Annotated in this window: 98 protein-coding genes, 1 other RNA gene and 4 pseudogenes (1 of these 103 only partly in view); 66 read left to right on the forward strand and 37 right to left on the reverse strand. The window is 40.9% G+C overall.

Going from position 1 to position 110,957, the window contains the following annotated elements; genetic code table 11:
• The 3 genes and pseudogenes from EAE90_RS01420 to EAE90_RS01430 all read left to right on the forward strand — a co-directional run.
• Positions 1 to 240 carry the 3' portion of an Rpn family recombination-promoting nuclease/putative transposase gene (locus tag EAE90_RS01420; protein WP_214051936.1) on the forward strand. It extends 768 nt beyond the left edge of the window, so 240 of the gene's 1,008 nt are visible here — the last part of the coding sequence; its start codon lies beyond the left edge, outside the window; it ends in the stop codon at positions 238 to 240.
• 45 nt (positions 241 to 285) lie between these two features.
• Positions 286 to 582 (forward strand): annotated as a pseudogene (locus EAE90_RS01425) (ISNCY family transposase); the annotation flags it as partial.
• Between the two features lie 102 nt (positions 583 to 684).
• Entirely contained in the window at positions 685 to 906 is a 222-nt protein-coding gene (locus tag EAE90_RS01430) for an RpnC/YadD family protein (RefSeq protein WP_214051937.1), read from the forward strand.
• 369 nt (positions 907 to 1,275) lie between these two features.
• Here EAE90_RS01430 and EAE90_RS01435 read toward each other — a convergent pair whose 3' ends face one another.
• Positions 1,276 to 2,043: a DJ-1/PfpI family protein gene (locus EAE90_RS01435; protein ID WP_214051938.1), complete on the reverse strand. Its 768-nt coding sequence runs from the start codon at positions 2,041 to 2,043 to the stop codon at positions 1,276 to 1,278.
• A 280-nt stretch (positions 2,044 to 2,323) separates the two neighbouring features.
• Here EAE90_RS01435 and EAE90_RS01440 point away from each other — a divergent pair, with 280 nt between their 5' ends.
• Positions 2,324 to 3,295, forward strand: a complete 972-nt coding sequence (locus EAE90_RS01440) for a GlxA family transcriptional regulator (protein ID WP_214051939.1) — start codon at positions 2,324 to 2,326, stop codon at positions 3,293 to 3,295.
• On the opposite strand, the gene prpR is transcribed toward EAE90_RS01440, so the two are convergent.
• A complete protein-coding gene (gene prpR / locus EAE90_RS01445; RefSeq protein ID WP_214051940.1) occupies positions 3,296 to 4,969 on the reverse strand; it encodes a propionate catabolism operon regulatory protein PrpR in 1,674 nt (557 codons plus the stop codon). It abuts the gene before it with no gap.
• 316 nt (positions 4,970 to 5,285) lie between these two features.
• On the opposite strand from prpR, the gene prpB reads away from it, so the two are divergent.
• Genes prpB through EAE90_RS01465 form a run of 4 tightly spaced genes read left to right on the forward strand, consistent with a single transcriptional unit; the run spans position 5,286 to position 10,867 of the window.
• Entirely contained in the window at positions 5,286 to 6,176 is an 891-nt protein-coding gene (gene prpB / locus EAE90_RS01450; RefSeq protein WP_214051941.1) for a methylisocitrate lyase, read from the forward strand.
• Between the two features lie 60 nt (positions 6,177 to 6,236).
• Complete coding sequence (gene prpC / locus EAE90_RS01455) at positions 6,237 to 7,403, forward strand: bifunctional 2-methylcitrate synthase/citrate synthase (protein ID WP_214051942.1); 1,167 nt, start codon at positions 6,237 to 6,239, stop codon at positions 7,401 to 7,403.
• A gap of 55 nt (positions 7,404 to 7,458) precedes the next feature.
• Positions 7,459 to 8,910, forward strand: a complete 1,452-nt coding sequence (locus tag EAE90_RS01460; RefSeq protein WP_214051943.1) for a bifunctional 2-methylcitrate dehydratase/aconitate hydratase — start codon at positions 7,459 to 7,461, stop codon at positions 8,908 to 8,910.
• A gap of 7 nt (positions 8,911 to 8,917) precedes the next feature.
• The gene (locus EAE90_RS01465) at positions 8,918 to 10,867 is read left to right on the forward strand and encodes a propionate--CoA ligase (protein ID WP_281422288.1); all 1,950 of its coding nucleotides are present in this window, start codon (positions 8,918 to 8,920) and stop codon (positions 10,865 to 10,867) included.
• 143 nt (positions 10,868 to 11,010) lie between these two features.
• Here the strand turns inward: EAE90_RS01465 and EAE90_RS01470 are convergent, their stop codons facing one another.
• Positions 11,011 to 12,642: a glycoside hydrolase family protein gene (locus EAE90_RS01470; RefSeq protein WP_214051945.1), complete on the reverse strand. Its 1,632-nt coding sequence runs from the start codon at positions 12,640 to 12,642 to the stop codon at positions 11,011 to 11,013.
• Positions 12,643 to 13,620: 978 nt separating this feature from the next.
• Between EAE90_RS01470 and EAE90_RS01475 the strand changes: the two genes are divergently transcribed.
• The 11 genes from EAE90_RS01475 (at position 13,621) to EAE90_RS01525 (ending at position 24,824) form a co-directional block, all read left to right on the forward strand.
• Positions 13,621 to 14,292, forward strand: coding sequence for a class I SAM-dependent methyltransferase (locus EAE90_RS01475; protein ID WP_214051946.1), 672 nt, complete (start codon positions 13,621 to 13,623; stop codon positions 14,290 to 14,292).
• Positions 14,293 to 14,787: 495 nt separating this feature from the next.
• Positions 14,788 to 15,678 carry a transketolase gene (locus EAE90_RS01480; RefSeq protein ID WP_214051947.1) on the forward strand — a complete coding sequence of 297 codons (891 nt, stop codon included), beginning with the start codon at positions 14,788 to 14,790 and terminating at the stop codon, positions 15,676 to 15,678.
• On the forward strand, positions 15,675 to 16,646 hold the full coding sequence (locus EAE90_RS01485; RefSeq protein WP_214051948.1) for a transketolase family protein: 972 nt from the start codon (positions 15,675 to 15,677) through the stop codon (positions 16,644 to 16,646). The genes EAE90_RS01480 and EAE90_RS01485 overlap by 4 nt, the downstream gene beginning before the upstream one ends.
• Positions 16,647 to 16,698: 52 nt before the next feature.
• Complete coding sequence (locus EAE90_RS01490; protein WP_339920563.1) at positions 16,699 to 17,379, forward strand: guanylate kinase; 681 nt, start codon at positions 16,699 to 16,701, stop codon at positions 17,377 to 17,379.
• Positions 17,379 to 18,338, forward strand: a complete 960-nt coding sequence (locus EAE90_RS01495; RefSeq protein WP_214051950.1) for a nucleoside-diphosphate kinase — start codon at positions 17,379 to 17,381, stop codon at positions 18,336 to 18,338. Before EAE90_RS01490 ends, EAE90_RS01495 begins: the two co-directional genes overlap by 1 nt.
• A 25-nt stretch (positions 18,339 to 18,363) precedes the next feature.
• Positions 18,364 to 19,395, forward strand: coding sequence for a hypothetical protein (locus EAE90_RS01500; RefSeq protein ID WP_214051951.1), 1,032 nt, complete (start codon positions 18,364 to 18,366; stop codon positions 19,393 to 19,395).
• Positions 19,388 to 20,224 carry a gamma-glutamyl-gamma-aminobutyrate hydrolase family protein gene (locus EAE90_RS01505; RefSeq protein ID WP_214051952.1) on the forward strand — a complete coding sequence of 279 codons (837 nt, stop codon included), beginning with the start codon at positions 19,388 to 19,390 and terminating at the stop codon, positions 20,222 to 20,224. The genes EAE90_RS01500 and EAE90_RS01505 overlap by 8 nt, the downstream gene beginning before the upstream one ends.
• On the forward strand, positions 20,208 to 20,936 hold the full coding sequence (locus tag EAE90_RS01510) for an SDR family oxidoreductase (protein WP_214051953.1): 729 nt from the start codon (positions 20,208 to 20,210) through the stop codon (positions 20,934 to 20,936). Before EAE90_RS01505 ends, EAE90_RS01510 begins: the two co-directional genes overlap by 17 nt.
• A gap of 64 nt (positions 20,937 to 21,000) precedes the next feature.
• Positions 21,001 to 21,843, forward strand: coding sequence for an EamA family transporter (locus tag EAE90_RS01515; protein WP_214051954.1), 843 nt, complete (start codon positions 21,001 to 21,003; stop codon positions 21,841 to 21,843).
• Between the two features lie 256 nt (positions 21,844 to 22,099).
• Positions 22,100 to 22,582 carry a DUF2946 domain-containing protein gene (locus tag EAE90_RS01520; protein ID WP_214051955.1) on the forward strand — a complete coding sequence of 161 codons (483 nt, stop codon included), beginning with the start codon at positions 22,100 to 22,102 and terminating at the stop codon, positions 22,580 to 22,582.
• Between the two features lie 148 nt (positions 22,583 to 22,730).
• Entirely contained in the window at positions 22,731 to 24,824 is a 2,094-nt protein-coding gene (locus EAE90_RS01525; protein ID WP_422615971.1) for a TonB-dependent copper receptor, read from the forward strand.
• A gap of 51 nt (positions 24,825 to 24,875) precedes the next feature.
• Here the strand turns inward: EAE90_RS01525 and EAE90_RS01530 are convergent, their stop codons facing one another.
• Complete coding sequence (locus tag EAE90_RS01530) at positions 24,876 to 25,670, reverse strand: glycoside hydrolase family 16 protein (RefSeq protein WP_214051956.1); 795 nt, start codon at positions 25,668 to 25,670, stop codon at positions 24,876 to 24,878.
• Positions 25,671 to 25,981: 311 nt separating this feature from the next.
• Complete coding sequence (locus tag EAE90_RS01535) at positions 25,982 to 27,256, reverse strand: bifunctional O-acetylhomoserine aminocarboxypropyltransferase/cysteine synthase (RefSeq protein ID WP_214051957.1); 1,275 nt, start codon at positions 27,254 to 27,256, stop codon at positions 25,982 to 25,984.
• A 570-nt stretch (positions 27,257 to 27,826) separates the two neighbouring features.
• Between EAE90_RS01535 and EAE90_RS01540 the strand changes: the two genes are divergently transcribed.
• The 5 genes from EAE90_RS01540 to EAE90_RS01560 all read left to right on the forward strand — a co-directional run bounded on the left by EAE90_RS01540 (position 27,827) and on the right by EAE90_RS01560 (position 36,243).
• On the forward strand, positions 27,827 to 29,188 hold the full coding sequence (locus EAE90_RS01540) for an MATE family efflux transporter (protein WP_214051958.1): 1,362 nt from the start codon (positions 27,827 to 27,829) through the stop codon (positions 29,186 to 29,188).
• Positions 29,189 to 29,952: 764 nt separating this feature from the next.
• A complete protein-coding gene (locus EAE90_RS01545) occupies positions 29,953 to 30,699 on the forward strand; it encodes a Slam-dependent surface lipoprotein (RefSeq protein ID WP_214051959.1) in 747 nt (248 codons plus the stop codon).
• A 95-nt stretch (positions 30,700 to 30,794) separates the two neighbouring features.
• Complete coding sequence (locus EAE90_RS01550; protein ID WP_214051960.1) at positions 30,795 to 32,282, forward strand: surface lipoprotein assembly modifier; 1,488 nt, start codon at positions 30,795 to 30,797, stop codon at positions 32,280 to 32,282.
• A 52-nt stretch (positions 32,283 to 32,334) separates the two neighbouring features.
• Positions 32,335 to 35,337, forward strand: a complete 3,003-nt coding sequence (locus tag EAE90_RS01555) for a TonB-dependent receptor domain-containing protein (RefSeq protein ID WP_214051961.1) — start codon at positions 32,335 to 32,337, stop codon at positions 35,335 to 35,337.
• Between the two features lie 81 nt (positions 35,338 to 35,418).
• A complete protein-coding gene (locus EAE90_RS01560) occupies positions 35,419 to 36,243 on the forward strand; it encodes an energy transducer TonB (protein ID WP_214051962.1) in 825 nt (274 codons plus the stop codon).
• Positions 36,244 to 36,313: 70 nt separating this feature from the next.
• Here EAE90_RS01560 and EAE90_RS01565 read toward each other — a convergent pair whose 3' ends face one another.
• Positions 36,314 to 36,769: an acetyltransferase gene (locus tag EAE90_RS01565; RefSeq protein WP_214051963.1), complete on the reverse strand. Its 456-nt coding sequence runs from the start codon at positions 36,767 to 36,769 to the stop codon at positions 36,314 to 36,316.
• A gap of 427 nt (positions 36,770 to 37,196) precedes the next feature.
• Between EAE90_RS01565 and EAE90_RS01570 the strand changes: the two genes are divergently transcribed.
• Entirely contained in the window at positions 37,197 to 39,146 is a 1,950-nt protein-coding gene (locus tag EAE90_RS01570) for an autotransporter outer membrane beta-barrel domain-containing protein (protein WP_214051964.1), read from the forward strand.
• 112 nt (positions 39,147 to 39,258) lie between these two features.
• Here the strand turns inward: EAE90_RS01570 and EAE90_RS01575 are convergent, their stop codons facing one another.
• Together EAE90_RS01575 and EAE90_RS01580 are read right to left on the reverse strand one after the other, a co-directional pair.
• Entirely contained in the window at positions 39,259 to 39,714 is a 456-nt protein-coding gene (locus tag EAE90_RS01575; RefSeq protein WP_214051965.1) for a GNAT family N-acetyltransferase, read from the reverse strand.
• A 205-nt stretch (positions 39,715 to 39,919) separates the two neighbouring features.
• Complete coding sequence (locus EAE90_RS01580; RefSeq protein WP_036810589.1) at positions 39,920 to 40,195, reverse strand: FaeA/PapI family transcriptional regulator; 276 nt, start codon at positions 40,193 to 40,195, stop codon at positions 39,920 to 39,922.
• Between the two features lie 1,790 nt (positions 40,196 to 41,985).
• Between EAE90_RS01580 and EAE90_RS01585 the strand changes: the two genes are divergently transcribed.
• The 5 genes from EAE90_RS01585 (at position 41,986) to EAE90_RS01605 (ending at position 45,801) form a co-directional block, all read left to right on the forward strand.
• Positions 41,986 to 42,471, forward strand: a complete 486-nt coding sequence (locus EAE90_RS01585) for a bactofilin family protein (RefSeq protein WP_246550191.1) — start codon at positions 41,986 to 41,988, stop codon at positions 42,469 to 42,471.
• A 207-nt stretch (positions 42,472 to 42,678) separates the two neighbouring features.
• Positions 42,679 to 43,215, forward strand: coding sequence for a GNAT family N-acetyltransferase (locus EAE90_RS01590; protein ID WP_214051967.1), 537 nt, complete (start codon positions 42,679 to 42,681; stop codon positions 43,213 to 43,215).
• A gap of 79 nt (positions 43,216 to 43,294) precedes the next feature.
• Positions 43,295 to 43,777 carry a YhfG family protein gene (locus EAE90_RS01595; protein ID WP_214051968.1) on the forward strand — a complete coding sequence of 161 codons (483 nt, stop codon included), beginning with the start codon at positions 43,295 to 43,297 and terminating at the stop codon, positions 43,775 to 43,777.
• A 7-nt stretch (positions 43,778 to 43,784) separates the two neighbouring features.
• The gene (locus EAE90_RS01600) at positions 43,785 to 44,372 is read left to right on the forward strand and encodes a putative adenosine monophosphate-protein transferase Fic (protein WP_214051969.1); all 588 of its coding nucleotides are present in this window, start codon (positions 43,785 to 43,787) and stop codon (positions 44,370 to 44,372) included.
• A 1,141-nt stretch (positions 44,373 to 45,513) separates the two neighbouring features.
• Positions 45,514 to 45,801: a gp53-like domain-containing protein gene (locus EAE90_RS01605; RefSeq protein WP_214051970.1), complete on the forward strand. Its 288-nt coding sequence runs from the start codon at positions 45,514 to 45,516 to the stop codon at positions 45,799 to 45,801.
• 873 nt (positions 45,802 to 46,674) lie between these two features.
• Here the strand turns inward: EAE90_RS01605 and EAE90_RS01610 are convergent.
• Positions 46,675 to 47,081, reverse strand: a pseudogene (locus EAE90_RS01610) (transposase); the annotation flags it as partial.
• A 374-nt stretch (positions 47,082 to 47,455) separates the two neighbouring features.
• Between EAE90_RS01610 and EAE90_RS01615 the strand changes: the two are divergent.
• From EAE90_RS01615 to EAE90_RS23565, 4 genes are all read left to right on the forward strand, one after another.
• On the forward strand, positions 47,456 to 48,550 hold the full coding sequence (locus tag EAE90_RS01615; protein WP_214051971.1) for a DUF262 domain-containing protein: 1,095 nt from the start codon (positions 47,456 to 47,458) through the stop codon (positions 48,548 to 48,550).
• 1,074 nt (positions 48,551 to 49,624) lie between these two features.
• The gene (locus tag EAE90_RS01620) at positions 49,625 to 50,158 is read left to right on the forward strand and encodes a hypothetical protein (RefSeq protein ID WP_214051972.1); all 534 of its coding nucleotides are present in this window, start codon (positions 49,625 to 49,627) and stop codon (positions 50,156 to 50,158) included.
• A 156-nt stretch (positions 50,159 to 50,314) separates the two neighbouring features.
• Positions 50,315 to 50,488, forward strand: a complete 174-nt coding sequence (locus EAE90_RS01625; RefSeq protein WP_011147570.1) for a hypothetical protein — start codon at positions 50,315 to 50,317, stop codon at positions 50,486 to 50,488.
• Positions 50,489 to 50,586: 98 nt separating this feature from the next.
• Positions 50,587 to 50,775, forward strand: coding sequence for a hypothetical protein (locus EAE90_RS23565; RefSeq protein WP_246550193.1), 189 nt, complete (start codon positions 50,587 to 50,589; stop codon positions 50,773 to 50,775).
• Between the two features lie 311 nt (positions 50,776 to 51,086).
• On the opposite strand, the gene ssrA is transcribed toward EAE90_RS23565, so the two are convergent.
• Positions 51,087 to 51,450, reverse strand: a transfer-messenger RNA (tmRNA) gene (gene ssrA / locus EAE90_RS01635).
• Positions 51,451 to 51,500: 50 nt separating this feature from the next.
• The gene (gene smpB / locus EAE90_RS01640; protein ID WP_214051973.1) at positions 51,501 to 51,983 is read right to left on the reverse strand and encodes an SsrA-binding protein SmpB; all 483 of its coding nucleotides are present in this window, start codon (positions 51,981 to 51,983) and stop codon (positions 51,501 to 51,503) included.
• Positions 51,984 to 52,139: 156 nt separating this feature from the next.
• On the opposite strand from smpB, the gene EAE90_RS01645 reads away from it, so the two are divergent.
• On the forward strand, positions 52,140 to 52,574 hold the full coding sequence (locus EAE90_RS01645) for a type II toxin-antitoxin system RatA family toxin (protein WP_214051974.1): 435 nt from the start codon (positions 52,140 to 52,142) through the stop codon (positions 52,572 to 52,574).
• Positions 52,567 to 52,860, forward strand: coding sequence for an RnfH family protein (locus EAE90_RS01650; RefSeq protein ID WP_088373216.1), 294 nt, complete (start codon positions 52,567 to 52,569; stop codon positions 52,858 to 52,860). Before EAE90_RS01645 ends, EAE90_RS01650 begins: the two co-directional genes overlap by 8 nt.
• A gap of 57 nt (positions 52,861 to 52,917) precedes the next feature.
• On the opposite strand, the gene bamE is transcribed toward EAE90_RS01650, so the two are convergent.
• From bamE to nadK, 3 genes are all read right to left on the reverse strand, one after another.
• Entirely contained in the window at positions 52,918 to 53,265 is a 348-nt protein-coding gene (bamE, locus tag EAE90_RS01655; protein ID WP_214051975.1) for an outer membrane protein assembly factor BamE, read from the reverse strand.
• 193 nt (positions 53,266 to 53,458) lie between these two features.
• A complete protein-coding gene (recN, locus tag EAE90_RS01660; RefSeq protein WP_214051976.1) occupies positions 53,459 to 55,120 on the reverse strand; it encodes a DNA repair protein RecN in 1,662 nt (553 codons plus the stop codon).
• Between the two features lie 89 nt (positions 55,121 to 55,209).
• Positions 55,210 to 56,088 (reverse strand): NAD(+) kinase, encoded by an 879-nt coding sequence (nadK, locus tag EAE90_RS01665; RefSeq protein WP_214051977.1) that lies wholly within the window; start codon positions 56,086 to 56,088, stop codon positions 55,210 to 55,212.
• 124 nt (positions 56,089 to 56,212) lie between these two features.
• Between nadK and grpE the strand changes: the two genes are divergently transcribed.
• Entirely contained in the window at positions 56,213 to 56,794 is a 582-nt protein-coding gene (gene grpE / locus EAE90_RS01670) for a nucleotide exchange factor GrpE (RefSeq protein WP_036777822.1), read from the forward strand.
• A 68-nt stretch (positions 56,795 to 56,862) separates the two neighbouring features.
• On the opposite strand, the gene ung is transcribed toward grpE, so the two are convergent.
• On the reverse strand, positions 56,863 to 57,543 hold the full coding sequence (ung, locus tag EAE90_RS01675) for a uracil-DNA glycosylase (protein ID WP_214051978.1): 681 nt from the start codon (positions 57,541 to 57,543) through the stop codon (positions 56,863 to 56,865).
• A gap of 646 nt (positions 57,544 to 58,189) precedes the next feature.
• Between ung and EAE90_RS01680 the strand changes: the two genes are divergently transcribed.
• The 4 genes from EAE90_RS01680 to EAE90_RS01695 all read left to right on the forward strand — a co-directional run bounded on the left by EAE90_RS01680 (position 58,190) and on the right by EAE90_RS01695 (position 62,145).
• Complete coding sequence (locus EAE90_RS01680; protein ID WP_214051979.1) at positions 58,190 to 59,206, forward strand: Tle-like phospholipase domain-containing protein; 1,017 nt, start codon at positions 58,190 to 58,192, stop codon at positions 59,204 to 59,206.
• A 15-nt stretch (positions 59,207 to 59,221) separates the two neighbouring features.
• Positions 59,222 to 59,815 carry an ankyrin repeat domain-containing protein gene (locus EAE90_RS01685; protein ID WP_246550195.1) on the forward strand — a complete coding sequence of 198 codons (594 nt, stop codon included), beginning with the start codon at positions 59,222 to 59,224 and terminating at the stop codon, positions 59,813 to 59,815.
• Between the two features lie 584 nt (positions 59,816 to 60,399).
• On the forward strand, positions 60,400 to 61,614 hold the full coding sequence (locus EAE90_RS01690; RefSeq protein WP_214051980.1) for an MFS transporter: 1,215 nt from the start codon (positions 60,400 to 60,402) through the stop codon (positions 61,612 to 61,614).
• Between the two features lie 12 nt (positions 61,615 to 61,626).
• The gene (locus EAE90_RS01695) at positions 61,627 to 62,145 is read left to right on the forward strand and encodes a DUF6622 family protein (RefSeq protein WP_214051981.1); all 519 of its coding nucleotides are present in this window, start codon (positions 61,627 to 61,629) and stop codon (positions 62,143 to 62,145) included.
• Between the two features lie 169 nt (positions 62,146 to 62,314).
• Here EAE90_RS01695 and srmB read toward each other — a convergent pair whose 3' ends face one another.
• Positions 62,315 to 63,652: an ATP-dependent RNA helicase SrmB gene (gene srmB, locus EAE90_RS01700; RefSeq protein WP_214051982.1), complete on the reverse strand. Its 1,338-nt coding sequence runs from the start codon at positions 63,650 to 63,652 to the stop codon at positions 62,315 to 62,317.
• Between the two features lie 154 nt (positions 63,653 to 63,806).
• Here srmB and trmN point away from each other — a divergent pair, with 154 nt between their 5' ends.
• Positions 63,807 to 64,541, forward strand: coding sequence for a tRNA(1)(Val) (adenine(37)-N(6))-methyltransferase TrmN (gene trmN / locus EAE90_RS01705; RefSeq protein WP_214051983.1), 735 nt, complete (start codon positions 63,807 to 63,809; stop codon positions 64,539 to 64,541).
• Positions 64,542 to 64,596: 55 nt separating this feature from the next.
• On the opposite strand, the gene nadB is transcribed toward trmN, so the two are convergent.
• Positions 64,597 to 66,237 (reverse strand): L-aspartate oxidase, encoded by a 1,641-nt coding sequence (gene nadB / locus EAE90_RS01710; RefSeq protein ID WP_422615970.1) that lies wholly within the window; start codon positions 66,235 to 66,237, stop codon positions 64,597 to 64,599.
• A 166-nt stretch (positions 66,238 to 66,403) separates the two neighbouring features.
• Here nadB and rpoE point away from each other — a divergent pair, with 166 nt between their 5' ends.
• The 11 genes from rpoE to acpS all read left to right on the forward strand — a co-directional run bounded on the left by rpoE (position 66,404) and on the right by acpS (position 75,758).
• Complete coding sequence (rpoE, locus tag EAE90_RS01715) at positions 66,404 to 66,973, forward strand: RNA polymerase sigma factor RpoE (RefSeq protein ID WP_214051984.1); 570 nt, start codon at positions 66,404 to 66,406, stop codon at positions 66,971 to 66,973.
• Positions 66,974 to 67,012: 39 nt separating this feature from the next.
• A complete protein-coding gene (gene rseA, locus EAE90_RS01720) occupies positions 67,013 to 67,663 on the forward strand; it encodes an anti-sigma-E factor RseA (protein WP_214051985.1) in 651 nt (216 codons plus the stop codon).
• Between the two features lie 5 nt (positions 67,664 to 67,668).
• Positions 67,669 to 68,625, forward strand: a complete 957-nt coding sequence (rseB, locus tag EAE90_RS01725) for a sigma-E factor regulatory protein RseB (RefSeq protein WP_214051986.1) — start codon at positions 67,669 to 67,671, stop codon at positions 68,623 to 68,625.
• Positions 68,625 to 69,089: a SoxR-reducing system protein RseC gene (gene rseC, locus EAE90_RS01730; RefSeq protein ID WP_214051987.1), complete on the forward strand. Its 465-nt coding sequence runs from the start codon at positions 68,625 to 68,627 to the stop codon at positions 69,087 to 69,089. Before rseB ends, rseC begins: the two co-directional genes overlap by 1 nt.
• Positions 69,090 to 69,281: 192 nt before the next feature.
• On the forward strand, positions 69,282 to 71,078 hold the full coding sequence (gene lepA, locus EAE90_RS01735) for a translation elongation factor 4 (protein ID WP_214051988.1): 1,797 nt from the start codon (positions 69,282 to 69,284) through the stop codon (positions 71,076 to 71,078).
• A 20-nt stretch (positions 71,079 to 71,098) separates the two neighbouring features.
• Positions 71,099 to 72,079, forward strand: a complete 981-nt coding sequence (gene lepB / locus EAE90_RS01740; RefSeq protein WP_214051989.1) for a signal peptidase I — start codon at positions 71,099 to 71,101, stop codon at positions 72,077 to 72,079.
• Between the two features lie 176 nt (positions 72,080 to 72,255).
• Entirely contained in the window at positions 72,256 to 72,936 is a 681-nt protein-coding gene (rnc, locus tag EAE90_RS01745) for a ribonuclease III (protein WP_046396035.1), read from the forward strand.
• The gene (era, locus tag EAE90_RS01750; protein ID WP_046396034.1) at positions 72,933 to 73,841 is read left to right on the forward strand and encodes a GTPase Era; all 909 of its coding nucleotides are present in this window, start codon (positions 72,933 to 72,935) and stop codon (positions 73,839 to 73,841) included. Before rnc ends, era begins: the two co-directional genes overlap by 4 nt.
• 10 nt (positions 73,842 to 73,851) lie before the next feature.
• Entirely contained in the window at positions 73,852 to 74,577 is a 726-nt protein-coding gene (gene recO, locus EAE90_RS01755; protein WP_214051990.1) for a DNA repair protein RecO, read from the forward strand.
• A 69-nt stretch (positions 74,578 to 74,646) separates the two neighbouring features.
• Complete coding sequence (pdxJ, locus tag EAE90_RS01760; protein ID WP_214051991.1) at positions 74,647 to 75,378, forward strand: pyridoxine 5'-phosphate synthase; 732 nt, start codon at positions 74,647 to 74,649, stop codon at positions 75,376 to 75,378.
• The gene (gene acpS / locus EAE90_RS01765; protein ID WP_011147524.1) at positions 75,378 to 75,758 is read left to right on the forward strand and encodes a holo-ACP synthase; all 381 of its coding nucleotides are present in this window, start codon (positions 75,378 to 75,380) and stop codon (positions 75,756 to 75,758) included. The genes pdxJ and acpS overlap by 1 nt, the downstream gene beginning before the upstream one ends.
• Positions 75,759 to 75,760: 2 nt before the next feature.
• Here acpS and EAE90_RS01770 read toward each other — a convergent pair whose 3' ends face one another.
• From EAE90_RS01770 to EAE90_RS23575, 14 genes and pseudogenes are all read right to left on the reverse strand, one after another.
• Positions 75,761 to 76,021, reverse strand: coding sequence for a YfhL family 4Fe-4S dicluster ferredoxin (locus tag EAE90_RS01770; RefSeq protein WP_214051992.1), 261 nt, complete (start codon positions 76,019 to 76,021; stop codon positions 75,761 to 75,763).
• A 154-nt stretch (positions 76,022 to 76,175) separates the two neighbouring features.
• Positions 76,176 to 76,610 (reverse strand): tail fiber assembly protein, encoded by a 435-nt coding sequence (locus tag EAE90_RS01775; RefSeq protein WP_214051993.1) that lies wholly within the window; start codon positions 76,608 to 76,610, stop codon positions 76,176 to 76,178.
• Between the two features lie 19 nt (positions 76,611 to 76,629).
• Entirely contained in the window at positions 76,630 to 77,460 is an 831-nt protein-coding gene (locus EAE90_RS01780; RefSeq protein WP_214051994.1) for a phage tail protein, read from the reverse strand.
• A gap of 417 nt (positions 77,461 to 77,877) precedes the next feature.
• Entirely contained in the window at positions 77,878 to 77,979 is a 102-nt protein-coding gene (locus EAE90_RS01785; RefSeq protein ID WP_281422289.1) for a tail fiber assembly protein, read from the reverse strand.
• Between the two features lie 118 nt (positions 77,980 to 78,097).
• Complete coding sequence (locus EAE90_RS01790) at positions 78,098 to 78,817, reverse strand: gp53-like domain-containing protein (RefSeq protein WP_214051995.1); 720 nt, start codon at positions 78,815 to 78,817, stop codon at positions 78,098 to 78,100.
• Positions 78,818 to 79,206: 389 nt separating this feature from the next.
• Complete coding sequence (locus EAE90_RS01795) at positions 79,207 to 79,641, reverse strand: tail fiber assembly protein (protein ID WP_214051996.1); 435 nt, start codon at positions 79,639 to 79,641, stop codon at positions 79,207 to 79,209.
• 1 nt (position 79,642) lies between these two features.
• Positions 79,643 to 80,470: a phage tail protein gene (locus tag EAE90_RS01800; protein ID WP_214051997.1), complete on the reverse strand. Its 828-nt coding sequence runs from the start codon at positions 80,468 to 80,470 to the stop codon at positions 79,643 to 79,645.
• A gap of 384 nt (positions 80,471 to 80,854) precedes the next feature.
• On the reverse strand, positions 80,855 to 81,289 hold the full coding sequence (locus EAE90_RS01805; RefSeq protein ID WP_214051998.1) for a tail fiber assembly protein: 435 nt from the start codon (positions 81,287 to 81,289) through the stop codon (positions 80,855 to 80,857).
• 54 nt (positions 81,290 to 81,343) lie between these two features.
• Entirely contained in the window at positions 81,344 to 82,171 is an 828-nt protein-coding gene (locus EAE90_RS01810; RefSeq protein WP_214051999.1) for a phage tail protein, read from the reverse strand.
• A gap of 446 nt (positions 82,172 to 82,617) precedes the next feature.
• On the reverse strand, positions 82,618 to 83,889 hold the full coding sequence (locus tag EAE90_RS23570) for a phage tail protein (protein WP_246550197.1): 1,272 nt from the start codon (positions 83,887 to 83,889) through the stop codon (positions 82,618 to 82,620).
• Between the two features lie 156 nt (positions 83,890 to 84,045).
• The gene (locus EAE90_RS01825; protein WP_214052000.1) at positions 84,046 to 84,774 is read right to left on the reverse strand and encodes a phage tail protein; all 729 of its coding nucleotides are present in this window, start codon (positions 84,772 to 84,774) and stop codon (positions 84,046 to 84,048) included.
• Positions 84,775 to 85,358: 584 nt separating this feature from the next.
• A complete protein-coding gene (locus EAE90_RS01830) occupies positions 85,359 to 85,958 on the reverse strand; it encodes a tail fiber assembly protein (protein ID WP_214052001.1) in 600 nt (199 codons plus the stop codon).
• Positions 85,955 to 86,431: pseudogene (locus EAE90_RS01835) on the reverse strand (phage tail protein); the annotation flags it as partial. The gene EAE90_RS01830 and the pseudogene EAE90_RS01835, both read right to left, overlap by 4 nt.
• Before the next feature lie 203 nt (positions 86,432 to 86,634).
• Positions 86,635 to 86,844 carry a hypothetical protein gene (locus tag EAE90_RS23575; RefSeq protein ID WP_246550237.1) on the reverse strand — a complete coding sequence of 70 codons (210 nt, stop codon included), beginning with the start codon at positions 86,842 to 86,844 and terminating at the stop codon, positions 86,635 to 86,637.
• A gap of 607 nt (positions 86,845 to 87,451) precedes the next feature.
• Between EAE90_RS23575 and EAE90_RS23580 the strand changes: the two genes are divergently transcribed.
• Positions 87,452 to 88,048, forward strand: coding sequence for a gp53-like domain-containing protein (locus tag EAE90_RS23580; RefSeq protein WP_246550199.1), 597 nt, complete (start codon positions 87,452 to 87,454; stop codon positions 88,046 to 88,048).
• A 249-nt stretch (positions 88,049 to 88,297) separates the two neighbouring features.
• A complete protein-coding gene (gene tadA / locus EAE90_RS01850) occupies positions 88,298 to 88,807 on the forward strand; it encodes a tRNA adenosine(34) deaminase TadA (RefSeq protein WP_214052003.1) in 510 nt (169 codons plus the stop codon).
• Positions 88,808 to 88,818: 11 nt separating this feature from the next.
• Here tadA and EAE90_RS01855 read toward each other — a convergent pair whose 3' ends face one another.
• Together EAE90_RS01855 and mltF are read right to left on the reverse strand one after the other, a co-directional pair.
• Positions 88,819 to 91,125 (reverse strand): Orn/Lys/Arg family decarboxylase, encoded by a 2,307-nt coding sequence (locus EAE90_RS01855; protein ID WP_214052004.1) that lies wholly within the window; start codon positions 91,123 to 91,125, stop codon positions 88,819 to 88,821.
• 131 nt (positions 91,126 to 91,256) lie between these two features.
• Complete coding sequence (gene mltF, locus EAE90_RS01860; RefSeq protein WP_214052005.1) at positions 91,257 to 92,672, reverse strand: membrane-bound lytic murein transglycosylase MltF; 1,416 nt, start codon at positions 92,670 to 92,672, stop codon at positions 91,257 to 91,259.
• Positions 92,673 to 92,938: 266 nt separating this feature from the next.
• Here mltF and purL point away from each other — a divergent pair, with 266 nt between their 5' ends.
• On the forward strand, positions 92,939 to 96,826 hold the full coding sequence (gene purL, locus EAE90_RS01865; RefSeq protein WP_214052006.1) for a phosphoribosylformylglycinamidine synthase: 3,888 nt from the start codon (positions 92,939 to 92,941) through the stop codon (positions 96,824 to 96,826).
• Between the two features lie 408 nt (positions 96,827 to 97,234).
• Here the strand turns inward: purL and EAE90_RS24580 are convergent.
• From EAE90_RS24580 to EAE90_RS01885, 3 genes and pseudogenes are all read right to left on the reverse strand, one after another.
• A pseudogene (locus tag EAE90_RS24580) lies at positions 97,235 to 97,595 on the reverse strand (type II TA system antitoxin MqsA family protein).
• Between the two features lie 92 nt (positions 97,596 to 97,687).
• On the reverse strand, positions 97,688 to 98,287 hold the full coding sequence (locus EAE90_RS01880; RefSeq protein WP_214052009.1) for a short chain dehydrogenase: 600 nt from the start codon (positions 98,285 to 98,287) through the stop codon (positions 97,688 to 97,690).
• Between the two features lie 126 nt (positions 98,288 to 98,413).
• A complete protein-coding gene (locus EAE90_RS01885) occupies positions 98,414 to 98,599 on the reverse strand; it encodes a hypothetical protein (protein WP_214052010.1) in 186 nt (61 codons plus the stop codon).
• A gap of 738 nt (positions 98,600 to 99,337) precedes the next feature.
• Between EAE90_RS01885 and EAE90_RS01890 the strand changes: the two genes are divergently transcribed.
• The 5 genes from EAE90_RS01890 (at position 99,338) to glnB (ending at position 105,000) form a co-directional block, all read left to right on the forward strand.
• Positions 99,338 to 100,777 carry a sensor histidine kinase gene (locus tag EAE90_RS01890; RefSeq protein WP_214052011.1) on the forward strand — a complete coding sequence of 480 codons (1,440 nt, stop codon included), beginning with the start codon at positions 99,338 to 99,340 and terminating at the stop codon, positions 100,775 to 100,777.
• A gap of 3 nt (positions 100,778 to 100,780) precedes the next feature.
• Positions 100,781 to 101,623 carry a two-component system QseEF-associated lipoprotein QseG gene (gene qseG, locus EAE90_RS01895; protein ID WP_246550204.1) on the forward strand — a complete coding sequence of 281 codons (843 nt, stop codon included), beginning with the start codon at positions 100,781 to 100,783 and terminating at the stop codon, positions 101,621 to 101,623.
• A complete protein-coding gene (glrR, locus tag EAE90_RS01900) occupies positions 101,620 to 102,957 on the forward strand; it encodes a two-component system response regulator GlrR (RefSeq protein WP_214052012.1) in 1,338 nt (445 codons plus the stop codon). Before qseG ends, glrR begins: the two co-directional genes overlap by 4 nt.
• A 66-nt stretch (positions 102,958 to 103,023) precedes the next feature.
• Positions 103,024 to 104,646: an NAD+ synthase gene (locus tag EAE90_RS01905; protein ID WP_214052013.1), complete on the forward strand. Its 1,623-nt coding sequence runs from the start codon at positions 103,024 to 103,026 to the stop codon at positions 104,644 to 104,646.
• A gap of 15 nt (positions 104,647 to 104,661) precedes the next feature.
• Positions 104,662 to 105,000 (forward strand): nitrogen regulatory protein P-II, encoded by a 339-nt coding sequence (gene glnB / locus EAE90_RS01910; protein ID WP_011147501.1) that lies wholly within the window; start codon positions 104,662 to 104,664, stop codon positions 104,998 to 105,000.
• 635 nt (positions 105,001 to 105,635) lie between these two features.
• On the opposite strand, the gene EAE90_RS01915 is transcribed toward glnB, so the two are convergent.
• On the reverse strand, positions 105,636 to 105,926 hold the full coding sequence (locus EAE90_RS01915; protein ID WP_036777751.1) for a hypothetical protein: 291 nt from the start codon (positions 105,924 to 105,926) through the stop codon (positions 105,636 to 105,638).
• A 636-nt stretch (positions 105,927 to 106,562) separates the two neighbouring features.
• On the opposite strand from EAE90_RS01915, the gene EAE90_RS01920 reads away from it, so the two are divergent.
• From EAE90_RS01920 to EAE90_RS01940, 5 genes are read left to right on the forward strand one after another with little or no spacing between them, the layout of a single operon-like run.
• Positions 106,563 to 108,593 carry a type VI secretion system Vgr family protein gene (locus tag EAE90_RS01920; protein ID WP_214052014.1) on the forward strand — a complete coding sequence of 677 codons (2,031 nt, stop codon included), beginning with the start codon at positions 106,563 to 106,565 and terminating at the stop codon, positions 108,591 to 108,593.
• Positions 108,594 to 108,595: 2 nt separating this feature from the next.
• On the forward strand, positions 108,596 to 109,093 hold the full coding sequence (locus EAE90_RS01925) for a DUF4123 domain-containing protein (RefSeq protein WP_214052015.1): 498 nt from the start codon (positions 108,596 to 108,598) through the stop codon (positions 109,091 to 109,093).
• Complete coding sequence (locus EAE90_RS01930) at positions 109,090 to 109,431, forward strand: hypothetical protein (protein ID WP_214052016.1); 342 nt, start codon at positions 109,090 to 109,092, stop codon at positions 109,429 to 109,431. The genes EAE90_RS01925 and EAE90_RS01930 overlap by 4 nt, the downstream gene beginning before the upstream one ends.
• Before the next feature lies 1 nt (position 109,432).
• The gene (locus EAE90_RS01935) at positions 109,433 to 110,206 is read left to right on the forward strand and encodes a Tox-REase-5 domain-containing protein (RefSeq protein ID WP_214052017.1); all 774 of its coding nucleotides are present in this window, start codon (positions 109,433 to 109,435) and stop codon (positions 110,204 to 110,206) included.
• Positions 110,207 to 110,218: 12 nt separating this feature from the next.
• Positions 110,219 to 110,941: an Imm52 family immunity protein gene (locus EAE90_RS01940; RefSeq protein WP_214052018.1), complete on the forward strand. Its 723-nt coding sequence runs from the start codon at positions 110,219 to 110,221 to the stop codon at positions 110,939 to 110,941.
• The last annotated feature ends 16 nt before the right edge of the window (positions 110,942 to 110,957 follow it).

The raw sequence follows: 110,957 nt of genomic DNA on the forward strand, positions 1-110,957 counted from the left end.
GAAGGGCTTAAGGAAGGACATCAAGAAGGGCTTCAAGAAGGGCTTCAAAAATGTCAAGAAGCACGCGAAGAAGGGCTTCAAGAAGGATTACAGAAAGGTGAAAAAAAAGGTGAAGAGAAAGGTAAAAAACAGGCGGTTCTGGAAATCGCCTGTAGAATGATGAACAATGGTATCGATCATGAAACAATAATGAAAAACACAGGGTTGAGCCAGAACGAACTTGAACAAATACATCACTGATTCGTGCTAAGAGCCGTAATCGGTATTTAAAGATTCGTGTTAGAAGAGGGGCTTATCCGGCAACTGGCAGAACAGTTCCCGAAGTATGAGGAGGTACTGATGACAATAGCGCAGAAGTTGCAACATAAAGGACATCAAGAAGGGCTTAAGGAAGGGCTTCAAAAATGTCAAGAAGCACGCGAAGAAGGGCTTCAAGAAGGATTACAGAAAGGTGAAGAGAAAGGTAAAAAACAGGCGGTTCTGGAAATCGCCTGTAGAATGATGAACAATGGTATCGATCATGAAACAATAATGAAAAACACAGGGTTGAGCCAGAACGAACTTGAACAAATACATCACTGATTCGTGCTGAGAGCCGTAATTGGTATTTAAAGATTCGTGTTAGAAGAGGGGCTTGTCCAGCGAGTAACGGGACCGTCCCCTAGAAATATGAGGAGGTAATTGATGACAATAGCGCAAAAACTGGAGCAGAAAGCGTTCCAAGAAGGATTTCAGGAAGCATACCAAGAGGCATACCAAGAAGCATACCAAGAAGGATTACAGATAGGTAGAAAACTGGCGCTTGTGAAAATCGTGTATGCAATGATAGACAATGGTATAGACCATGAAACGATAATTAAAATCATTGTAATGAGCCGGAGTAAGATTGAACAAATAGCCGATTAACTTATGCTGACACTTTATTGGCATGAAAATTCGTGTAAATAAGTGGGCAAAACTTTACATATAAGCGGTATATTATTTGGATAAGTTTGAAATCATACTTTTTCTGTCGGGTATTAAGCTTTTTAATTGAAATAGTATTTGAATAATTAAAGAATATTCCTCAAATAGAATATTCGAAACATCGTAATCCGATAAATTTTCTCTTGGAAGCGGCAACCGGATTGGTTGCCTATACCGTTTAATCTAAAAAAACAAATCTGGATCTATGCATCTCTGAATTAGCCGTTCTTAGAATAGGAAATATTTCCGTTATTGGTAAATAATCGAATGCTGAAACAGGTTGAATTAAGCCATCATACGAAAATAGATTCAGTAGATATCTGATATTCTTTTGGCGCTTTTAATTAAGATTTCTTTGTAATCAGGCGTCTGTTTTTCCACATTGGAAAATATAGCTTGAAGTGTGGCATGGGTTATTTCTTTGTCGGCGAATTCTGGCATGCCGCTATTGAACGGGGGGGCTGGGCTATATTGTATCGCTAGTTGGACTGCTTGGGCATATTTTTCACCTTTGATTTCAGCAAGCAATGTTAAACCGAAATCAATACCTGCGGTGACTCCACCTCCAGTAACCCGGTTCCTATCAATAACGACTCTTTTATTAACCGGTATTGCCCCGAATTCGTTGAGATCGTCTATCATCGACCAATGAGTTGCCGCCTGATACCCTTTTAGCAAGCCTGCGGCCCCTAACAGGATAGATCCTGTACACACGCTTGTGACCCAAGATGCTTTACTTCCCACTTTATGTATCCAATCAAGCATGTCTAATTCGGCAAGCAAAGCATAAGGATTTCCTGTACCGGGAACACACAAAATATCCACTTTATCTAACTGCTCAAACGTAATGCTTGGTGAGAATGATATGTGTGCCAGCTCAGTACGTACCGGAAGTAAATCGCGCCAGACATATTCAATATTTAACCATCCTCCTACTTTAAGAACTGTCGCGGGACCAATCATATCAAGTGGCGTCATGCCTGGGAAAATGACAAAAGCGAGAGTGGGTTTTTCTCCAGACGATGTATTCATTAATGAAGATAATGCCGCAGGATATTCCTTAGATGTGTTTTTCATGGAGAAGTTTTCCTTAATCGAGATTGAAAAGAGAACTGAAATTCATATGCCGCTATTGTTAGCGATCGCTGAACATCTGTATTCCCGGTAGTAAATTGATGGAACAACTGTAACCGTAAACCAATTGGCGTATATACTCAAGATACTTCAAAGTGCATGTTTGAAAAACAATTATGTTGTTGAATTTAGATATTTTTATGTCTGACGGCTCAAGCATCTTGAAGTTCATTCGGTATATGCCAATATTGCGACGATTTACGCCAAGTGCCATAATTGCCTTATGGACATTAAAACTCTCTATTTTCTGATTTTCCCCAACGTAAATCTGCTGGACTTCTCAGGGCCATTGCAGGTCTTTACCTCAGCTAATGAGCTGGCAGAGAAGTTTGGTTACAGACGGCCCTATGCCATAAAAGTCGTGGCTTGTGATCCCGGACAGGTAATGACGCAGGCTGGAATAACTGTGCAGGCAGAACCTCTACCTAAGCTGGATTCTCCCGCTGATACTCTGATTGTTGTAGGGGGCATTGGCGTTGAGTCAGCGGCGAACCATCCGCCATTGCGTCATTGGTTAAAGGGACATGCATCGCTGGCTAGGCGTATTGTGTCTGTATGCAGTGGGGCATTCATTTTGGCTGCTTGCGGGTTGCTTGATGGTCGCAGAGTCGTTACGCACTGGAGTAGCTGTGCTGAACTGGCTCGGCGTTACAGTAAATTGCGGGTAGAATGTGATCCTATCTTTATTCAGGATGGTCCGGTGTGGACTTCTGCTGGTGTCACCGCAGGCATCGATTTGGCTCTGGCATTGCTGGAGGAAGATTTCGGTCATAAATTGGCACTGGATGTTGCGCGGGAACTCGTTATGTTTCTTAAACGTCCTGGTGGACAGGAACAGTTTAGCGCTCCACTGGCATTACAAAGCAGTACGAGTAAATTTGCAGATCTGCACGCTTGGATGACTAACAATTTGGCGGGGGACCTTTCAGTGGCAACTTTGGCCGCCCGTGCCAATATGAGTGAGCGTAGCTTCGTGCGCCACTACAGCCGACATGCGGGGATTACGCCAGCCAAAGCGGTGGAGCGATTCCGCCTGGAAGCGGCGCGTCACCTTTTAGTTGAATCTACGCTATCGCTCAAGTGTATAGCTTCCCGTTGCGGTTTCGGCTGTGAAGATACTTTACGCCGTAGTTTCTTCCGGGCGTTCAGTAGCACTCCACAGGACTATCGTAAGCACTTCAAGACGACATTTTAGCTATTTATTTTCTTTATTCTCTTTCTCTGCCATCTCCTTCTTCAATCGTCGCCATAACGTAGTACGGCTAATCCCCAGATATTTTGCGGTTGCATGGTGATTGCCGGAAAACTGTTTCAAGGTTTCATGGGCTGAAAGTGGCGCAGCAAGTGAGGATTGTTCAGTCAACGAAGGTTTTATACTTTTTTCTGCCAGCTTGAGTGTAGATTTACGCTCCGGTGAAAGGGCTAATATCAACTCCGGTGTTAAGGTATGCTCAGGATGAGCACTGAGGTATAACGTGAGCCGCTCCATAAGATTACGTAGTTCCCGGACATTGCCGGGCCAATGATAGGCTTGCAATGCCTCCTGACAGGCAGCAAGCTCTTGCACTCTCGATTGTGATACCGGTAAGTTCAATGCGGCAAATGCTCGTCGCAGATATTCCAGCGCCAATATACCAATATCGTGATCTCTTTCTCTGAGGGCAGGAATGTTGATGCGCAATACACTCAGGCGATAGAACAGGTCTGTTCGAAAACGCCCTTCTTGCACCCAAGTATCCAAATCGCAATGTGTGGCGCAGATAATCCGAACATCAACGGCAATAGGGCGGTGTCCTCCTACTCTGACAACGGATTTTTCTTCCAGCACCCGCAATAGCCGTGTTTGAAGAGGCAGTGGCATTTCACCAATTTCATCCAGAAATAGCGTGCCTCGATGGGCAACTTCAAAAAGACCTGCACGTCCTCCACGTCGTGAACCGGTGAAAGCTCCTTCTTCATAACCAAACAATTCAGCTTCCAATAGGGATTCGGCAATGGCGCCGCAGTTAACGGCGACAAACGGACGTTGATGTTTACCTGCAATCTGACCATATCGCAAGGCATATTCATGGTGAATGGCTTGTGCTACCAGCTCCTTCCCTGTACCGCTTTCTCCTTGTATTAGCACTGTGGCAGGCGAGCGGGCGTATAGCATAATAGTGTTGCGTACATGTTCCATTACCGCTGAATCTCCCCGGATATCATTGAGAGTATGGCGGGTACGTAAACTATTCTCGGTTGGATAGGCAGAAATTGAAGCTTGGTTAAGCTTGGTCATTCTGGCGATATCCAGCGCATCATGGAATGCCTGGCGAATAGAATCCGCAGAGTAGATGAAGACACCCACCAATTCAGCTTCATAGGCGAGATCGGTAATTAGCCCGGGACCGACAATCACTTTAATACCGATGGCTTTTAGTGCATTGACTTGGGCCCGTGCATCTTCTTCCGTTACGTAACTGCGTTGTTCAATACGCAAGTTGAACCGCTGCTGAAATTCTTCTAGCGCAGGTAATGTATTCTGATAGGTGATAACACCAATACGGGAGCTGATTTGTCGTGCACGGGCCAATGCCTGCATAAAATCAAAACCGCTGGCCTTAGCAATGATGACTGGTACTGACAAACGGCTTTTGAGATAGGCGCCATTAGAACCGGCACAGAGCACGGCATCACAACATTCAGTTGTTAACCGCTGACGAATATGTTGAACCGCATTTTCAAACCCAAGTTGGATAGGCGTGATATTGGCCTGATGATCGAACTCTGGTGTGATATCACGGAAGAGATCAAAAAGGCGGGAAATAGATACTGTCCAAATGACCGGCTTATCGCGGTTATCTCGTTCTGCTGATGGTGTTTCTGCCATGCTATTCCTCTTATCTGTACGTTGTTTTCCTGTACGCTGTTTTCGTTTTTCCCGCCACAATAATTCAATGTTTCTAAATTGTTTCGATCGTGTTTCATGGAACGTAATTGATTCATTATGAAACAGATGAGTTTCTCTATCAATGGTACTTTTTCACAAGGTAATAAATATTTTTACTGCTATTTTTTTACTAAAAAACAATTAATTAAATTTTTATTGTGTTTTGTTTTTAAAAATGCCAGCCATTTTTCGTTTTGTTGGCACATATATTGCTTGTTAACAAATATGTTTCATTATAATAACAATGAGGTCATGTATGACATTTTCCTCGGCCGGTTTGGCATTTCGTCAGGCTATAGAAGCTGAATCCCCACTACAGGTTGTTGGCGCTATTAATGCGAATCATGCGTTACTGGCGAAACGGGCGGGCTATAAAGCTATCTATCTTTCTGGTGGCGGTGTATCGGCGGGTTCGTTGGGTATGCCTGATCTGGGAATTTCAACGCTGGATGATGTGTTAATAGATATCCGTCGTATTACAGACGTATGCGATTTGCCATTGTTGGTGGATGCTGATATCGGTTTTGGCTCTTCTGCCTTTAATGTGGCCCGTACAGTGCGCTCAATGATCAAAGCAGGAGCTGCGGGGTTGCACATTGAGGATCAGGTCGGTGCGAAGCGCTGTGGTCATCGCCCGAATAAAGAGATTGTATCCAAAGAGGAAATGGTTGATCGCATCAAGGCCGCAGTCGATGTCCGTACTGATAAAAATTTCGTCATTATGGCTCGCACTGATGCTTTAGCTGTTGAAGGATTAGCTGCGGCTCTTGATCGGGCGCAAGCCTATATCGAAGCCGGGGCAGATATGCTGTTTCCTGAGGCGATCACTGAATTACATATGTATAAAGCATTTGCGTCAACAACCGGGGTTCCTGTACTAGCCAACATCACTGAATTTGGTGCGACGCCACTTTTCACGATTGAAGAATTGAAAAGTGTGGATGTCTCCATTGCCCTTTACCCACTTTCTGCTTTCCGGGCAATGAATAAGGCAGCCGAACAGGTTTACACCACACTCCGCCGCGAAGGGACACAGAAGAGTGTGATTAGCATGATGCAGACTCGCAACGAGTTATATGAAAGCATCAATTACTACGATTTTGAACAGAAACTGGATGTACTTTTCTCCCAGAAAAAATCTCAATGACGGACGGCTCCACCCAATTTCATCACTTTGTATGGCATAAAAACGGTAGAGGTGATACCCATGAACGAACAGAACACGATGACTGAGTTAACCACTTTCAAGCCTAAAAAATCTGTAGCCCTTTCTGGCATCATTGCGGGTAACACGGCACTTTGTACAGTAGGAAAAAACGGTAATGATCTGCACTACCGTGGTTACGATATTCTTGATCTTGCAACCCAGTGTGAATTTGAAGAAGTTGCATATCTGCTGATCCACGAAAAATTGCCTTCCTACGCTGAATTGGCTGCCTATAAAGCGAAATTAACCGCATTGCGAGGTCTGCCGAGTAGCGTAAAGGCAGCACTGGAAGCATTGCCCGCCGCCGCTCATCCGATGGATGTTATGCGTACAGGCGTCTCCGTTCTGGGTTGTACGTTGCCTGAGAAAGACGATCATAATCTTGCGGGAGCGCGTGATATTGCTGACAGATTACTAGCTTCTCTCAACTCCATGTTGCTCTATTGGTATCACTATAGCCACAATGGACGCCGCATTGAGGTAGAGACTGATGCTGAGTCGATAGGCGGACATTTTCTGCATCTCTTGCATGGTAAAAAGCCCAGTGAATCGTGGGAAAAAACCATGCATACCTCTTTGATCCTTTATGCGGAACACGAATTTAATGCTTCGACATTTACCAGCCGGGTTATTGCAGGAACTGGCACAGATATCTACTCCGCCATCATCGGGGCGATTGGTGCGCTGAGAGGGCCAAAACACGGTGGAGCAAACGAAGTCTCTTTTGAAATTCAACAGCGCTATGAAAATCCTGATGAAGCAGAGAGTGATATTCTGGCTCGCTTAGCGAGAAAAGAGGTCATTATCGGTTTTGGTCATCCGGTCTACACCATCTCTGATCCCCGTCACAAAGTGATTAAAAATGTAGCTCTGCAACTTTCTGAACAAGCAGGAACCACCAAAATGTTTGATATTGCGGATCGAATAGAAGCGGTGATGTGGGCCAATAAGAAAATGTTCCCGAACCTTGATTGGTTCTCAGCGATTTCCTATCACATGATGGGCGTGCCAACTGCAATGTTTACACCGTTGTTTGTGATTGCTCGCACTGCGGGGTGGGCAGCTCACATTATTGAACAGCGTATTGATAACAAAATTATTCGTCCAGCAGCCAACTATACCGGGCCAGAAAATCAAGTATTTACGCCAATTAGTAAACGTGGGTAACGCTATTTTTGATGCAGAGTTCCCTGCATGCGTGTTTTTTTAACAAGGAATTATTATGTCTACCTCTGTTGCAAACAATCGCCCTGAATATGATCAGGTCATTGTGGATATTGTGGATTATGTTATGGAATACGCCATCACATCATCCATCGCCTATGAAACGGCTTATTACTGCTTTCTGGATACGTTAGGTTGTGGGTTAGAGGCACTGGAATATCCGGCCTGTAAGAAATTGCTAGGGCCGATTGTGCCGGGGACAGTGGTACCCAATGGTGTGCGTGTGCCGGGAACTCAGTTTCAACTCGATCCGGTTCAGGCGGCATTTAACATTGGTACGATGATCCGCTGGCTAGATTTCAATGACACATGGCTTGCCGCTGAATGGGGGCATCCATCCGATAACCTGGGGGGTATCCTGGCAGTGGCTGATTGGCTATCAAGAAATGCCGTTGCTGGTGGGAAAAAGCCTCTTACGATCAAAGACGTTTTGACGGGTATGGTTAAAGCGCATGAAATTCAGGGATGCCTTGCACTGGAAAATGCATTCAATAAAGTTGGTTTAGATCATGTTGTGTTGGTAAAAGTGGCTTCGACGGCTGTTGTTGCTGAAATGTTGGGATTGAATCGGGAAGAGATCTTGAGCGCGGTATCGCTGGCTTGGGTTGATGGTCAATCACTGCGAACTTACCGTCATGCTCCTAATACCAGTTCACGCAAATCTTGGGCTGCTGGTGATGCGACATCCCGCGCGGTGCGTTTGGCTTTGATGGCGCAAAAGGGTGAAATGGGATATCCCTCGGTATTAACCGCAAAAACGTGGGGATTCTATGATGTGCTGTTTAATGGTCAGCCTTTTAAATTCCAGCGTGCCTATGGCTCTTATGTGATGGAAAACGTGCTGTTCAAAATCGCTTTCCCGGCAGAGTTTCATGCACAAACCGCTGTGGAGGCTGCAATGAGCCTGCATCAGCAATTGAAAGATGTGGGTAAAACTATCAATGACATTACAAAGATCACCATTCGTACCCATGAAGCCTGCATTCGGATTATCGATAAGCAAGGCCCGTTAAACAATCCTGCGGACAGAGACCACTGTATTCAGTACATGGTGGCGATTCCTTTGATCTTTGGTCGCCTTACCGCGGCGGATTATGAAGATAGCATTGCGGCAGATCCTCGAATTGATGCACTGCGGGAAAAAATAGTGTGTGTTGAAGATCTTGATTTTACCCGTGATTATCACGATCCAGAAAAACGTTCTATTGCTAACGCATTAACTGTTACGTTTACAGATGGCAGCCAGCTTGATGAAGTTAAAGTTGAATTCCCTATTGGTCATGCTCGTCGCCGTAAGGAGGGCATTCCATTATTGCTGAAAAAATTCAGCACTAATCTGGCACGTCAGTTCCCTGAAACACAGCAAAGCAGAATCTTATCTGTTTCCCTTGAACGCCCGTTACTGGAAAACATGCCTGTAAACGAATACCTCGATTTGTACGTTATTTAGATTTGTAATGCTATCGGCGGCCGCTCTCCCAAGTGCCGCTCTATCATCTACGGCTGCACTAGGAGAGATTATGTCATTCAACACTTTTTATCAGCAATCTATTAATGATCCCAATGTATTCTGGGCTGAACAGGCGCAACGTATTTTCTGGCAACACCCTTTTGAACAAGTGTTGGATTATAGCAATCCTCCCTTTGCTCGTTGGTTTTGCGGAGGAAAAACCAACCTATGCTACAACGCGGTGGATCGCTGGCTGGAAAGCCAGCCCGATGCCAAAGCGCTTATCACGATTTCAACAGAAACCAATAGTGAGAAAGTATTTACTTTCAGAGAATTACATCAGGAAGTGAATAGAGTGGCTGCCATGATGCTCTCTTTGGGGGTTAAAAAAGGCGACAGAGTTCTGGTTTATATGCCGATGGTTGCCGAGGCGCTGTTTGTTTTGCTCGCTTGTGCCCGTATTGGTGCTGTTCACTCTGTTGTCTTCGGTGGTTTTGCTTCTCAGAGCCTCGCTACTCGGCTGGATAATGCTGAGCCGGTGTTGGTAGTGTCTGCTGATGGAGGATCGCGCGGCGGCAAAGTTATTCCTTACAAGCCATTGTTGGATGAGGCTATCGAACTGGCGAACCACAAACCCCGCCATGTGTTGATGGTTAACCGTGGGCTGGCGGAAATGGTTTGGGCGCCGGGGAGAGATATTGATTTCGCTACATTGCGGCAGGAGTACTTCGATGCTGATATTCCCGTTACCTGGCTTGAGTCAAATGAAACCTCCTGTGTGCTCTATACATCCGGCACGACGGGCACGCCGAAGGGGGTACAGCGTGATGTTGGTGGTTATGCTGTCGCACTGGCAACATCTATGGATATCATTTTTGGTGGTAAAGCGGGGGAGGTGTTTTTTAGCACCTCAGATATCGGCTGGATCGTCGGGCATTCTTATATTGTTTATGCTCCTTTAATTGCAGGAATGGCGACGATTATGTATGAGGGGTTGCCGATACGGCCAGATGCGGGCATTTGGTGGAAAATAGTGGAGAAATATCAAGTAACGCGGATGTTTTCGGCACCTACAGCGATTCGTGTACTGAAAAAATATCCAATTGAATGTATTGGTAAATACGATATTTCATCACTTAAAACATTGTATCTGGCGGGAGAACCGCTAGATGAGCATACCGCCCGCTGGATTGCTGAGGCTATTAATGTTCCTGTCATAGATAATTACTGGCAGACAGAGACCGGTTGGCCAATTATGGCGATTGCCCGCGCTTTGGATGACAGGCCGAGCCGATTTGGCAGTACTGGCTTCCCGATGTATGGCTTTCATGTCAAGCTCATCAATGAACTGACTGGTAAGGCGTGTGGTGATAACGAAAAAGGAATGCTCGTTATTGAAGGGCCTTTACCCCCGGGTTGTATTCAAACTATCTATGGTGATGATTCACGTTTTCTCAATACCTATTGGCGACACTTTGATCATGCTGTTTATTCCACATTCGATTGGGGTATCCGTGATAGTGACGGCTATTATTTTATTTTGGGGCGTTCGGATGATGTGATTAACGTGGCCGGGCACCGTCTGGGAACAAGGGAGATAGAAGAGTGTATTGCCGGGCATGAAGATGTTGCCGAAGTCGCTGTTATTGGCATTAAAGATGTTATTAAGGGACAAGCTGCGGTTGCTTTTGTTGTCCTTAAGGAGGGAAAGGAGATCCAGAATGCTGAGCATTTTGCTGTTTTGGAAAAAGTTTTGATGGATTTGGTCAATAAACAAATTGGTAGCGTAGGTCGTCCGGCACGAGTCTATTTTGTCTCTCAGCTTCCCAAAACACGTTCAGGAAAAATGTTGCGTCGGACCATGCAAGCAATATGTGAAGGGCGTGAACCCGGTGATCTTGCCCTGATTGAAAATCCTGCTTCATTAGAAGTCATTCGAGAAGCTGTTTTTTGTTAACAGACCTTGAAATCTGTAGCTCTAATTTCATCTTCGCAGAACATGGCCGTAAACATTCCAATGTCGCGTTTACGACCATGATATAGTATAGAAAACCCAGCATTATCAATAAGCGGCTGTGTTTGACTCAGCTAGTGTAATGGTTATTGCACTAGATAGAGTGGGTATTTTGTTGGATAAGAATCGTATTCAGCTAACGGAACCATCTTAATAGATGATTTATTATCTCTGATGATCTTTATTCCATTTACTGGCCACTTAGCGGAATTGAGAAGAAACGCGGCTGGTTGTCCAGTTGCGCCAATAACGGGAGCGCCGGTTTTTAATGAAGCGCCATATGGAATGGCATGGAAAATCTCAGGTGTAACTTCAACAAAGTTCTTAGTTAAGAACTGAATTGATCGAATGGAATCAGCTTGCAAACGAGTTCCAGATACAACAAATGTCAAAGGTAAACCGGCCGCTTTAATTCCATAACCTTCGTAGATATTCGCGACCTGACTAGGACGCATATTTTCACAGTTCATTCCAGCACTGACGTCGATACCAATATGCGCTAAGTCTGTAGGCGACCTACGAGGGAAATTACGCGCAGTCGCATTGATAACATCGATTGGCAGCGTACTGCACTGTCCGGTACTTGAGACAACTGAGTGCTTATCTGGTCTTGATACAATACCGGGACCTTCTACAGTGGAGGTGCTTAATTGGACATCATTGTAGATTTTCGTAGAGAAGTCTGGAGGATAAAAGCTTAAAGATAGTCTGGGGCCATTATTGTGGGCCACGATCCATGCATTGAGTGCATCAGAAAATTGCATATCGACGCTTACCCAATAGTTTTGCTGGTATCCGGTGTGATTCTCTTCCGTTTTTGTGACGAAGCCATTAGGAGTAAGTTCTTCCACTTCACTTTGAAAGGTTGGATCGGGAGATCTTAAGACATATTGCCCTCCGCCACCGTAAATTTTATCTAGGGAATCTGCTCCGGTCGTATCGGTGTACATAAGGTAAAACATACCATTGAGATAGGATATGGATGGTTGCCCTGCTCCATAAGGATTTCCATCTAGCTTCTTGTTAGCGGGTAAGATTATCGGATTACCATTATTTGCACGTGTCCAGTTAATTCCGTCAGTACTTGTTGCGAGGCCAATTTTTGTTATACCTTCAGCATCAACGCGGACGCTGTTCCATCCACCATAATACATATAGTATGTGCCATTAACTCGTATGACAGAAGGATCGCAAGTATGGACTTTATCGAATGCGGTTGCTTCCTTGTTAGGGGAAAAAACAATCTGGTAGGGGGCGCTACTTCCACGTGCGTGGAAAGGGCCATCAAGAGATGAAGATTCGGCATAGAAAATATGATCACCGGGATAAGTGCGATCGGAACCACACCACCACATCCGATATACCCCGTCCAACATCACGGAAGGCGCATAGTTGTATACCCCCCCCTTAACTACAGGACCGATAGAAGTTCGAATACCTGATGTTGTTAAAGGTATCTCTGTTTGTGCTAATGATGGGGGAACCAATAATAATCCGCAGAGAATAGCCAAGCTTAAGGTGGCCAATAAAACATTTCGATAAGTCACACATAAATGGCGAAACAGTAATCCACAATAATGCAAGGAGCAAACTAAAGCATCATTTAATGTGGATCTGCGATTATTTGTCCGATCTGACATTTTAAGTACATAGTTATTGATATTTAATTGCTTGATGATGCCCCAAATTTTGGGGGCTTTTTTGATACACAAAGTCACAATTTTCTCCAGAGTTGTAAGTTGAAGTCACGGAGCGAGAAAAGTTCTTAGTAAAACCTCCCTCAAATATGCTCCTAAAAAAGATGCAATGGCTGTTAACCCGCATTCGTCTCACTAAATTCAGTCGGTGATTGGTAACTTAACCTGTTATGCAACCGTGCTAGTTAGTGAATTGCATAATTAGTGCTGGTTTATGCGAGCAGTTCTTGTGCTGGTCTTCTGGCGTGCCTTTATAGGCATCTTCTTACCAATGTCACTATGACAAAACATTGTTTATCAGCGCTGATGTAGTGCAGCAATCTGCTGTCACATCGGTGGTTATAAAGGTAAATTTTTTGTATCTTTATCCTTCTATCATCAAATCATTAGAGTTAAATAAATCAGTATAAAAAATCATATGGTCATTGTTTGTTTGGTGGTGAATAACTGTTCAGGACAAAAAATGTTACATGAATCACAAAAAATATCAATGAGTTTATTTTTAAGACTATTCCTAATGAATCAATCAGAAAAATTCTGACTGAGGACTGACTCTCTTATTCTGTTTTATCGTGTGTTGTATTTCAGCCATAGAAAACGTAGCCTGCGTGTTCACAACTGTAAAAAGTTGCATAACTTAAGGTTCTTCTAATGAGTGTTTTTGTGGAGGATAAAAAATGCGGTTGAAATATGCAGGTCTATGGGTTATGTGGTAAGAGTTAATATGGAAAACGGCACTGCGTAGACATGCTGAATCAAGTCTGCCTTATTTGCACGTGGGGAAATACTTTTTTCGTGACGTAAATCTCTGTGATTTTACTCGATGTTCATTTGGAGTCCACTTAGATTATAGGCATTGTTGCCATTGATTTAGGGCGTTATATTGGATATTGCTGAATACTTGAATCCGATGCAACTATTCTGCTTGAAACTGGATGGTATTTTGGTATTTGATTGGTATGGCATACTCATTCTCTTTATAAAAAGTTGTTGACATCAATGAAAATTATAAAGTCGCTTCGCACATTTGAATGGCATGTTCTTCCAATTTTGGTGAAAGGCTTGGTAGGGCATGGTTTTCTAGCTTTATTGCGCAGGCAACGGGAAGATCGTTGGCTAGAACGGTGGCTTCCACTTATTCAAGACCGAGCTATGGGTTTAGCAGTGTTAGAGCTTGGTTGTGGAAGCGGACGCGATACCGCCATTATTCATCGTGCTGGGTTAAAAGTGAAGGCGATCGATATATCTTCTACAAGGATCGAGAAGGCGCGTATTCGTACGCCTTCAGCTGTTTTTTTTGTTCAAGATTTACGAGATCCTTTTCCAATAGATAGCAGCGGTGTGGTGATTTCTAGTTTGTCACTGCATTACTTTTCTTGGGACGAGACTCTGGATATTATTCGACGGATCAGGGCGGTTTTACGGCCTGGGGGTCTCTTATTATGCCGACTGAATTCTACAAAGGATGTTAATTTTGGCGCGAAAGGACACGCTAAAATTGATAATAATTTCTACCAGGTACATGGAACACCAAAGCGTTTTTTTGACCGTTCCTCAATTCTCAAGGCTTTCTCTGGGTGGAAAGTGTTGCATATAGAAGAAAGGGAGACATATCGTTTTGTTCTGCCAAAAACTATCTGGGAAGTGATTTTGGAAGTGGAGGTAAATTGAAAATATTCCACCACGAAACTCTGAGTCAGGGCATGGCTGATGTGATCGAATACGTTGATGATTTTATAAACGAAAAAATGTCATTTTTGGCTGTTAGTATCTCTCTGGGGGAATGTAAACGACTATTATAGCAACACACCTAAATTGGTACCTTAAATTACCTGACTGTCACAGAATCATTACAGCCAGATTAGCCGTCAAAATTAGCCTCTCCAGCGTTGTCATTTAGTGTATTAATGGCATTTTTTATGTTACTTAAACGCATATTCATTTATTTTTTGGATTTTGTGATCTATCTCCCTGGTCTTAGGGCACTTTTTGCCACATTAAAGGTAAAAATAGACTATAAATTAAAAAGAAATATCACAATATGTAGGGGTAATCCCTCCTGATGATGTTTAAGTGTCAAACTTTCACTTAACGCTGTGTCGGTAATTCTAGCCATATCATTCGATGAATGGGCCAGCGGATGAGTTGTTAAAATGGGGAGTTATAATGACAACCTCGGCTTTGACTTCTAATTGTTGTATCGCTTTGACATCAGAAATTTCACGTTGTACTCAACCTAATGTGGCTCTTTTACGTGAACTATCCTTGAGAGTCCGAACCCGCTGTTTAGAAACAACCTACCGAAGTCAGTTTGGACATATTGGTCCAGATTTCTCCGTTACCGATCTTTTGTGCACGCTCTTTTTGACCACCTTGCGGTTTCCCTCTAAAAGTTTACGTCATCCTGACCGAGACCGGTTCATCCTTAGTAAGGGACATGCGGCTTTAGCATTGTATTGTGTTCTGATTGAACTCGGTTGGTGGTGTCCTGAAATCCTAGATTTTTATGGTCGTAAAGGAGGTTCTCTGGGAGGGCATCCGTCATGTGCGAATATAGGGATCGAAGCGTGTTCAGGTTCTTTGGGACATGGTTTGCCATTCGCAGTTGGGGCTGCCCTTGCCGCTAAATTAGAGAAATCAGAACGCAAAACCTTTGTTTTGGTGGGTGATGGTGAGCTTCAGGAAGGCAGCAACTGGGAGGCTGCTATGTTAGGCGCGACGCACCGACTGGATGGTTTGACGGTGATAGTTGATCGTAACGGTCTACAGCAAGGACGCGGTACGGAAGAAGTTAATCAACTTGGTGACTTAGCCGGAAAATGGCGAGCCTTCGGTTGGGCTGTAACTGAAATAGATGGTCATGACCATAGCGCTATATGCGCTTGCCTTAATCGTCTGCCGTTTAGCGCCGGGCAACCCAATTGTATTATTGCCAAAACGGTGAAAGGGAAAGGGGTGTCGTTCATGGAGAACAATGCATCATGGCATCATCGTCTGCCCTCTAGGGACGAGGCAAATAGCGCATTAAAGGAGTTGTCGGAGACCGCAATGCTATGAACCAACTATTTGATTTAAGAGAAGCCTTCACCTCAGCTTTACTTGAGCTTGCGCGAGCCGATTCTCGAATTTGTATTGTGTTGAACGATTCATTGTCATCTAGTAATGCGAAAGCTTTCTTAGATGAATTCCCGGAGCGGCTTTTCGACGTAGGCATTGCCGAACAAAATATGGTTGGTGTTGCAGCAGGCTTAGCTAACAGTGGGTTAATCCCTTTCGTATGCGCCGCTTCATGCTTTCTTACCGGTCGTGCGTTGGAGCAGATTAAAGTCGATGTAGCTTTGAACAATGCGAATGTGAAATTGTGCGGTTTTAGCAGTGGTTTTGCGTACGGCTCGTTAGGAGCTACTCACCATGCGATCGAGGATGTTGCATGGACGCGAGTTCTTCCCCGATTACAGGTGGTAGTGCCGTGTGATGACATAGAAATAGCTAGCGTAGTTAAAGCTGCGTATCAACATCAGGGGCCTGTTTTTATCCGAGTGAATCGTATACCTGTTCCCAGGCTCTATCACAACAATCAAAAATTCGAATTTGGCGTAGCAACGTGCCTAAGGGATGGGCGAGATTTGACGTTAATCGGCTTTGGCCTAACGACATATCGTGCATTAGCCGCGGCAGAATTACTCTCTGAACATGGAATTGAATGTCGTGTCTTAAACATGTCCAGTGTATCACCACTAGATTCTATGGCGGTTGACAGTGCATGCAGAGACACGAAAAGAATCGTTTGTATAGAGGATCATCAGCTAGTGGGAGGGTTGTTTAGTGCAGTTGCAGAAACTGTTGTACAACGGACGCCTGTCCCGGTACTCGGAATCGGAGTGCCTGGGGTCTTTGCGCCCGTAAGTGATACTGAGGAACTGCTGGAGTTGTTTGGGCTCGGAGCTCAGCAAATTGCTAAAAGGGTTTTGCAGTGGTTAGAAGATGTAGATAAAAACTTCAAAATACGAACTGAGTGTACATAACAGGACACTATAGGGGGATGTAGTGGAGGATATCGATTTCTGTGCCAACGAAGTGAAAAGTGTTTTCTTGGTTCTTTCTGGGCCAGGAGGAACTGGCAAAACTAGCCTCATAAAGCGATGGTTAAATGATTGTCCCGATCTTGGCTATGTACCAAATATCACAACTAGAGCACCACGGCCAAAGTCTATCGTCGACGAAAGCGGCTTTTATAAGCACGTATCTCGGTCTGAATTCCGGGAAATGGTGAGTAAGAATATGTTCGCGCAATGGGTCAACCCATCAAGTGGTAAATACTATGGAACACCCATTGCGCCATTACAAGAAGCCATATCGTCAGGGAATGATCTTGTATTCGACTATACACCTCAACTCTATCTTAATTTGCGAAGACAATTCCGACAGCATGTAGTTGGAATATTTATCGTACCTCCTACTTTATCGGAACTGATGAACCGTCTTTCAAAAAGGGGCACAGAACAGGGGGAAGAGCTTCATATCAAACAGAACATGGCCTTGCAGGATCTGGCATATGTAGATGAGCACGATTACCACGTTGTTAATGATGATTTCGAACAGACACTTCAAACACTCAAATGCATACATACATCTGAGCGCTGTCGAATGAGTCGTATCATAGGACTACAGGAGCGTTGCCGGGCAGTGTCGCCACACTCAATGATGTTCTACTACGATCCGTTGAATGAGCGTTTGGCAAATATGGCAGATGAATAATGAAAATAACGACGTATGCCGATGCTCTTCAGCTTCTCACTATGCAGTCAGATAAAATCAGGGCATATCAGAACGATTTTGTACCAGAAGAAGCTTGGCGAGTGATCCTTTCTCAGTATGGAAAAGATGTGAGGAATTTCATTTTTGGTCACTCATTCATATTGTTAAAACCAGAAACAATTGCTAGAAGGTTGTCATGTCAGGCTATTTCCTATTTAGCCCAACGAGGTTTTGCGCCGGTAGGCATTACATGCGTGGAACTGTCACGTAATGCCGCTCATCATATTTGGCGATTTCAGTGGAACGCGGCCACCACGGACAGAATCGAGCTAACGAATTGGGTTAACGCTCAAAGTCCATCAATATTGATTATGCTACGTGATTGTGTTCCAACTTCGGTGCCTGCCTCGGTGAAACTTTGGCGTTTAAAGGGGTCCGCTCACGCAGCACGACGAAAAGCAGATCAGTTGCGTAGTGTACTTGGAATGCATAACCGAATGCTTGGCTTCGTACATACTCCAGACGAACCTGCCGATCTCGTGAGGGAATTGTCCATCTTATTTGATTCAGATGAACTGAGCGCGTTACTGCACACTTGTCGATTAACAGAGCAATCAATAGATGATTTAGTCACGCAGTGCTCGCGAGTTGCGGTTGAATTGGAATCACAATATTCCGCTCATATGATTAATCCTAATGAAGTGGCTCAGCGACTCAGCCTGTCAACAGAAAGTCATGTGTTATCTCCTATCTGGCGAGATTATGCTCAAGGACAACCGATGCCTCTAGCAAAGGTTTTATCGTATTTCCGAGAGTACGGGCTTGGGAAAGATTCATGGGATGTACTAACTATTGCAGCAGAATTAATTGAACATGACATAAAGGGTGTGCACGCTCTGCTTGATGCTCGTGCTATTGATGAAGTATTTACTCTGTGGGCTGCACAACACTCTCAATAATGTAAGTTTGGCAAGGGCTTGTAAGATGAAAAATTATGTGGTGGAAAACAAGCATGTAGAAATCTTGAATGGTGAGTTGACCTTTCCCCTCAAATTTATTTTTGATAATGCCTATCTGAAAAATTCTGACGCGGCTTTTTTGGGGGGATCATTAATTGAAGGTACTGGAAACCGCTACTCTGACATCGATGTTCATGTGGTAACAGAGACACTTTTGCGTGAGAAGGACATTGAGCCAAAACGACACTATCGAGTATTAAGTTCGAGCCGATCGATCCTTACAGGGAAAAATCCTGAAGATGAGGTGTTCTTAATTCACACGGTTATACCTGGAAGTCATGTGAAAGTGGATATTGAGTATAGAACCATACAAGAGATTGAACGATTGGCATCTGTGGTGCGGGAGACTTTTGACTATGCGGTGCGGTCACTCGTACTTCTGACTAAGTATATGGACAATCGCAATATGGCTTTTATTCATAGATTATTTAACTCCATTGAGTTGTGTGGTGTCGATAGACTTGATGAATTACGCCAGCAAATTGGCAAACATCGTTTCGAGTATCTGATGTATAGATGGAAAGCTTCTGATTTTTCTGTGCTGCTTGATTTACTGGGCGCTTGGGAGAGTAAAGATTGGATTCGCTGTGCGGATATGGCGAGAGAGAATATGGTGACTCAATTTCAAGCATATACTCATTTGTGCGGTAACACCCACTATCACCGAAAGTGGATTATTACTTACGCTAAACGATATATCGAATATTCGCCGTTGTTTCAACGATTTCTCACGTTGATCATAGCTAGTTGCGGCACGACTCCTGAATCCCAGCAGGCATATATATTAGCTACCATTGATTTCGTTGATGACATATTTGAAGCCAGCCATGAAATTCTTCAGATGGAGCGCTCTTTCCCCTCTGGAAATGCAGCATGTGCTTTAATCGATGAGTATTTCCGATCAGAAGCTGATGCATATTCGGAAATGGAAATCGAATATAGGAAGAAAGCCTATGGCGTTATGGGTAAGCCTACGAGGGCCTGGTTTAATGATTAAACGTCCTATAATTGGGATATCTTGCTGTCTAAGGTCTATTGCTTTTGGCGATTATCCCCCTACGCCACACCATACTGTGTTTCACAAGTACGTGGATTTTATTGTGAGGCAGTTAAAAGCCGTTCCCATATTACTGCCAGCTACACGAGAAATTGCCAATAATCCTGATGGATATACCGCGCTCATTTCACGATTAGACGGAGTTTTACTGACTGGATCACCCAGTAATATAGGTGTGCGATGGCAGCAGGGTGAGCTCAGACGTATTTCACCTGTAGGGCTTGCAGACTATGAAAGAGACTTTACAACCTTCCGCTTGATTCATAATTGTGTGGATGCCGGGGTTCCATTACTGGGTATTTGCCGTGGAATGCAAGAGATTAATGTTGCATTCGGAGGGGAGCTTCATAATGAGATTCATTCGTTGGAAGGATTTCTTGATCATCGCTCAGACAAGTCATTGCCTTACGAGAGAAGGTACGATCCTCGACATTCAGTAAAGGTCTTGGAAGGAACATTATTGGAACATCTGTTACGCAATCAGAGCGTCAGCAATCGTGTTTTTGATGTTAATTCCCTACATGGACAAGGCATTGCTTTGGTTGGGCAGAATATAGCAGTAGAAGCTGTAGCAGAAGATGGGATCATCGAGGCGATTTCACTCAGTTCAGCAAGTGCTTTCACTATGGGGGTTCAATGGCATATTGAATGGGCCGATAACGATCGACCACTGGATCTTTGTATCAGTAATGCATTTAGAACAGCATGCGAAGAAAGACTTCATACAAACGAGGGGAAAAGCGAAGGCAGTTATGATTACAGAACCTAAACTCAACGGAAAGGTGGCTATTGTTACCGGAGCATCCAGCGGTATTGGGATGGCTTTGGTACACAAGCTGGCTGCTGCTGGAATGAACTTAGTGCTACATGGGCGGCGAGAAGATCGGTTGCAAGCTTTGGAACAGGAGTTAGGGGGATTATGCTGGTTCGCGGGCGATTTAACTGATGCGTTGGCTCCAGGCACTTTAATTGATGCAGCCATCGAGAAATTCGGCAGATTAGACTTTGCGATCAATAATGCAGGCATTAATCACACTGGAACCATTAATGAGATCGATATTGACAAAATGTGTTCTATGGTAAGAATTAATGTGGAAGCCGCATATCGGTTTACTTATACCGTCCTGAAACACTTTTTACGCGAAGGAAAAGGGCATCTCATCCATACGACGAGCGTCATGGGCTATAAAGTACGTGAAAATGCAGGTGGATACGCGGGTACTAAGCATGCTGTCGAAGCTTTATGCGAAGCGTTGCGCCTGGAGCTTGCAAGAAGTGCGGTTAAAGTTTCATGTGTTGCACCAGGTTTAGTCCAGACCGAATTGCATCGTGATCTCATGGTACATCCATCAGTATCAAGAAATATCGCTCGGCCATTAAGTGCAGAGGATGTGGCTCAGACAATTATCTGGGTGATGACACAACCAGTACATATCAATATTCCCCAGATAGTGGTGTTACCGCAAGATCATCCAATATAGCGATACAGTTAATGTAGTTGATATAGTTAATTAAACGCCTTTTTAGAGCGGGATAAAAATATATATGGATTCTCTTTCACTCGGATTAGTCATGGTCGCTGCGATCATGCATGCAGGTTGGAATCTTTTTGTTAAAAAGGATGAAGATAAATTCTTGTCCCTTACCGTTATGGCTGCTACTTCTGGCGTGCTTTGTGCGTTGTTGCTTTTATTTATGCCCGGTATAGATATGAGTGCCTGGAAGATCCTTATTATCTCTGCTCCGCTTCATGCTGGATATCGAGTTTGCTTGAGCCTTGGCTACAAATATGGAGACATGAGTCAAGTTTACCCGATTGCTCGTGGAGCAACACCCTTGCTCGTGACATTAATCTCTGTCATTTTGCTCGATGTTCAGCTCGAATCCACGCAAATTGTGGGAATTGGCGCCATTGCTTTAGGGATCATGTGGCTGACTTTTCATGGTGGTTTCCCGAATCGTCATGAGGGTCGAGCAATTGGTTTTGCGCTTGGCACTGCTACCTTTATTGCTGTGTTCACATTACTCGATAGCAAGGGAGCACGCCTCAGCGGCAATCCGTTTTCATATGTGCTTTGGCTGTTTGTACTGGAAGGGATTTTGATGTTTGTGCTTGCCATGTCGATAAATAGACGCCGATTATTGGATTATATCAGTCGTAATGGGCGAACTTGTATGGTCAACGGTGTAGTCATGTCTGTCGCGCATGGTTTAGTTATTTTGGCCCTTTCTCGCAGCCTTGCCGCGTTAGTTTCAGCATTGAGGGAAACCAGTGTGATTTTTGGCGTTATTTTCAGTGCATGGATTCTCAAAGAGAAGATAGGGCCGGTAAGACTGATTTGTACTTTGATAGTCATGGTTGGCATTTTTTTAACCATTTTAAAGTGAAATAGCATTTGTGTTTTACCGGGCATAGCTCCTTCGTATAAAAATTCTTCTTGCAAAGAAAAACGGTATTGTTGGAAATACGACGGTTATGGCGAGCTGAAATTTTGGTCGAATTTAATGGAAAAATTCCATTGGTTTTAGAAAAATAATAAATTTTGTCGCTAAAACGACATTCCTGCATAAAGTGTTTTAACATTTGGTCGTTAAATACGTACAATCCCGTCCCTGAATGTGTTCTCTACAGAATAGGCTTAGTTTGTCACTGATCCAATTTTATACATCGCGGAGTCGTCTGCCAGCTTGGCTCGGTATATTCGCGATACTGATGTTGTTCATTGCGCCAGTGATCTCCCGGTCACTGGAACATGCGCGCATTGGTGAGGCTCATTCATCGAGAGTGGTCGATTGCCATAGTGTGATGTCATCTGACGATGATATATCTCGCAATATGTCTCATTCTGACATTTCTTCCGCATCATATGTTACTAACCATCATGATGGCATGCAGATGAGTATGCATACTGGTGGCGGTATGTCGATGTTGGAGGATATTGCCTGTGGATACTGCGTTTTTCTGATCCATGTACCTATGCTGGATTTGGCGAATACACCGCTATTTTGGTCAACTTCGCTGACCGCAAGGCCACCACCGATTCAAACCGTAGCTTCATTTCTGCCGCATTTCATCTTTTCTGATTCGTTGCCTCGCGCTCCGCCTGAACAGATCTCATCTCATTAATTTAAACATAATGAAATGTCTTGTCCTGCTCATTGTTGAGTCAGGAAGAGCTTGTTCTACCAAAAATATTTTGGTTGGATTCTATAACGTATTCCGCTTTTGATAGAAATATCACTTTGGAAGGTGGATTTACATTTAAGGCAAGATGATGATGTTCGAAAAAAATATTTCTCATAAAAAAAATACGCTATCCCGTTGTATTAATTCGGCAATGCCACTTTTTCTGTTAGCTGCTTTTAATGGCTATGCGGCTGAAACCGCATCAGATGCACACGACCATGTAAAGGGTGCAAAAACCAATGATGGAGATGTGATTACCGTAACCGCGCCTTTGTACTCTCCTTTGGCGATTGTCACCTCGCCAAAAACCCCCCGTCAGCCCGTTCCGGCCAGTGACGGTTCTGATTATTTAAAAACCATACCCGGATTTTCTCAAATCCGTAATGGAGGCACCAATGGTGATCCGGTATTTCGCGGAATGTTTGGTTCGAGGATTAAACTTCTGACTGATGGCGCAGAAATGTTAGGCGCTTGCCCTGGCAGAATGGACGCCCCTTCATCCTATATTTCGCCAGAAAGTTATGATTTGCTGACCGTCATTAAAGGGCCTCAAACGGTATTGTGGGGGGCCGGTGCTTCCGCAGGGACAGTAAGATTTGAGCGTGAACATCCGCGCTTTGATCAGCCAGGGGTGAAAATCAACGCCAGTGGACTGACGGGCTCAAATGACCGTTGGGATGGCAATGTTGATGCTAGCATTGGTAATGAATTGGGATATTTACGTTTAATGGCGAATAAATCCCGCGCCAATGACTACAAAGATGGCGATGGGTATCGCGTTCCTTCACGTTGGGATAAATGGAATAGCGATCTAACATTAGGATGGACGCCGGATAAAGATACGTTGCTTGAGTTCAACGCAGGGAAAGGGGATGGAGAGGCCCGCTATGCTGGACGCAGCATGGATGGCTCACAGTTCAAACGTGAAAGTCTTGGTGTCCGTTTTGAGAAATCTCACATTGGTGAGGTGCTCGATAAGGTTGAAGCCCAAGTTTATTACAACTATACCAACCATATTATGGACAATATCACGCTGCGTTCCCCGAATAGCCCCATGTCAATGGGGATGCCTTCTTCGGGTTGTAAGCATGGATGTGGTATGCATATGAATATGAACCACGGTATGTCGATGCAACTGGATCGTCGCGTTATCGGGGGGCGAGTCATGGGCACCTGGTTATGGCAAGACTTCAAATTGGAGAGCGGCGCAGATACACAAACCAATACCCACCGTAATAAAGCAGGTAATGGATGGCAAAAGGATGCGCAATTCTATAACTATGGCCTATTTAGTGAGCTAACTTGGTATGCCACAGAACAGAGCGAATTAATAACCGGTGCTCGTCTTGATCGCAGCCGAGTAAAGAAATTTGCTGGTAATAGCGAAAAAGAGCGTAATGATACTTTACCGAGTGGTTTTATGCGCTTAGAGCATACTTTGGCTGATATGCCAATGATGTTTTATGCCGGTATTGGTTATACCGAACGTTTCCCTGATTATTGGGAACTGTTTTCGCCTACACATGGTCCGGCGGGGAGTGCCAGTGCTTTTGATGGGGTAAAAAGTGAGAAAACCACTCAGCTTGATATTGGCGCTCAATATACCGGGGAACGTTTTAATGGTTGGGTATCCGCCTATATAGGACGTGTAAATGATTTCATTTTATTTAGATACAGTCCTAAAAACGCCCGTATTAGCCAGGCTGATAACGTTGATGCCAATATTATGGGTGGGGAAATGGGCTTTGGTTATCAATTGACAGATCATTGGAAAACGGATGCCAGCCTTGCCTATGCTTGGGGGGAAAACCGGACGGATAACAAGCCGATGCCTCAGATCCCGCCGTTGGAAGCCCGCTTCGGATTGACCTATGAGCGTGGCGATTGGAGCAGTACCGGCTTGTGGCGATTGGTGAGCAGCCAGCATCGGATTGCCGTGGGGCAGGGGAATGTTGTCGGCAAAGATTTTCAAGATAGCTCAGGTTTCGGCGTACTTTCTGCAAACGTTGCCTACAAGGTTAACAAAAATGTAAAAGTTAGCACGGGTATTGACAATATTTTGGATAAAGAATACAGCGAACATCTCAACCTTGCCGGTAATAGCACCTTTGGTTATTCAGCGAATACCTCAGTGAATGAACCCGGCCGGACGGTGTGGGCGAAAGTCGATGTAAAATTTTAATGAGAAAATGGCGTCCAATAATTGGACGCCAATTATTTATTATCTCGATGACTATTTCTTATTACCGATATATGGATAAACTTTTACATAATCCACATCGAATGTTGCGGTTGTTGTATTTATCGGGCCGTAACCTTGTGCAGGATAACTGCGCGGTACTTCGGAACTCAAAATAATATATTGGTTGGCGATTGAAATAGGGACTTGATCTAACCCCGACAGATTTTGAGGAATATCGTCAACATAAAATGTATAACCTTTTGGTGTCCATGCCACAGCAAATTTATGGAACTTACCGTCAGCAAGTTTACTGGTAGACAATCTCTTTGACCACTCCTTATGAGCGCTGCCATAACCATTCCAGTGAATAGCGTGATCATATTGATCCTGTGTCGCTTCGGCTAAATGTTCAAATACATCAATTTCGACACCTGATTTTTCTGGATTTGTTAAATCGAGGCCCATTGTCGGTGACTGGACCCAGAATGCAACTTGATTACCTTCTGCACGATTAAATCTGATAGCGGCTTCCCAATAGCCATATGATTGTAGAAAACTTTTTTGTGTTGAAATCATGCCGCAATAATTCTGTAGCTTGCCAGAAGAACTATCGGAATAGGTTTTTATGGTTAAATGACCATTTCGCACGATAACCGCTGATTGAGTATTAATACAATTTTTTCTGACACCCAGGCCACGATAATCCCATTTTTGGGTATTAAGCGTTGTGCCATCGAAATTATCTTCAAATGACGGTGTAGGGCTGAATTCATTGGGGATTTGTGCTAGAGCATATCCACTGAACAATGTGCTGAATAACAACGTATAGGCTAACTGAATTTTCATCTATTTTCCTTGTATATTTGACGTGAATAACCGTTATTTATCCGAGAGCTATTATTGATTTCCTCTTCTTGTCACGGAGATATGAATTACTTTATCGAATATTGGCGACAGCGTTACCGATTTAATTTATTACCCCTATGCTTTTCGTTTTAGTTATTCAATATGGTGTTAATATTGGTTGATAAAAATGAAAGGTAATTAAAGTCGACAACATGAGTTGGGAAAAAATAATTGAGATAGGTAGAATAAAAAACAGTGAAGATTGATGAATAAAACCCCGTTCGTCAGAACGGGGTATATGACAATTTAAATTATTTCGATGCATCCAGAGCTTGGGCAAGATCGGCAATAATATCGTCGATATGTTCAATGCCGATTGATAAGCGAATCATATCCTGTGATATGCCGGCTTTAATTAACTCCTCATCATTTAATTGGCTATGGGTTGTTGACGCTGGATGACAGGCGAGTGATTTAGCATCGCCAATGTTAACCAGTCGTACAATCAATTTTAGTGCGTCAATAAATCGTGCGCCGGATTGTTGCCCGCCTTTAATGCCAAAAGAGAGGAGCGCGGATGGCTTCCCATCCACATACTGTTGAGCCAGTTCATGTTCTGGGTGGTCTGGCAACCCGGCATATTTCACCCAACTCACTTGAGGATGATCTTGCAGATAATGAGCGACTCTCAGCGCATTTTCAGTATGACGCTCCATTCTTAATGCCAGTGTTTCCAATCCTTGCAAGATAAGGAAAGCATTAAAAGGCGACAATGCAGCGCCCATATTACGTAGCGGTACCACACGGCAATGCCCGATAAATGCCGCTTTACCGAATTGCTCGGTATAAATGACGTTATGATAGGAGGGATCTGGGGTAGTCAATAGAGCAAACCGTTGCTGATATTTTTTCCAGGGGAAATTGCCGGAATCCACAATGATGCCGCCAATAGAGTTGCCATGCCCGCCCATATACTTGGTCAAAGAGTGAATAACAATATCAGCGCCATGCTCGAAGGGGCGACAAAGCACAGGCGTGGCGACGGTATTATCAACAATTAAGGGGACGCCATGACGATGAGCGACTTCGGCAAATTTTTTCAGATCAACAATATTACCGGCCGGGTTACTAATAGATTCACAAAATACCGCCTTGGTACGATCATCAATCAGTGACTCCAGGGCTGCAATATCATCGTGTTCAGCAAACCGTGTCTCAATCCCGAATCTCGGCAATGTGTGAGCTAGCAGGTTATGAGTGCCGCCATATAACTTAGCAACAGATATAATGTTATCTCCAGCGCTGGCAATGGATTGAATCGCACAGGTGACAGCCGCCATGCCAGATGCAACCGCTAAAGCAGCGATTCCTCCTTCAAGTAGAGCAACCCGTTTTTCTAATACATCATTAGTCGGGTTCATAATGCGGGAATAGATGTTGCCCTCAACCTTTAAATCAAATAAGTCGGCGCCGTGTTGGGTATCGTCAAATGCATAGGATGTCGTTTGATAGATAGGAACGGCAACGGCTTTGGTTGTTGGATCAGGGGAATATCCGCCGTGGATAGCAAGAGTTTCTGGTTTCATTTTCGATCTCTTTTTTTACGGTAAGATGACATATATCTTTCATGAATAGGTGTAAGCGGCTTTTGTTAAAACATAGCCCTACTTACTATTGCTCATAAGGAATTGCTCACAAAGAACTTGATTTCTCTCTCTTTTTGATTGATGAACAGTTAGAATAGATATCTGTATAGACATGATATTTCCGCTAATTATTTATTAATTAAAGAAATAATTTGAAAAAGTTACTAATTATCTACTTTTAGTTGTGTTGGTATCTTTATTTTTTAAAAATGTGGATGTTATCACAAAACACTTCAATAATTTCAGCCAAGTAACATTAACGATTAAAATATAAAATTGAAACAAAATAATTAAATAAATATTCAATCTTTTATAAAGATCACAAAAATTTTTGTGAAATAGTTAGTTTTCGTTAGATTGTTTTAATTTATTTATTCGCTGTTGCCTGAACGAAAATAGAAGGTATACTCGTGATTCTAATTTTTTCAGACTTTTTTAAATGATTTTTGTCGTAATTTATTGTTAGTATGATCAATTATTGGAACTAACCAATAAATTAATGGGATTCTTATGGCTAAGTTTTCAAACCAGCGGGAGTTAAAACAACTTTTATTTTTCTCTTTCCCTATCATTGTTAGTCAGATAGCACGTACAGCAATGAGTTTTGTTGATATTGTGATGTCTGGTCACTATGCTACGGCTGATTTAGCCGCGGTAACATTAGGAAGTAGTATTTGGTTTCCTATATTTGTATTAGGGTATGGGACCATTATCATGCTGGCGGCAGATGTAGCCAAGCAGAAAGCACAACATGATGACGAAGGGATTAAATCCAGCCTTAAAAATTACTTGTTTCTGGCGGTGATACTTTCGATACCAATAATTCTTTTATTAATGTTAGTTAGCTGGCTACTTTCGTTCATTGGTATTGATGAGCATATGTTAAAAATTACACAGGGCTATGTTATTGCTCTGGCCTGTGGTGTTCCTAGTGTTATGATATTTAATGTTTTTCGTTCATTTCTACAAGGATTGGAAGACACAAAAATCGCAATGTATTTGTCTGCGGGTTCCTTATTATTGAATATACCATTAAATTACATATTTATTTATGGGAAATTGGGTTTGCCAGCAATGGGAGGCATTGGCGCGGGTATTACAACTGCAATTATTAATAATCTAATTGCTGTATGCCTGATTATCTATTTCTTGTTAAAGAAGGAATATCGTCGATATAGGATAGATTTTAGTTTGCCGAAATATAATTCTTTGATTAAGACTTTTTATATTGGTATGCCAAGTGGATTGGCTCTTTTTGTTGAAATGGTTTTTTTAGATGTAATTGCGATAACCGCTGCTCCTTTAGGTGCTCAAGTCATTGCTGCACATAATATTATGCTGAATATTACCTCTATCATCTATACCATAACTGGGGGGATTGCAGCCGCGGTGACGGTGAAAGTGGGTTCTTATATTGGGAAAAGAGATAGAACAGCATTAACAGGGACTATAAGGATCTCAATTGCTTTAATTTTATCTATTTCCGCCGTTATTGGTGTTTTAATCTACTATTTCGCCGGTTCATTTATTTCGCTCTATACTAACGATAATGGCGTCATAATAATTGCGCTAAACATAATCTTTCTGTTATGCCTGTTCCAATTCTTTGACTCCTGTCAGGCGGCTTTATCCGGTATTTTACGGGGTTTTCATGATACCCGGTCGGTATTTTACGCGCCGTTATTCGGTTATTGGCTAGTGGGTTTGCCATTAGGGTTTGTTTTGGCTTTGACAGACTGGATAACCGAGAGTATGGGAATTATAGGGTTTTGGTATGGGTTGGTCTTGGGGCTTCTGGTGAATGCTATTTTGCTGTTTATCATTTTAAGGGTTAGACAGAGAGGAATGATTTCTCGGTTAATTTCGCATTAGCCTAAGAGCTATTATATCTACATGAATTCCCTGTCGAAAGGTAGGGGATTTTTCTGAATTTATTTAAATAACTTAATTCAACTCTTTAATCTTAGAGCTAAAAGAGTATCAATTTTGTTATTTAATTATTTATTTTATAAAAAATTACAGTGAATGAAAATTTACTCTCTAAAACTGTGGTTATTTTATTTTCCATCAATGGGAAATTATATTTAGTTATAATTTAAGTCATGTTGGTAATATTTTTGTTTTAGTGAATTTAATAATTGATATATTAGTGATCATTCTCGGAATAAATATATTTATATCTGGGGAGATAATTTTTCTATTTAAATCATTTAGATGAAATATATATTTTTGATTTTTATTTCTTATTGTCAAATATTTCTTAATTAATGTGAAATAGCTAATTTGACACCATATAGTAACAATTTAAATAATAACTATTAAATTAATTTTTTATTGAAATAATTTCTTATTCATCTATCTGTGTGTATTGATATTTTTACACTCATTATTGGGTGATTCATCTAAGATTATATCCATTATTTTATTAAGGTTATGATAAATATTTATTTAATAATTAAATAGTTATCTATATTAATTGCCATTCTATACAAATAGATACAATTGTTTTATGATAATGATTATCATTTCATTTTTTATTAAAAGTACGTTAGTATGCGCGCCAGTCTTCGGACGGTACTAAAACTATGTAATAAGCAATACTCTAACATTTAATTAGTTAACATAAGGAATATGCTATGAACAAAGTTAAAGTGTTAATTGCAGTATTAGGTACATGTGGGTTAGTAACACAGGCAATGGCTGATCCAGGTTTTGGGCAAACTCAAGATTTTGATAGTCAGAAGCAAAGTGTTCGGGTAGGTGTGACTGATCCACGTGGTGGCGGTCATCCGACTCCGGGTGGAGAACCGGGAATAGGGGTTCAGTCTATTGCGGGTGGTAAGATTACTAGCTTCTCAAATCTTGTAAGTTATGCCGCAGCGGATGCAAATGGAATTCATAAAATTTCTATGCCTGGATCGGGTAGCCATAGTGGTATGGGGGTGTTCAATTTCAGTAAAGTGGCTAATGCTGATGTCTATTTTGGTGAATGGTCACAAACCGGCAAGGTGACTGATACTACTCATACCGCCTATTATTCCGGTAAAGATGTCACGACTAATTTACCTACCGGTGGTATCGCAACTTATACGGTTAAAGGAGTTAACCAATATAGTGGTAGCAATGCCCTGCATGGGACATTTACTGCGGATTTCGGTCAGAAAAGGCTGACTGGTTCAATAGCAAATAGTGCGCTCACTGTCGGTATTAATTCCGTTATTAAAGCTGATGGTTCATTTACGGGTAGGGCAACCGCTGGAAATCTTGTCGGGACAAACAATGGTCACTTCTTTGGCGATAATGCATCTAGTTTAGCTGGTGTGGCTAAATTTAATGCAGATCACAGTAAAGATACTGCCTTTGGCGGAACTAAGAACCCATAATATGAGTTTGTGGTGACTGGATAAGACAAAGTTCATCTGGGCTTTGTCTTATTTTTGTTTATTTTTGGTTCGACAATTAAGCAGTGATATTAACGATGTTAAATACCCCAATTGTTCGTTTTGCTTTACTCATTAGCTGTTTGTTTATAAAGCCATCTCTGGTGTTGGCAGATGAAGATACCGGTAGAAGATTGTGGCATAACGTACAGCGAAATTTGCAAGATCAAGAAAAAGCGCTGGTTACAGATGAAACTGTAAATAAAAAGACAGATCATTTATCGATAGTACTTAATGGTCAAACGTTTAGTGTTGAAAATAATGTGAATGATATTGGTCAGGCGCTCTATTTAGCCATTAATCATCAACAAGTGAAGGATGTTGAGCGCTTTTTGTTGATATACCAGAAGTTACCTGGACATGATACCCAATTGGTCCATTTTGCTCAGGCAAATCTGGCGCGTTCTCAGGGTGACTTGGCAGCAGCAGAACTGCATTATCAGGCCATCTTGCAGCAACAACCTGATTTTACCCGGGTTAAATTAGAGTTAGCCCGGGTCTATTATGAGAATCAAAAAAATAGAGAAGCCAGTTTACTATTTAATGAGATTTCAGCAGTTAGTCGCGATAATGAAAATAAATTACCACCGGCAGTCATTAAGAATATAATTAATTATCAGGAGGCGATTAATTTGCGCAATTCTTGGCGTGGATCTTTCTCCGTGGGATATATCTTTAACGATAACACGAATATGTCGCCAGATAAGCCCCCTGCTTGTACTGAATATCATAAAGATGTTGGTTGTATAACTGAACGTAGGTTGCCTATGGCAAAGAAGGCAAACGGTATTAGTTATGATGCTACGTTACGTAAGATATATCCACTAAGTGGTCATCATGGTATTTTTTTACGTTCGATGACTTATGGAGAAAGCTATCGTCATCACAGTGAGGAGAATGAAAATACTACTTCTGCTTATTTGGGATATAGTTATAAAGCACAACAAAATGATTTCCTAATGGGGCCAGTCGTTGAGTTTAATTATGTTGGTAATCATTCCCGTTATCGTACTACGGGAGTGAAAACCGAATGGATGCATATTCTATCTAAAAATCTGGCATTAAATTTGGAAGGTGAATATAAGCAGTTTCGTTATCATAAACTTTATAATCATAATGACGGTAATATGACTTCTGTTTATACTACCTTATCTTATTATTTAACTGATCAAACCATTACCTTTGCGGGTGGTGATTGGGTTAATAAAACCAGTGTTGAAAAAGTGGATGATTATCAGCAAAAAGGCGTGCGAGCAGGCATTTCTACTCAATTGTATCCGGGAATTAATGCAGTAGTATTTACTGCATTGCGCCAACGGCAATTTGGTGATTACAGTGTACCTTTAAATGCGCGTCGTAAAGATAATGAACAATTCTATGCGGCAATTGTGAGTATGCCTAAATTTGAGATTTTTGGTTTAACCCCAGTAATTACTTATCGATTTAGAAAAAATAGTAGTAATGTTGATTGGCTCTATTCCTATAATAAGAATGAAGTGTTAGTCAAGTTTGAAAAGTATTTTTGATACTGGTTGAAGTAATAAGTTATTTCAATCCACACTATGGCAGATAATGATTATGTATAAATTAAATAATAAATATAGCAAAATAACATTCATGCTGGCATTGGCCTACAGTATGATGCCCTATCGTTCTGATGCAGAAACACGAATAACCCCGGATCAATCATCTAAACAACCAGCTGAAAATAAGGCTGACCTTGGTAAAATTAACGTTTCAGCGACCAGTGAAAAAGATGAGGCAGGTTATGATGCGGTTTATGATAAAGATATTACCAATATTTACTTGGGTAAGGATTTGGTAGAACGTTATAAGGGTGCTTCACCGGCGGATGTTTTAAAAAGCGCAGTCGGCGTATTTAGTGGTGATTCGCGAAACAGTGGTGCATTAGATCCTAATATTCGTGGCATTCAAGGGCAGGGACGGGTTCCTGTTACCATTGATGGTACTGAGCAGGCAATTACCACTTGGCGTGGTTATAACGGTGCGAATAATCGTAACTATATTGATCCTAACCTGATCAGCAGCATTGAGATAGAAAAAGGCCCATCACTGACACGTGGAGTAAAAGGTTCGATCGGTGGGGCGGTAATGATCAAAACTTTGGGTATTGATGATGTGGTACCAATAGACGAACGATTTGGTATTAACTTGAAATTGGAAACCAGCAGTAATGCTGTTAAGGAACGAGTACCGCATCTGGAATTAGGGCAAGATTATCGGGATATTCCCGGTTTTAATCAGGGATTTAATTATGTTGATCCTGCGTTAGAAATTACCCCCAAAACTTCAAAAGATAATAAATTATTGGGCCTAAAAGATAATGCGATACGTCTGGCGTTAGGTACCCGACAGGAATATTTTGATTTAATGGCAGCTTATAGTTATCGCAGTAAAGGAAACTATTTTGCCGGTAAGGGTGGTGCTCATCGCTATAATGATCCCATCAGTAAAAAGGATATAGAGATCCTTGATGGTGGTACCCGGTCATATGATCCTTATCTGCCTTTTATCGCGCGTATATATCGCCCTGGAAATGAGGTACCTAATACTTCCAGTGAAATGGAATCCTGGTTGCTTAAAAATAACTGGTACCTGGCTAATCAACAGACGATTGGGTTTGGTATTCGCGATACTAAAACAATTTACGGGGAGATTATGCCTTCGCGTCTGGGGTGGGTTCGGGCTGAAAATAATGTTGTACCACAGTGGCCGCTGGCGAATGTACATCAGCAGGCATTTAATCTGGATTATAAGTGGAAACCTGACGGGAACAAATGGGTTGATTTTGATATGAAGTTTTGGATTACCCGTACTATCAGCGATACCAATACTGCCGGGGGATATCCACGTGAACCGCGAGAGCGGGATGAAGCTTGGGATGTGGGTAGTCAGGAAAGAAATCCGAATAAAGATGGTCGTCTGGTCGATACTGCTTCTACCAATACCCATAATAATCGTTGGGGTGTTGATCTCTCTAATGCTTTCGAATTGACTTCAAATTTAGATTTAACCTTGTCGGCTAGCCTGCAACGGGAACGTTTAGGTTCCCATGATGATTATGAAGGGAAGAATTTTTCTAGTTTTCGATCGCCACCAAGAAAGGGGCGCCGTCAGGAAAATAATATTGCCTTTAATTTTGACTGGCGTCCTACTCCGTGGCTGGCATTAAGTGCTGGCGCTAGACGGGTAAGCTATTGGTCTAAAGATGATTTTTTAAATGAACGTTTAGCTGCTCGTGATATTGGTTATAGTAAGGATAAAAAGCTGGTTGGCCAAGGGTTACGATATTTGAGAACACTTACTGAGCGGGAAGCTATGTTGTATAAGAAATATAGTAATTGTGTTGATGATTGTTTTGATGATTTAGATGAATTTTTAGAGTATGAAGAAAAAAATATTAAAGAATCAGAAGAACGAGATTCAATTTTTCGTCCTATGGTACCGGTAGAAGTGCTTTGGAAATATCATGACGATGGTAAGTTATATAAACAAGATAACCCTTATTTCAATGGGGAACTTGATATGAATGAGCGCGTTATTGATCCTGTGACGAATAAAGAAGTGTATAAATATGAATACAGTTATGCTCAACAGAATAGCCGTTATGTTGATGATTCTGGAGAAATATTGAGTACTGGTGATAGTGGCGTTTATAAAGCAAAAAGTGAACAGGAACGTTGGTCTAAACAACCTAAACGTAAGGCTCATGCCTGGGCCCCGGTATTTTCCGCAACGGCCTATGTGAGTGATAATGCACGTATTTATACCCGTTATGCCGAAGCAGTACGTATGCCGAGTATTTTTGAGGATACCGTTGGCTTTTCTTCCGGTTTGACTGATAAACCTGCACGTGCTTTTAAACCTGAACGTAGTAAAACAGTAGAAGTGGGTTATGTGCATGATTTAAGTCAGTTATTGGGTGCGGAACGTAATGCGGATATTAGATTCGCTTATTATAATACCATCATTGAGCATGTTTTTGACCGTGACAGTAACTTTGTATTTACTCAATTAGATAAACAGAAATTATCCGGTTTAGAACTACAAGGACGTTATGATAACGGTAGTTTCTTTACCCATTTTGGCCTATCTTATAATCTTAAGAATAAAGTTTGCGATAAAACCGAATCGCTGATGTTAGATCCAAGAAACCAATTTGGTGTTCCTGAATGTATTGATGGCGGTTTTCCCGGTGGTTATTTAAGGACAACTATTCCACCTCGTTATTCTCTTAATCTGAATATTGGTGGTCGGTTATTGGATGAAAATTTAGAAATCGGCAGCCGAATATTATACCACAGTCGTGTGGAGAATAAGGATGAAAAATGGTTAATGAAAAAAATGCCCGCTGTTTATAAAGGGATAAGTAATAATCCAATGCGCTGGAATTCAGTAATGACTGTAGATGCTTATATTAATTATCAGGTTACGCCAGATGTGGTCGTCGAATTATCCGGTACTAACTTAACTGATCGCTATTATCTGGACCCGTTAACTCGCTCCATGATGCCAGCGCCTGGGCGGACGTTTAAGCTTAGTGTCACCAGTCGGTTCTGACTCTTTAAGAGAGATTCGCCAGTTGTCATTAGGAGAGCTGGCAATCTCCATAGATAACGAACGGAAAGATGGCTTGAAGTTATGATGAAAAATCGTTTTTATATTGGCTTGTTTGCTTCCTTACTGCTGCACGTGGGTATTGTTGGGTTTATGGCGCGGCATTTACTGCGTGATGACAGTGCGAATAATCAATCAGTGAATTCGCCAATAATCAGTATGTCAATAGAAATGGTTGCTTCAGCAGCACCGGCCGGACAGGAACAACCTGTAGAGCCGGAACCTGTTCCGCCCCCGTTGCCGCCAGAGATAGTGGTAGCGGAATCGCCACATGAGGCAAAAATAGTCCTTAATAAGCCTGCGGATAAGCCACGGAAACAGGAACGCCTGAAGCCACCGCCAGAAAAACAGGCAGATGCTAAACCGAAGAGCAAACCTCAGCCACAGAAAGAACCGGTAGAAGATCCTCAACCAAAACTGGCAGAGCGTGGGCGTAAACTGGGAACAGAGCAAAATCAGCCAGAGCGAACGGAAGGCAGCGCCCAATTAGCGGGGAGAGATACTGCGGATTCACAAGCTGGCGCCCGTCAAGCGACGACCAGCCAACCGATGACTGGCATGGGGGCCGATGAGTTACAAAACTATCAGTCGGCCTTGCGTCGTGAAATTGAAAAACATAAACGCTATCCGCGTCGGGCTAAGAAGATGAAGCAACAGGGGATAGTTCAGGTCAGGTTTAGCTTGTTGGATAGCGGCGATTTGACGAATCACCAATTAGTGCAGAGTTCAGGCGTTGATGAGTTGGACCGCGCTGCCCTTGCGGCGATCCAACAAGCTCGGTCGGTAGGGTTGAAACCAGCCGGTTTGCCAAGGGAGTTGACTTTGGCAATAGAATTTAATTTGAAGTAAATAAAGAATTGGGCAGCGAAGAGATTGTCGCTGCCTTGGTAATAGTATCGTCATGTGGGGATAGTATGAGTCAGATAGCTTCGGCGTTCGGCCGTTCAATTCGCATATGTAATAACGGAAATGGATTACCTTGACCATCAATTTCTGAGCGGTTGAAAACGCTAAATCCTTGGTGCTGATAGAAACCTACTGCTTGAATATTTTGTTCATTAACATCAAGTTCATTGATACCTAATTCGCTAATGGCAAAATTCAGCAACGATTTGCCGATGCCTTTACCTCGGGAATCCGGGGATATGAATAGCATTTCAACTCGATGCTGATCAACACTAATAAAACCCTCAATTTCGTGTTTGTCATTTATCGCTTTATAAACAGTCAGTGCTGGTAAATAAGTATGCAGAATTAATGGGCGCAATTCATTAATCTGTTCGCCAGATAAAAAGTCATGTGTTGCTCGTACCGAGGCTTCCCAGATTTCGATCAGCTTATTGAAATCGGCCTTTATTGCTTGCTGAATTCTCATATTCATTCTTCTTAATGTTTTATTTTGCTAAACCGATGATGAATTAATGCTATCACGTTTATTGTGATGGATCGCTTCAGATATTACTCAGACTTAATCATTATTCTTATCAGAATCTTCTTCTGTCTGTTTTGTGATCTATTTCATGAAACAAAGGAGAGAATTCAATCTATTTGGTCTAATATTACTTTTTATAGATAGTTGAATTTTAACCAATTTGGTTAATTGAACAATCAAGCAACACTAAACTTTAAAACCTAAAAAAATTATGCGGGATTCTCTCTGTTACTAACTATAATGAGGTATTGGTTAATTAAAAAGGGGATTGCGTCGTATCTCATTAACGTAGTTTCGATTTGGATTGATCATTTCAATTGAACGGCTAGTTCAATGATAAATATAAAATAACTTCTTGAGGATCATATTAATGAAAAGGGCATTTATATTTACACCAGGCATGTTAGCACTTTCGATAAGTGCAATTTCGAATGCACACGCTTATGACCATCTATATGTTTTTGGTGATAGCTTGAGTGATGGTAGAAAAGGTCATCGATACATGATAAATGGTAAAACCAATGAGTTGTATAATGATCTTATTGCTCAACATTTAGGGACTAAACTGGAGCCTTTCGATGAAGGTGGGACTAATTACGCCGTGGGTGGATCGACGGCTGTTCCTGATGTGAACAAAGATAACAATACTCAAAATCAAGTAGATAATTATTTGGCAAGCCACGGTGGTCGTGCTGATCCTAATGGCATGTATATTCACTGGATTGGTGGTAATGATCTTAAAGCTGTCATGTTAGGGGGAGATCCGAGAATTGTTGGAAGTAGCGCGATGGAAGCCTCGGCACAGGTGCATAAACTTCTTGATGCGGGAGCTGGGATCGTTATTGTACCTACTGTTCCTGATATCGGTAAAACACCAATGATTATGAAAGCCGTCGTTTCTCAGGCACTCACTAAGCTCCCGATTTCTCTCACTCCTGACCAGGTTGAGGAATTAAAGGATATGATCCGTGCGAGCACTAATGCATATCCAACGATAAATGAAGATACTCGCTCTCAAATTATCCAAGGGATCTTTGAAAATCTTGCGGCCAAGGCTTCAAAGGGAGATGCTAAAACAGCGGAAGAATATAAGCGACAATTACTTGATAAGTATAACGAAACAAGCAGCAAAGCCTCTGGATTGGTTAACGAGTACAATAAATTAGAAGATACCGCACTTAGCAAGAAGGGCGGCAATATTGTTCGGGTTGATGTCAATGCACTTTTGCATGAAGTCATTGATAATCCTTTACGCTACGGTTTTTCCAATACCTTAGGCTATGCTTGTGTTCGGGATAGGGATGCTAATATTTGTAGTTCTGATGATACCGGTTTTGATGCCAGTAAATCCTTTTTGTTCTCTGATGATTTTCATCCAACTCCAGAAGCACAGCGTATGGTTGGTCAGTACACTATTTCAATCCTTAATGCTCCACATCAGGTTATGTCACTGACGAATACCAACAATGTGCCGGTGAAAGGAGCGCTTGCCTCTCTTGACAACCGTTTGCAGCAGCTACGCAGCGTGGGTAACGAGCAGGGTAAAATAGGCGTATTCGGTGGTTATAGTGGTAATCACAACAGTACACTGACACTGGGTAGTGACTATCAACTTACGGATAATATTCTGTTAGGGGGAATGATCTCGCGTTATCAGGATAAGCGCTCAGTGAATAATTTCCGCGCTGATGGTCGTGGTTATGTATTCACCACTTATGGCTTATGGCGTTACTACGATAAAGGTTGGATTAGTGGCGATCTTCACTATTTGGACATGAAATATGAGGATATTACGCGCGGTATCGTGCTCAATGAGTGGTTGCGCAAGGAGCATGCTTCGACTACCGGTCATCAGTGGGGAGGACGCATTACAGCAGGTTGGGATATTCCGCTGACATCTACGGTTATGACCAGCCCGATTATCCAGTACGCTTGGGATAAGAGTTATGTTAAAGGTTATCGTGAATCAGGTAATAGCAGTACGGCTATGAATTTCGGTAATCAACGTTACGATTCTCAGGTCGGAACATTAGGCTGGCGTCTGGACACTAATTTTAGTCGTTTTAACCCCTATGCTGAAGTTCGGTTTAACCACCAGTTCGGCGATAAGCATTATCAGATTAGTAGTGCCATTAACTTAACTGAGACATCTTTCGTTAGTAAAAGTCAAAAGCAGGACACCAACTGGCGTGAATACATTATCGGCATGAATGCTGCTATTACAAAAGATTGGGGCGCTTTTGCGTCAATATCACGTAATGATGGTGATGTTCAGAATCACACTTATGCTTTCAGCTTAGGTGTTAACGCCAGTTTCTAATTTCTGGTTAATAAAACAGTAGCTTCCTATTTATCGCAATAGTGTGGCTATTGTCGTAGTAATGCCCGGCCACCTTGTCGGGCATTTTTCATGACTAATTGATATGACTACTTCATTGATTAGATTGTTTGTAAATATCTGGTCGAACAATTTGCCAAACAAAGTTTTCTTCGTTTACCGGGGAATAACCCATTTTTTCATATAGCCACGGCGCCATCGAAGTGACCAGCATAATATGACGAAGCTGTGCTACTTGGGAATGTTCCAGGCAACATGTCATTAACCAACGTCCTAATCCCAATCCTCGATAATCATCCAAAACAAAAACATCAATAAGATAACCAAAGGTTGTGAAGTCAGTCACGATACGAGCAAATCCTATTTGCTGAGTATTTTTATACAAGCCAAAGGTCAAGCTATTTTCGATCGACAACTTAACCGTCTCCTTGTCGATTCCTTCTGCCCAAATGGATTTCGTCAGAAACTGCTGTATGATCGTGATATCTAATTTATTCTTATCTGTAGAGACAACATATCCATCCTTTTCCCAACGATGCAATTTTTCCATTCTGACTACCTCTGAAATAAAATGATAATAATTGATTATGATATCTCTGCGCTTGAATGCGTTGTTGAGATTTTTGTAATGGAAAGAATATAGCGATTTGAATGAATAACACCATAGGGCCGTATGTTGTCTCTTCAAGTTTTCGACTATATAGACAGGCCCTACTGTACAGAGCAGACATCCATTTCTTCAGATTTGCTTGACATTAGACAGACTTAATTTTGTCTTCCGGTATATACCATCGGAGAGAATTCTTAATGGGAGATGGAGTTACCATAACTAATCCTTTGTTAGCCAGTTTCAATAACAGATAACGCGCTTTGTAAATGGTGAAATCGCATTGTTCTGCTACATCACGCGTACTAGGCCATGATTCTGGCGGGGGAGCCGCTTGCATTTTCCGAATAGTACATAATTCGGATATGACATTGAGTACTTGATCCGTCTGGGAAGGTTGAGTCGAATCTTTCCGATTTTCCATATTAACTCCAGGCTTTATTGAACCCAGTTGGATATCTTGGGCAATTCGGATAATCCAACGGTTAATTTCAACACATGAGGGCAATCTGAATGCTCTCCAGTCATAAAGAATTGCCGGGCATATCCTGTTTTGTCAAGGTTGGTTTTTGTACGATGCAGATCAATTATATCGAAAAATTAAAATTTTAGATCTTTTAATTTGAAAAACAAACTGCATAAAGTATTTTATACTTATATAGATATAATTTGCGACACTATAGATCGCAAATGATCGTATTGAAATGTTATCTAAGTATTTTGTTGTGAAATTATTTGAATTTGTATTTTTTGTTTTTATTAATTGAATTATTCTGTAATACTTGAAAGGTCGATAAGGTCATTGTTCATATATAAATGTTTTTGATGATTTATTCCTAGGGTGAAATTTTTTTATATTCTTCATAAAATTAAAATAGGATTGACAATGAAATTATTTAGAATATGTTGTTGTTCTATACTGGTATGGACCATTATTAGATAATCGTAATAATTCGAAATGAAACTGAGTAAAATTATAATAGCGGCCATATTAATATTGGGCGTTGTGTCTATTTTAAATAAAACTGATCTAAGTTATATCGCAGTGACCCTTAATGGCGCTATTATTGCTGTACCTTATTCTACCGATCAGGATTTTCTTGATAAGACTATCAATCCGAGAAGAATTTCTAACATAATATTGAAAAAGGTGAGAGCTTCAACTCATAAGAGTCTTGAGAATCAGTTGGTAAATTGTAGATTACAGCCAGTGGTTCATCAGTTATTATCCCGGGCAACATTGAAAATATTGCTGGCTTTACCTTGGGGAGCTAATAAGGCTGATAAATCTCCGAAGCTGTGTCAGAGAAAAAAGATTCATATATTCAGATTAATGATAAACTTTACTTTCTAATTGCTATTTCTTAATTATGAGACAGTTGAGGTCTGATTATTTTCAATAAAATTGGCGCTTAGGTTATCCTCACTACATTCCTACTGTATATATCCATGATATATAATTTTTCATTCATTATGCCTCCCAATATTGAATTATTTTCATATCGATTTTATCTATTTTTTATATTAACCACTTTATATAATTATATAGTTTAAATGAGGAGTTTAAGATTATTTATCCAATCTAAAATTAATCTTATAAGCTTGTAATGGGATCATTTATTCATAAAAATAATTGATTTATCGGATATTAATTGTGTTTTTATCGCACAATAATATTGATGTTTTTAATAAATTAATTTATTTGTATAAATAAGTAGTATGTTTATTAGATAAATATCAGTAGATATTAATTGAGAAGTAGTCTTATAACATATCATCTGTAAATAAAATTAAACATTAATAACGTGACTTTATTGTTGATTCATGTTAACAATTATAAAAATAAGGTTTCTATTTTAATGTTAATTTTTCCTTGTTAATTGTTATCGAAGAATGAATATAGGTTTTTAACCGTTTAATAACGTTGTAAATACCTGCTTTCCTTTAGCATTGATTGTTATCTGCTCTGATAAAATAGTGATTTTGGTTTTGTATTTTCTAACGAAAAAAGCATGAAAAATAACAAAAACGTGAACAAACATGGCAAAACATCGTTTTTCGGACAATATTTTCTTGAGCTGTATATGGATCATGTGGAGCATTGCTCTGGGATTCTATCTGGCTGGTAATCTTTTTGGCTGCGCAGTGACCGCGATTCTCTCTTTTTTGGCGCTAATATTTTGCTTTATTCACATGAGGTCGAGATTAAAAACTATGTTTGGAAAAAAATCAGAGGCAGTGGCTGTTGAACCCATGTCTCAATCTGTTGATGATAAAAAGAACGCTAGTGCGGAAGCGCGTCGTTGTACTATTGTTGCCAAAAGCTCGGTATTTAAGGGTGATATTGATGTAGAAGGTGATATACAGATCTGGGGTAAAGTAATTGGCAATATCCGGGTGAAAGAGGGGGCGATCCGCATTATGCACGCTGGACGGGTTGAAGGTGAACTTAGTGCGCCGGAAATCATTATTGATGGCGATGTTGAGGGGACCTGTTGTGCAGCGACGTTGGATATTCTTGAACATGGAGAACTGCGCGGAATCAGTCGTTGCAGCAGTATGTCTATCAAGCGTGGAGGCTTGTTTTTTGGGCAATCGGAACAAGTTGAAAACAAAACAGCATCTGAACGTGTTGTACCGATAAAAGATACCAATAATGATAAATCTAAAGATAAGGCCACGGTAAAAACAAGTGCCTGATAAACCAGGCCCGTGTGACATCTGATTCAGATCCTTCCGGCACGGGCCACTTCTTTGTTAGTTTTTAACGAGTTGTTCTATTTCCTCTTTAGTTTTGTTTACTATAGCAATCTACCTATTTAATTGCTTTAATTACTCTGATTGAAGTATGTGGTTTGTCGCATGGTAGGTATCTTATTTGTTAACTAATATTGGGAGGAGAAGAATATGACTGTGGTGTTGGAAACAGACAGATTAATCATGCGTGCATGGAGAGAGGAAGACAGATTACCATTTTGTTATTTGAATAGTAACGCAGAAGTCATGGAATATTTTCCTGCCACTTTGACAGCGGAACAGAGTAATACGATGGTAGATACGATTATCCAGAGATTTGAGCAACAGGGAGGTTGGGGGTTATGGGCTGTGGAGCTGAAAGAAACTGGGGATTTTATTGGTTTTGTCGGTTTGAATATTCCTGTGGCGGAATTACCATTTTCACCTTGTGTTGAAATTGGATGGCGTCTTGATAAACCATTTTGGGGTAAAGGTTATGCCAGTGAAGCCGCACGTAAAGCTTTGGATTTTGCTTTCACCCAATTAAAACTTGAGGAAATAGTTGCATTTACGACAATTTTTAATTTGCGATCTCAAAAAGTTATGGAGCGGCTTGGTATGGTGAAAGATGAAAATACTTTTTTACATCCTTTATTACCGGATGGACACCCACTTCATGAACATGTGCTTTACCGGATTCGTCAATAATAGCGTGATTCTCTTTTCTGGTTTTCGTTACTTTGATGTTTTATACTATCGTTGCATAGATTGTATCTTGGAAATTCAAATGAAATATGAATTAGCTGTTATGGCGGCCTTGACGAAGTTAAATCATCCTAACACGCGTTCAATTGTAGAAGCGACAGGGATATCTGAACGTAAGGTACAACAGGTCTTGCAAATATTGCAACAAGACTTAGAAGTAAAAATTAATCGTATTAGGGATGGGAAAATCAGTTATTTTGAAGTTATTTCTTGGGGAATATTTGAAAGCGGTCAGGCGATTAACTGTAAATTAAGCGATTTGGATCTGGCTAAGTTTAAATATTCCCGCCAACAAGAGAAAGGTATTAGAAACCAAAAGAATAGAAAAACAACAATGACAACTTATAATGAAAAAAAGCATTATTTTGACAGTGTTAAATTAAAAAACTATAGAGAGAGTATGCGTCTTGAAGGGATAAATATTATTATGAATAGTTTGCCTGAAACACCGAAAGAACAAAAAAATCTTAGAGATAAACTAATTAGAAAATATAGTTTACAATGAGGTAATTATGGTAGATAAATATGGAGCAGGGCAAGATCCTTACACATACCCGGGTATCGACACACTTATTAATAAATTAGGTATTCGTGATCCCGTTATGCTTGAGCAGGCAGAAAGAGAACTCACTGAACTTGCTATATTGAATATTTCATTCCAGGAACCACCTTACAATTTGGTCTTTTGGCGTCAACTCCATAAACAGATATTTTCTGATTTATATGATTGGGCTGGTCAGCTAAGGATAATTGATATATCTAAAGGGGATACCCGTTTCTGTCATGCTAAATGTATTGAGATGGAAGGGAATAGGATATTTAATATGTTAGAGAATGAGAATTATCTTGTGGGGTTAAATTATCAGGAACTTATTAAAAAACTTGCTGAATATTATGCGGAATTAAATGTAATTCATCCTTTTAGGGAGGGAAATGGGCGAACACAGAGGCTGTTATTTGAATATATTGTTATAAACTGTGGATATAAAATTTCTTTTGAATCTATAAATGCTAAGCAGTGGATTGATGCTAATATTTCTGCTTATCAATGTAACTATCAACCATTAATAAGAATTTTCAAGGATTGTGTTTCTATTTAATATTTTTGGCTATTTTATTGATTATTTATGAGTATGGCTTTAAGAAATAATAAGCTTAAATAAGCAGAAAAATAGCTTTAATTATGGCCTTATGTTGATTGCTATTAGATTATATTTTATAAAGAAATTTTCGTATTTAAAATAGTTCCCTATCGATAGTTTCATATTTTATTAGATTTAATGATTGTGCAAATTATCTAATTTGGATTTACTTAATGTGCTGGATGATCAGAAATCGTTAGAATAACTTAACAGTGTAAAGATATATCATTATGAATGAGAACGATAACCACATGGTAAAGTGACAAGAACAAAATTATTCCTGTCACTTTTGCTTGCTATTAATTGATTTAAAAACAAGCTATTGAGAAAAAAATACTATAAAGAGCTATCGGTCCGCATACTTGAGTACATTTGGTCAATGGCTTATTTTCTTGCAAACAGATAGTTGCGAATGCTTGGTTGGAAGAGAAAGTGGTAATACTTAACGCTAAAAGGCAAGCTGATAACTTCTTCATAGTTGGTACCTCATCAGGGGTTTATTGGAGATCGAATAATTTATCTGCGTTACTAATTATTGTTTAATAATAGGTAATAAGTTCCCTTTTCGTATAATTTTTTGTTGTATTGTTGAAAATCTGTTGAGGTAACGTTGGTGGATTTGTGAAAAAAGATGGGAAAATAATTGCTACTGATTAATAATAATGAATAATTAAATGCTGATTTTCTGATGCTTTATCTTTTAATATATTGTTTTTATTATTTTTTATATGAAAAATATTCATTTTATATTGATATTGTGGAAATTATAATAAAAATTTTTTATTTATACTATTGCATCCATATTATATGTGACAGGCGCAGCGGGACATCATACAGGGAAAACAGTAGGAAGTGGGAAGGTCGCTTTCTGATATTATTAATAAATAGTTTTGTATATTTTTTGTCTTCAAAATTATTTATTAATCTTAATTACTCCGTAATGGTTAATCACTATTAGCGATAAAAATAATTCATCATACTTCATTTAATAACTACTATAGTTAAAGTGTATTACCAATGCATGATTTATGTAATTAAATGATTTAGTCGGTAGATCTCTGTTGAAGAAAATATTAATTGTTAATACTAAGGAGAATCCATGATTAATATCACTGAAAATACCGCCCTAAAAGCTGTAAACGGTTGGTGGAAATGTGGTGATACCGGAATAATTTATCAATGGGGATATAATCCGAAAGGAGGCCCTGGGCAAATTACAATAACGTATCCAATCCCGTTTCCTACAGCATGCTTATCTATGCAAGTTAGTGTCTATACCAATGGTACTCCAGCGGATAACTACTCGACAGTTTATGAATTTAATGCTGCCGGTGCTGTCATTGGGCGTGATGTTTTAGGTTCATATTGGTTCGCAATAGGATATTAAGTAATACGTTATTACAGAGTGGATTAATATATTCTAGCTTTGGAGTTGAAGATAAATAATATTGAAAGCTATTTAGTGAATAGCTCCCATAATATTGGATATCAATCTATATATACATAGGGAGCAGTTCTTATGGGATGTTCGTTGGGATTTAAATTAACCATTGTCCGCTATTATCTGGTTGGGTATGAGGGAGAAGGCTATAGTTAGGAAGTTTAGGCAATACTTTCCATTGAAGCGATATATGAACATCACAGATTGAATAGATTAATTTCTAAATCTAATTTCTATTAAGAAAAGTGGTTGTGGAAATTAATTCATTCTAGGTGGATATAAAGTGCATATAGGGAATAAAAAGCCATCTCCCTAGAAGACAATGCTATTTGGTTAAGGTTTCTTGTGACGGTCAGGATATCTTTTTGATGTATCAAAGCTACAATACCTTAAATCGATTCTTTGACGTCTAGATCAAGAAATATTTGCAATACCAAAATACTTGTAATGAACTTCTATATGAGGTCCATAATGATGATTTTTTTTCTTAACTTGTGATGAGTTAAGTGGGAGATATTCTAGCATGGATTTCACTGAGGTTAGAGTCTCATAGGAACAATTACCACCACTTTTAGTGGTGGTCAGACCGCTGACAAACCTCATTGAAAATAGTGGGGTTTGTTCATTTCATTATGGATCCTAATACAACTCATTTTCCTCATTGACCCGATTTAATCACCCGTCAGGGGGGGATTTTCGCTTCTCTTGCATTGATGGGCCCGCTCTCCAGAGATAAAAATAACAAAGCATTGCGACCAGCAATGCTATCTTCTTGATATTTTGGGTGGTTGCCGCCAAAAGACACTGTGTTTGCACTTCTTTGGCTATCGCCGGTTCGACAGTGTGGTCAAAAATCTGCTGGAAGACCGCCGTATGATTAAAACGGCGGCGGCGATTCTGACTCAGGGTTGACGTATCTGGCACCTTCTCGGTCAGTCCGAGGCGCAGAAACCAGCGATAAGCGACATTAACCTGAATTTCCTGTACCAGACGGCGTTCACTGGGAAGGCCAAATAAATAGCCTAGTAACATCATTTTGAGCAACATGACCGGATCGATAGCTGGCCGGCCATTATTGTGGCAATACAACGGGGTGACTAATTTGCGGATAAATTCGAAATCAATAGCGGCATCGATTTTACGGACCAGATGATCTTTTGGCACCAGCTCGTCAAGCGAGAGAGTTTTTGGAGGGAAAGTCTCTGGGGAGGCGGTGTTCTTAACATAGTGGCAAGCTCCGTTTGGTGAACGGACCTTAATAATCTGACCATCACTTTTAGTGATGGTCTTTTGTGAGTATAGCTGGGTCAATAGTGGGTTAACCGTTATTGTAACAATAGTGGAGAAACAACGACATCGTGAGTGAATCAATTAATCATTTCTGAGGATTTTCATAAACTAAGTTTTTTCCAGTGTTCTGCTTCGCATTTCAGGTATTTAGTTATTGGCTTGAAATGAAATTTTGATTGGTTACCATTAATATTATAATCCGTAAAATAATATTTATTTTCATATGGTTACAATAAAGTTAAATTTTTGGTTGATCTATTCATATGTTAAGGTATGATTCAAAGTGTTTAATATATAAAAGAGATTAAAGATGAAAAATGAAGTTAAAGTTCAATCGAATACAACTACTCTAAATATTCAATCATTATGTAGAGAAATTGATGCAGGAAAAGCGGAGCAGGGAGGTATTAAATTAAAGCCTTTCTATCAGAGAGAATATAAATTTACTAAAAAAGATGAAAGTTTTTTAATTGAGTCTCTATTGATGGGCATACCTATTCCTACTATATATTTAGCTTCTGATACAACAAAGTATCCTCATGTATCAAATGTAATAGATGGTCAACATAGACTTAGAGCGATACATCGTTATGTAAATAATGAATATCAATTAACTGGATTAGAAACATTGAAACATTTGAATTCAATGTATTTTAATGATCTTCCTGTTGAATTGAAAAATAAATTGTCAGTTCAGACTAGTTTAAATGTAAATTATATTCATGTTCAGGATGATCCTAGTTTGGAATTAGAAATATTTTTACGTTATAATAAAGGTACTAATCCGATGTCTAAACAGGAAATTCGTCATGTTTTATTTGGATCTCAATTTAATGATTGGGTTATAAATAAAGTTGATGAATTGAAGCATGATAATGAAATGTCGAAAGTATTTAATATGGTGAAAAAACGTCTTTCAGATAAAGCTGTTCATGCGGATTTTTTCTTAATGTTTTATATATTGCATTATGGGTTAAATGAAAAATATGTCGGAACACCTTATTATGTTGATTCGATTATGGATAAAGCAAGGAGAATGAATAATGATGAAGTAAAAAAATTTATTGAGCGCTCAGAATATGTTTTTGAGCAGATGCTGAGTTTTTTAAAATTCATAAGAATGCAAGGTATTGAACATCCTTTTTCTAAAGAAATATATTCTCCAACAGAAAAGAGACATCTTTTTCAGTCAAGTATTCTCATGATTATGACTGCAATTTTTAAATATATTATGTCGGAATCTATACCTTATGAAAGGATAAATTCTCATGAAATATTAAGTGCAATAGAAAATGGCTTTAAAAATAGTGCTTTTTATGGCGCTAAAAGTGCAACTACCAATTATGACTTGGTTCATAATGCTGTCGAATCTATAAAAAAAGAAATTCAATTTATAGATTACTAAAATGATTTTTCATACCATCATTATCCTTTTACTCTACCTGGTTAATTTTCGGAAAAAGGTGAGGTTTAAGTTATAGAGATCCTCACTTTTATCAACGTCTTTCATCAATAATAGTATTGATGAACGTGAGGAGCGATTGCGTGTAATAAAAATTCAATAGTCCTATATTATTCAACCTAAGGGAATAGATAAGTAGAGCTAAAAATAATAATTTACAGATAAAATCAGAGGTAAGGTGAATTTATGGGCTTTTTATTGGTAAAAAAATTTATTTTGAAATATTAAATTAAGTCGAGAGAGTAGGGATTGAGGTATAAAGATGGATAGCAACTCTGGTTATTACATATGAAAACACCTCAGATTAATATCTGGAGTAAGAGAAAGTTAAAACAGACGTTGTGGATTTAGTTCATCTAAGCATGAAACAATCTGGTTTTCAGGATAAAGTCAAAAAAATGTACGTCTAATGGCACGGAAGAATACAGAATAGTATTGCGCTTCATTTATAGACATGAGTTTATGGGACAATGCTGAATGCACATATAAATTTTGCCAGATTGAGATGTTAATAGCGCGTGATACAAGAAAAAAAAGAGGATGAGAGAGGGAGTAAGATAGTTGAAGCTGAAAATAAGGATGATAAATATGTAGAAATGAAGAAATCTTTGTGAAACCTAGGTGAATTTTTTATTTTTCTCGGTCATTGCTTTAACAGGTCACAATATTATGCTGAGCTGTGAAACTGGAAAAGGTTACGAGTATGTGCAACTCGGAAAAGAGCTTCTTTTGACTGATATAGAGATAGAAGCAATTGTTCCGTACTATAAAGTCAATCACATTGAAGTCAACATTATTTATTCTAGCTGAAGTTTAGATAATAAAATATAGAGAACGGTAAGTTATAAACCTTAGTCATGCTCGTGGATATAGCTATCCTTGGTTTTGGGTTAATTATTAACTCACTTGTCATTGTTAAATAGTGCACATTTTAATGGCAAGAAAAGTTAAATAGCATATGAAATAATCACAAAAAGCTGTAAGATATATCAATCAATTAAATATGAGAGATAAAGAATGTTTAATCTTGAACAGATCGGGCATGTGGTAAGAAATAGCATGCAGATTATTGTTGATGAGCTTAAGCTTAACCTTGCTGTAGGGGATATCTCTGATGATGATTACAGAATCCTTTCTCGCGGATACGGCGAACTAAACTGGGATGAATGTTTGTCTAGGATCGGAAACAGAGAAGATAAATTTGAATTTTGCTTAAAGCTGGTAGAGTGTGGAAATGTGCAAGGACCTCCTTCTGGGCTAGCTTTATGTACATATTCCATTGATGAGGAAAGTTTTGAAATTCATATGATAGAGAACTTCTATCGTGATGACGTAAAACATCCTTTAAATGGGAAAATGTTTCAACTTACCCTGATGGCTGCTTACATGTTTTGTAAATCTGCACAGGGTAAATATATCCAGATCATTGAGCCTGTTGAAGAAGTAATCTCCTATTACTCATCTTATGGATTTAACATGATGAAGTGTGGTTACATTATGGAGGCTGATATTGATACGTTTGAAACAATATTCAAGACAATCAAAGATTGATAAAAAAAAGACTAGACACTAGAGTTTATAGTGATAGCATACGGGGACCAACAAGTATTAGTTTGTTTTTTGTGCAAGAGAAAACTTTGTTAATGTGAACACCCCTTATGGGCCCAGGCTCAAAGCTATTGGAGAGAAAATCTCTTAGGAGTCATTATGTCAAAGCAGAAAGCAGCCATTAAAGATATCAAAAAATTTGATACGCAGCAGGTGTATACTGCTGTGGGTGGAGCTATTGACTTGTTGATAAAAGCTGCCCCAAAAATGTTTGAGCATAAGCCAAAAGTTGAGCTTCAAGGAAAGCGTAAGAATCATCGCCAAGCTGCTTAAAATTTTTTGAGTAGTCGTCAATAAACCCGCCCACAATGCGGGTTTTTTCATATCTACACCTCTTAATTACGGTTTTTTTATTTCCATAGGAATCGAAAATGCGAACTCGTTCACTTCTGCTTGATACCGAGTCATGGGATTTAACACTCAATGACTCCGGAAATATCGTCATTACTGATAATCCCTATTTTGTAGCGCAGGATGTCGCTTGTGCCTGTAGTACATATCTGGGTGAGTGTTGGTATGACACAGCATTGGGTATTCCTTATTACCTGCGAATTTTGTGACATTGGCCGGGAACTCAGCTAATCAACAGCAATATGCAACAAGAAGCAATGAAGTTACCTTATGTTCAATCTGCCACTTGTAAGGTTATAAATGGGAAGGAGAGAACTATTGCGGGTATGATGACAATAACGGACACGAACTGCTGTGCTACAGACATAAAAAAACCAACCTAATCATGGTTGGTTTTTCCAAAAGCTCCGCGGCTCCTTTGCGTATCCTTTTGTGTCCCTTCATTGTCCGGTCAGTGTCCAATCAACTTTGCTAACTCACTGTTTTTAAAGCTGTTGTCCTATCACTGTCCCTACTAAATTGGTGGAGCTGGCGGGAGTTGAACCCGCGTCCGAAATTCCTACATCCTTGGTACTACATGCTTAGTCTAATCTTTACATTCACTTGCCAGCTGCGGACAGACACGCCACTAACAAACTAGCCTGATTAGATTTAACGCTTCAACCCCAGGCAAGGCATCCACGCGATCTCTTTTGGGTTTGACCTCTCTTGATCCCCGTCCTAAGAGCGGAGGCTAGGGAGAGAGGGCTCTGCGCAGGTTATTAAGCTGCCAGTGCGTATTTTTCGTCGTTTGCGACTATTTTTTTGCGGCTTTTTACGAGGCCAACCGCCCCTCGGCATGCACCTTGGGTTTCGCGAATCCCGTCGAATCCAGAATCAGCCCCAAGTGTCTTAAAAGCAAGTATATCAGAATACTAAACTATAATGCCAGAATTTATCGCCCAGAATTCTTCATAATACGTGCTTTGTCTAATTTCCATTCACGTTCTTTGATGTCTGAACGTTTGTCGTGTGCCTTTTTGCCTTTTGCTACGCCAATTTTGACTTTGCACCAGGCGTTTTTCCAATAAAGAGATAAGGCAACAACGGTATAACCATCACGATTGACTCGACCATATAATGAGTCAAGTTCGCGCTGATTAAGTAAGAGTTTGCGTGAACGCATTGGATCACAGACGACATGGGAAGAAGCTACATTTAACGGGGTGATGGTGGCGCCAAAAAGATAAGCGTCTCCATCTTTGAGCAAAACGTAACTGTCGCTGATGTTAGCTTTACCAGCGCGCAGTGATTTGACTTCCCATCCTTGTAACGAGAGACCCGCTTCAAATTCTTCTTCAATGAAGTATTCGTGACGAGCTCGTCTATTCATGGCAATGGTTGCCGAACCGGGTTTGTGTGCTTTTTTCTTTGTCATAGTGTATGCATTATACTGAATGCTTTGGTGAAAGAAATCTTTTCCCGCACATATTTGCTGATTAATGAGTGTTTATTGCATTATACGCTGACAGATTTTTCTTTGATCACGTATAGGTGATATTATTCGCTACAATTAAGCCTTACAGGAAATTATATGCCACAGATTAGTCGCTCTGCGTTAGTACCGTACAGCGTGGAACAAATGTACAAATTGGTCAATGATGTTGGCTCTTACCCGGATTTTTTACCGGGGTGTGTCGGTAGTCGGGTGCTGAGTGTTAGCAATAATGAAATGACTGCATCAGTCGATGTTTCGAAAGCGGGTATAAGTAAGACTTTTGTTACCCGGAATATTCTGGCCGATAACCAAAGCATTAATATGCAACTGGTCGACGGGCCTTTTCGTAAGTTAATGGGCGGTTGGCGCTTTATCCCTCTGAGTGAAGATGCCTGTAAAGTTGAGTTACAACTTGATTTTGAATTCACTAATAAGCTGATTGAATTGGCTTTCGGTAAGATTTTTAAGGAACTGGCCGGGAGTATGGTGCAGGCTTTTACTTTGCGTGCACGCGAGGTTTATCGTGTCTGATATCAATGTTGAAGTTGTTTATGCATTGCCTGATCGCCAATATCTGCGTACGGTGAAATTGGCTCAAGGCGCAACTGTCGAGCAAGCAATAGTTGCATCAGGTTTGCTGACTTTGCGTAATGATATTGATCTGCAAAAGAATAAGGTTGGAGTTTATAGCCGTCCAGTTAAGTTGACGGATATTTTGGAAGAGGGTGATAGGGTGGAAATTTACCGCCCATTATTGGCTGATCCAAAAGAAATGCGTCGTAAGCGTGCTGAGCGGGCTAAAAATAATGCTCAATAGCTACCATAGACAGCCAGTCATCCATTTTTTTGACTGACTGTCTATTTAACTCTTTGGTTATTGAAGATCTTCGGTGAGTGAATTTTCGTTTTTAATGTCAGTCAGTACACCATTACTGTCAAATGTCAGTGTCAGAGTTTGCTGAGTTACTTTTTTGTGCCCAGGTTGCTGACGAAATACATAAAACCACGTTTGAGTTCCAAACGGGTCTTGTAACATTGGTGTTCCTAATGTGTAAGCTACCTGTTGCTGGGTCATTCCCTTATGAATTTTTGATACACTAGTAGGTGTTAGGTAGTTCCCCTGATTAATGTCAGGGCGATAAACAGCCCGTTCCAGCGTAGAGCAACCCGCAGTCAGCATGACAAATGATACAGCAGCGGCAGTCAACATTTTACAGCGCATGGTAATTACATTCCTTTAGGAGTCAGGGTGTTGATAATAATAGACCTTGACGAAATTGAAAACCTTTATACCCGTTATCTTTCAAGTTGCCTCTTTGTTGGCTGCACTCGCTCACCGCCGCGATGCATCTTGAAATCCATAGGGTGTACAAGCTTTAGCTATGACCTTAAATATACGCAAAAGTTGTGTCAAATTATGCTGCTAGCAGTTCTTTAGCGTTTGCCAGGGTATTTTTTGTCACTTCACTGCCTGCGAGAAGCCGCGCCAGCTCTTGTAATCTGGCTTTTTTATCCAGCAACTGCATTTGAGTTTCAGTTTCTTCACCGTCAGTCTGTTTACTGACATAAAAATGTTGGTGGCCACAACCGGCTACTTGAGGCAGGTGGGTGACGCACATAACCTGGGTAGATTCGCCTAATTCACGTAATAGACGGCCGACGATTGCGGCTGTTGGGCCGCTGATACCAACATCTACTTCATCGAAAATCAAGGCGGACGTTTCCATTTTCTTAGCCGTTATAACCTGAATTGCCAGCGCAATACGGGAAAGCTCACCACCCGAAGCAACTTTCGCGAGAGATTGGTGTGGTTGACCAGGGTTAGTAGTGACATTAAATTCAACTTTATCTGAACCATCAGCATTCAGATGTTCAGGTGCAAAAGAGACATCAATGGTAAAGCGACCATGTGGCATGGCGAGCTGATGCATGCTGCGAGTAATGAGCTCACTTAATTCTTTGGCATATTGCTGGCGAACCAGATGCAATCTTTTTGCGACTTCCAATGCCTGCTTATGGTGTTGATTAACCTGTTCACTAAGGTAGGTGCAGTCATCTTCTTGCTGCGCCAGTAGTTGCTGTTCTTCCAATAATTGTTGATGAAGTGAAGGAAGTTCTTCCGGAGCAACGTGGTGCTTACGAGCCACTCTAATTTGTTGTGAAATTTTTTGTTCCAATTCAAAAAGACGATTTGGGTCCATATCCAGTTGATCACCGTAGTGGCGGAGTTCATCGCTGACTTCATTAATTTGAATGGATGCTTCTTCCAGCATAGTGAGTAACTGGTTGAATTTATCATCCATAGTGATGAGTTCTGACAGTTCGTGTTTAGCGTAATTTAGCAGGCTGATAATATTTTGTTCATCGTTATCACTGAGTAGCTGGAGTGCGGTTTGGCTGACAGAGAGTAACTGACCACGGTTTGCTAACCGTTTATATTCATTATCTTGTTCCTGATATTCACCTGGTTGCGGTGCCAACTCATTGAGTTCTTTTAAATGATACTCCAGCAACTGTTGACGGGATTGACGTTCAAGCGCCTGTTGTTGGAATCGAGCAAGATCCTGACAACTTTGGTGCCATTGCTGATATGCCTGTTTCATTTCATTTTGTAGATTGGATTGATTAGCATAAGTATCAAGCAGGCGTTTTTGGTGACTATTATTCAATAGTAATTGGTGAGCGTGTTGACCATGAATTTGAATAAGATGGGCACCTAGTTCACGTAATTGGGAAAGCGGTACGGCAGTGCCATTGATAAAGCCTCTGGAACGACCATCTGACGTTATTGTACGGCGTAGTAAGCATTCATTGCTGTCATCAAGTTGGTGATTTTCTAACCATTGATGCGCAGAAGGCGTATCAGAAAGAGAAAACCGGGCGCAAATATCAGCACGAGAAGCCCCGCTACGCACCATATTGGCCTCACCACGATTACCCAGACATAAACCTAATGCATCAATTGCGATGGATTTACCCGCGCCGGTTTCACCCGTGATGGCTGTCATACCTGGCTGGAAGTCAATTTCCAGCTCACGAACAATGGCAAAATTGCTAATGGTTAACTGGGTGAGCATCACACTTCTCCTGTGTATAAAAACACCTCTGTATCTTCATACAGTATAAACTGGTTTTTTATACAGTAAAGTAGTGAAATCTTATTTTTTTAAAACATTTTTTTAGACCAGCTTAGTTTTGTACTTAATGTATTGAAATAATTATAGTCTTTAGGGTGAATGAGATTAAGCTTCTGTTTGCTGCGGCTAATAATCACATCTTCTCCATCCTGTATAGGTAGAACTATTTGGCTATCGCAACTGACTTCATAGTCGTTGCTATTTTGGGAAAATTTCAACCTTATGTTACTTTCGCTACTGATAACTAATGGCCGGGAAGACAATGTATGTGGAAACATTGGTACCAGGACGATAGCATCCAAGTTAGGTGTGAGAATCGGCCCACCTGCGGAAAGCGAGTAAGCTGTGGAACCCGTTGGCGTTGCGATAATGAGTCCGTCAGAACGTTGGGAAAAGGCAAAACGTTCATCGATATAGACTTCGAATTCAATCATATGTGCCACTTTCCCTGGATGGAGTACGACTTCGTTGATTGCGGTACTGATACGGGGCTTCTGTCCGTTTCTTCGGACTTGGGCTTCTAGCAGGAAGCGATGTTCGTTTCGATATTCGCCATCTAATACTTCAGAAAGTTGCTGTAGGGCATTATCTGGATCTAAGTCCGTTAGAAAACCCAGATTGCCTCTGTTAATGCCAATGACTTTAATGTCATAGCGGGAAAGGACTCGGGCAGCACCCAACATATTGCCGTCGCCACCAACGACGACAGCTAAATCAGCTTGTTTACCAATTTCGGTCAGACCGCCAGTTCGTGCATCTTTTAAACCAATGTCTTTGGCAACCTGACGATCAATAATGACAGAATAACCTTTGGATTTTAACCAATGATAAAGCATCTCATGAGTAGCAAGCGCTTCTGGATGGCGAGGATGGCCAACAATACCTATGCATTTGAATTTTTTATTCATCGTTGTAATTTCCTTCTAGCAAGAGGTTTTATCCTCACAATATGGCGGGTTCCCTTGAATCCCCAGTTTAGATCCCCATAATAGGCTAAGTAGCGAGATTAATGCCAAATACGCGGAGATATTCATGAGTAGTAAAGAACAAAAAATGCCTGACGAGCAAGTCTCGGAAGATATGGAAGTTGTATCTGAACAGCAAAACAGTGCGGATAAAGCAGAAGCATCGGAGACTGAAAGCGTTGTTGATCTGCGTGTCGCAGAGCTGGAAGAACAGCTCAAGCAGGCGCAACAACGTGAACGTGATGCCATTTTGCGTGCTAAGGCTGAAGTTGAAAATATCCGTCGTCGTACTGAGCAAGATGTGGAAAAAGCCCATAAGTTTGCGTTAGAAAGATTTGCCAATGAACTGCTACCGGTGATTGATAATCTTGAGCGCGCTTTGGAGGCAACAGATCGTACTAATACCGAAATAGCGCCTATGGTTGAAGGCATCGAGCTGACGTTGAAGTCTTTCCTTGGGGCTGTGGGTAAATTTGGTATTGAAGTTGTTGGCGACACAAATGTTCCTTTTAATCCTGAAATTCATCAGGCCATGACCATGATGGAATCCGATCAGCATGAACCGAATCATGTCATGATGGTCATGCAGAAAGGGTATACCTTAAATGGCCGTTTGTTGCGCCCGGCAATGGTAGCCGTATCGAAGTAATTTTAGCTTAGTCGTAATTTTAATTCAGTAATAAGTATCAGTGCCGCTCCGACAGGGGCGGCATTTTTTTATTGTGGCAACTCAGGTGTCCAGTTAATTGGCGCGATGCCTTGTTTTTCTAGCAATGCATTGGCTTTTGAAAAGTGTTTGCAGCCAAAGAACCCTCGGTGGGCAGATAGTGGAGATGGATGAGGTGCTTTGAGAACATGATGTTTATTAGCATCAATAAAGTAGCCCTTTTTTTGAGCGTGGGAACCCCAAAGCAGAAAAACGACGCCTGAACGGTGCTCATTGATAGCGGCAATGACTTTATCAGTGAAAGTTTCCCATCCCAGATTCGCGTGGGAGTGTGCATTACCACGTTCTACGGTGAGTACGGTATTGAGTAGTAACACTCCTTGTTTAGCCCAACTGACTAGGCAACCGTGATTTGGATGCTGGAAGTCAGGTATATCGGATGCCAATTCTTTGTACATATTAACCAGAGAAGGTGGTGTAGGAATACCCGGTTGTACAGAAAAAGAGAGGCCATGTGCTTGATTGGGGCCGTGGTAAGGGTCTTGCCCAAGTATCACCACCTTAATATCAGCCAATTCGGTGTAGCGGAATGCATTAAATACATCCTGTTGTGGCGGATAAATGGTTTTACCTGCCTGACGTTCTTTTGCGACATAGGCCAGTGTGTCGAGAAAATAGGGTTGTTTTTTCTCGTTACCGATTACGTCGTGCCATGTGAGAGGTGCGGACATAGTAAATCCTTTTTATAGATTACCAAATGGATGCTAGCTGACCGATTACAAAATCAGAGGAAAACCTTTGATGCACACTAAAACTAAATTCTTGATAACTATTTCAATGTTGTAAAGTATTTTTGAAAGTTTATCCAAAGAATTGCTTTGTGGTTAGCTATAGAAACTTATTTAAAACATAAGGTAGCAATATGTTTTATAGTAACTATATGAAATTAACTGTTCTGAATCAATGAGTATCCTCATTTGTGTGAGTATATCGGAATGAGACATATTGGCCTGACCGAATACCCCAGATAATTCATTGATAATTTTGTTTATTGTGCGGGCGTAGAGATAGAAATGATTACGGGTATGCAATACCGTGAAGGGCCAGATTGTGGTTAAGGATAAGCTGGATCGTTTGAATATCGTATGAAATCAAAACAATACTTGTTGTAAGCAGTCAGTTCACTTTGGCTCTTTTCTGGCTATTTATCGACAAATAATAGGTAGAAATTTCTCTGTTATCAGAGAGAAGAATCACAATTGCTTAATTTTTTTAACAAAATTTAAACATTTATTTAACTTAATGGTATTCCCTGCCGATAGATTAGTTGTACTAATTAGATCGTCGATTATTTTCAACTATCTTTAGGGGAATTTTATGAGTTTATCAATTGAAATGAATCTATCAGTCGATTCAAGTTTTCCCGTTTTAAATAATCTTCAACTTGTTACACCGCCTTCTGTTCCAGATCAGAATATTGAAAAAGCGACCACAGAAGTTTTTTCCCTCTCTGAAACAACTAAACAAAGTAATAGAGTCTATCAATCATTAATTAATGAGCAGAGTATTAACATTAATTTAAAGTCAATCACAGGAATTAAGTCTGAACAAATTAGTGGTAAACAATCTCATGAAATTGATTATATGTTGACCTTAATTTCTGATGATGTCTACATACGCACCACGATGGGAATAGGTGATTATGTTCGTCTTTCTGACGGTGAATTATTAAAGGCAGGAATAGAACCGGCAAATTTAAGGGATGAAACAACAGGTTTTCAGGCCGGTATTTATCGGAAAGATGATCTCTATATAGTTGCTTTTGTGGGCACTAATGATTTGAAGGATATATTAACTAATTTACGACAAGGTTTTGGATTTGATGAAGCTCAATATCATCAAGCCATTGATTTAGCTCGTACCGCCAGAATGGCATTTGGGGAAAACTTATTATTTACCGGGCACTCTTTGGGAGGGGGATTAGCCGCGACAGCCGCATTATCAGTTGGAAAGCCTGCGGTAATATTTAATTCAGCCGGTGTTTCTGACAATATGATGAAAAATTTGGGGTTTTCACCCCAAGAGGGTAGGGCTATCGCTGAAAATGGATTGGTGCGTCATTATGTTGTGGAACATGATTTGCTTGATACATTACAACAGAAACTGCCCGTATCTCAGCCGATAGGACATAAAATCTTACTGAAATACAATGATAATTCAGGAGAATCAGATCAAGGGTTTCCTCATAATCTGATACGTGGACTAAAAGCACATTCTCTTAAAAAGATGCTGGAATTATTAACGATATACAAACCTTGGTCATCTTTAAATGATGAACAGCAAGAAGAATCTCTAGTCAAGCTTAATGAACCGGATCTGAGTGTTTCCACATAATTAAAGAGAGGCGCGATGAAAATGAAAATTGGTGAAGTAATTGAGCCTGAATCGGAACTGGATTGTCAGCGGAGTGAAGAAAATATAACTCCGTTACAATGGGCTATATTCAATCAGCGAATGGATGATGTTAATAATTTGCTGAAAGAGGGCGCTGATCCTACTCAACCTGGTTTGCAACAAGAAAGTGCTTTACATACGGCTGCAAAAATCAACAACCCTGATTATCTTAAATCTTTGTTATCAATCGTGCCGGATGTGAATATTATGCATCCTGTAACCTTAGCAACACCTTTACATGTTGCAGTTCAGGTAGGAAGAAGAATGCAGATTGAATTACTGTTGGCCGCCGGTGCTAATCCTAATCAGGCTAATCGGATTGGAGATACTCCGTTACATATTGCAGCCAAAATCAATTCGCCGGAACTGGTGCTGATATTGTTGAAGTCGGGCGCTGATCCTAAATTGCAAAACAGGCAACAATCAACGTTCCAGATGTATCTCAATCTCACACCGTTAAAAGCGCAGAGCTATGAGATGCAAGCGGAATATAATGAAGTCAATCATTGGCTGAAAGCTCAGCAAGTCAGCCGGTATTATTTGAAGTAAGATAAAAACGGGCTATTTGGCCCGTTATTTTTCATTTAAATATCAATAAATTAAATCAGAAATTGTGGGTTGGAGCATTAGGATCAACTCACAAATCACCATGTTTTTATCGCATTTTATATATTCATTTATTTTCCTTAATAAACAATGTCTAAAACCCACTGTTGCTGGATATATTACCTTAAATATATTTCTGTTTTTCACAGTGAGCTTATATGATAAATGATATCTACATTGCTATAAGTATCCTTAGAGTGAGCCAAGATATCATTTGCTACAGGAATATCTGCTTAGACAAATATCACAAGCCTAAAAGTGTAAATGCGTCTGGATCTACGGGGCAGAGTCTAGAGGATATATTCAAAGTTACCGATAATGGCGGATTCGGCTAATAAATCGCTTCCCATAATACCAATACACCTATGCCTTTTATTTTCTTTTTAAGCAATAATGCTTTATTTTTGTGGGTAACGACTTATGGTCAGTATACTTGCAGACGGTATCATTGACATCTACTGTGGAGGGAAGAAACTCACTACCGAATGTTGTCCAGATGGACGTATCTATTATTTGTGGAGAAACATATGACTTCATTCTCTGGACGAGCATCGCCTTATTCCGAGGCATTACGTTCCTCATCATTCCGGAAATTGCTCATTGGTCAAGGCTTGTCAATGATTGGTGATGCAGTCTGTTTAGCTGCCCTTCCTGTCGCGTTGATTCATGCCAAACTTAGTGGGGAGGTTTTTGGCGTCATCATGGCTGCGGTAGGATTAGGGACGGTCATTGGGGCTGTTGCTGGAGGTCTGTTAGCAGACAGAAAGTCACCAAAACACATTCTCATTGCGACAGATACTGCCAGAGGGTTAGCGCAAGTTGCTGCAACTATGTTACTTATGTTAAACGCCCCATGGTGGGGATTAGTACTTGCCTATTTAATATTTGGTATTGGCATTGGCGTCTCTCGCCCATGTGCTCAAGTTCTGCTTGTAAACTTGCTACCCAAGCAAGCCTTAGTGGCAGGAAATGGAGCCATGAATTTTATAGATAACTTTGTGGCAGTAGTCTTTCCTGCCACAGTAGGAGTTATGATCATATTGTGGGAACCAGCATGGGGAATACTGGTTGATGGTATTACGTTTTTCGCAGCAGCTCTTTTTACTGCCCTGATACCCGATATAGGGGTTCGTGGTTCTGATGATAAATTCTCTATACGTGAGGTATTGAACGGTATCACAGTTATTACTGGTAACTCTGTATTGCTACTCGGATTTATCGCGACATTGATCCTGAATGTCTTGTGTTTCCCTATTTTCTTAGTCATCGCTCCATACACAATCAGTGATCGATTCAGCGATACAATGTGGGGGTTTTGTCTGGCAGCTTCGGGAGCTGGTGCATGTATTGGATCTGTTATAACAGTACTTACTGCTGGGCACCAACGTCTAATAAGACTTGCCGTGATCTGTGGTTTATTTCTCTGTAGTGCAATGTTTTTATTGGGTATAGGGGGCTTCTCTTGGATGGTCATTCTGGGGGCAATGTTTGTTGGGATTGTTGAAGCATCCTGGCTTACTGGTTGGGCCACTGCTATGCAAACTCTCTCTCCGGAAAAAGACCTTGGAAAAGTTGTAGCAGTAGATACTTTTGTTACCAGTGGTGCACACCCATTCATTTATCTTGGTGCAGGAATCATCGGTGCAACAGTGGGATATTCTGAAACACTAACATTGACTGCAATTGTCAGTGCTATTGGAATCATTGCCATCGCATTTGCTGCGATCATTCGCAAAATATGAAAGGAGAATAACATGTCACTGACCACCATTATTAAAGATACCCCAATATGGGTCTGGATTCTTTTTGCTTTTCTCATCAGGCGCGGGATCAGTGCCTTGTATGATCGTGAAATGCGAATTGATCGTCTTTTTTTACTACCAATAGTATTCCTGGTCTGGGGAATATATAACGTCATTTATGAAACAACATTCTCAGAGTTAGCCTTGATAGCGATGATAGCAGGTTTACTTGCCGGGATTGTAATGGGATGGGGTTTGTGGCGTTCTCAACCAAGGTTACGCGAAAAAGCAGACAGTGATTTAATCATCCGTCCTGGTACTTCGTTAACGCTGACGCTGATTGTTATCACATTTATCGTTAAGTTTATTATTACGACTATGTTAAGTATTCACCCTGCGTTGTTGCATTCGTTACATTTCAATCTGTTTTTTGGCTTTAGCAATGGTGTGCTTGACGGTATTTTCTGGGGAGGAACGCTAAATCTTTTTATTCCTTGGTACAGAAATAGGACCAAGAGTGTCTACAAATAGTGTTTATGAAACTCTAATACTCTCTGTTCTCCCCAGCCATGCTGTATACCTGATGAATTATTAATAGAAATAAAGAAGCGTTTGCTGAGGGTCCTATTTACTTACAGAATAATCTTACTACGTGAAACTGCATATTATAATTAACGGGCCAATCGGCCCGTTTAAAGATTTACTCATTGTTATTGGTTGGCGCTTCCGATTTTGGATTACCGGAAGGTTTACGGCGTTTACCGATATTTTTGCTATCCCGATGACGTATTTTGGCTTTTTTCTTCGATTCTTCCGCTTTCTTTTTCTCTTTGCGTTTAGCCAATACTTTTTTCGATGGCTTATTGCGAGCTTTGTCACTTGGTGCTTTGGTTGTTGGGCGAAGTTCATCAACCAGCCGCGATTTTAGTGGTTCATTCAGATAGCGACTGATTTTGCCTAATAAAGGATAATCATGTGCTTCCACTAAGGTAATTGCAGTACCTTTGCGACCTGCACGAGCTGTTCGGCCGATGCGGTGTAGATAAACATCGGCGGTGCGCGGTAAATCGAAGTTGAATACATGACTGATATCATCAATATCCAATCCACGGGCAGCAACGTCTGTTGCAACCAGAACAGTGATGCTGCCATCATTCAGGAGCTTAACTGCTTCCGTCCTTTTCGCCTGTACCATTTCCCCTTCAAGGAACCGGGCTTTAATGCCGGCTTGATGCAATTCACTTACAAGTTCGTGTACACGTTCACGTTTGCGAACAAAAATAATGGATTTAGTGACATCAGGTTGTTTCAGTAAATGGCAGAGCAGGGCTGTTTTGTGTACCAAATTATCTGCACGGTAGTAAAATTGCTGGATTTTTTTACGTTCACGACGTGATGGTTCCGCATCAATCTCAACTGGATCTTCCAGTAAACGTTCAGCAAAATCACGAATGGCTTCCCCTTCCAGAGTAGCAGAGAATAGCATGGTCTGTTTGCGCCAACGGGTTTCACCCGCTATGGTTTCAATATCGTTGGCAAAACCCATATCCAGCATACGATCGGCTTCATCAAGGATCAGTGTTTCAACTGCCCGGCAATCAAAGTTTTCTTCCTTGATATATTGCAGCAGACGGCCTGTAGTGGCGACGACAATATCTTGATTCTCGCTGAAAATTTCTGCGTGATTCATATAGGCTACGCCGCCAGTAATGGTAGCGATATCCAGATTGGTATGCGCAGCGAATTCTTTTGCCTGATCTGCCACTTGCATGGCTAGCTCTCGGGTGGGTGTCAGAATCAGAATGCGTGGTGGTCCAGATTTTTTGCGTGGAAAATCCAATAAATGTTGCATAGCTGGCAGCAGGTAAGCCGCGGTTTTACCGGTACCGGTAGGCGCTGATCCTAATACATCACGCCCGTCCATTGCTGCTGGAATAGCCGCAGCCTGAATGGCTGTTGGGCGGGAGTAACCTTTATCATTTAGGGCGTCAAGCAGGCGTTCATCAAGCTCAAGTTCAGAAAAGTTTGTTGCAGTCATTATATACCTCTGTTTAGGCCGCCGATTATAAACAGGTTGGGCGTATTGTTCATCTATTAAAGCGGTCAGTTAAGAGTAGATAGCTTTTATCGAAACATAATAACCCTTATCCTATGGCGAAATTTATTGAGCTAAATAGATATAGGTTATTAATTTGAAACAGAAACGACCTTTACGCCGGGATGGATTTACTTTCAAGCGATTTTTTGTTGGTCATGATCGGTGTGCGATGAAAGTCGGGACTGATGGCGTTTTATTGGGAGCATGGGCTCCGGTGAGTGATAAAAAAACGATTTTAGATATTGGCTGTGGCAGTGGACTCATTGCGTTGATGCTAGCACAGCGTGCGGATGAAAATACTAAAATTGATGCAGTGGAACTGGATACAGAAGCCGCATTGCAGGCGCAAGATAATGTAGAACAATCTCCTTGGCGGAAAAGAATAGATGTTTATCAGCAGGATATTGGTGATTTTGCTGAACAGTATTCGCAATGTTATGACTTAATTGTCAGTAATCCCCCCTATTTTCAACCGGCTGTTGCTTGTCGAAATGAGGCAAGGGAACAGGCTCGTTATACGGGGTCACTGACTCACCAGCGATTATTACAATATGCAGAGAAGTTGATTACAACGGATGGTCTGTTTTGTGTGGTACTGCCATATGCCATTGGTGAGGAATTTGAAACAATGGCATGTCGTTTGGGTTGGTTTTCCCATCATCGGGTCAATATTCGCGACAGGCAAAGCAAACCATTGCATCGGATATTATTGGCATTTTCCCGTAAGGAAAAAACCGGCTTAATTAGTGAATTGACTATTCGTCAGCCAGACGGTACATATACGCAAGAATTTCAGCAATTGGTGACGGATTTCTATCTCTATTATTGAATTATTGACAAAACCACGCCGGAGCGTGGTCATGCAGAGGTTTTGCCAGCAAAAATCAGGGGATCAAAATCGTTGGTTTTGATTCTGGCAGTAAATCGGGATAATCCAGTGTGAAATGCAGACCTCGGCTCTCCTTCCTGTCTAACGCACAACGCACGATTAATTCAGCGACTTGCACCAGATTTCGTAATTCCAGCAGATTGTTAGAAATCCTGAAATTGGAATAATAATCGTGAATTTCCTGTTGCAACATATTAATACGGCGCAGTGCTCGTTCCAGGCGTTTGGTTGTACGCACAATGCCGACGTAATCCCACATAAATAAGCGTAATTCGTGCCAGTTGTGCTGAATGACGACCTGTTCATCTGAATTGTCAACCCGGCTCTCATCCCAGAAGGGGAGTGGTGGTACTTCTGCTATTGTTTCAATCTGTTGTTGGATATCTTCTGCGGCAGACCAGCCGTACACCAGACACTCCAGCAGAGAGTTAGATGCCATACGGTTTGCACCATGCAGACCTGTATAGCTGACTTCACCGATAGCATATAAATTGTGGAGGTCTGTGTGTCCCTGATGATCGACAACAATACCACCGCAGGTGTAATGGGCGGCAGGAACGATTGGGATCGGTTCTTTTGTTAGATCAAAGCCCAGTGTCAGCAGTTTTTCATAAATCATAGGAAAATGGTGGATAATGAAATCCGCTGGTTTGTGGCTGATATCCAGAAACATGCAGTCAGCACCAAGGCGTTTCATTTCATGGTCAATCGCCCGTGCTACGATATCGCGAGGGGCTAATTCAGCACGTTCATCAAAATCAAGCATAAAGCGGCTGCCATCTGGTCGTTTCAGATATGCCCCTTCACCTCGCAAGGCTTCTGTCAACAGGAAATTGCGTGCCTGTGGATGGAAAAGGCAAGTCGGGTGAAACTGGTTAAATTCGAGATTGGCGATGCGGCAACCCGCGCGCCATGCCATTGCAATGCCATCGCCGGATGAGATATCGGGATTGGTCGTATATTGATAGACTTTAGCTGCGCCGCCTGTCGCTAATACCACGACTTTGGCGCGATAAGTTTCCACCTGTTCTTGCTGACGGTTCCAGATATAAGCGCCGACGACTCGGTTTTCACCATCTAACCGGGCTTTATTGGAAGTAATTAAGTCAACCGCGTTGTAGCGCTCTTTCACCGTAATATTCGGATGAGACATCGCTTTATCAACCAGTGTCGTTTCTACCTCTTTGCCGGTTGTATCAGCATGATGCAGAATACGACGATGGCTGTGACCACCTTCACGGGTCAGATGATATTGTTTTTCTCCCTCTTCGCTGGTTTCTGTATCAAACATAACCCCTTGATCAATCAACCATTGTACGCAATGACGGGCATTGCTGGTGATAAACTCAACAGCGCTTTTATCGCAAAGCCCAGATCCGGCGATAAGGGTATCTTCAACATGAGATGCGATACTGTCTGTTTTATCAAATACAGCGGCGATACCGCCCTGAGCATAATAGGATGCACCTTCGCTGAGAATACTCTTACTTAATACAGTGACTTTATATTGTGAGGCCAGCCGTAAAGCCAGAGACAGGCCAGCGACACCGCTGCCGATAATAAGTACATCGCTGTAATGTTGTGAGAATAATGATTGCATAATTGATGATGTATGAAGAAGATGGGTAAAAATCATGTTAGCCTATCAGATATGAGAAAGGCGATGATTGCAACAAAATGATGGCAGAAATTGAACTTCGCAGAATTTTATTACTTAAAGCCATGCTTGCTTGGGAATAGGACATCATGGTTAGTTCAGTAAATATCAATGTGGAGCTTTGCTTCGGGAGATTTAACCTCGGATGAGCGAGCAGTTAACGGATCAAATGCTGGTTGAGCGAGTGCAGAAAGGTGATCAAAAGGCGTTTAACCTACTGGTAGTCAGATATCAGCATAAAGTGGCGAGTCTTTTATCCCGCTATATTCCGCATGGTGATGTTCCTGACGTTGCTCAGGAAACATTTATTAAAGCCTATCGGGCATTGGCTTCGTTTCGTGGCGATAGTGCTTTTTATACTTGGTTGTACCGTATCGCAGTAAATACTGCGAAGAATTATCTGACCTCTCAAGGGCGCCGTCCGCCGTCCAGTGATTTGGATGCCAGTGACGCAGAAAATTATGAAATTTCGAATGGATTGAAAGAAATTTCGAACCCTGAGAATTTAATGTTGTCAGAAGAATTGAGGCAGGTGGTTTTCCGTACCATTGAATCTCTTCCCGAAGATTTGCGAATAGCAATAACGCTGAGGGAATTGGATGGGTTAAGCTATGAAGAAATAGCTACCATTATGAATTGTCCGGTAGGTACGGTTCGTTCCCGTATCTTCCGTGCAAGGGAAGCCATTGATGATAACATTCAACCACTGATTTAAAATTAAAAATAGTGGAACAATACTGAAGGGTACTTTGGCATGCAAAGAGAAAAACTTTCCGCATTGATGGATGGCGAAACTCTTGATAGTGAAGTCGTTAGTATTTTGTCTAAAGATTCTGTAATGCAGAAACGCTGGGAAAATTACCACTTGATCCGTGACACATTGCGCGGTGATGTGACAGAAGTATTGCATCTGGATATTGCTAGTCAGGTTGCATTGGCGCTTGAAAAAGAGCCGGTTCATTCCATTGCTGGGGCTATTCCTGAATCTCAGCCTCAACCAGAGAGCTGGCAAAAAATGCCGTTCTGGCAGAAGTTGCGCCCTTGGGTGAGTCAAATGGTTCAAGTGAGTGTTGCAGCCTGTGTTTCGCTGGCAGTATTGGTTGGTGTGCAGCAGTACAACAGTCATAGTGCTGAGGATCTTGAATATCAATCTGATACGCCCGCATTTAATACTTTGCCAATGATGGGATCGGCTTCTCCGGTGAGTTTGGGAGTGCCTTCCGGTGATGATCTGTTTGGTAATGATCAGCGCATTCAAATGCAGGAGCGTAATAAACGTATTAACATCATGCTGCAACAATATGAACTCGATCGCCGTGTGCATTTTAAGCAAAATGACGAACGGGGAATTTCACCACAGGTTGCTATTCCGGTTCCCGGAACGCAATCTTTAGGAACACAATAGCAGTAATGAAACATATTTGGTTTTCCGTTTGTTTGCTGGCAGGTTGCCTGTTTGCTCCTTTACAAGCCTCGGCGCAGTTTAGCAGCGCTGAGGTTTTGTTACAGGAGATGAGAAATGCTACTCAGTCTCTGACTTACGAGCTTGCTTTTATCAATCTTAACCAACAGGCTATCGTCTCAGTTCGTTATCGCCACGCTGTTATAGATGGTATTCCAATTGCTCAGATTATGCAGATGGATGGCTCTCGTCGGGAAGTTGTTCAGCGTGGTAATGAGATCAGTTATTTTGAGCCGGGATTGGATGCTTTCAGTCTTAGTGGTAATCATATTATTGATTATTTACCCTCCGTCATTTTTGCTGACTTCAATCAGTTGAAAAAGTATTACAATTTTATTGATGTTGGTCGTACCCATATCGGTGATAGGCCGTGTAGGGTTGTACGCATCACCTCCAAAGACGAAGTGCGTTATAATTATATTTTACTGATCGACGAAGAGACGCATTTACCATTACGTATTGATTTACTTGATCGTGATAGTGAGACGCTTGAGCAATTTAGGGTTGTTTCTTCCACCATCGGTGGGGGTATCAATGATGCAATGAGTGTGATTACTCGCTTGAATATGCCGCCAATGCTGGTCATTCCACCATCAGAAAAGGTCATATTCAATTGGAAAGTGGGTAAATTACCGGCTGGTTTCGTTGAGGTTTCGCGTAACCGTCGTAAATTATCAAATAGTGACTCACTTGAATCCATTATGTTCAGTGATGGCCTGTTTAGCTTTTCCGTGAATGTGGCTAATGTTAATAAGACCGGTAAGTTGGAATATCCTCTCCGTCGTGGGCCCCGAACGATTTATAGTGCGATACGTGGAGCAAATGAGGTGACAATTATTGGTGAGTTACCATTGGCGACTGCCAAGCGTATCGCTGCTGGTATCGCATTTATAGGAGCTAATTGATGGTCAAAGAGTGGGCAACAGTAATTCGCTGGCAACAGGGGCGGGCATTATTACGTTATGGTTCCTCTTCTGGTTGTGGCAGTTGTCAGGCGCGAGCGACGTGTGGCTCTTATTTACTCAATAAATTAGGGTCTGATGGCATACATCAGATTGAACTGGAGATTTTACAACCGTTGCAGCCGGGGCAAAAAGTGGAAGTTGGCATCCCCGAAGGGAGCTTGCTGCGTTCGGCGTTGCTGGTTTATCTGACTCCGCTTATTGGGTTATTCCTTGGTGGCGCACTTTTTCAGTTATGGATGACCAATCAATTGTGGGTGTTTTGTGGTGGCGTTTTAGGAGGCGCGTTAGGGTTCTTCTTTGCTCGCAGAATCGCCACTTACTGGGATAATCGGCAGGAATATCAACCTGTCGTTTTGCAAATTGGCTTGCCTCCTGATGCCATTCACATTCAGCATCGGGAATAAATCTATTTTAATCATCCAAAACGTTTAACAACTCATACTTTAAAGCCGCAGGCATGACTAGGTTTTCGTAGATTTGGCATGTAGAATACAGCCTTTCAGGCCGGTGGCCGACCTAATAAACCGTCGCTTTATGTCCCTCGTGTGTCCATTAGGCGAATGACTCAGAAATATCAAGGCAGAAAAATATTTATAATGAAGCAAATACGAAATTTCTCCATTATTGCTCACATTGACCACGGTAAGTCGACGTTATCTGACCGTATTATTCAAATTTGTGGTGGCTTAACAGATCGTGAAATGGCAGAGCAAGTGCTGGATTCTATGGATCTTGAGCGTGAGCGTGGTATCACCATTAAGGCCCAAAGCGTCACCTTGGATTACAAGGCGAATGATGGGCAACTTTATCAATTAAACTTTATCGATACGCCGGGGCATGTTGATTTCTCATATGAAGTTTCCCGCTCACTAGCTGCCTGCGAAGGGGCGTTGCTGGTGGTTGATGCGGGACAGGGAGTGGAAGCTCAGACGCTGGCTAACTGTTATACCGCATTGGATATGGATCTGGCGGTTGTCCCTGTTCTGAACAAAATCGATTTGCCGGCGGCAGAACCTGAGCGTGTAGCGGAAGAGATCGAAGATATCGTCGGTATTGATGCTACCGACGCCGTGCGTTGTTCAGCCAAAACGGGGGTCGGCGTACAAGACGTCATTGAGCGCTTGGTTAAAGAGATTCCTGCGCCGGAAGGCGATCCTGATGCGCCATTACAAGCTCTTATCATTGACTCATGGTTTGATAACTACCTTGGTGTTGTCTCCCTGGTACGGATTAAAAACGGTACCTTGCGTAAGGGTGATAAAATCAAGGTAATGAGTACCGGCCAGGTATATAACGCCGATCGTCTTGGCATTTTCACCCCTAAGCGCGTTGATCGCGATGTATTAGATTGTGGCGAAGTGGGCTGGTTAGTTTGTGCAATTAAAGACATTCTTGGCGCGCCTGTCGGGGATACCTTGACATTGGCCCGTCAGCCTGCGGAAAAACCACTTCCGGGCTTTAAAAAAGTGAAGCCACAGGTTTATGCAGGGCTATTCCCCGTCAGTTCTGATGACTATGAAGCATTCCGTGATGCACTAGGTAAATTGAGTCTGAATGACGCTTCGCTATTTTATGAGCCAGAAAGTTCTTCTGCATTGGGTTTTGGTTTCCGTTGCGGTTTCCTTGGCCTGTTGCATATGGAGATTATTCAAGAACGTCTGGAGCGTGAATATGATCTCGACCTTATTACAACGGCGCCGACGGTTGTGTATGAAGTGGAGACAACTAGCCGCGAGGTTCTCTATGTGGATAGCCCCTCTAAACTACCACCGCTGAATAATATTGAAGAGCTGCGTGAACCAATTGCTGAGTGTCATATGCTGTTGCCTCAGGAGTACTTGGGGAATGTTATTACATTATGTGTTGAGAAACGCGGGGTGCAAACCAACATGGTTTACCACGGTAAACAGGTTGCACTGACTTACGAAATACCGATGGCAGAAGTGGTTTTGGACTTCTTCGATCGATTAAAATCTACCTCTCGCGGTTATGCTTCGCTGGATTATAATTTCACTCGTTTCCAGTCATCTGATATGGTTCGTGTAGATGTATTGATCAACGGTGAACGAGTTGATGCATTGGCGTTAATTACTCATCGTGGCAATGCACAGTACCGTGGCCGGGAGCTGGTGGAGAAGATGAAAGAACTTATTCCTCGTCAGCAGTTCGACATCGCAATTCAGGCTGCGATTGGTAATCATATTATTGCTCGCTCAACAGTGAAGCAATTGCGTAAAAACGTCTTGGCGAAGTGTTATGGTGGTGACGTCAGCCGTAAGAAAAAGCTATTGCAGAAACAGAAAGAGGGTAAGAAACGTATGAAACAAGTGGGTAACGTTGAGTTACCACAAGAAGCTTTCTTAGCCATTCTTCATGTTGGTAAAGACAATTAATAAGCTTGTAAGGAGTCTAAATGGCTAACACTTTTGCCCTGATCCTAACGTTGGCAACGTTAGTCACCGGCATTATTTGGTGTATTGATCGTTTCAAATGGGCACCAGCGCGCAAGAAAAAACTTGCCAGATTGCAAGAGTTGACTGAAGGCACAATGGATCAGGAGCATCTGGCTGAGACTATTAACAAGCCAACATGGGTGGATACTTGTTCATCTATTTTTCCTGTGTTAGCTGTGGTTCTGATTCTGCGCTCTTTTGTTTATGAGCCTTTTCAGATTCCATCGGGTTCCATGATGCCAACTTTATTGATTGGTGATTTCATTCTGGTGGAGAAATATTCATACGGATTGAAAGATCCCATCACTCAAACAACACTGATTAAGACTGGTGAACCAAAGCGTGGTGATGTTGCCGTATTTAAATACCCGTTGGACCCTAGTTTTGACTACATTAAACGGGTGGTTGGTTTACCGGGCGATAAAATTATTTATGATCCGGCGAAGAAAGAGCTGCGTATTTTTTCTAATTGCAGCAAGACAGGGAATTGTCAGGAAGAATTACCGGTTTCTTACGGTTCACTATTCCCAAGTGAATGGACAATGCAACAGTATGGCGTCAATTCCAAGGGTGAAAGTTTGAGGAAGGTAGGTGTTTTCCAAATCCCGGTTGAAGAAACGCTGCCGCCTTACAGTATGCGGCAGGGTGAACGAATTGAGAATCTGGATGCGGTAACTCACCATATTTTGGAGATTCCAGGTGTACTATCGGTACCTAATTTCCGTCAGCCTGGCTTGCCAGAGGGAATGTGGATCGTACCCGAAGGCCACTATTTTATGATGGGTGATAACCGTGATAATAGCGCTGATAGCCGTGTATGGGGCTTTGTCCCGGAGAAGAATTTGGTGGGTCGCGCTTCCGCCATCTGGATGAGTTTTGAAAAACAGGAAGGAGAATGGCCTACCGGAGTTCGCTTCAGCCGTATTGGTGGAATTAATTAATATTTTTATATTAGCGAAGCATTAATTTTACTCGCAGTGTAGAATGTCCTTTCAAACTTAATAACTGGCTCCTGTAAGGAGCCAGTGCAAACGCAACAGTTTTGTCAGGGGTTCCTGTAACAGGTCTGTTGCGTGTGCGTTTTTATTTGACGAATTCTGACCGATATTGGTAGCACATGAATCCCATCGTAATTAACAGATTGCAGCGTAAGCTGGGGTACACTTTTGATCAGCATGATCTGCTGATACAAGCGTTAACTCATCGTAGTGCCAGCAGTAAACATAATGAGCGGCTGGAATTTCTTGGTGACTCAATCCTGAGTTTTGTTATTGCCAATGCGTTGTATCATCGTTTTCCTCGTGTTGATGAGGGGGATATGAGCCGTATGCGTGCCACATTGGTGCGTGGTAATACACTGGCTGAATTAGCAAGGGAATTTGAATTGGGTGAATGCCTGCGTTTGGGGCCTGGGGAATTGAAAAGCGGTGGCTACCGTCGTGAATCAATACTGGCTGACACCGTTGAAGCATTGATTGGTGCGATTTTCCTTGATAGCGATATCCAGACTATTGAAAGAATTATCCTGAGATGGTACGAAACTCGCTTGAATGAAATCAGCCCTGGCGACAAACAGAAAGATCCAAAAACTCGTTTACAGGAATATTTGCAAGGGCATCATCTGCCTCTGCCATCGTATCTGGTTGTTATGGTTCGTGGTGAAGCTCACGACCAAGAATTTACTATTCACTGTCAAGTGAGTGGTATCGAACTGCCGGTTAAAGGAACAGGCTCTAGCCGTCGCAAAGCGGAACAGGCAGCGGCTGAGCAAGCATTAAAACAACTGGAGCTTGAATGAGCGAACAAGAAACCTATTGCGGATTTGTTGCAATAGTTGGGCGGCCTAATGTGGGGAAATCCACACTGCTAAATCAGCTTTTAGGCCAGAAAGTGTCTATCACTTCCCGTAAACCGCAAACGACCCGTCACCGTATTATGGGTATCCATACTGAAGGTGCTTATCAGACTATTTATGTGGATACGCCTGGGTTACATATTGAAGAAAAACGGGCGATTAACCGGCTGATGAACCGTGCCGCCAGCAGTTCTATCGGTGATGTGGAGTTGGTTATTTTTGTTGTCGAAGGGACTCATTGGACCCCGGATGACGAGATGGTACTGAACAAACTGCGTAATCTGCGGTGTCCGGTTTTACTGGCTATCAATAAAGTGGATAACGTGACCGATAAAACCAGCTTGTTGCCACATATTGGTTTTCTCAGTAAACAGATGAGTTTTCTTGATGTTGTCCCAATGAGCGCTGAAAAAGGCATGAATGTTGATACGATTGCCAAAATTGTGCGCGGATATATACCGAAAGCGACTCACCATTTCCCGGAAGATTATATTACTGACCGTTCTCAGCGGTTTATGGCTTCTGAAATCATTCGAGAAAAGCTTATGCGTTTTCTTGGTGACGAATTGCCATATTCTGTCACGGTTGAAATTGAGCAGTTCGTGGCGAATGAGCGCGGTGGTTACAATATCCACGGTTTGATTCTGGTTGAGCGTGAAGGCCAGAAGAAAATGGTTATTGGTAATAAAGGCAGTAAAATCAAGACTATTGGTATTGAAGCCCGTCAGGATATGGAAAGGCTGTTTGATGTCAAAATCCACTTAGAACTGTGGGTTAAAGTTAAAGCGGGTTGGGCTGATGATGAGCGAGCATTACGTAGCTTGGGTTACGTCGATGATTTGAAATAAGGCATCCCCTGTGGACGGTTGGCAACGTGTTTTTGTTCTTCATGGGCGACCTTACAGTGAAACTAGTTTGTTACTGGATCTGTTCACTGAAAATGAAGGGCGGATTAGCGTGTTGGCAAAAGGTGCGCGTAGCCGTCGTTCCAACTTGAAAGGCTGCTTGCAGCCATTTACCCCATTGCTGGTGCGTTGGAGTGGGCGGGGGGCAATTAAAACGCTGCGTGATGCAGATCCTATCTCTCTGGCCCTTCCTCTTACCGGCAGTGTGTTGTACAGCGGTTTATATATCAATGAATTGTTGTCAAGAGTGCTTGAACAGGGAACGGCTTATCCTGCCTTATTCTTTGATTATCTCCAATGTTTGCAGGTTCTTGCTGCCAGTGAATATACACCGGAATATGCATTGCGTCGGTTTGAACTAGCGTTGCTGGCAAATCTTGGTTATGGCGTTGATTATCTGCATTGTGCGGGAAGTGGTGAACCTGTCGCTGACACGATGACCTACCGTTATAGAGAAGAAAAAGGATTTATCGCTAGCTTGGTTGTTGATCATTACAGCTTTACCGGGCGCGAATTAAAATCACTGGCGACTCGTGAATTCCCTGATTCTGCGACATTAAAGGCAGCAAAGCGTTTCACACGTATTGCATTGAAACCTTATCTCGGTGGCAAACCTTTAAAAAGTCGTGAATTATTTCGGCAGTTTGTACGTCAGAAGCCTGAACAGAAAGAAAACTAATGAATTTGTTTCTCTTCAAGATGGAAAGTGTAAACTTGTCATATTCTAATATGACTACAGGAGATAAATGTGGCTGAAGTATTATTAGGCGTTAATATCGATCACATTGCGACGGTACGCAATGCTCGCGGCACCAATTATCCTGATCCGGTTCAAGCGGCTTTTGTTGCGGAACAGGCGGGAGCCGATGGCATTACCATTCATTTACGTGAAGATCGCCGTCATATTACCGATCGGGATGTAGAACTGTTGAAGAAAACCATCCAGACTCGGATGAATCTTGAAATGGCCGTGACAGATGAAATGGTGGATATTGCCTGTCGTATTAAACCTGAATTTTGCTGTTTGGTGCCTGAAAAACGGCAGGAAGTGACAACAGAAGGGGGCTTAGATGTTATTGGTCAGAAAGATAAGGTTGCTGCGGCGGTTAAGCGTCTATCTGATGCGGGTATTCTTGTCTCGTTATTTATTGATGCGGAACATCGACAAATTGATGCGGCTAGTGAAGTTGGCGCACCTTTCATTGAAATTCATACTGGTGCTTATGCCGATGCAGAAAATGAAGTAGAACAGGAAAAAGAGTTTCATCGTATTAAAGAAGCCGCGACTTATGCAGCGAATAAAGGTCTAACGGTTAATGCGGGTCATGGGCTGACATATCATAATGTACAACGTATTGCTGCTCTGCCGGAAATTTATGAGTTGAATATTGGTCATGCCATTATTGGACGTGCGGTATTCAGTGGTTTGACCGCTGCGGTGGCGGATATGAAAGACCAAATGCGGAAAGCTCGCCGTTAATGGCTATTATTGGGTTAGGTACAGATATTGTTGAAATTGCCCGTATTGAAGGGGTTGTCGAGCGCTCAGGCGAGCGCTTGGCAAAACGCATTCTCAGTGAATTAGAATGGGAACAATATCAGCAACATGAAAAACCGGTTCGTTTTTTGGCTAAGCGTTTTGCGGTAAAAGAAGCCGCAGCAAAGGCACTGGGAACGGGTATCCGTAATGGGCTGGCATTTAACCAGTTTGAAGTGGTCAATGATGCACTGGGAAAACCGATTTTGCGGCTCTATGGTGCGGCGGCGGCGTTGGCTCAGCAATTGGGGGCGACCTCTTTGCATGTGACATTGGCTGATGAGCGCCGCTATGCCTGTGCGACCGTTATCCTTGAGCGTTGATTTCAGATTTTATCTGCATGATGCAATAGCACAAATTTATCCCACAGTTGCTCTTCTGTTTCTTGTCGGTCTGGATCGATGATAATGGTATTATTTATCGGACAGACTGATTGACAAGTTGGAGCATCATAATGACCGATGCATTCGGTGCAACGGTCAGCATCAATCTCATAAATTTCATCTCCCATCGATATCGCCTGATTGGGACATTCGGGTTCACACATATCACAATTGATACAGCTTTTTTTGATTAATAACGACATTTCAATAGATTAACTTATTTTTCATTTTATATTTTTTTCATTCTCTTGAGGAAGAGCAACTCGAATAATAACAAAATATTTATGGCTGTTGTAGTATTAGTAATAACAAAATAATTAAGACCGGGTTCTATCTGAATCCCGGTCTTTTTGTTAATTACGACAATGGCGGAGTTGGCCAGTCAATTTCTGGGGCTTTTGACGTATCAACTCGGTTAAGCATAACTCGGTATTTTTTCCATTCTTTGAGTAATAGCATCTCTCCGTCTGTTGCGATATCAAGTTCTTCCGCATCAGAAAGTGGGGTTATTTTTTCATTCGCGTGAGATATAAATTGCGTTCTTTGGCTTTCCGCTATGGATATCAATTCCTCTTTTGTTGGTGGTGGAATATCTTCCCAACAAGGAAGACCATCTTCGCCAGAGGAAAGTATTTTTCCTATGGGAGGTATTCCCGAAAATTCATTGAATATATCATCAGTTACAGATATAGAATCGTTTGGCCATGAGCCTGCTTCAATGTAATCCTGCTGTAATGATAGCGGATAAAATGCTTTATTTAATGCGCTAAATACATAGTTTTTATCGTTCATAATTTTCTGCCAGTTTTAATTAGTATCCTATTGCCATAAAAAATGTAAAAGTAGTGAGTTTATGATAATTAAGATTTTTATAACATCGAAATTGATGCCGATCTTCTATCGTTGCTGAGAATATACCTGCTGCTTGAGGGTCATTACCACGGTGAGTTAACGTGATACTAAAACATGCATTTGGGAATGGTATTGGAAAATTATTTAAATACCCTGCTTGAGGATCGCTATGGTTATAAACTTGTGCTAATCCCCACATTAAAATTAAACCCGAAGGCAATTTTTGCCAACCGTTCTTAACCAAGTTTGCTGTGAAAAACGACATGTCTGGAATTTGATTAATTCCATTTCCCACTTTCAGGTTTGCAGCTTTATCTAAACCTAAATTTTTCACAAACTCATTTTTATTAGGAATATCTGCGCCGTTTTGCGTTTTTTCCAGTCTGTTATTGGCGTTATTATTTATATCGGAGACAAGCTTCTGTGTTGCAGCCAGTGTATTACTATTACCAATTACATCTGTGAGTTGAACAACACCTTTTTGTGTTAATGAGGCATCGGGAACTTTCTTTATAAATTTTTGTTCTAGCGCTTTATTTAATTGCTCAGTGAGTTTGGCTATATTGCCATCATCCAAAACATCACTGCCAGATTCTGTCGCAATAAAATCAGCTACAACAGAGGCTATTGTGGACGATTGGCGTAATGCTTTATTTAAAACATGACGAGAAATCGTATCATCTGGTGGAAACCCATTTTTTAAATCTTTCTCTCCTTCATATCTTTCTTGACTCACTACATTAGCGTTATTACCAATAGAAAACGCTTTAAAATCATTTTTGGGATTCATATGTATTTTCCTGGAATTCAATAGCCTGTTTTATAGATAATATCTTAAATTATTGTAGAGATAATTTCTCAACGCCCATAGTCTAGAGATAAAGAGGAATAATTAAATATCTTTATAGCTTATAAGGTTAATTATTTTTCGTATATTTTTGAATAATAAACAACCCGATATGTTTCAATTGAAATAATATCTGGATAATTGATGCTTTTTTACATAAACTAACTTAAATAATTTATATGTTGAAAGATTTATTCTGGAAATTAAATTTCGATAACGTACAATAACACTAATATCGTATGAACTAAAAAATCTTGGTGGAGAATAGTTTGTATGATGACAAAATCTTTACCATTGTATTATTGGCAATAATACAATAATTAAGACCGGGTTCTATCTGAATCCCGGTCTTTTTGTTAATTACGACAATGGCGGAGTCGGACAGTCAATTTCTGGTGCGTTTGAAGTGTCAACTTGGTTAAGCATCATTCGGTATTTTTTCCATTCTTTGAGTAATAGCATCTCTCCGTCTGTTGCGATACCAAGTTCTTCTGCATCAGAAAGTGGGGGTATTTTTTATTTGCGAGAGATATAAACTGCTTTATTTGATGAGCTAAATACATAGTTCTTGCCATTCATATTAATATCCTACAGCTCTATAATATGCTGCTACAGGGTTTTGCAAGTCTGTAATACTGCTAAAACATTGGAACTGAGTATTATCGACTATCATTACTGAGAATATCCCTGCGTATTGAGGAGCAGTACCAAGGTGAGTTAACGTGACATTGAGACATTTATTAGGGAACGGAATTGGAAATTTATTCAAATTACCAGGTGAGGAAAGAGCATTACCTTTAACTAATGCTGTTCCCCACATTTCAATTAACCCTGAGGGTAATTTTTGCCAGCCGGTTTCAGCCAAATTTTTGGTGAAAAAGGACATATCTGGAATCTGATTAACCCCAATTCCTACTTCCCGTTTTGCCGCTTCATTTAAACCTAAATTTTTTACAAACGCATTTTTATTGGGAATGTCTGCCCCGTTTTGTGCTTTTTCTAATGCGGAGTCGGAAATTTTAGTTATAATTTTTCGCTCTAACGCTCTATTTAATTGGGTGGTGAGTTTGGTTATATTACCATCATCCAAAACATCACTGCCAGATTCTGTCGCAATAAAATCGGCTACAACAGAGGATATTGTGGAAGACTGACGTAATGCCTTATTTAATACATGAATGGTAAGATCTGTCGGGGGAAATCCAGTTTGCAATTCTGGACTATTTTCATATAAATTTTGAGCCACCACATTAGCACCATCTCTAATAGAAAATGCTTTAAAATCATTCTTTGGATTCATATCAATTTTCCTAAGGTTTAATAGTGGGTTTATATTAATATCTTAAATTTTTGTGAGGACAATTTACTGCCTCTTATAGTTTAAGGATAAAAAAACAACAATTAAATGTTTTTATAAATTATGGTATTAATGGTTTTTGTATGTTTTTAGTAATAAATAATTCGATACTATCTAAGTAATTAATGCTTATTTTATAGAAACTATCTTAAATAATTTCCCTATTAAAAGATTCATTGTTAGAAGTAGATTCCAATGACGTTCGTGGTCATTAATATCGTATGGAGAATAGTTCGGATGATAACAGAATATTTATTGCTGTAATGCTGGCAATAATACAATAACAAAATGATAAAGGCCGGGGTTTGCCTTAATCCCGGCCTTTTTATTAGTTACGATAATGGCGCAATTGGCCAGTCAATTTCCGGTGCTGTTGAAGTATCAACCCGGTTAAGCATCACGCGGTATTTTTTCCATTCTTTGAATAATAGCATTTCTTCGTCTGTTGCTATATCAAGTTCCATAGCATCAGCAAGCGGCATTATTTTTTCATTTGCAATAGATATAAATTGCGTTCTTTGGTTTTCCGCTACGGATATCAATTCCTCTTTTGTTGGTGGTGGAATATCTTCCCAACAAGGAAGACCATCTTCGCCAGAGGAAAGTATTTTTCCTATTGGAGGTATTCCCGAAAATTCATTGAATATATCATCAGTTACAGATATAGAATCGTTTGGCCATGAACCTGCTTCAATGTAATCCTGCTGTAATGATAGCGGATAAAATGCCTTATTTAATGCGCTAAATACATAATTGTTATCGTTCATATTAATACCCTATTGCTCTGTAAAATGCTGCTACAGGAACTTGTAAATTTGGAATACTGGTAAAACATTGGAATTGGGAATTATTGACTGTCATTATTGAAAATGTGCCAGCATGTTGAGGTGCGTTACCAACGTGAGTTAACGTGACGTTGAGACATTTATTCGGGAATGGGATTGGAAAGTTATTTAAAGCACCAGATTCGGCATAAGCATTGCCTTTAACTGATGCTATTCCCCACATTTCAATTAAGCCCGAAGGTAATTTTTGCCATCCGACCTGATTCAGGCTAGAGGTGAAAAACGACATATTAGGAACTTGATTTTCACCATTCCCTATCGTGATATTTGTTGAATCTGATAAACCAAGGTTCTTTATAAATGCAGCTTTATCAGGAATGTCTGCGCCGTTTTGGTCTTTTGCCAATCGATTATTAGCATTATCATTTACATCAGAAACAAGTTTCTGAGTTGAAGCGAGTGTATTACTGTTGCCTATTTGGTCTGTGAGCTGAATGATTCCTTTTTCTGTTAATGAGGCATCGCGAATTTCGGTTGTATTTTTTTGTTCTAAGGCTTTCTTGAATTGGGCGGTGAGTTTGTCTATATCTCCATTATCCAGAACATCTTCGCCAGATTGTGTTGCGATAAAATTAGCGACGGCAGTGGATATGGTTGACGATTGACGTAATGCCTTATTTAATAGTTCAGCGGCAATATCTCCCGCTGGAAATCCAGTTTGTAATTTTTGTTCTTTTTCATATGTTTCTTGGGTCATTATATTTGCATTTTCACTAATAGAAAAAGCCTTAAAATCATTCTTTTGACTCATATATTTTTCTCCAATTAAGTACTGCATTTTATAAATAATATAGTGAATTTTTATAAAAATAATTTTTCCCTATTCACGCCAGCTATAGTTTAGTTAGAAAAAAGAATAATGGAATATTCTTATAACTTATAGGGTTAACTATTTTTATATAATTGTTGGTAATGAACATGTTAATTTTTTGTAATCTGAAATGGATATAAACTATTTGCATTTAATATTTGAAAATGATGTTTATTAATTCCATTTATGGTCTAAGGGAGTTATGTGGTATAACTGAATTGGTTTAATATTTTAATGATTATTGATGTTGAATAACAACAAAATACCAGAGTCAATAAAATGATTAAGATCGGGAGTTATTACAATCCCGATCTTTTTGTTTAATTACGATAATGGCTCAATTGGCCAGTCAATTTCTGGAGCTGTTGAAGTATCAATCCGGTTAAGCATGACGCGGTATTTTTTCCATTCTTTGAGTAATAGCATTTCTTCGTCTGTTGCTATATCAAGTTCTACAGCATCAGTAAGCGGTGTTATTTTTTCATTTGCCAGAGATATAAATTGCGCTTTTTGGCTTTCCGCTATAGATATCAACTCCTCTTTCGTTGGGGGGGGAATATCTTCCCAGCAAGGAAGACCATCTTCACCACAGGAAAGTATTTTTCCTATAGGCGGGATGCCCGAAAATTCATTGAATATATCATCGGTTACAGGTAAAGGATCATTTGGCCATGAGCCAGCTTCAATATAATTCTGTTGTAATAATAGTGGATAAAACGATTTATTTAATGCACTAAATACATAGTTTTTATTGTTCATGATTTTTTGCCAATTTTAATTAAATAATCATCATGGTAAATTAATTGTTTTTAATTAATATCCTATTGCCCTAAAATAGGTATAAACAAAAGTTTGACTGTCACCTGAACCTCTATAACATTTGAATTGACTCTGATTTACTACGGATGCCCCGAATATTCCTGCTGCTCTCGGGTCCCAATCATTGTGAGTTAATGTGATGTTAAAACATTTATTTGGGAACGGTATTGGGAAGTTATTAAGATATCCGAGATCAGGTCTTCCTCCGGCAGAAACTCGTGCTATTCCCCACATTTCAATTAAACCTGAGGGTAATTTTTGCCAACCACTCTGAACCAAGCTTGAGGTGAAAGATGACATATCTGGAATTTGATTAATTCCAGTTCCCACTTCACGTTTTGCAGCTTCATTTAAACCTAAGTTTTTTACAAATGCATTTTTATTGGGGATATCGGCACCGTTTTGCGTTTTTTCTAGTCTGTTATTGGCGTTATTATTTATATCGGAAACCAGCTTCTGAGTTGCAGCCAGTGTATTACTATTGCCAACCACATCTGTAAGCTGAACAATACCTTTCTGTGTTAATGAAGCGTCGGGAATTTTTGTTGTAATTTTTTGTTCTAACGCTTTATTTAATTGTGCAGTGAGTTTGGCTATATTACCGTCATCCAAAACATCACTGTTAGATTCTGTCGCAATAAAGTCAGCTACAACAGATGATATTGTGGAAGATTGGCGTAATGCCTTATTTAATATATGAGTGGTAATATTTTCTGGAGGAAATCCAGTTTGTAAATTTTGACTTTCTTCGTATCTTTCTTGGCTTACTACATTAGCATTATTGCTAATAGAAAATGCTTTAAAATCATTCTTATGACTCATATATATATTCCTTAAGTAAATAATATTCTTTTGTAATTAACATGTTGAGTTATAGTATAATTAATTTATTGAGATTAATTCAGATTATAGTCTACTTAAAAAAGAGGATAGGGGTATTATATTATAAATCAAACGGTTAATTGTTTATGTATAACTGCTGGTAATAAATCGTTTAACTCCTTGTAATAGAAATCATATTCAAGATATTTGTGTTTTATATTTTTAAATTGTTTTTCTTTATTTATTTTGGCGATTTTTTAATGGCTTTCAAAAGTTTTATTAAAATATAGGGGGCAGAATAGAGGCTGCGAAAATACTATGGTTTTGTCTATTGGTTAGATTATTATATTTGTTCAATAGATATGGAGAAATATCCTTATCAAATAGAGAGATAAAATTTTCATAAAAAATAAAATGGGAAAAGGGCTGCCATGCAGCCCATAATTCTAATCAGCAATATAAATTTCTGTAATATCAGGGCAATCATCTTTGTTTACTATAGATAACCTCAGTCCTGCATCTGACGAATGCACAACCAGCCATCCTCTTGAACCATATCCGACGCCAACCAAAATATTATCGATTGGAGGCATTTGTAAAGGTAAAAATATACCTGGGCTACCAGTACGTAAAAATATACATCTTCCTCGTATGTCCTGACTCAGTAATATGCTACTTCCGCTATCTCCACCGGCTCCTATTTTTTGCCACCCCTGATTAGGGCCTTTCCTTTGATATCGCTTGTCAGCTTCCGAACGTGAATATGCTCCGACATCTCCGGCTTCCAGATTGATGTCTTCAACCAATACTTTGCCGTTAATTTTCCTGTTATTAGGAACCGCATTTTTCGCCAATGCTACGGTTTCTGATAAACCAAGTTCATTTACAGTAGGTTTGTTCTTGGTTGTATAAATACTAGTCCAATCTTCTTCAAATCCATAATTATCACGAGCCGAGCGATAAGCAATACCCCCGTTTTTGTAATGCACTTTCAATTGAAAAGCGGGACAACTTCCAACGCCATTATAGAAATGCACAACATGATCACTAAATTTCGGAAGCAATAAGTCATATGACCCTGAATCTGCATTCCACGGGACCTGGTTATCAACAGAATATTTTCCTGTTAATCCGAGCCTAAATGCTCCCACATCGCCAGCCCCTAAATTGATATCTCCAGTCAACGATTTACCATTAATTTTCCTACTACTTGGCACAGCATTTTTCGCCAAATTGACGGTTTCCAATAAGTCGAGATTTTTCACAAACTCATTTTTATTGGGAATATCCGCCCCATTTTGGTTTTTGGCTAATCTATTGTTAGCATTATCATTGACATCAGAAACAAGCTTCTGAGTGGCAGCGAGTGAATGACTATTACCAATCACATCTGTAAGCTGAACAATACCTTTCTGTGTTAATGAGGCATCGGGAACCTTTGGCGCCATTTTCTGTTCCAGCGCCTTATTTAATTGAGCGGTGAGTTTATCTATATTTCCGTCATCCAGAACATCATTACCAGATTGTGTCGCGATAAAATTAGCGACGACAGAGGATATTGTGGATGATTGACGTAATGCCTTATTTAATATATTAGTGGTGATACCGTCGGGTGCAAACCCAGTCTTCAAATTCTGACTGTCTTCATATTTTTCTTGGCTTACTATATTAGCATTATGACTAATAGAAAACGCCTTAAAATCATTTTTAGGACTCATACTATACTCCTTAGATTAAGTAATGAATTTTATAAATAACATATTGAATTATTGCAGAAGTAACTCCTTATTTAATGTGCTGAATACAGGGTTTTTATTGCTTATGACTTTTTGCTAATTTTAATAAAATAATTATAGTAATTTGATTTTATTAAATTAATATCCTACTGCTCTAAAATATGCTGTAACAACGGGAGTCCAATTAGTAGGACTTCTAAAACATCGAAACTCACGCTGATTTTCTATGATGACTGAAAATATTCCTGCTGCGTTAGGACTATGCCCATTATGCGTTAACGTGACATTAAAACATTTATTTGGGAATGGTATTGGAAAGTTGTTTAAATATCCAGACGTGTAAGAGCCATAACCATTAATTTGAGCTATTCCCCACATTTCAATTAGACCAGAAGGTAATTTTTGCCAGCCAGTTTCATTCAAGTTGTTGGTGAAATGCGACATATCTGGAAGCTGATTAATTCTATGATTCAAATTATTATTGATATCGGAGATAAGTTTCTGTGTTGCAGCCAGTGTATTGCTATTGCCAACTACATCTGTAAGTTGAACAACACCTTTCTGTATTAATGAGGCATTGGGAACTTGTGTTGCAAATTTTTGTTGTAACGCCTTATTTAATTGGATATTAAGTTTAGCGGTATCCCCATCATCAAGAACATCTTCACCAGATTGTGTTGCAATAAAGTCAGCTACGGCAGAGGCTATTGTTGACGATTGACGCAATGCTTTATTTAATACATGAATAGTAATATGTTCTGGTGGGAACCCGGTTTTTAAATCTTGTCTGTTTTCGTATTCTTGTTGACTCACTACGTTGGCATTATTATTAATAGAAAAAGCTTTAAAATCATTCTTGGGACTCATATATACTTTCCTTAAATAAAAATAATGTTCTGTTGTAATTAATATGTTGAGTTATAATATAGGTAATTTATCGAGATTGATTCCAATTATAGTCTACTCTAAAAAGAGGATAATAAGATTATATTATAACTTAAACGATTGATTATTTATGTATGATTGATGACAATAAATTGTTTAACATCTTGTAATCGAAAGAATATTTAAGGTGTTTATATTTCATATCTGAAAATTATTTTATCTTATTTCTTTCGGTAATTTTTCTAATGGTTTTCATAAGTTTTATTAAAATACAGGGTGTAAAAGTAGCAGTTACGAAAATATTGTTATTTCATCTATTCGTTAGATTATTATATTTGTTTTATGTTATGTTCCATAAATATAGAAAAATACCTTTCTCAAATAGAGAGAGGAGTTATCTCCTGAAAAAATAAAAAAGGGCTGCTATGCAGCCCATAATTTTAATTAGAAATTATGTTTGACCGGATTGATACTTCAAAGGCATTGGAAATTGACCGGTCAAAACAGTCATTATCATCACTGAAAAAAGATCGGGGATGGAATAATGTCTGGTCTTGATAATTTTATTATTCTGGTATTTGTGGCCACTCAATATCTGAAACCATTGAAGTATCAACACGGTTCAGTAATACCACATACTTCTTCCAGGCAAGCAATAATGCTTTCTCTGCGTCTGAGGCCATCTCAGTCTCAATAGCATATTGTAATAAAATGATAGCTTCATTAGCTTGTTGGCGAAGAATGACACGTTGTTGTTCTGCCTGTTTCATCTGATTGGCTTTTTGAGCTTCAATATCTGTTACCCATTTTTCGCCATCCCATTTATCAAAATCGGTGCTTGGTTGTTTGAATGTCAGCGTTTCTGGTAATTCACCCGGTTTAATAATTTCCTTCTGTTCCCCAGTTTGGGTGTTGTAAGCTATTTTCCCTCGATAATCTGGCACCATTTGCCAGCCGGTTAAATCAGGTGAGCGACAGGCGACATATCCCTCTTGGGTTTCAGGTGGCGCGTCTGTGCAGGAATTGGCAGGAAGGCCGATACCAACGGGAAGGTACTCATCAGAACTGTTTAAATATTCCAGCGTAATCGCGTCGTAATTAAACACAACGATATTTCCGGCACTGATGGCAATATTATTTTTATCCAGTATAGCCTTATTCATCATGCAATCCTCACAATGTAATTAAATGCCACATTTCGTGGACGTGTTTCTATTCCCGTTGAAGCAGCAATCGCATTATCCATATAACCGTAACCCCCAGATCCCATACCGATAGCGATGCCTATTCCGCGAGGATCAATGCCGTAGTTAACATTTTGGTAGATACTATTGAGAATACGGCCTGCTGCACCCACTCCGTCGGTTCCACCATTTGAGTTGGACCACATCCGGACAACCCTGTGACTATGTGGAGCAATATCTGCTAGTTGCCCGGATAATAGATATCGGCCGATATCCACCCCACGCCCATCATCCCAGCCCCGGATAAATTCACCCCGTAAATCAGGTAATCTACCAGTAGGATAAGCTTGCGCTAATTTTGGATATAAAGTTTGATCAAAGATTGCTCCATTGCATTTCACCCACCCATTTGGTGGTATGTCAGCCGGCCAAGGAAGTGGTATTCCTACCGGGATTTCTTCAAGTACCAACGTGCTCATTATGCTGCCCTCATCATATAGTTAAACGTTAGATATAGTTAAACGCTAGGTTATGTGGCTTTGATACCCCGATATCGGTCATCCGCCACTGGGATAAACTGCCGCTAATTTTGGATATAAAGTTTTATCGAAGATTGCTCCATTACATTTCACTCACCATTTGGTGGTATGTTAGTTGGTCAAGGAGGTGGTACACCTACCGGAATTAACTTTTCCAATAAGCTTCGGTTTTTCACAAGTACATTTTTATTAGGAATATCTGCAACATTTTGTGATTTTTTCAAAGCGTAATTGGAAATTTTAGTTATGATTTTTTCGTATTTTTCTTGATTTACTACATTATCATTATTGTTAGTAGAGAAATTATTAAAATCATTTTTGGGACTCATATATTTTCCTCAAATTATGTTATGTATATATAGACCACATCTTGAGTTGTTGTAAAGATAGTGTCCCTTCATTTATAATTTAGTTTAGAAAATGAATAATGGAGTGATTTATAACTTAGGATGTTAACTATTTGCATGTGGCTGGTAGTAATAAATAGTCAATGTTTTATAATTGAAAACATATCAAAGCTATTAATGTCTTATTTCTGAAAATTATATTCAATAGTTTTTATACTTAAAGATTTATATTGTAAATTGGAATAAAAGGTGGGTAAAACAAAAAAGGTTTAGATGGTTTATTTAGTGAAAATCCGCCTATGGGCCGCTGTTTATTATAATTGCTAATATCCAAGATTATATTTTGTTTAATGAGGTTAAAATCAATAAAATTAGCTTGGTTATTTCCAAAATGGCGTTGTTTTTATTTAAATAAAAGAGTTGATTGTGTTACGTTATAATAATGTTTTGTTTTATTTTCTTTAATAACATAATTATTAAAATAAATTTATTGATTATTTTTACACTGATGTTAGCTTTGTATTTGAAAGTTTCTATGTAAGTAAGTTTTTAGTAAATGAAATCTATTATTTTTTTGTAAGGTGGGTAAATGAGTAATAAAAATGATTTTAAAGCGTTTTCTATTAGTAATAACGCTAATGTCGTGAGTCAAGAAAGATACGAAGAAAGCCTGAGTTTGTATTCTGGGTTTCCACCAGATAATGTCCCCACTCACTTATTAAATAAGGCACTACGTCAGTCATCGACAATAGCCTCTGTTGTGGCTAATTTTATGTCCACTCAGTGTGGAAAGGATGTTTTAGATAATGGTGATTTGGCAACCCTTAATAAGACTTTTACTGATTCATTAGAGTGTCATGCGAACAAAAGTTTCCCCGGTAGTTTATCATTTAATGGTTATCAACAACTGCCGGGTGGATTAATACTTCAATGGGGAAGACATAATTTTACTCCGTTAACGAGAAACAAAGTTATTTTACCAACGTCTTTTAAGCGTAGTTGTCTGAAGGTTTTTATATCACCTGTTGGTGATTGGATATTTCCGATGTCAGCTGCACCTAACGGAACATTGGATACTTTTGACTCTTGGGTTGCAGCACGAACTATTAATGCTTATGGAACTGAAATCAAGTTATCTGCTAGTGATACTTATGTATATGGAGATTATTTTGCAATCGGGTTTTAATTAGTATTTTAAAAGGAATAGTAAGCTGAACTTTTTTCGGCTTATTATTCATTTGAAGAAAATATAATAATGTCATAAAATAGAGTGCATTATATATTCAGTTATTAATTTCTGGGTGTTTTATCAGCAATAAATATATAAAATAATCTCGGGTATATATTACCAATGGATTAATAAGAAAATATATCTGGAAAACAAGTAAAATAAATCGTTATAATTGTTCCTGACGTAATCAAATGAGATACCGCAGTGACTGAAATATATAGTGATGAATATTGGATGCAACAGGCCATCGAGCGAGCAATAAAGGCGTGGGAGCAGGGGGAAATACCTGTTGGCGCTATATTGGTTGCTGATAATAAAATCATCTCGGAAGGTTGGAATCAGTCTATTATCGCGCATGATCCTACCGCTCATGCTGAAATTATTGCGTTACGCAAAGGGGGAGAACAGTTACACAATTATCGTTTGATAAATACCACTTTATACGTCACGCTTGAGCCTTGCACTATGTGCGCCGGTGCTATGATACACAGCCGAATACAGCGGCTGGTTTATGGCGCCAGTGATATGAAAACTGGCGCCGTAGGTTCTTTAGTTGATATATTGCGCCATCCTGGCATGAATCATCAAATTGATATTACCGGCGGTGTGCTTGCTGAGGAATGTTCGACGATGTTGAGCGCTTTTTTCAAACAACGTCGGCAACAACATAAAGCATTAAAAGCCGCCAGAAAACAGCAGGAAGAAAATCAATAGGCATTTTTGATTCACTCTTTTAGTACCCATATATGGTACTCGCCGTTTATCATCTCTGCACCTTCCAGGATTTTTTCAAAACCTGGGAACCTGTTATTCCATTCACCTATCTGGCGAATATATTGTAACCGGGGAGCATGTTCATCACCAAAACGTTCTCCCGGTAGGATTATTGGTATACCTGGTGGATAAGGAATGACACTAACAGCCGATATGCGGCCTGCTAGTTCATTAAGTGGTAGATGTTCAGTACGGCCTCCCATATGATCAAGGTGTGCTTGTCGGGGGAGTTTCACTATCTCAGGTAATTGGCTAAATGATCTCTTTTGCTCAATATCCATTTCATATTTTTTTATATACCCAAATATTTTATCCGAAATATCTTTGAGCCCCATATTTTCATAATATTCAGGGTATTGCTTCGCGAGTTTTGGTAAACATTGTTTAAGTGAAGTATTAGCGTCATAATGTTTCTTGAAATTCAATAATACGTTGATCAATGTTCCCCATTTACCTTTGGTGACGCCGATAGAAAACAGGCAAAGAACAATAAAATCGGTGGTACGTGCCGGTACAATATCATGCTGACTGAGATAAGCGGAAAGAATTTCGGCTGGAATGCCATTTTCCAGCAATTCATCATTGTCATTCATTCCTGGGCATAAAATACCAACTTTTGTTGGATCTAGCAGGCACCATTCTTCTGATAGATTGGTAAATCCATGCCATTTGTCTCCTTCTTTTAATACCCAACAGGAAGGGTCCGTTGCTAATTGTTCTCTGTTTGCTTCATGGAAGGGAATTAATTTACCGCTATCTGCGCTGATAATCTCTCTGGCATTCCAGGGTAAGAAGAACCAATCATCTTTTTGTTTAAATTGATGATGGATTTTTGCTAATGTCAGACGGAAGTCTACGGCTTCATTGATAGCGTTTTGTATCAGTCTTTGCCCCTGCGGGCCATCCATCATGGCGGCTCCAATTTCATTAGTGGCGATAAGCGAATATAGCGGTGACGTTGTGGAGTGCATCATATAAGACTCGTTGAAACGGGAATGTTCAACCGGTTTTTTACCATTGCGGATATGGATATACGATGATTGTGATAGCGCTGCCAACATCTTATGCGTGGATTGAGTGGCAAATATTGTCGGGCCATTATTGTCAAAATCATTTGGATCATCACGCATTGAGTAACGATGTTTATACATAGGATTAAAACGAGCATAAGCAAACCAAGCTTCATCAAAGTGAATTTGATCAACACTTTTTGCTAGTAAATCTTGTGCTTGTTCTGCGTGATAACATATTCCATCGTAAGTACAGTTGGTGATGACCGCATAAACAGGCTTATTGTCTACTGCGCACTCTTTTAGTGGGTGTTTATTAATGAGTTGTTGGATATATTCTGGTTGAAATTGATCTTTAGGAATCGGACCGATAATGCCATAGCGGTTGCGTTGAGGAATGAGATATACGGGCAAAGCTCCAGTCATTATTAAACCTTGTCCAATAGATTTATGGCAATTGCGATCGCATATAACAATCTCTTTCTCACCAATAATGGCACCCATGATAATACGGTTAGAACCCGAAGTGCCATTAAGAACGCAATAGCTTTGATGGGCGCCAAAAATAGTTGCAGCATATTCTTCTGATTCTTTGATAGCACCGGTATGATCTAGCAATGAGCCAAGTATTTTTCTTTCTATGCCAATATCACTTCTGAATAGATTTTCCCCAAAGAAATTAATTAATTCTCTTCCTGCCGCCGTCTTGGTAAGCGCGACGCCGCCTTGATGTCCGGGAGCAGTCCAGGAATATTCTGGTGATTCTTGGGTATATTGCAGTAATGCACGAGTGAAAGGAGGTAATAATTGAGCATGATATTTCTTAATTAGCGAACTGGCGCGAGAGGCGATAAATCCAGCCGTGTCTTCAAGCATCCAGACGAATTCATCTGCTAATCCCATGACTTCAAGTGTCAGCGTGTCGATGCTGGAATATTCCGCGGTCAACAATACCGGAATGGTTGTATTGTGTTTACGTATTTCTTTCAGTAATTCTAAGACTTGTTTATGAGATTCGTAGTTATTATCTCCTGAAGTCCAATCAACAAAAATACAGCATAGTGAAGAATCAGAAGAAACTGTGGCTATGCCATCTTGGAATGTAGCAGCCAGGATAACAGCGAAATTGTTCTTTTTTAATGCTTCTATTAACTCTGTAAAAGCTCGACCATTCGCAGTCGTCGGACTAAATACATGGCTGCTGACAACCATAATTTTGTTTTGTTCGTTAATATCTAAATTAATCATGATTTATCCTCTGGGAGAGATAGTGTTTTGACGAATTTAGTATGGTTAGTTGGATTAGCTGTCAAACATAATATAACTGAGGATATATAATGGCTGTAATTGACTGCTTAGAGCCTTATATTTGTTTACTTTTATTTTGGTTGGTTTTCTTGGGAAATTAATTTTTTCCGATTTTCTTTGGCCTGTAAATATCCGACTAAACTAAGCTGATAACGGCGAATATTTTCAATATAGCGATATGCTTCATGTCCACGGGCATAGCCATAGGTGGTATTTGTATAATATTTTTTCTGGCTTAATAGCGGGAGCCGTTTTTTGACATCGAGCCAACTATCAGGATTTCCTTTCTGTGATGCTGTCAGCTTGCGGGCGTCTAACATATGTCCATAACCCATATTGTAAGCAGCCAGTGCAAACCAGATACGTTCATCTTTAGGAATATTTTCAGGTAATCGTTTCATTAGATTTTGCAGATAAATCGCGCCGCCCTTAATACTCTCCTCTGGATCAAGGCGATCAACGACGCCTAACCCTTTAGCCGTCTGGCTGGTTAACATCATCAGGCCGCGCACACCTGTGGGTGAGGTTGCCTGTGGGTCCCAATGAGACTCTTGCCAGGCAATAGCAGCGAGTAATTGCCAACTGATATCACCGGAATATCTTTCAAATAGTGGCCGATAGGTAGGTAGAATATTATCGATGGCGCTTAGAAAAGAGAGTGTATCGAAATAGTCAAATGAGTGGACGTGACCAAAATATTTCTCCTCCAATCGTGGCATGACATTTTTTTCCGTTAGCTGGCTGAAAAAATCCAGCATGGCAGCGTAAAGGCTGTAGTCGTCAAGGCGTTTTAAATACCATGTCAGCGGGTTATCTTCACTCACATCAAAGGCGACAGCCAGGTTAGGGTGAGTGCGTTGTTGCAACGCAACATTAATCGAGTCGCCTAACGTATAATCCAGTTTACCTTCTGATACCTGTTCCAGTAGTTCGCGAGTGTTATATTGTTGTGTCTCCTCCCATTTAAGCTCAGGGAAATCTTCTGTCTTTAGCTTTTTCAATGTGCTGGCATGAGCAGAACCGGAAGCGACCAGCAGTTTACCTTTTAAATCTTTAAAAGAGCGAGGGCGTGGAGTTCCTTTGCGATAAATCAGTTGTTGGGATACCGAATAGTAAGCCGGACCTGCGCGAGTTTGAGCCAGCCTTTCTTGATGATAGGTCAAGCCGGCGGCCAGAAAATCAGCGTCGCCATTTTCCAGGTCATCGAATAACTGATTGATATTTTTTCTGAATTTGATTTCCAATTTGACGCCAAGATAATCAGCAAAGCGTTGTGCCAGTTCGTAATCGAATCCATTTGGTTCTTTCTTACTGGTAAGGTGGATCAGAGGTGAGCTGATGGTGCTTATCCGTAGCTCTCCTCTGGTCATGATCCTGTTAATCTGCTCCTGCTGTTTATTCGGCCAACTGATGTTCAGACTGATGATAGCGGCAGAAAAAAGAGCGATAACAATGATAACGAAATAATTTATTTTTATATTATTCAATCTGTTATCTCTGTATAACGCGGTGTGGTGCTATGTGGAAACGCGCTATATTGCTATGGTTAAATTTCCAGTGATTGAGCATTTTGCGGAACAAAAACTGGCTGTGCAACCTAATTGATACTATTTTCATGACCTAACCATCGGATAATTGGCTGTAATAATCGTCACGCAAACGGTTTCGTCATGGATGACAATCCTCTATAATGTACTCATTTCCCCTTAGACATCTATTAAGCTTTGCTTCTAAGATGAGAGAATTGATTACTATGAAAATTCTACGTGGTTCACCTGCTTTATCTGCATTTCGTATCACTAAGCTCCTTTCTGTGTGTCAAGAACAGCAACTTCCGGTCAATGATATTTATGCCGAATATGTTCATTTCGCAGAGATTAATGCACCTTTGAGTGATGTTGATTCAGCAAAGTTACAACAATTATTAAAATATGGACCTTCGCTGGCTGAACATGAACCCCAAGGTACGTTACTGTTAGTGACGCCTCGTCCGGGAACGATTTCCCCGTGGTCTTCCAAAGCAACCGATATTGCGCACAATTGTGGTCTGTCCCAGGTTGTGCGTCTGGAGCGCGGCCTGGCTTATTACATCCAAAGTGGTGAAATGAGTGATGCACAGTGGCAAATATTGTCATCACTGCTGCATGATCGGATGATGGAAACGGTCTTTACTCAATTGGAACAGGCGGAAAAATTGTTTTCTCGTCAACAACCCGTTCCGTTAAAACGCATTGATATTCTGCAAGCAGGACGCGGTGCGTTAGAAACTGCCAATATTGAACTTGGATTGGCATTGGCTCCAGATGAAATTGATTATCTGATGGAGGCTTTCCAGAAATTAGGCCGCAATCCAACAGATGTTGAGCTTTATATGTTTGCTCAGGCTAACTCAGAGCATTGCCGTCATAAAATCTTTAATGCTGACTGGGTTATCGATGGTGAAGCACAGCCCAAATCATTGTTCAAAATGATTAAAAACACCTATGAGCAGACACCTGATTATGTCCTGTCAGCCTATAAAGATAACGCTGCTGTGATGGAGGGATCTTCTGTTGGCCGTTTCTTTGCCAGTGCGGAAAACGGTTTGTATGACTACCATCAGGAACAAGCCCATATTCTGATGAAAGTGGAAACGCATAATCACCCGACGGCGATTTCTCCCTGGCCGGGCGCATCGACAGGTTCTGGTGGTGAAATTCGCGACGAAGGGGCGACCGGGCGTGGCGCTAAGCCAAAAGCGGGTCTGGTGGGATTTTCAGTATCTAATCTGCGGATACCGGGTTTTGAACAGCCGTGGGAAGAGGATTTCGGTAAACCGGAGCGTATTGTCAGTGCTCTGGATATCATGATGGAAGGCCCTTTAGGGGGCGCGGCATTTAATAATGAATTTGGCCGTCCTGCGTTGTTGGGCTATTTCCGTACCTATGAAGAAAAAGTAAACAGCCATAATGGCAATGAATTACGTGGTTATCACAAGCCCATCATGCTGGCAGGTGGGATGGGTAACATACGAGATGAACATGTCAAAAAGGGTGAAATTTCTGTTGGCGCAAAACTGATTGTGCTTGGCGGTCCGTCCATGAACATTGGCTTGGGGGGAGGCGCTGCATCTTCTATGGCGTCGGGGCAATCCGATGCTGATCTGGATTTTGCTTCGGTTCAACGGGATAACCCGGAAATGGAGCGCCGTTGTCAGGAGGTGATCGATCGCTGTTGGCAGTTAGGTGAAAACAACCCGATTCTGTTTATTCATGATGTTGGCGCGGGTGGACTTTCCAATGCAATGCCTGAGCTGGTCAGTGATGGTGGTCGCGGTGGACGGTTTGAGCTGCGCAAAATTCTTAATGATGAGCCGGGGATGAGTCCGCTGGAAGTCTGGTGTAACGAATCACAAGAGCGTTACGTACTGGCGGTGGCGCCGGAACAACTTCCGCTGTTTGAAGAGATTTGTCGGCGTGAGCGTGCGCCTTATGCCATTATCGGCGAGGCAACAGAAGAACGTCATTTACTGCTTAATGATGAACACTTTGATAACCAGCCAATCGATATGCCTCTGGATGTACTGCTAGGTAAAACGCCAAAAATGTTGCGTAATGTCAGTACATTAAAAGCTAGCGGTGAAAGCCTTGAGCGTCGGGATATCGATCTGACAGAAGCTGTTAAGCGCATTATGCATTTGCCGGCGGTGGCAGAAAAAACCTTCCTGATAACGATAGGCGATCGCTCTGTCACTGGCATGGTTTCCCGTGATCAAATGGTGGGTCCGTGGCAGATCCCGGTTGCGGACTGCGCTGTCACCACCGCCAGCCTTGATAGCTACTATGGCGAAGCGATGTCTATGGGGGAACGTGCGCCGGTCGCTTTGCTGGATTTTGCGGCTTCCGCCCGAATGGCTGTCGGTGAAGCTTTGACCAATATCGCTTCTGCTTATGTTCAGGACTTAAAACGCATTAAACTTTCAGCGAACTGGATGTCTGCTGCGGGTCATCCTGGCGAGGATGCTGGTTTGTATGCGGCGGTTAAAGCAGTGGGTGAGGAGTTATGTCCTGTGCTAGGGCTGACTATTCCGGTGGGTAAAGATTCCATGTCGATGAAAACCCGCTGGCATGAACAAGGTGAAGAGCGTGAGATAACGGCGCCTTTGTCGCTGGTGATTACCGCTTTTGCCAGAGTGGAAGATGTACGTCGTACAGTAACGCCGGAGCTTTCCACCGATGAAGATAATGCATTGTTATTAATCGATCTGGGGCAAGGAAAAAACACACTGGGCGGTACCGCATTAGCACAAGTTTACCGTCAACTGGGTAATAAAACCGCGGATGTACGTAGTGCTGAGCAATTGGCTGGTTTCTTCAATGCGATTCAGCAACTGATTGCGGAACAAAAATTACTGGCTTATCACGATCGCTCTGATGGTGGTTTATTGGTCACGTTGGCTGAAATGGCTTTTGCCGGGCATTGTGGTATTGAAGCTGATATCAGTGTGTTTGATGAAGATATTCTGGCTGCGCTCTTTACAGAAGAGTTGGGCGCTGTAGTTCAGATTCGAGCATCGGATAGAGGATTTGTTGAAAACGTTTTGGCAGAACAGGGTCTGGCCGATTGCGTACATTATTTGGGGAAAGCCAAAGCAGGTGATGATTTTGTTATCTTTAGTGGCAACACGGAAGTCTATCGCCAGAATTGCAGTACCTTGCGTTTATGGTGGGCAGAAACCACATGGCAAATGCAGCGTCTGCGCGATAACCCGGAGTGTGCAGATCAGGAACATCAGGCTAAACAGGATAATCAAGACCCTGGACTGAATGTAAAACTGACCTTTGATATTTCAGAAGATATTGCAGCGCCTTACATTTTGCGGCAGGTAAGGCCGAAAGTGGCTGTACTGCGTGAACAGGGTGTTAACTCCCATGTTGAAATGGCCGCGGCGTTTCACCGAGCAGGTTTTGAGGCGATTGATGTTCATATGAGTGATTTGTTGTCTGGGCGTATTGGATTGAGCCAATTCCAGACACTGGTTGCCTGTGGTGGTTTCTCGTATGGCGACGTATTGGGAGCAGGTGAAGGTTGGGCGAAATCAATTTTGTTTAATGAACGGGTTCGTGATGAATTTGCCGCTTTCTTTGCGCGACCTGATACGTTGTCGTTGGGTGTTTGTAATGGTTGCCAGATGATGTCTAACTTGCGGGAGTTGATCCCAGGCGCAGAACATTGGCCGCGTTTTGTACGTAACCGTTCAGAGCGCTTTGAAGCACGATTCAGTTTGGTGGAAATTACTGACAGCCCGTCACTGTTCTTACAGGATATGGTAGGTTCTCGTATACCTATTGCGGTTTCTCATGGGGAAGGGCAAGTAGAATTCCGTGATAGACAGCATCTTGAGATGCTTGAAAGCAACCAGTTAGTGGCTTTGCGTTATGTGAATAACTATGGTCAGATTACGGAAAACTATCCAGCTAACCCGAATGGTTCAGTGAATGGTATTACCGCAGTTACCAGCCTTGATGGTCGAGCAACCGTGATGATGCCGCATCCAGAAAGGGTATCCCGCACGGTGAATAACTCTTGGCATCCAAAGGAGTGGAGCGAAGATGGCCCGTGGATGCGAGTTTTCCGTAATGCTCGTAAGCAGTTAGGGTAAGTACCGCAGTGTAAGTAAATGGTGTCAGCCGGTTTTTCCGGCTGATAGTGTTCATTGGCTTCATTGTGATCCTTTGTTTCGTAACTGACGTGAGATCACAATTGAAGCCATTTTTTTATTTGTTTTAGCATTCCATACATAGGGTATATATTGAGCGTATGGAAATGCGCTGGTATTTGTCGAATGCGAAGTTGATAGATATACCTAATAGATTTCGAGTTGCAGCGCGGCGGCAAGTGAACGAATCCCCAGGAGCATAGATAACTATGTGACTGGGGTGAGTGAAAGCAGCCAACAAAGCAGCAGCTTGAAAGATGAAGGGTATAAACCGATTTCGATTTCAGTCGTGTTGTTTGAGGATAGACCTATTAATAAGAAGTTGGAGTCCAATAGAACGAATAGGAAGAATCACATCATCCTGACCTCAGAGAGTAAATCGGGGTGACGATCCAACACCTTAAGCAACTTCACCAAAGCTAGAGATGGCTTGGTCTTACCGTTTTCATAGCGCGAGTTTCTTACGTACTCTGGCAATGAACTTAAGATCGACTATGGCCGCGTTGACTTGCTTCGAGAATGTCCGCATTTCGCACATGACACGTTCCGATTCCACAGCATCCAAAATAGATTCGGCGCAGGCAGGGCAGAAGTCGCCTGTTACCGCAGAAATGATTGTGGTTTCGCTCTTGTAAGTATAGGGCCGCTCGTGGGTGTCATGGATAAGTTCCGCTGCACCGCAAACAGGGCATTTCATGTTCATAGCTCCCATTCATAACTCTTTGAAGGATACGATCAGCACGTCATCAGTGACCGTCAGTTTCAGATACACGTTTTGCCAGACGGGTGATTCTTTTCTCTAAATTAATAAACTTCGTAGTTTTGTCCGGTTTGAGCGCCGTCGACGCTTTTTTTAAAAGCAAGTGCTACACGGCTAGCAGGAACAGCATTAAAACCTGGGAAAAACTCACCGTATTTATCCAATGATTCCTGTAAGACATTAGGGCTAACGCTATTTATGCGAATTCCCCTTGGCATTTCAATTGCCGCAGATTTTACAAATGCTTTGACACCACCATTAGCCATCGCTGCTGATGCTCCTTGAATAATAGGATCATCCATCATAATTCCAGTTGTTAAAGTAAAACTTCCGCCATCGTTAATATAGTCCATACCTAACAGTACTAAGTTAATTTGGCCTTTGAGTTTACTGTTTATTCCTATTTCGTTTAACTCTGGAGTTAATTCTGAGATTGATCCAAAATGTGCGCTACCTGTTGCACTGACTACAGCATCAACTTTGCCAATTCTCTCATACATACTCTTAATACTATCAACGGAAGTGATATCAACTACAACATCTAAGCCATTTCTTCCGGCACGAATGACTTCGTGATTTTTTTCTAATTCTTCCGAGATTGCTTTTCCTATTGTACCGCTTGCTCCAATAACAATAACTTTCATTTTTGTTTACCTTTTCCTAGTTAATAAAATTTTCTCGACTACATCGTTGCATAATGAATATTACTTTTAACTCGAATATGTTGAACTGATACGAAAAATGGTGAGCAGAAATTGCACACCCTTTTGTCAGTCATTGTTGATTAAATTCCGTAGGTTATTTCGTAGTTCATCAGGTGATACTACTCGTCCAGATTTTATATCTTTCTCAGCCAAAGAGAGCAGGTGTAACAAAGCTATTTGTTCTTTTTGCATCTCAAATTGAGTCGGATCTTGAACCATATATGGAGGTTCCCCATTTTTGGTTTGGTGCATAATTTTCTCCCGAATAGAGACTTTTTACTTCTATCTACGATGGTACATTATTGGCTGATAAAGGCCAGATTATCGGTGAATGTTTAGGCGCATAGATGCCCGGTTGCTCTATTGTCTCAATTACCCGACAAACATGCATTATGGGTGTCTCAAAAAAGAGACATTTAATTATTTGATTTTAATCTATTTTTATTTGCATGATTTTAGGTGTCTTTAATTGGCGACAGAAAATAAATTTTCCTCATATTGGAAAGGAAGCTATTCGGTCGCTGAAACGTGACATTTAATTTTTTATAAAGTAAAAACAGTGGTTTATGATTATTTTTTTAATGTTGGCACGGAATCTGCATTAAGCTGGCACAGTTGCTCATTCAACTTCTTATGTCGGCCCACATTTGGGTGGAGAAATGCCACATAAACTATCGAATGATGCCAGAGTAAGGTGCCTACCGTCCAACTCAGTGATATCGCTTTCGGGCCTTATCAAACATCGGGCGACACGTGGAGTGAGGCACCAACCTATGTCTGACTGTTGTCGATAAACAGCGGGCATGCGTTATCCTCACTGGCGGGATAGTAGCGAAAACTATTATTCCGCCGTCATCGCTCAGGTGTTTACCTGCCCCTTTGTACTGTTTGCGTCTTACACTGATTTTCAGGCACAGCAGAATTTATCAGCCGATGGGTTTTTCTATCCGCCCTTTGTCGGTTAGCATTAGTGTACTGACAGGTTACGAGATGATTTCCTTGAAAAAATGGCGTTTATTTCCGCGCTCATTGCGCCAATTAGTTGTCATGGCCTTCTGGCTAGTGTTATTGCCATTATTGGTTCTGGCTTATCAGGCTTATCAGAGTCTTGATCAACTCAGTGAGCAAGCGGCTGATATAAATCGTACCACGCTGGCGGATGCCCGCCGCAGTGAAGCTATGACAGGTATTGCGTTGGAGATGGAGCGCAGTTACCGCCAATATTGTGTGTTAGGGGATAAGACGCTGGAAAACCTCTACCAAAGGCAATATCAGCAATACTTTAAGATGCTGAAAGATCAGATGGCTATACTTGATGATCAACAGCATATTAAGACGCTTAACAGCTTATTGTCACAATTGACAAAAATCAGTTGTTTCAATAGTGAACCTACCCAACCTGCCGCTCAATTACTTGAGCAATTCTCCAATGCTAATAGTCAAATGGTACAGGCTACCCGTGATATTATTTTCAGCCGAGGAGAACAGCTACAGAGAGATATTGCTGAAAAAGGACAATTTTTTGGCTGGCAGAGTCTTATTTTATTTCTACTGAGTGCGTTATTGGTCGCGTTATTTACTCGCATGATTATCGGGCCGGTTAAAGGGATTGAACGCATGATTAACCGATTGGGAGAAGGGCAATCATTAGGCGTTCGCATAGATTCTTTTCAGGGGCCGCGAGAGCTCCGCTCTTTGGCGCAGCGGATTATTTGGCTTAGTGAACGTTTGGCTTGGTTAGAATCACAACGCCATGAGTTTTTACGTCACATTTCTCATGAACTGAAAACTCCGCTGGCAAGTATGCGGGAAGGAACAGAATTACTGGCTGATGAAGTGGCAGGGCCATTAACGGCTGATCAGCAAGAAGTGGTTGCTATTCTTGATAATAGTAGTAAACATTTACAGCAATTGATCGAGCAATTACTGGATTATAACCGTAAGCTGGCAGATGGCCCGACGGAGCGACAGCAGGTTTCTCTGCGGGAAATTGTTAATGAAGTGGTTTTATCACACAGTTTACCCGCGAGATCGAAGAATATTCAGACAGAAATTCAGCTTGATGCTGATATTTTATGGGCAGAGCCTACGCTATTAATGCGGGTTATTGATAATCTCTACTCTAATGCGGTGCACTATGGCGCCGAATCCGGTAACATTTGGGTTTCAAGTCGTCAGATTGGCAAATATGTTCAAATTAATGTTGCTAATACCGGCACGCCAATTCCTGAATCAGAACGTAGTATGATTTTTGAACCGTTCTATCAGGGAACGCTCCAGCGCAAAGGCGCAGTGAAAGGCAGCGGTCTTGGGTTAAGTATTGCACAGGATTGTATTAAGCGTATGGGGGGCGAACTGATATTGATTCAGAGCGAATTTGCTGACGTATGTTTTCGTATTAAATTGCCATTAACTGCTGAGAATGAATAAATAATGCATAACAGGTCTACTTACCGTTTTGTACAAAAGACGGATCGGCAGAATATTGCAGTACAACCTGGGAAAAACGTGTTGGTTGCCAGATTGTTATTACCTCGAATTTCAATTTGGGGTTTTAGCATGATTCTGCTGATCTTCGTCGTTTTTTTATTGGCGGGTTGCGTCAAAAATCCGGTTAATAATAATTTAACCACAGTTGCGCAAATGGTAATACCAGAGCAACGGGTAACGGATTACCGTATTGCAGAGTGTGAGTTAATGTGGGATTTAGAGACGCCGCCATCGATTGAGAACGCGCTTTACTGGCTGCGATTGATGGACTGTTCAGATCGCCTGACATCAGCTAAAGCACGTAATATGGCGAAGTACACTCTTCCGGTTACTTGGGATACGGCTTTTAAACAAAGTATCTTACTTAATAGTGCTGGTCCTACGTTGTCTGAACGTCGGAAAATGGTTGAAAATTTCAATAAATACCGATTGAAATTCCCAGATTCGTTGCGAGCATTATTACAGTTATGGCGCGAACAGCAGGTTCAGCAAATTGCAGTGGCTGAGGAGCGGGCAAGATTCCAAAAATTACAGGCAGATACGGATAATAAACTTGATCATCTGCGTGAAAGTCGCGCACGATTGGAATTTGAGTTACAAGAAACTTCTCGTAAACTGGAAAACCTGACAGATATTGAGCGTCAGCTCTCTTCCCGTAAGCAAAATCAAGGGAGTGCTGGATCAGGCAATTCAGATAAACATGCTGAAACACCAGAGACGACATTACCTAATAAAAACGGTACGCAAAATAATACCTCTGAATCAGATAAAGGAGCCGCACCATGACAGCGCGTAAGCCAGCCCATCTTCTTCTGGTTGATGACGATCCTGGTTTGTTGAAATTGTTGGGAATGCGTCTTACCAGTGAAGGGTTTCGTGTCACAACCGCGGAAAGCGGCGCTGAAGCGTTGAGACTGTTAACTAAAGAAAAAGTTGATTTGGTGATCAGTGACCTGCGTATGGATGAAATGGATGGTATGGCGTTGTTCGCTGAAATCCAGAAGCAACAACCGGGCATGCCGGTTATTATTCTGACTGCGCATGGTTCAATTCCAGAAGCAGTGGCGGCCACTCAACAGGGTGTCTTTAGTTTTCTGACTAAACCGGTTGATCGGGATGCGCTTTATAAAGCGATTGATGGCGCATTGGCGTTGACCACGCCTGCCAGTGATGAACAGTGGCGGGAGCAGATAGTTACCCGCAGCCCTGTGATGTTGCGCTTGTTGGAGCAGGCGCGAATGGTCGCTCAATCTGATGTCAGTGTACTGATAAATGGTCAGAGTGGCACCGGGAAGGAAGTATTAGCCCAGGCAATTCATCGCGCCAGTCCACGAGCGAAAAAACCCTTTATCGCGATTAACTGCGGCGCTTTGCCAGAACAACTCCTTGAGTCAGAACTGTTTGGTCATGCCAAAGGCGCATTTACCGGTGCGGTCAGCAGCCGTGAAGGGCTATTCCTCACTGCGCAGGGAGGAACGCTGTTTCTTGATGAAATCGGTGATATGCCGCTGGCTTTGCAGGTTAAATTATTGCGGGTATTGCAGGAACGTAAAATACGTCCGCTCGGCAGTAACCGCGATCTGGATATTGATGTACGGATTATCTCCGCGACTCACCGTGATTTGCCGAAGGCGATGGCAAAAAATGAATTTCGCGAAGATCTCTATTACCGCCTAAATGTGGTGAACTTGAAAATTCCAGCTTTGAATGGTCGGGTTGAAGATATTCCTTTATTGGCGAATCATCTGTTGCGTGAGTCAGCGAAACGCCATAAACCTTTTGTCCGTAGTTTCTCCGTTGATGCAATGAAATGCTTGATGGCGGCAAGTTGGCCTGGCAATGTGCGTCAGCTTGTTAATGTGATCGAGCAATGTGTTGCGTTAACTACTGCGCCGGTTATTAGTGAAGCCTTAGTTATGCAGGCGCTGGAAGGGGAAAATACAGCGTTACCCACTTTTGTAGAAGCCAGAAATCAGTTTGAACTGAATTATCTGCGTAAATTACTGCAAATGACTAAAGGGAATGTGACTCATGCGGCGCGTATGGCGGGACGTAACCGGACTGAATTCTACAAATTACTGGCGCGCCATGAATTGGATGCGAACGATTTTAAAGAATAACTTTTCTGCTGATCAGGAAGTTTTTACACTGGTATAAAGATTGGTGGCTTGGGAGAGCCAAATTTTATGAGCCGTACTCTTAATATTGCCCTTGCACAGCTTAATTGGATGATTGGTGACATTGAAGGCAACTGTGAACGTATGTTGCAGACAGTACAGGAACAACAGCAACAAGGTGCTGATTTGGTCATGTTTTCTGAACTGGCGATATCCGGTTATTCTCCAGAAGATCTCTTATTCCGTGCTGATTTTCATCAGCGTTGCCGTGAGCAATTGGCTCGTTTACAGGCTGCCAGTTGTCAAACTGCTATTTTAGTTGGTCATCCTTGGGAACAGGACGGGGAGATTTACAACGCCCTTTCCCTATTCTGGCAAGGGAAAATCTTGGCCCGTTATTTCAAACAACAGTTGCCAAATTATGGTGTTTTCGATGAAAAACGCTATTTTAAAGCGGGCGATCAAAGCTGTGTTGTGCCATTTAAGGGCTACAATCTCGGCTTATTGATTTGTGAAGATTTATGGTTTGATGAACCGATTGATGCCTTGAAACAGGCTGGCGCAGACTTAATTCTGTCTATCAATGCTTCGCCATATAATCGTGAAAAACCTTATATTCGTTATGAACTGATTAGAGAACATTGCCAACGTACAGATTTACCTATGATTTATCTTAATCAGGTGGGTGGTCAGGATGAGCTGATTTTCGATGGCTGTTCTAAAGTTTTTAATGCAAGTGGTGAAGTGACTCATCGATTAGCCGCATTTAATGAACAAATCCAACAATGCTGTTTTAATGAATTAACGATTGAACCTATGGTTAATCCGGCGCCTGAACTACTGCCATTGCAGCAGGTATATCAGGCATTAGTCCTTTCAGTGCATGATTACGTTCGCAAGAATGGCTTTCAAGGCGTGTTATTAGGCTTATCCGGGGGGATTGACTCTGGCTTAACGCTGGCAATTGCGGTTGATGCATTGGGCAAAGATCATGTTCAGGCTGTTATGATGCCATTTCGCTATACGTCTGAAATGAGTATAGAAGATGCGAAAGAACAAGCTGAGATGTTGGGCGTTGAGTTTAATGTGGTGTCGATCGAACCGATGTTTGATGCATTTATGGCGCAATTTGAACCTCTGTTTGCGGGTACGGCTAAAGATACCACCGAAGAGAATTTACAGGCGCGTTGCCGTGCCGTTATTCTGATGGCGATGTCTAACAAACGCCATCGTCTCGTGCTGACGACCAGTAATAAGAGTGAATCCGCGGTGGGATATTCCACATTATATGGTGATATGGCGGGTGGTTTTAATGCGCTGAAAGATGTACCGAAAACATTGGTATTTGAATTAGCAAAATATCGTAATACCGTTTCGCCGGCGATACCTCAACGAGTGATTGATCGTCCGCCATCGGCGGAATTGGCGCCTGGACAGCTTGATCAGGACAGCTTACCGCCTTATGACATTCTGGATGATATTCTGGAAGGTTATGTGGAGCAGGATAAATCGGTTGATGAGCTGGTGGCTGCGGGGTTTGATGAACAGATTGTACGTAAAGTTGTTCGTTTGGTTGATATTAACGAATATAAACGTCGTCAGGCGCCGGTGGGGCCGCGTATTACGCCGCGTAATTTTAGTAAAGACAGACGCTACCCGATTACCTCTGGTTTCGGCCGTAAAAACTGGTAACAACAGGAAAACTTCATGAAAAAGATTGATGCGATTATCAAACCTTTCAAACTGGATGATGTGCGTGAAGCTCTGGCGGAAGTGGGTATCACCGGAATGACGGTAACAGAGGTGAAAGGTTTTGGGCGCCAGAAAGGCCACACTGAACTGTATCGCGGTGCGGAATATATGGTGGATTTTCTGCCAAAAGTGAAAATAGAAATTGTCGTGCCAGATGATATTGTCGATACCTGTGTTGAAACCATTATGCAGACGGCACAAACCGGGAAAATCGGTGATGGTAAAATATTTGTATTCGACGTGGCGCGTGTTGTGCGTATCCGTACCGGCGAGCAGGACGAAGAGGCGATTTAACTTAATTTAGATTTTTAGGGGGTGGTGACAGATAGATATAAGACGCCACTCTCAATAAAAGTAGCCGGAATTCTTCGATGACCGTTTAGACGGTCATCGATAGTAGATACATTCATTTATAATCTTATATACCGAATGAACTTCAAGATGCTTGAGCCGTCAGACATAAAAACATTTAAACTCAACAACATAATCGTTTTTCAAACATGCACTTTGAAGTATCTTGAGTATATACTCAATCAAGGCGATGAACTACCTTACAAGTAAAGGTTCTATCACATACCCATTTTCTGTAACTCGATTTTCTCCGACAATAATCTTAGTGTCAGGTAAAATGAAATATGAATATATGATTTTAAGTCTTCTGACTGACATGATATAACCACGCCAATCGTCGACAACCCAAGAATCTCTATAACCTCCAGAAACTATAGTAAAATAATCGTCGGACACTTTGAATTGTGCTTGATCAGTGCTCCAGTAGTTAATTGCAACTTCAATCGTGTCACATTTCGTATTGTTGGTAACGTGAATCATGCCCATATTACAACTCCCTTACTATTTCAATCTGATTTCATTAAGATTTGACTTTATTAGGATGCCGTTTCGGACTAACAACATTAAATATAAATGAACTAGCTTACAAATAAAGGTTTTATCACATACTCATTTTCTGTAACTCGATTTTCTCCGACAATAATCTTGGTGTCAGGTAAAATGAAATATGAAAATGTAATTCCTAGCCTTTTGACTGACATGATATAACCGCGCCAATCGTCAACAAACCAGGAAGCCCTAAAATATCCAGGACTGATATTAAAATAATCGTCGGACACTGTGAATCGTGCGTAATCAGTGCTCCAGTAGTTAATCGCAACTTCAATCGTATCATTTTTCATATTGTTGGTAACGTGAATAATGCCCATATTACAACCCCTCACTATTTCAATCTGATTTTATTAAGATTAGACTTATTAGGATGTTGTTTTGGACTAACAACATTAAGTATAGATGAGAAATTCTTATTTAATTTAATATTCTTTATCGTTTTTATTTCATAAAATAACTGATCACTATAATTAATGTTTGGAATAAATTATCAAAATAGTTTTTAATTTAAACTATCGGATGATTTATTACGGCTTGAAATTAGTTAAATCTTCTCAAACCGTAAATAGTGGTAAATAAGAATTGCGGGAAAACCTCTTGCCTGCTGAAAATATGTTGGATCATTTTTGCCTTGGCTTTCTGGACAGGTCATCATAAATATCATTACTATAAATTAAATACTGTTTCTGTTCACTTCACTTTATTGGTTATTATCACCGTAATATTAAGTTGAAAATTTAAATCACCTTATGTGGGCCAAACATTCATAGTGAATAAATTGTTTATCATTACTTCTGTCCTCTGTCTTCTGTCTTCTGTCTTCTGCTATTTCATCATATTTTCTTATGAACTGATTGCATGATTGATTAAAAAACATCATAATTGCTTCTTTTGTGATCATTTCGTTTAGGGATATATTGTGAGCTGACGATTCAATATAGGTAATCATCGTTATGGTTAATAATTTTGATGTAGAACGAACGGGGCTGGTTTTTACTCTTACAGCCGGTAATCTCCCTGTGAAAACTTTTGCTGTGGTTGAATTTACACTGAATGAAGCCTTATCAACGCTATTCAGTTTGCAAGCCACAGTGACTTGTGCCAATCCGGATATTGATTTTGCAGATGTTCTGGATCAATACGCCACATTGACCGTTTATCGTGACGGGCAGCCTGAGCGTTATATCACCGGGATTGTGACTCATTTTGTACAGGAGACAACGGGACGTTATCGTAGTTGTTATTACCTGACTCTCCATCCTTCCTTGTGGCGTGCCGGATTGCGGGTTAACTCCCGTATTTTTCAGAATCAATCCGTCACCGATATTATTGATAGACTATTGAAAGAAAATGGCGTTCGGCAATTCTCTTGTCTATTGCGTTATGAACATCCAATGCGGGAGTTCTGTGTTCAGTACGATGAGAGTGATTTGTTTTTTTTGCAGCGTTTGTTAGCTGATGAAGGGATCTTTTATTACTATCACTTTGATCAGGATAAGGGCGAGCCGACAATGATTTTTGTCGACTCTTATGCCAGGAATGGCTCTCTTTCACTGCCCTACAACCCAGAACCTGATACCACAGGCAACCAGTGTTGCATCAGCCAGTTTCGTTGGGGAGAAAGGGTGGGCGTTGCTGAAGTTTCGGTGAGAGACTACACGTTTAAACATCCCCGGTGGTATTCTGATTTTCAATTCCATGAAAATCACAGGTACATCAGTAATCAGCGTTCGGATTTAAATAGCTACTATTACTATGACTTTCCCGGACGTTATAAGGATGGAAATGGGCAACGGATAAGTCAATATCGGTTGGAGGCGTTACGTAATGATGCTTTGCTCGGCTGTGGGCAAAGTGACAGCTTTGCTCTCTTGCCGGGCATGTGGTTTACGCTTACCGATCATCCGAAAGAAAAATTTAATGCACCGTGGCAAATAATCCAAATTACTCACCGTGGCCATCAACCTCAAGCAGATGAATCTCATTTTGATAGCAGAGGGACGATTTTAACGAACAGTTTTACCTTTGGTAGTCCCAATCGGGTATGGCGTCCCTTGCCTTACCCCAAGCCAAGTATTGATGGCCTGCAAATTGCCACCGTGGTGGGGCCTGAGGGAGAAGAAATATTTTGTGATGAATATGGACGAGTACGGGTGCAATTTGCCTGGGACCGGTATGGCAAGCTTAATGATCAAAGTTCTTGCTGGATAAGAGTTAGCCAAGCTTGGGCTGGACACTGTTGGGGAATGATGACTATCCCGCGTGTTGGTCAGGAAGTACTGGTTGATTTCATGCATGGCGATCCTGACCAGCCGATTATTATTGGTCGTACCTATAATGCCATTAATCTCCCACCGAACCGTTTGCCGATGGCAAAAACGCAGATGGTAATCCGATCAAAAACCCATAAAGGGGAAGGGTTTAATGAACTGCGTTTTGATGATGATAAAGGCGGTGAGGAAATCTATATTCATGCTCAGAAGAATATGAAAACGGAGATTTTAAACGATGAAATGGTCAATATTGCACATAATCGGACTCATCATATTAAACACGATGCTCACTTACGTGTTGATAATGAATATCGTGTTCTGGCGCAGCAAGATATTTCCGTTTCAACCGGACAAAAACTTCATATTAAAGCTGACGATGCGTTGTTGGTACAAAGTGGCAATGAAATTCATCTCAGTTCCGGGGCGAAGGTGGTTATTGATGCCGGCAGTGAGCTCACATTACAGGCTGCGGGGCATTTTATTAAAATTGATGCCAGTGGCATCAGCAGTAGTGCCGGGATTAGTTTTGCCAGTGGAGCACCGGGTACAGGTTCGGGTTGGGGAGGAAAACTGCCGGATATGCTGGATAAACTGAAACAGGTCAGCGCTGAAATATCCACTCCTGTTGCTCAAGAACCACTTAAAGAAATTTGTCTCAGTTGTTTGATGAAAGCTGAGCTTGAAGAAGCAATAACCGTTATCCGGGGGTAATTATGACACCTGAATTAAGCGAAAAATTGGTTAATTACCAGAAAAAACATCCCGGCATTCGGCTTTACGCGCTGGTGAATGGTTTGCAGTATGAACGCTGTTTTAGTGAGGAGATTAATTATATCGTGGGTGTCAACAATCCACTATTCCGGCACTATCCAGATTCAAAACTTGCATTTGCAGGTCCGTGGCTGTTTGATATGGAATATGCTCATCAGTGGCAAGATAAATTATCAACCCTCGAAGAAACATATCCGGCAGTATCATGGTTATTAACCTCTCTGTCATTAGATAAGCTGACCCGACATCTTGTGTCATATTTAAATATTCAACTGCCGACAAAACAGACGGCACTGCTACGTTTTTATGATCCCCGTATTTTGCATCGCATCAGTGACATTTTTAGCCATGAACAATTGTCTGCATTTACGCATGATATTGATAAATGGGTTTATCAATACAATTCCACTTATTATTCGGTGTCAGGAGTTCCATTATGATTGAATTGACTCAGGAACAATTTGATATTATCACCAAACTGGAAAAACAGACGGTGATTGATCGTATACAGGCCGAACTTCTTACCAAACATGCGGATTTAATTCCTTCCCCATCTTCGCTGAACGAACGGCTAATGGCTGCTTATGATTATTTGCTGACATTAAACTTTCAGGATAAATACTTGATTCAATCCTATTTATCTTTGGTCGCGTTTAATCCTGATTTTCAGCATGCCTTGCCAATCAAGTCTGCTCTGGAATCCTCTGATCAGGAATCCGAGCAACAGTTTAAAGATATTCTTTGTATTGCAAAAAATAAGATGAACAGGAGACGTTAATATGCCAATACCCTTATTAGCCCCTGTCGCTGTGGGTGCGGCTGAATATGTCGCCAGCGCCTGTGCCGGGGTATTAATTGCAGTCGGTATCATGGAAGCGGGTAAAGATAAATCCGTAATAGACGATGACAACATTCAACATAAGAAAACGGATTTTGTAATCAGCCCTGACATCACGGATGAAGATCGAAATATTGTCTGGAGTGCCGAAGCTTATGCGGATTTCTGGGAGGATGATGATTTAGGGGATGAATCTGTTGATGCCAGTGCGGTTCAGACTAAAGCCCAGTCTGAGACGGAAGAGTGTGAAAAAACGGAAACTGAAAAAGTGTGCAAAGCTTGCCTTGCTATTCCGGTGACAAGTGAAAAATATCGCAAGGTGAGTCGTTGGAGCGCCATCACGATTAACTATCAGAGATTTATTGCGAAAACTAAATATAACCCGCTCACACAAATGATCCAGGAATTTCAATGCCTGAAAGTGACGTTTGATGGCTGGCGGCCAGCATATTGCTTATTTCTGGAGGCCAAAGCGCGGTATGACCAGTTTTTTGATATTCAGGGTAAACCTAAAAATTGGTGGAAGGGGATGAAAGCAGGAAGAAAACAAGGTGCTCGACAACAAGCTGTATGTGACGTATTAGATAATACTCCTCATGTGGAATGGCATTTTTTACAGCCCATAAGTTGTGCTTATTTTAAGTCACTGTTTATTGAACATAAAAACATTAGTGTTCACTATACACCCTGCTACGATTTGATGGCAACAGTTTAACCCGAGGTAAATATGGCGATAATTCGTATAGAAATCAATGTACGTTATGAACAGCAGGAAACCATTATTGTTAATACTGCGTTAATGGATTTATTTCGTATCACACGACAAGTTGATATATTTTTCGGGCGGAAAAAAACGTGGTATTTAACTGGTTATTCACGAAAAGAAGCACTAACGCACATTGTGTTTGATGAACAAGGGCCAACAGAAAAGACCGTGAGCTATTTTGAAAAATCTTATAAAAAGGATTTTCCATTACTTATTGAAGATATGTGGGATGGAGAAGAGGACGAACTATCTAGTAGTATTAGCTATAGTAAACAGTCAATAAAACGTCCTAACTGGGTTAAATTGGAACTGAACCTAAAAATTGACAGCAGTCAGCTTGGTATTTCCCGGTTAATTGAACTTGTCGAATACCTAGTGACTAGCCGTGACCTCTCTTATATTCAGGTCGAAACCAACGAATATACATTACGGAATAAACAAGTTTTCCCTGATCGCCTTAGTGTAGGCTGGATGCTTTACCAGCCTCACATTATTGACAAATCTTACTTACCTATGGCGGAGGATGTACTCCCTGTGTATCAAAATAATGAACAGGTCGGAACCCTGATTATCACCAAAAAAGGCATTTTTGATGGAAGGAATCAGGATGATATTGATAAATCCAATGATGTTGAAATTCAGTTGGTGAATTTGGGATTACTGCCGTTAATTACCGAAGTTTAATGGGAGTGATGTTATT

The organism is Photorhabdus caribbeanensis (assembly GCF_018448885.1).
Classification (GTDB): domain Bacteria; phylum Pseudomonadota; class Gammaproteobacteria; order Enterobacterales; family Enterobacteriaceae; genus Photorhabdus; species Photorhabdus caribbeanensis.

Bases quoted from the DNA above. Each gene is read 5' to 3' on its own strand.
- EAE90_RS01785 (WP_281422289.1), bottom strand. From the start codon at position 77,979: ATGCTATTACTCAAAGAATGGAAAAAATACCGAATGATGCTTAACCAA.
- EAE90_RS01915 (WP_036777751.1), bottom strand. From the start codon at position 105,926: ATGGGCATTATTCACGTTACCAACAATATGAAAAATGATACGATTGAA.
- EAE90_RS01550 (WP_214051960.1), top strand. From the start codon at position 30,795: ATGTTAAATACCCCAATTGTTCGTTTTGCTTTACTCATTAGCTGTTTG.
- rpoE (WP_214051984.1), top strand. From the start codon at position 66,404: ATGAGCGAGCAGTTAACGGATCAAATGCTGGTTGAGCGAGTGCAGAAA.
- EAE90_RS01920 (WP_214052014.1), top strand. From the start codon at position 106,563: ATGGTTAATAATTTTGATGTAGAACGAACGGGGCTGGTTTTTACTCTT.
- acpS (WP_011147524.1), top strand. From the start codon at position 75,378: ATGGCTATTATTGGGTTAGGTACAGATATTGTTGAAATTGCCCGTATT.
- purL (WP_214052006.1), top strand. From the start codon at position 92,939: ATGAAAATTCTACGTGGTTCACCTGCTTTATCTGCATTTCGTATCACT.
- EAE90_RS01935 (WP_214052017.1), top strand. From the start codon at position 109,433: ATGCCAATACCCTTATTAGCCCCTGTCGCTGTGGGTGCGGCTGAATAT.
- nadB (WP_422615970.1), bottom strand. From the start codon at position 66,237: ATGATTTTTACCCATCTTCTTCATACATCATCAATTATGCAATCATTA.
- EAE90_RS23575 (WP_246550237.1), bottom strand. From the start codon at position 86,844: ATGAGTCCCAAAAATGATTTTAATAATTTCTCTACTAACAATAATGAT.
- EAE90_RS01440 (WP_214051939.1), top strand. From the start codon at position 2,324: ATGGACATTAAAACTCTCTATTTTCTGATTTTCCCCAACGTAAATCTG.
- EAE90_RS01605 (WP_214051970.1), top strand. From the start codon at position 45,514: ATGATTAATATCACTGAAAATACCGCCCTAAAAGCTGTAAACGGTTGG.
- EAE90_RS01645 (WP_214051974.1), top strand. From the start codon at position 52,140: ATGCCACAGATTAGTCGCTCTGCGTTAGTACCGTACAGCGTGGAACAA.
- EAE90_RS01695 (WP_214051981.1), top strand. From the start codon at position 61,627: ATGTCACTGACCACCATTATTAAAGATACCCCAATATGGGTCTGGATT.
- EAE90_RS23570 (WP_246550197.1), bottom strand. From the start codon at position 83,889: ATGAGTCCTAAAAATGATTTTAAGGCGTTTTCTATTAGTCATAATGCT.
- EAE90_RS01435 (WP_214051938.1), bottom strand. From the start codon at position 2,043: ATGAAAAACACATCTAAGGAATATCCTGCGGCATTATCTTCATTAATG.
- EAE90_RS01540 (WP_214051958.1), top strand. From the start codon at position 27,827: ATGGCTAAGTTTTCAAACCAGCGGGAGTTAAAACAACTTTTATTTTTC.
- nadK (WP_214051977.1), bottom strand. From the start codon at position 56,088: ATGAATAAAAAATTCAAATGCATAGGTATTGTTGGCCATCCTCGCCAT.
- EAE90_RS01830 (WP_214052001.1), bottom strand. From the start codon at position 85,958: ATGATGAATAAGGCTATACTGGATAAAAATAATATTGCCATCAGTGCC.
- EAE90_RS01570 (WP_214051964.1), top strand. From the start codon at position 37,197: ATGAAAAGGGCATTTATATTTACACCAGGCATGTTAGCACTTTCGATA.
- EAE90_RS01890 (WP_214052011.1), top strand. From the start codon at position 99,338: ATGATTTCCTTGAAAAAATGGCGTTTATTTCCGCGCTCATTGCGCCAA.
- EAE90_RS01510 (WP_214051953.1), top strand. From the start codon at position 20,208: ATGATTACAGAACCTAAACTCAACGGAAAGGTGGCTATTGTTACCGGA.
- EAE90_RS01560 (WP_214051962.1), top strand. From the start codon at position 35,419: ATGATGAAAAATCGTTTTTATATTGGCTTGTTTGCTTCCTTACTGCTG.
- rseC (WP_214051987.1), top strand. From the start codon at position 68,625: ATGGTCAAAGAGTGGGCAACAGTAATTCGCTGGCAACAGGGGCGGGCA.
- lepB (WP_214051989.1), top strand. From the start codon at position 71,099: ATGGCTAACACTTTTGCCCTGATCCTAACGTTGGCAACGTTAGTCACC.
- EAE90_RS01770 (WP_214051992.1), bottom strand. From the start codon at position 76,021: ATGTCGTTATTAATCAAAAAAAGCTGTATCAATTGTGATATGTGTGAA.
- EAE90_RS01690 (WP_214051980.1), top strand. From the start codon at position 60,400: ATGACTTCATTCTCTGGACGAGCATCGCCTTATTCCGAGGCATTACGT.
- EAE90_RS01460 (WP_214051943.1), top strand. From the start codon at position 7,459: ATGTCTACCTCTGTTGCAAACAATCGCCCTGAATATGATCAGGTCATT.
- era (WP_046396034.1), top strand. From the start codon at position 72,933: ATGAGCGAACAAGAAACCTATTGCGGATTTGTTGCAATAGTTGGGCGG.
- EAE90_RS01925 (WP_214052015.1), top strand. From the start codon at position 108,596: ATGACACCTGAATTAAGCGAAAAATTGGTTAATTACCAGAAAAAACAT.
- EAE90_RS01800 (WP_214051997.1), bottom strand. From the start codon at position 80,470: ATGAGTCAAAAGAATGATTTTAAGGCTTTTTCTATTAGTGAAAATGCA.
- EAE90_RS01795 (WP_214051996.1), bottom strand. From the start codon at position 79,641: ATGAACGATAACAATTATGTATTTAGCGCATTAAATAAGGCATTTTAT.
- prpR (WP_214051940.1), bottom strand. From the start codon at position 4,969: ATGGCAGAAACACCATCAGCAGAACGAGATAACCGCGATAAGCCGGTC.
- EAE90_RS01680 (WP_214051979.1), top strand. From the start codon at position 58,190: ATGAGTTTATCAATTGAAATGAATCTATCAGTCGATTCAAGTTTTCCC.
- EAE90_RS01465 (WP_281422288.1), top strand. From the start codon at position 8,918: ATGCTATCGGCGGCCGCTCTCCCAAGTGCCGCTCTATCATCTACGGCT.
- prpB (WP_214051941.1), top strand. From the start codon at position 5,286: ATGACATTTTCCTCGGCCGGTTTGGCATTTCGTCAGGCTATAGAAGCT.
- EAE90_RS01505 (WP_214051952.1), top strand. From the start codon at position 19,388: ATGATTAAACGTCCTATAATTGGGATATCTTGCTGTCTAAGGTCTATT.
- EAE90_RS01780 (WP_214051994.1), bottom strand. From the start codon at position 77,460: ATGAATCCCAAAAATGATTTTAAAGCGTTTTCTATTGGTAATAACGCT.
- smpB (WP_214051973.1), bottom strand. From the start codon at position 51,983: ATGACAAAGAAAAAAGCACACAAACCCGGTTCGGCAACCATTGCCATG.
- EAE90_RS01565 (WP_214051963.1), bottom strand. From the start codon at position 36,769: ATGAGAATTCAGCAAGCAATAAAGGCCGATTTCAATAAGCTGATCGAA.
- EAE90_RS01500 (WP_214051951.1), top strand. From the start codon at position 18,364: ATGAAAAATTATGTGGTGGAAAACAAGCATGTAGAAATCTTGAATGGT.
- rseB (WP_214051986.1), top strand. From the start codon at position 67,669: ATGAAACATATTTGGTTTTCCGTTTGTTTGCTGGCAGGTTGCCTGTTT.
- grpE (WP_036777822.1), top strand. From the start codon at position 56,213: ATGAGTAGTAAAGAACAAAAAATGCCTGACGAGCAAGTCTCGGAAGAT.
- qseG (WP_246550204.1), top strand. From the start codon at position 100,781: ATGCATAACAGGTCTACTTACCGTTTTGTACAAAAGACGGATCGGCAG.
- EAE90_RS01575 (WP_214051965.1), bottom strand. From the start codon at position 39,714: ATGGAAAAATTGCATCGTTGGGAAAAGGATGGATATGTTGTCTCTACA.
- EAE90_RS01930 (WP_214052016.1), top strand. From the start codon at position 109,090: ATGATTGAATTGACTCAGGAACAATTTGATATTATCACCAAACTGGAA.
- EAE90_RS01855 (WP_214052004.1), bottom strand. From the start codon at position 91,125: ATGATTAATTTAGATATTAACGAACAAAACAAAATTATGGTTGTCAGC.
- EAE90_RS01775 (WP_214051993.1), bottom strand. From the start codon at position 76,610: ATGAACGATAAAAACTATGTATTTAGCGCATTAAATAAAGCATTTTAT.
- EAE90_RS01430 (WP_214051937.1), top strand. From the start codon at position 685: ATGACAATAGCGCAAAAACTGGAGCAGAAAGCGTTCCAAGAAGGATTT.
- EAE90_RS01525 (WP_422615971.1), top strand. From the start codon at position 22,731: ATGATGTTCGAAAAAAATATTTCTCATAAAAAAAATACGCTATCCCGT.
- EAE90_RS01825 (WP_214052000.1), bottom strand. From the start codon at position 84,774: ATGAGTCCCAAGAATGATTTTAAAGCTTTTTCTATTAATAATAATGCC.
- EAE90_RS01905 (WP_214052013.1), top strand. From the start codon at position 103,024: ATGAGCCGTACTCTTAATATTGCCCTTGCACAGCTTAATTGGATGATT.
- EAE90_RS01485 (WP_214051948.1), top strand. From the start codon at position 15,675: ATGAACCAACTATTTGATTTAAGAGAAGCCTTCACCTCAGCTTTACTT.
- EAE90_RS01495 (WP_214051950.1), top strand. From the start codon at position 17,379: ATGAAAATAACGACGTATGCCGATGCTCTTCAGCTTCTCACTATGCAG.
- EAE90_RS01805 (WP_214051998.1), bottom strand. From the start codon at position 81,289: ATGAACAATAAAAACTATGTATTTAGTGCATTAAATAAATCGTTTTAT.
- EAE90_RS01600 (WP_214051969.1), top strand. From the start codon at position 43,785: ATGGTAGATAAATATGGAGCAGGGCAAGATCCTTACACATACCCGGGT.
- EAE90_RS01790 (WP_214051995.1), bottom strand. From the start codon at position 78,817: ATGAATCCAAAGAATGATTTTAAAGCATTTTCTATTAGAGATGGTGCT.
- EAE90_RS01545 (WP_214051959.1), top strand. From the start codon at position 29,953: ATGAACAAAGTTAAAGTGTTAATTGCAGTATTAGGTACATGTGGGTTA.
- EAE90_RS23565 (WP_246550193.1), top strand. From the start codon at position 50,587: ATGCGAACTCGTTCACTTCTGCTTGATACCGAGTCATGGGATTTAACA.
- recN (WP_214051976.1), bottom strand. From the start codon at position 55,120: ATGCTCACCCAGTTAACCATTAGCAATTTTGCCATTGTTCGTGAGCTG.
- rnc (WP_046396035.1), top strand. From the start codon at position 72,256: ATGAATCCCATCGTAATTAACAGATTGCAGCGTAAGCTGGGGTACACT.
- EAE90_RS01615 (WP_214051971.1), top strand. From the start codon at position 47,456: ATGAAAAATGAAGTTAAAGTTCAATCGAATACAACTACTCTAAATATT.
- EAE90_RS01530 (WP_214051956.1), bottom strand. From the start codon at position 25,670: ATGAAAATTCAGTTAGCCTATACGTTGTTATTCAGCACATTGTTCAGT.
- srmB (WP_214051982.1), bottom strand. From the start codon at position 63,652: ATGACTGCAACAAACTTTTCTGAACTTGAGCTTGATGAACGCCTGCTT.
- EAE90_RS23580 (WP_246550199.1), top strand. From the start codon at position 87,452: ATGAGTAATAAAAATGATTTTAAAGCGTTTTCTATTAGTAATAACGCT.
- EAE90_RS01580 (WP_036810589.1), bottom strand. From the start codon at position 40,195: ATGGAAAATCGGAAAGATTCGACTCAACCTTCCCAGACGGATCAAGTA.
- EAE90_RS01810 (WP_214051999.1), bottom strand. From the start codon at position 82,171: ATGAGTCATAAGAATGATTTTAAAGCATTTTCTATTAGCAATAATGCT.
- prpC (WP_214051942.1), top strand. From the start codon at position 6,237: ATGAACGAACAGAACACGATGACTGAGTTAACCACTTTCAAGCCTAAA.
- EAE90_RS01620 (WP_214051972.1), top strand. From the start codon at position 49,625: ATGTTTAATCTTGAACAGATCGGGCATGTGGTAAGAAATAGCATGCAG.
- bamE (WP_214051975.1), bottom strand. From the start codon at position 53,265: ATGCGCTGTAAAATGTTGACTGCCGCTGCTGTATCATTTGTCATGCTG.
- EAE90_RS01585 (WP_246550191.1), top strand. From the start codon at position 41,986: ATGTTTGGAAAAAAATCAGAGGCAGTGGCTGTTGAACCCATGTCTCAA.
- EAE90_RS01515 (WP_214051954.1), top strand. From the start codon at position 21,001: ATGGATTCTCTTTCACTCGGATTAGTCATGGTCGCTGCGATCATGCAT.
- EAE90_RS01685 (WP_246550195.1), top strand. From the start codon at position 59,222: ATGAAAATGAAAATTGGTGAAGTAATTGAGCCTGAATCGGAACTGGAT.
- EAE90_RS01480 (WP_214051947.1), top strand. From the start codon at position 14,788: ATGACAACCTCGGCTTTGACTTCTAATTGTTGTATCGCTTTGACATCA.
- rseA (WP_214051985.1), top strand. From the start codon at position 67,013: ATGCAAAGAGAAAAACTTTCCGCATTGATGGATGGCGAAACTCTTGAT.
- EAE90_RS01535 (WP_214051957.1), bottom strand. From the start codon at position 27,256: ATGAAACCAGAAACTCTTGCTATCCACGGCGGATATTCCCCTGATCCA.
- EAE90_RS01880 (WP_214052009.1), bottom strand. From the start codon at position 98,287: ATGAAAGTTATTGTTATTGGAGCAAGCGGTACAATAGGAAAAGCAATC.
- EAE90_RS01555 (WP_214051961.1), top strand. From the start codon at position 32,335: ATGTATAAATTAAATAATAAATATAGCAAAATAACATTCATGCTGGCA.
- EAE90_RS01590 (WP_214051967.1), top strand. From the start codon at position 42,679: ATGACTGTGGTGTTGGAAACAGACAGATTAATCATGCGTGCATGGAGA.
- glnB (WP_011147501.1), top strand. From the start codon at position 104,662: ATGAAAAAGATTGATGCGATTATCAAACCTTTCAAACTGGATGATGTG.
- ung (WP_214051978.1), bottom strand. From the start codon at position 57,543: ATGTCCGCACCTCTCACATGGCACGACGTAATCGGTAACGAGAAAAAA.
- EAE90_RS01595 (WP_214051968.1), top strand. From the start codon at position 43,295: ATGAAATATGAATTAGCTGTTATGGCGGCCTTGACGAAGTTAAATCAT.
- EAE90_RS01625 (WP_011147570.1), top strand. From the start codon at position 50,315: ATGTCAAAGCAGAAAGCAGCCATTAAAGATATCAAAAAATTTGATACG.
- EAE90_RS01475 (WP_214051946.1), top strand. From the start codon at position 13,621: ATGAAAATTATAAAGTCGCTTCGCACATTTGAATGGCATGTTCTTCCA.
- EAE90_RS01885 (WP_214052010.1), bottom strand. From the start codon at position 98,599: ATGCACCAAACCAAAAATGGGGAACCTCCATATATGGTTCAAGATCCG.
- EAE90_RS01940 (WP_214052018.1), top strand. From the start codon at position 110,219: ATGGCGATAATTCGTATAGAAATCAATGTACGTTATGAACAGCAGGAA.
- glrR (WP_214052012.1), top strand. From the start codon at position 101,620: ATGACAGCGCGTAAGCCAGCCCATCTTCTTCTGGTTGATGACGATCCT.
- lepA (WP_214051988.1), top strand. From the start codon at position 69,282: ATGAAGCAAATACGAAATTTCTCCATTATTGCTCACATTGACCACGGT.